This window comes from Variovorax sp. RCC_210 (genome assembly GCF_041355175.1).
Taxonomy (GTDB): domain Bacteria; phylum Pseudomonadota; class Gammaproteobacteria; order Burkholderiales; family Burkholderiaceae_C; genus Variovorax.
The window spans coordinates 1-112,342 of record NZ_JBFUPJ010000019.1 but is presented as its reverse complement, the minus strand read 5'-3'; the positions used below and the strand labels follow the sequence as shown (position 1 = coordinate 112,342).

At 65.7% G+C, this 112,342-nt stretch carries 104 protein-coding genes and 10 pseudogenes (1 of these 114 cut by a window edge); 67 read left to right on the top strand and 47 right to left on the bottom strand.

Going from position 1 to position 112,342, the window contains the following annotated elements:
• On the top strand, positions 1–134 hold the final stretch of the coding sequence (locus AB6807_RS35230) for a cysteine hydrolase family protein (protein WP_371088204.1). Its footprint begins 250 nt before the window's first position; only the last 134 of its 384 coding nucleotides appear in the window; its start codon lies beyond the left edge, outside the window; the stop codon is at positions 132–134.
• Between the two features lie 246 nt (positions 135–380).
• Positions 381–584 (top strand): hypothetical protein, encoded by a 204-nt coding sequence (locus AB6807_RS35225; RefSeq protein WP_371088182.1) that lies wholly within the window; start codon positions 381–383, stop codon positions 582–584.
• A gap of 27 nt (positions 585–611) precedes the next feature.
• Here the strand turns inward: AB6807_RS35225 and AB6807_RS35220 are convergent, their stop codons facing one another.
• The 6 genes and pseudogenes from AB6807_RS35220 to AB6807_RS35195 all read right to left on the bottom strand — a co-directional run bounded on the left by AB6807_RS35220 (position 612) and on the right by AB6807_RS35195 (position 2,834).
• On the bottom strand, positions 612–818 hold the full coding sequence (locus AB6807_RS35220; RefSeq protein WP_371088181.1) for a hypothetical protein: 207 nt from the start codon (positions 816–818) through the stop codon (positions 612–614).
• Positions 815–1,042, bottom strand: a complete 228-nt coding sequence (locus AB6807_RS35215) for a hypothetical protein (protein WP_371088180.1) — start codon at positions 1,040–1,042, stop codon at positions 815–817. Before AB6807_RS35215 ends, AB6807_RS35220 begins: the two co-directional genes overlap by 4 nt.
• 141 nt (positions 1,043–1,183) lie before the next feature.
• Entirely contained in the window at positions 1,184–2,140 is a 957-nt protein-coding gene (locus tag AB6807_RS35210) for a DUF72 domain-containing protein (protein ID WP_371088179.1), read from the bottom strand.
• A gap of 17 nt (positions 2,141–2,157) precedes the next feature.
• Positions 2,158–2,364 (bottom strand): response regulator, encoded by a 207-nt coding sequence (locus tag AB6807_RS35205; protein WP_371088178.1) that lies wholly within the window; start codon positions 2,362–2,364, stop codon positions 2,158–2,160.
• Positions 2,363–2,640, bottom strand: a pseudogene (locus tag AB6807_RS35200) (alcohol dehydrogenase catalytic domain-containing protein); the annotation flags it as partial. The gene AB6807_RS35205 and the pseudogene AB6807_RS35200, both read right to left, overlap by 2 nt.
• A complete protein-coding gene (locus AB6807_RS35195; RefSeq protein WP_371088177.1) occupies positions 2,637–2,834 on the bottom strand; it encodes a hypothetical protein in 198 nt (65 codons plus the stop codon). The gene AB6807_RS35195 and the pseudogene AB6807_RS35200, both read right to left, overlap by 4 nt.
• Positions 2,835–3,112: 278 nt before the next feature.
• Here AB6807_RS35195 and AB6807_RS35190 point away from each other — a divergent pair, with 278 nt between their 5' ends.
• The 6 genes from AB6807_RS35190 to AB6807_RS35165 all read left to right on the top strand — a co-directional run bounded on the left by AB6807_RS35190 (position 3,113) and on the right by AB6807_RS35165 (position 8,709).
• Positions 3,113–3,322: a hypothetical protein gene (locus AB6807_RS35190; protein ID WP_371088176.1), complete on the top strand. Its 210-nt coding sequence runs from the start codon at positions 3,113–3,115 to the stop codon at positions 3,320–3,322.
• Positions 3,323–3,333: 11 nt separating this feature from the next.
• Positions 3,334–4,137, top strand: coding sequence for an SDR family NAD(P)-dependent oxidoreductase (locus AB6807_RS35185; protein WP_371088175.1), 804 nt, complete (start codon positions 3,334–3,336; stop codon positions 4,135–4,137).
• A gap of 90 nt (positions 4,138–4,227) precedes the next feature.
• Positions 4,228–4,749: a DUF4142 domain-containing protein gene (locus tag AB6807_RS35180; protein ID WP_371088174.1), complete on the top strand. Its 522-nt coding sequence runs from the start codon at positions 4,228–4,230 to the stop codon at positions 4,747–4,749.
• Between the two features lie 1,040 nt (positions 4,750–5,789).
• Positions 5,790–6,224, top strand: a complete 435-nt coding sequence (locus AB6807_RS35175) for a hypothetical protein (protein ID WP_371088173.1) — start codon at positions 5,790–5,792, stop codon at positions 6,222–6,224.
• Between the two features lie 273 nt (positions 6,225–6,497).
• Positions 6,498–7,352 (top strand): DUF6502 family protein, encoded by an 855-nt coding sequence (locus AB6807_RS35170; protein ID WP_371088172.1) that lies wholly within the window; start codon positions 6,498–6,500, stop codon positions 7,350–7,352.
• Positions 7,336–8,709 carry a DUF5666 domain-containing protein gene (locus AB6807_RS35165; protein WP_371088203.1) on the top strand — a complete coding sequence of 458 codons (1,374 nt, stop codon included), beginning with the start codon at positions 7,336–7,338 and terminating at the stop codon, positions 8,707–8,709. Before AB6807_RS35170 ends, AB6807_RS35165 begins: the two co-directional genes overlap by 17 nt.
• Before the next feature lie 222 nt (positions 8,710–8,931).
• On the opposite strand, the pseudogene AB6807_RS35160 reads toward AB6807_RS35165, so the two are convergent.
• Positions 8,932–9,069 (bottom strand): annotated as a pseudogene (locus tag AB6807_RS35160) (helix-turn-helix domain-containing protein); the annotation flags it as partial.
• A 442-nt stretch (positions 9,070–9,511) separates the two neighbouring features.
• On the opposite strand from AB6807_RS35160, the gene AB6807_RS35155 reads away from it, so the two are divergent.
• The 3 genes from AB6807_RS35155 to AB6807_RS35145 all read left to right on the top strand — a co-directional run bounded on the left by AB6807_RS35155 (position 9,512) and on the right by AB6807_RS35145 (position 12,972).
• Complete coding sequence (locus AB6807_RS35155; RefSeq protein ID WP_371088171.1) at positions 9,512–11,827, top strand: TonB-dependent receptor; 2,316 nt, start codon at positions 9,512–9,514, stop codon at positions 11,825–11,827.
• Between the two features lie 382 nt (positions 11,828–12,209).
• The gene (locus tag AB6807_RS35150; protein WP_371088170.1) at positions 12,210–12,386 is read left to right on the top strand and encodes a hypothetical protein; all 177 of its coding nucleotides are present in this window, start codon (positions 12,210–12,212) and stop codon (positions 12,384–12,386) included.
• Between the two features lie 367 nt (positions 12,387–12,753).
• Positions 12,754–12,972: a hypothetical protein gene (locus AB6807_RS35145; protein WP_371088169.1), complete on the top strand. Its 219-nt coding sequence runs from the start codon at positions 12,754–12,756 to the stop codon at positions 12,970–12,972.
• A gap of 437 nt (positions 12,973–13,409) precedes the next feature.
• Here AB6807_RS35145 and AB6807_RS35140 read toward each other — a convergent pair whose 3' ends face one another.
• Together AB6807_RS35140 and AB6807_RS35135 are read right to left on the bottom strand one after the other, a co-directional pair.
• The gene (locus AB6807_RS35140) at positions 13,410–14,183 is read right to left on the bottom strand and encodes an SDR family NAD(P)-dependent oxidoreductase (RefSeq protein ID WP_371088168.1); all 774 of its coding nucleotides are present in this window, start codon (positions 14,181–14,183) and stop codon (positions 13,410–13,412) included.
• The gene (locus AB6807_RS35135; RefSeq protein ID WP_371088167.1) at positions 14,183–14,689 is read right to left on the bottom strand and encodes a ferritin-like domain-containing protein; all 507 of its coding nucleotides are present in this window, start codon (positions 14,687–14,689) and stop codon (positions 14,183–14,185) included. The genes AB6807_RS35140 and AB6807_RS35135 overlap by 1 nt, the downstream gene beginning before the upstream one ends.
• 308 nt (positions 14,690–14,997) lie before the next feature.
• On the opposite strand from AB6807_RS35135, the gene AB6807_RS35130 reads away from it, so the two are divergent.
• Positions 14,998–15,885: an SIR2 family protein gene (locus AB6807_RS35130; protein ID WP_371088166.1), complete on the top strand. Its 888-nt coding sequence runs from the start codon at positions 14,998–15,000 to the stop codon at positions 15,883–15,885.
• 134 nt (positions 15,886–16,019) lie between these two features.
• Here the strand turns inward: AB6807_RS35130 and AB6807_RS35125 are convergent, their stop codons facing one another.
• The 4 genes from AB6807_RS35125 to AB6807_RS35110 are packed head-to-tail and all read right to left on the bottom strand — an operon-like array spanning position 16,020 to position 19,028.
• Positions 16,020–16,574, bottom strand: a complete 555-nt coding sequence (locus AB6807_RS35125; RefSeq protein WP_371088165.1) for a diguanylate cyclase — start codon at positions 16,572–16,574, stop codon at positions 16,020–16,022.
• A 27-nt stretch (positions 16,575–16,601) separates the two neighbouring features.
• On the bottom strand, positions 16,602–17,075 hold the full coding sequence (locus AB6807_RS35120) for a DUF2269 family protein (protein WP_371088164.1): 474 nt from the start codon (positions 17,073–17,075) through the stop codon (positions 16,602–16,604).
• Entirely contained in the window at positions 17,057–18,532 is a 1,476-nt protein-coding gene (locus tag AB6807_RS35115) for an SDR family oxidoreductase (RefSeq protein ID WP_371088163.1), read from the bottom strand. The genes AB6807_RS35120 and AB6807_RS35115 overlap by 19 nt, the downstream gene beginning before the upstream one ends.
• Complete coding sequence (locus tag AB6807_RS35110; RefSeq protein WP_371088162.1) at positions 18,468–19,028, bottom strand: hypothetical protein; 561 nt, start codon at positions 19,026–19,028, stop codon at positions 18,468–18,470. Before AB6807_RS35110 ends, AB6807_RS35115 begins: the two co-directional genes overlap by 65 nt.
• Before the next feature lie 327 nt (positions 19,029–19,355).
• Here AB6807_RS35110 and AB6807_RS35105 point away from each other — a divergent pair, with 327 nt between their 5' ends.
• From AB6807_RS35105 to AB6807_RS35060, 10 genes are all read left to right on the top strand, one after another.
• The gene (locus AB6807_RS35105; RefSeq protein WP_371088161.1) at positions 19,356–19,871 is read left to right on the top strand and encodes a DUF2244 domain-containing protein; all 516 of its coding nucleotides are present in this window, start codon (positions 19,356–19,358) and stop codon (positions 19,869–19,871) included.
• Positions 19,868–21,532 carry a cytochrome c oxidase subunit I gene (ctaD, locus tag AB6807_RS35100; RefSeq protein WP_371088160.1) on the top strand — a complete coding sequence of 555 codons (1,665 nt, stop codon included), beginning with the start codon at positions 19,868–19,870 and terminating at the stop codon, positions 21,530–21,532. The genes AB6807_RS35105 and ctaD (AB6807_RS35100) overlap by 4 nt, the downstream gene beginning before the upstream one ends.
• A 168-nt stretch (positions 21,533–21,700) precedes the next feature.
• A complete protein-coding gene (locus AB6807_RS35095; RefSeq protein WP_371088159.1) occupies positions 21,701–23,461 on the top strand; it encodes a methanol/ethanol family PQQ-dependent dehydrogenase in 1,761 nt (586 codons plus the stop codon).
• Positions 23,442–24,275: a quinoprotein dehydrogenase-associated putative ABC transporter substrate-binding protein gene (locus tag AB6807_RS35090; RefSeq protein ID WP_371088158.1), complete on the top strand. Its 834-nt coding sequence runs from the start codon at positions 23,442–23,444 to the stop codon at positions 24,273–24,275. The genes AB6807_RS35095 and AB6807_RS35090 overlap by 20 nt, the downstream gene beginning before the upstream one ends.
• Positions 24,276–24,301: 26 nt before the next feature.
• Positions 24,302–24,868, top strand: coding sequence for a cytochrome c (locus AB6807_RS35085; RefSeq protein WP_371088157.1), 567 nt, complete (start codon positions 24,302–24,304; stop codon positions 24,866–24,868).
• A gap of 1 nt (position 24,869) precedes the next feature.
• Positions 24,870–25,943 carry a cytochrome c oxidase subunit II gene (gene coxB / locus AB6807_RS35080; protein ID WP_371088156.1) on the top strand — a complete coding sequence of 358 codons (1,074 nt, stop codon included), beginning with the start codon at positions 24,870–24,872 and terminating at the stop codon, positions 25,941–25,943.
• Positions 25,944–26,026: 83 nt separating this feature from the next.
• Positions 26,027–27,910, top strand: coding sequence for a cytochrome c oxidase subunit I (gene ctaD, locus AB6807_RS35075; protein WP_371088202.1), 1,884 nt, complete (start codon positions 26,027–26,029; stop codon positions 27,908–27,910).
• A 71-nt stretch (positions 27,911–27,981) separates the two neighbouring features.
• Positions 27,982–28,566, top strand: coding sequence for a cytochrome c oxidase subunit 3 (locus tag AB6807_RS35070; protein ID WP_371088201.1), 585 nt, complete (start codon positions 27,982–27,984; stop codon positions 28,564–28,566).
• 40 nt (positions 28,567–28,606) lie between these two features.
• Positions 28,607–28,933, top strand: coding sequence for a hypothetical protein (locus AB6807_RS35065; protein ID WP_371088155.1), 327 nt, complete (start codon positions 28,607–28,609; stop codon positions 28,931–28,933).
• Complete coding sequence (locus AB6807_RS35060; RefSeq protein ID WP_371088154.1) at positions 28,894–29,871, top strand: cytochrome c oxidase assembly protein; 978 nt, start codon at positions 28,894–28,896, stop codon at positions 29,869–29,871. The genes AB6807_RS35065 and AB6807_RS35060 overlap by 40 nt, the downstream gene beginning before the upstream one ends.
• Positions 29,872–30,022: 151 nt before the next feature.
• Here the strand turns inward: AB6807_RS35060 and AB6807_RS35055 are convergent, their stop codons facing one another.
• The 4 genes and pseudogenes from AB6807_RS35055 to AB6807_RS35040 all read right to left on the bottom strand — a co-directional run bounded on the left by AB6807_RS35055 (position 30,023) and on the right by AB6807_RS35040 (position 31,951).
• On the bottom strand, positions 30,023–30,667 hold the full coding sequence (locus AB6807_RS35055; protein ID WP_371088153.1) for an SDR family NAD(P)-dependent oxidoreductase: 645 nt from the start codon (positions 30,665–30,667) through the stop codon (positions 30,023–30,025).
• Between the two features lie 41 nt (positions 30,668–30,708).
• Positions 30,709–30,846, bottom strand: coding sequence for a hypothetical protein (locus AB6807_RS35050; RefSeq protein ID WP_371088152.1), 138 nt, complete (start codon positions 30,844–30,846; stop codon positions 30,709–30,711).
• A 60-nt stretch (positions 30,847–30,906) separates the two neighbouring features.
• Positions 30,907–31,035, bottom strand: coding sequence for a hypothetical protein (locus tag AB6807_RS35045; protein WP_371088151.1), 129 nt, complete (start codon positions 31,033–31,035; stop codon positions 30,907–30,909).
• Positions 31,032–31,951 (bottom strand): annotated as a pseudogene (locus tag AB6807_RS35040) (MBL fold metallo-hydrolase). Before AB6807_RS35040 ends, AB6807_RS35045 begins: the two are co-directional and overlap by 4 nt.
• 146 nt (positions 31,952–32,097) lie before the next feature.
• On the opposite strand from AB6807_RS35040, the gene sdhC reads away from it, so the two are divergent.
• From sdhC to AB6807_RS35025, 3 genes and pseudogenes are all read left to right on the top strand, one after another.
• Positions 32,098–32,442 carry a succinate dehydrogenase, cytochrome b556 subunit gene (gene sdhC, locus AB6807_RS35035; RefSeq protein ID WP_371088150.1) on the top strand — a complete coding sequence of 115 codons (345 nt, stop codon included), beginning with the start codon at positions 32,098–32,100 and terminating at the stop codon, positions 32,440–32,442.
• Between the two features lie 93 nt (positions 32,443–32,535).
• On the top strand, positions 32,536–32,820 hold the full coding sequence (sdhD, locus tag AB6807_RS35030; protein WP_371088149.1) for a succinate dehydrogenase, hydrophobic membrane anchor protein: 285 nt from the start codon (positions 32,536–32,538) through the stop codon (positions 32,818–32,820).
• A 54-nt stretch (positions 32,821–32,874) separates the two neighbouring features.
• A pseudogene (locus AB6807_RS35025) lies at positions 32,875–33,579 on the top strand (succinate dehydrogenase iron-sulfur subunit).
• A gap of 278 nt (positions 33,580–33,857) precedes the next feature.
• Here AB6807_RS35025 and AB6807_RS35020 read toward each other — a convergent pair.
• Complete coding sequence (locus AB6807_RS35020; RefSeq protein WP_371088148.1) at positions 33,858–34,391, bottom strand: winged helix-turn-helix transcriptional regulator; 534 nt, start codon at positions 34,389–34,391, stop codon at positions 33,858–33,860.
• A 140-nt stretch (positions 34,392–34,531) separates the two neighbouring features.
• Here AB6807_RS35020 and AB6807_RS35015 point away from each other — a divergent pair, with 140 nt between their 5' ends.
• The 5 genes from AB6807_RS35015 (at position 34,532) to AB6807_RS34995 (ending at position 40,058) form a co-directional block, all read left to right on the top strand.
• On the top strand, positions 34,532–34,669 hold the full coding sequence (locus AB6807_RS35015; RefSeq protein ID WP_371088147.1) for a hypothetical protein: 138 nt from the start codon (positions 34,532–34,534) through the stop codon (positions 34,667–34,669).
• 18 nt (positions 34,670–34,687) lie between these two features.
• Positions 34,688–34,909, top strand: coding sequence for a hypothetical protein (locus tag AB6807_RS35010; RefSeq protein ID WP_371088146.1), 222 nt, complete (start codon positions 34,688–34,690; stop codon positions 34,907–34,909).
• Positions 34,910–34,913: 4 nt separating this feature from the next.
• Positions 34,914–35,414 (top strand): DUF3237 domain-containing protein, encoded by a 501-nt coding sequence (locus tag AB6807_RS35005; protein WP_371088200.1) that lies wholly within the window; start codon positions 34,914–34,916, stop codon positions 35,412–35,414.
• A gap of 293 nt (positions 35,415–35,707) precedes the next feature.
• Complete coding sequence (gene cyoB, locus AB6807_RS35000) at positions 35,708–37,813, top strand: cytochrome o ubiquinol oxidase subunit I (RefSeq protein ID WP_371088145.1); 2,106 nt, start codon at positions 35,708–35,710, stop codon at positions 37,811–37,813.
• A gap of 907 nt (positions 37,814–38,720) precedes the next feature.
• The gene (locus tag AB6807_RS34995) at positions 38,721–40,058 is read left to right on the top strand and encodes an NAD(P)/FAD-dependent oxidoreductase (RefSeq protein WP_371088144.1); all 1,338 of its coding nucleotides are present in this window, start codon (positions 38,721–38,723) and stop codon (positions 40,056–40,058) included.
• 962 nt (positions 40,059–41,020) lie between these two features.
• Here AB6807_RS34995 and AB6807_RS34990 read toward each other — a convergent pair.
• Positions 41,021–41,410: a hypothetical protein gene (locus tag AB6807_RS34990; RefSeq protein WP_371088207.1), complete on the bottom strand. Its 390-nt coding sequence runs from the start codon at positions 41,408–41,410 to the stop codon at positions 41,021–41,023.
• Positions 41,382–41,783 (bottom strand): hypothetical protein, encoded by a 402-nt coding sequence (locus tag AB6807_RS34985; protein ID WP_371088206.1) that lies wholly within the window; start codon positions 41,781–41,783, stop codon positions 41,382–41,384. The genes AB6807_RS34990 and AB6807_RS34985 overlap by 29 nt, the downstream gene beginning before the upstream one ends.
• Positions 41,784–41,823: 40 nt before the next feature.
• Between AB6807_RS34985 and AB6807_RS34980 the strand changes: the two are divergent.
• From AB6807_RS34980 to AB6807_RS34945, 8 genes and pseudogenes are all read left to right on the top strand, one after another.
• A pseudogene (locus AB6807_RS34980) lies at positions 41,824–42,071 on the top strand (glycosyltransferase); the annotation flags it as partial.
• Positions 42,072–42,312: 241 nt separating this feature from the next.
• Positions 42,313–42,630 (top strand): type II toxin-antitoxin system VapC family toxin, encoded by a 318-nt coding sequence (locus AB6807_RS34975; RefSeq protein ID WP_371088143.1) that lies wholly within the window; start codon positions 42,313–42,315, stop codon positions 42,628–42,630.
• A gap of 256 nt (positions 42,631–42,886) precedes the next feature.
• Positions 42,887–43,171: a ribbon-helix-helix protein, CopG family gene (locus AB6807_RS34970; protein ID WP_371088142.1), complete on the top strand. Its 285-nt coding sequence runs from the start codon at positions 42,887–42,889 to the stop codon at positions 43,169–43,171.
• Between the two features lie 7 nt (positions 43,172–43,178).
• Positions 43,179–43,472: a type II toxin-antitoxin system RelE/ParE family toxin gene (locus AB6807_RS34965; protein WP_371088141.1), complete on the top strand. Its 294-nt coding sequence runs from the start codon at positions 43,179–43,181 to the stop codon at positions 43,470–43,472.
• A gap of 614 nt (positions 43,473–44,086) precedes the next feature.
• Entirely contained in the window at positions 44,087–45,487 is a 1,401-nt protein-coding gene (locus AB6807_RS34960; RefSeq protein WP_371088140.1) for an RAD55 family ATPase, read from the top strand.
• A 12-nt stretch (positions 45,488–45,499) separates the two neighbouring features.
• A complete protein-coding gene (locus AB6807_RS34955) occupies positions 45,500–45,940 on the top strand; it encodes a response regulator (RefSeq protein ID WP_371088139.1) in 441 nt (146 codons plus the stop codon).
• Positions 45,941–46,811: 871 nt separating this feature from the next.
• Positions 46,812–47,177: a response regulator gene (locus tag AB6807_RS34950; protein WP_371088138.1), complete on the top strand. Its 366-nt coding sequence runs from the start codon at positions 46,812–46,814 to the stop codon at positions 47,175–47,177.
• Positions 47,178–47,424: 247 nt separating this feature from the next.
• On the top strand, positions 47,425–47,682 hold the full coding sequence (locus tag AB6807_RS34945; RefSeq protein ID WP_371088137.1) for a hypothetical protein: 258 nt from the start codon (positions 47,425–47,427) through the stop codon (positions 47,680–47,682).
• Between the two features lie 658 nt (positions 47,683–48,340).
• Here the strand turns inward: AB6807_RS34945 and AB6807_RS34940 are convergent.
• Positions 48,341–49,436: pseudogene (locus AB6807_RS34940) on the bottom strand (IS5 family transposase).
• A 424-nt stretch (positions 49,437–49,860) separates the two neighbouring features.
• Here AB6807_RS34940 and AB6807_RS34935 point away from each other — a divergent pair.
• From AB6807_RS34935 to AB6807_RS34925, 3 genes are read left to right on the top strand one after another with little or no spacing between them, the layout of a single operon-like run.
• Complete coding sequence (locus tag AB6807_RS34935; RefSeq protein ID WP_371088136.1) at positions 49,861–52,365, top strand: response regulator; 2,505 nt, start codon at positions 49,861–49,863, stop codon at positions 52,363–52,365.
• Positions 52,366–52,380: 15 nt separating this feature from the next.
• Positions 52,381–52,761 carry a response regulator gene (locus tag AB6807_RS34930; RefSeq protein ID WP_116912684.1) on the top strand — a complete coding sequence of 127 codons (381 nt, stop codon included), beginning with the start codon at positions 52,381–52,383 and terminating at the stop codon, positions 52,759–52,761.
• Positions 52,758–54,911 carry an EAL domain-containing protein gene (locus AB6807_RS34925; RefSeq protein ID WP_371088135.1) on the top strand — a complete coding sequence of 718 codons (2,154 nt, stop codon included), beginning with the start codon at positions 52,758–52,760 and terminating at the stop codon, positions 54,909–54,911. The genes AB6807_RS34930 and AB6807_RS34925 overlap by 4 nt, the downstream gene beginning before the upstream one ends.
• A 234-nt stretch (positions 54,912–55,145) precedes the next feature.
• Here the strand turns inward: AB6807_RS34925 and AB6807_RS34920 are convergent.
• Positions 55,146–57,452: pseudogene (locus tag AB6807_RS34920) on the bottom strand (FdhF/YdeP family oxidoreductase).
• A gap of 197 nt (positions 57,453–57,649) precedes the next feature.
• Between AB6807_RS34920 and AB6807_RS34915 the strand changes: the two are divergent.
• The 5 genes from AB6807_RS34915 to AB6807_RS34895 are packed head-to-tail and all read left to right on the top strand — an operon-like array spanning position 57,650 to position 63,517.
• Positions 57,650–58,708, top strand: coding sequence for a c-type cytochrome (locus tag AB6807_RS34915; RefSeq protein WP_371088134.1), 1,059 nt, complete (start codon positions 57,650–57,652; stop codon positions 58,706–58,708).
• Positions 58,705–60,630: a cytochrome c oxidase subunit I gene (gene ctaD, locus AB6807_RS34910; RefSeq protein WP_371088133.1), complete on the top strand. Its 1,926-nt coding sequence runs from the start codon at positions 58,705–58,707 to the stop codon at positions 60,628–60,630. The genes AB6807_RS34915 and ctaD (AB6807_RS34910) overlap by 4 nt, the downstream gene beginning before the upstream one ends.
• The gene (locus tag AB6807_RS34905) at positions 60,627–61,241 is read left to right on the top strand and encodes a cytochrome c oxidase subunit 3 (protein WP_371088132.1); all 615 of its coding nucleotides are present in this window, start codon (positions 60,627–60,629) and stop codon (positions 61,239–61,241) included. Before ctaD (AB6807_RS34910) ends, AB6807_RS34905 begins: the two co-directional genes overlap by 4 nt.
• A 12-nt stretch (positions 61,242–61,253) precedes the next feature.
• On the top strand, positions 61,254–62,234 hold the full coding sequence (locus tag AB6807_RS34900) for a cytochrome c oxidase assembly protein (RefSeq protein ID WP_371088131.1): 981 nt from the start codon (positions 61,254–61,256) through the stop codon (positions 62,232–62,234).
• Positions 62,231–63,517, top strand: a complete 1,287-nt coding sequence (locus tag AB6807_RS34895) for a cytochrome c (RefSeq protein WP_371088130.1) — start codon at positions 62,231–62,233, stop codon at positions 63,515–63,517. The genes AB6807_RS34900 and AB6807_RS34895 overlap by 4 nt, the downstream gene beginning before the upstream one ends.
• A 7-nt stretch (positions 63,518–63,524) precedes the next feature.
• On the opposite strand, the gene AB6807_RS34890 is transcribed toward AB6807_RS34895, so the two are convergent.
• From AB6807_RS34890 to AB6807_RS34880, 3 genes are all read right to left on the bottom strand, one after another.
• Entirely contained in the window at positions 63,525–63,752 is a 228-nt protein-coding gene (locus tag AB6807_RS34890) for a hypothetical protein (protein ID WP_371088129.1), read from the bottom strand.
• A gap of 62 nt (positions 63,753–63,814) precedes the next feature.
• The gene (locus tag AB6807_RS34885) at positions 63,815–64,039 is read right to left on the bottom strand and encodes a hypothetical protein (protein ID WP_371088128.1); all 225 of its coding nucleotides are present in this window, start codon (positions 64,037–64,039) and stop codon (positions 63,815–63,817) included.
• Between the two features lie 91 nt (positions 64,040–64,130).
• The gene (locus AB6807_RS34880) at positions 64,131–64,361 is read right to left on the bottom strand and encodes a hypothetical protein (protein ID WP_371088127.1); all 231 of its coding nucleotides are present in this window, start codon (positions 64,359–64,361) and stop codon (positions 64,131–64,133) included.
• A gap of 350 nt (positions 64,362–64,711) precedes the next feature.
• Between AB6807_RS34880 and AB6807_RS34875 the strand changes: the two genes are divergently transcribed.
• The 5 genes from AB6807_RS34875 to AB6807_RS34855 all read left to right on the top strand — a co-directional run bounded on the left by AB6807_RS34875 (position 64,712) and on the right by AB6807_RS34855 (position 69,136).
• Positions 64,712–64,975 (top strand): hypothetical protein, encoded by a 264-nt coding sequence (locus AB6807_RS34875; protein ID WP_371088126.1) that lies wholly within the window; start codon positions 64,712–64,714, stop codon positions 64,973–64,975.
• 909 nt (positions 64,976–65,884) lie between these two features.
• On the top strand, positions 65,885–66,193 hold the full coding sequence (locus AB6807_RS34870; protein WP_371088125.1) for a hypothetical protein: 309 nt from the start codon (positions 65,885–65,887) through the stop codon (positions 66,191–66,193).
• Positions 66,193–67,974: an ATP-dependent DNA helicase RecQ gene (locus AB6807_RS34865; protein WP_371088124.1), complete on the top strand. Its 1,782-nt coding sequence runs from the start codon at positions 66,193–66,195 to the stop codon at positions 67,972–67,974. The genes AB6807_RS34870 and AB6807_RS34865 overlap by 1 nt, the downstream gene beginning before the upstream one ends.
• Positions 67,975–68,393: 419 nt before the next feature.
• Positions 68,394–68,660, top strand: a complete 267-nt coding sequence (locus AB6807_RS34860; RefSeq protein WP_371088123.1) for a hypothetical protein — start codon at positions 68,394–68,396, stop codon at positions 68,658–68,660.
• Positions 68,661–68,746: 86 nt separating this feature from the next.
• Positions 68,747–69,136 (top strand): hypothetical protein, encoded by a 390-nt coding sequence (locus tag AB6807_RS34855; RefSeq protein WP_371088122.1) that lies wholly within the window; start codon positions 68,747–68,749, stop codon positions 69,134–69,136.
• Between the two features lie 751 nt (positions 69,137–69,887).
• On the opposite strand, the gene AB6807_RS34850 is transcribed toward AB6807_RS34855, so the two are convergent.
• From AB6807_RS34850 to AB6807_RS34840, 3 genes are all read right to left on the bottom strand, one after another.
• Positions 69,888–70,955 (bottom strand): sensor domain-containing diguanylate cyclase, encoded by a 1,068-nt coding sequence (locus tag AB6807_RS34850; RefSeq protein ID WP_371088121.1) that lies wholly within the window; start codon positions 70,953–70,955, stop codon positions 69,888–69,890.
• Between the two features lie 659 nt (positions 70,956–71,614).
• Entirely contained in the window at positions 71,615–71,914 is a 300-nt protein-coding gene (locus AB6807_RS34845; protein WP_371088120.1) for a DUF892 family protein, read from the bottom strand.
• A 247-nt stretch (positions 71,915–72,161) separates the two neighbouring features.
• Positions 72,162–72,830, bottom strand: coding sequence for a methyltransferase domain-containing protein (locus AB6807_RS34840; RefSeq protein WP_371088119.1), 669 nt, complete (start codon positions 72,828–72,830; stop codon positions 72,162–72,164).
• 309 nt (positions 72,831–73,139) lie between these two features.
• Here AB6807_RS34840 and AB6807_RS34835 point away from each other — a divergent pair, with 309 nt between their 5' ends.
• The 4 genes from AB6807_RS34835 to AB6807_RS34820 all read left to right on the top strand — a co-directional run bounded on the left by AB6807_RS34835 (position 73,140) and on the right by AB6807_RS34820 (position 75,830).
• On the top strand, positions 73,140–74,039 hold the full coding sequence (locus AB6807_RS34835; RefSeq protein WP_371088118.1) for a ZIP family metal transporter: 900 nt from the start codon (positions 73,140–73,142) through the stop codon (positions 74,037–74,039).
• Positions 74,040–74,044: 5 nt separating this feature from the next.
• Entirely contained in the window at positions 74,045–74,926 is an 882-nt protein-coding gene (locus AB6807_RS34830; protein WP_371088117.1) for an alpha/beta fold hydrolase, read from the top strand.
• A gap of 115 nt (positions 74,927–75,041) precedes the next feature.
• Positions 75,042–75,533 (top strand): ferritin-like domain-containing protein, encoded by a 492-nt coding sequence (locus AB6807_RS34825; RefSeq protein WP_371088116.1) that lies wholly within the window; start codon positions 75,042–75,044, stop codon positions 75,531–75,533.
• 21 nt (positions 75,534–75,554) lie between these two features.
• Positions 75,555–75,830, top strand: coding sequence for a hypothetical protein (locus AB6807_RS34820; RefSeq protein WP_371088115.1), 276 nt, complete (start codon positions 75,555–75,557; stop codon positions 75,828–75,830).
• A 1,447-nt stretch (positions 75,831–77,277) separates the two neighbouring features.
• On the opposite strand, the gene AB6807_RS34815 is transcribed toward AB6807_RS34820, so the two are convergent.
• A complete protein-coding gene (locus AB6807_RS34815) occupies positions 77,278–77,856 on the bottom strand; it encodes a DUF4142 domain-containing protein (protein ID WP_371088114.1) in 579 nt (192 codons plus the stop codon).
• A 271-nt stretch (positions 77,857–78,127) separates the two neighbouring features.
• Between AB6807_RS34815 and AB6807_RS34810 the strand changes: the two genes are divergently transcribed.
• Positions 78,128–78,442 carry a hypothetical protein gene (locus tag AB6807_RS34810; RefSeq protein ID WP_371088113.1) on the top strand — a complete coding sequence of 105 codons (315 nt, stop codon included), beginning with the start codon at positions 78,128–78,130 and terminating at the stop codon, positions 78,440–78,442.
• 81 nt (positions 78,443–78,523) lie between these two features.
• Here AB6807_RS34810 and AB6807_RS34805 read toward each other — a convergent pair whose 3' ends face one another.
• The 3 genes from AB6807_RS34805 to AB6807_RS34795 all read right to left on the bottom strand — a co-directional run bounded on the left by AB6807_RS34805 (position 78,524) and on the right by AB6807_RS34795 (position 84,340).
• Positions 78,524–82,606 (bottom strand): CheR family methyltransferase, encoded by a 4,083-nt coding sequence (locus AB6807_RS34805; RefSeq protein WP_371088112.1) that lies wholly within the window; start codon positions 82,604–82,606, stop codon positions 78,524–78,526.
• Positions 82,607–82,799: 193 nt separating this feature from the next.
• The gene (locus AB6807_RS34800; protein ID WP_371088111.1) at positions 82,800–83,051 is read right to left on the bottom strand and encodes a hypothetical protein; all 252 of its coding nucleotides are present in this window, start codon (positions 83,049–83,051) and stop codon (positions 82,800–82,802) included.
• A gap of 1,019 nt (positions 83,052–84,070) precedes the next feature.
• Positions 84,071–84,340: a hypothetical protein gene (locus AB6807_RS34795; protein ID WP_371088110.1), complete on the bottom strand. Its 270-nt coding sequence runs from the start codon at positions 84,338–84,340 to the stop codon at positions 84,071–84,073.
• 278 nt (positions 84,341–84,618) lie between these two features.
• On the opposite strand from AB6807_RS34795, the pseudogene AB6807_RS34790 reads away from it, so the two are divergent.
• A pseudogene (locus tag AB6807_RS34790) lies at positions 84,619–84,990 on the top strand (cbb3-type cytochrome c oxidase subunit I); the annotation flags it as partial.
• 99 nt (positions 84,991–85,089) lie between these two features.
• Here the strand turns inward: AB6807_RS34790 and AB6807_RS34785 are convergent.
• From AB6807_RS34785 to AB6807_RS34760, 6 genes and pseudogenes are all read right to left on the bottom strand, one after another.
• Positions 85,090–85,608, bottom strand: coding sequence for a PA2169 family four-helix-bundle protein (locus tag AB6807_RS34785; protein ID WP_371088109.1), 519 nt, complete (start codon positions 85,606–85,608; stop codon positions 85,090–85,092).
• A 572-nt stretch (positions 85,609–86,180) separates the two neighbouring features.
• Positions 86,181–86,384: a KGG domain-containing protein gene (locus AB6807_RS34780; RefSeq protein WP_116912666.1), complete on the bottom strand. Its 204-nt coding sequence runs from the start codon at positions 86,382–86,384 to the stop codon at positions 86,181–86,183.
• 297 nt (positions 86,385–86,681) lie between these two features.
• Positions 86,682–87,621, bottom strand: a pseudogene (locus AB6807_RS34775) (IS481 family transposase).
• A 766-nt stretch (positions 87,622–88,387) separates the two neighbouring features.
• Positions 88,388–88,804, bottom strand: a complete 417-nt coding sequence (locus AB6807_RS34770) for a TraR/DksA family transcriptional regulator (protein WP_371088108.1) — start codon at positions 88,802–88,804, stop codon at positions 88,388–88,390.
• Positions 88,801–89,658, bottom strand: coding sequence for an ammonia-dependent NAD(+) synthetase (gene nadE, locus AB6807_RS34765; protein ID WP_371088107.1), 858 nt, complete (start codon positions 89,656–89,658; stop codon positions 88,801–88,803). Before nadE ends, AB6807_RS34770 begins: the two co-directional genes overlap by 4 nt.
• Positions 89,655–90,095: a CinA family protein gene (locus AB6807_RS34760; protein ID WP_371088106.1), complete on the bottom strand. Its 441-nt coding sequence runs from the start codon at positions 90,093–90,095 to the stop codon at positions 89,655–89,657. The genes nadE and AB6807_RS34760 overlap by 4 nt, the downstream gene beginning before the upstream one ends.
• A 352-nt stretch (positions 90,096–90,447) precedes the next feature.
• On the opposite strand from AB6807_RS34760, the gene AB6807_RS34755 reads away from it, so the two are divergent.
• Positions 90,448–91,380, top strand: a complete 933-nt coding sequence (locus tag AB6807_RS34755) for a manganese catalase family protein (protein WP_132748954.1) — start codon at positions 90,448–90,450, stop codon at positions 91,378–91,380.
• Here the strand turns inward: AB6807_RS34755 and AB6807_RS34750 are convergent.
• The gene (locus AB6807_RS34750; protein ID WP_371088105.1) at positions 91,269–93,329 is read right to left on the bottom strand and encodes a chemotaxis protein CheB; all 2,061 of its coding nucleotides are present in this window, start codon (positions 93,327–93,329) and stop codon (positions 91,269–91,271) included. The genes AB6807_RS34755 and AB6807_RS34750 overlap by 112 nt on opposite strands.
• On the opposite strand from AB6807_RS34750, the gene AB6807_RS34745 reads away from it, so the two are divergent.
• Entirely contained in the window at positions 93,306–93,515 is a 210-nt protein-coding gene (locus AB6807_RS34745) for a hypothetical protein (RefSeq protein ID WP_371088205.1), read from the top strand. The genes AB6807_RS34750 and AB6807_RS34745 overlap by 24 nt on opposite strands.
• Before the next feature lie 118 nt (positions 93,516–93,633).
• On the opposite strand, the pseudogene AB6807_RS34740 reads toward AB6807_RS34745, so the two are convergent.
• The 3 genes and pseudogenes from AB6807_RS34740 to AB6807_RS34730 form a co-directional block, all read right to left on the bottom strand.
• Positions 93,634–93,828 (bottom strand): annotated as a pseudogene (locus tag AB6807_RS34740) (chemotaxis protein CheB); the annotation flags it as partial.
• A 137-nt stretch (positions 93,829–93,965) separates the two neighbouring features.
• On the bottom strand, positions 93,966–95,444 hold the full coding sequence (locus tag AB6807_RS34735; RefSeq protein WP_371088199.1) for a sigma-54-dependent transcriptional regulator: 1,479 nt from the start codon (positions 95,442–95,444) through the stop codon (positions 93,966–93,968).
• A gap of 94 nt (positions 95,445–95,538) precedes the next feature.
• The gene (locus AB6807_RS34730) at positions 95,539–95,913 is read right to left on the bottom strand and encodes a histidine kinase dimerization/phospho-acceptor domain-containing protein (RefSeq protein ID WP_116912656.1); all 375 of its coding nucleotides are present in this window, start codon (positions 95,911–95,913) and stop codon (positions 95,539–95,541) included.
• 204 nt (positions 95,914–96,117) lie between these two features.
• Here AB6807_RS34730 and rpoN point away from each other — a divergent pair, with 204 nt between their 5' ends.
• The gene (rpoN, locus tag AB6807_RS34725; protein WP_371088104.1) at positions 96,118–97,581 is read left to right on the top strand and encodes an RNA polymerase factor sigma-54; all 1,464 of its coding nucleotides are present in this window, start codon (positions 96,118–96,120) and stop codon (positions 97,579–97,581) included.
• 40 nt (positions 97,582–97,621) lie between these two features.
• Entirely contained in the window at positions 97,622–97,846 is a 225-nt protein-coding gene (locus AB6807_RS34720) for a hypothetical protein (RefSeq protein WP_116912654.1), read from the top strand.
• Between the two features lie 505 nt (positions 97,847–98,351).
• Here the strand turns inward: AB6807_RS34720 and AB6807_RS34715 are convergent.
• On the bottom strand, positions 98,352–98,636 hold the full coding sequence (locus AB6807_RS34715) for a hypothetical protein (RefSeq protein ID WP_116912653.1): 285 nt from the start codon (positions 98,634–98,636) through the stop codon (positions 98,352–98,354).
• A gap of 210 nt (positions 98,637–98,846) precedes the next feature.
• Here AB6807_RS34715 and AB6807_RS34710 point away from each other — a divergent pair, with 210 nt between their 5' ends.
• Positions 98,847–99,101: a DUF378 domain-containing protein gene (locus AB6807_RS34710; protein ID WP_116912652.1), complete on the top strand. Its 255-nt coding sequence runs from the start codon at positions 98,847–98,849 to the stop codon at positions 99,099–99,101.
• A gap of 931 nt (positions 99,102–100,032) precedes the next feature.
• Here the strand turns inward: AB6807_RS34710 and galE are convergent.
• Positions 100,033–101,085 carry a UDP-glucose 4-epimerase GalE gene (gene galE, locus AB6807_RS34705; protein WP_371088103.1) on the bottom strand — a complete coding sequence of 351 codons (1,053 nt, stop codon included), beginning with the start codon at positions 101,083–101,085 and terminating at the stop codon, positions 100,033–100,035.
• Positions 101,086–101,289: 204 nt separating this feature from the next.
• On the opposite strand from galE, the gene AB6807_RS34700 reads away from it, so the two are divergent.
• From AB6807_RS34700 to AB6807_RS34690, 3 genes are all read left to right on the top strand, one after another.
• Positions 101,290–105,195: an FAD-dependent oxidoreductase gene (locus AB6807_RS34700; protein WP_371088102.1), complete on the top strand. Its 3,906-nt coding sequence runs from the start codon at positions 101,290–101,292 to the stop codon at positions 105,193–105,195.
• 47 nt (positions 105,196–105,242) lie between these two features.
• The gene (locus AB6807_RS34695; protein WP_116912649.1) at positions 105,243–106,970 is read left to right on the top strand and encodes an ABC transporter ATP-binding protein; all 1,728 of its coding nucleotides are present in this window, start codon (positions 105,243–105,245) and stop codon (positions 106,968–106,970) included.
• Between the two features lie 854 nt (positions 106,971–107,824).
• Complete coding sequence (locus AB6807_RS34690; protein WP_371088101.1) at positions 107,825–109,801, top strand: ATP-binding protein; 1,977 nt, start codon at positions 107,825–107,827, stop codon at positions 109,799–109,801.
• A gap of 296 nt (positions 109,802–110,097) precedes the next feature.
• On the opposite strand, the gene AB6807_RS34685 is transcribed toward AB6807_RS34690, so the two are convergent.
• On the bottom strand, positions 110,098–110,418 hold the full coding sequence (locus tag AB6807_RS34685) for a hypothetical protein (RefSeq protein ID WP_371088100.1): 321 nt from the start codon (positions 110,416–110,418) through the stop codon (positions 110,098–110,100).
• Between the two features lie 96 nt (positions 110,419–110,514).
• Positions 110,515–110,790, bottom strand: a complete 276-nt coding sequence (locus tag AB6807_RS34680; RefSeq protein ID WP_132748958.1) for a hypothetical protein — start codon at positions 110,788–110,790, stop codon at positions 110,515–110,517.
• A gap of 159 nt (positions 110,791–110,949) precedes the next feature.
• Between AB6807_RS34680 and AB6807_RS34675 the strand changes: the two genes are divergently transcribed.
• Positions 110,950–111,363: a hypothetical protein gene (locus AB6807_RS34675; RefSeq protein WP_132748959.1), complete on the top strand. Its 414-nt coding sequence runs from the start codon at positions 110,950–110,952 to the stop codon at positions 111,361–111,363.
• 44 nt (positions 111,364–111,407) lie between these two features.
• A complete protein-coding gene (locus tag AB6807_RS34670) occupies positions 111,408–111,854 on the top strand; it encodes a hypothetical protein (protein ID WP_116912645.1) in 447 nt (148 codons plus the stop codon).
• Positions 111,855–111,915: 61 nt separating this feature from the next.
• On the opposite strand, the gene AB6807_RS34665 is transcribed toward AB6807_RS34670, so the two are convergent.
• Positions 111,916–112,342: response regulator (locus AB6807_RS34665; protein WP_371088099.1), on the bottom strand; the 427-nt coding region annotated here is incomplete at its 5' end.

Below are 112,342 nucleotides of genomic sequence, written 5' to 3'. Positions count from 1 at the left end.
TGGCTTCGCAATCGGTGGCGCGGAACGAGACCGTGTTGCGCCAGTTGGAGAAGTTCCAGAAGTTGCCCACAACGACAGCGTCCCGCATCCGGCTGGTTCCGCTTCGGCCAGGCGTTGCCAGGGGCGGGCGTTGAGCGTGTTCGCTCATATACAGATAGGCGTGAAAGACCTCGCGATGATGTGCGCGTTTTACGATCTCGTGCTCGCGCATTTCGAACTACGGCGGTCCGTCGAACTCTCCCAATTCGGCCCGGCGGGTGTGTACTGGCAGCGTCCAGGCCAACGCTGGCCGCAATTCGTCATTGGCGCGCCGGTTAACGGCCAAGCGCCTTCTTGCGGCAAACGGCAGCCAGGTGAGTTTTCTCGCAGCATCGCGATCCGTGATCGATGCCGCCTGGACAACGGCCTTGGCGCATGGCGGGGAGGACCAGGGTGCGCCAGGCCTCGGGCCACGCTATGCGCCCGACTTCTATGCGGCCTACTGCCTTGACCCCGAGGGGCATAAGCTCTGCTTCGTCCACACGATCTTCACCTCGCCGGTCCACGAGCCCTTCACGCCCGACTCCTTGAAACCTGCTTCGTGAGCGTCGCTGTAGCGTTGGCGCCGAGCGTCATCTCGGTGATCCACGACACCAGTAACGCGTCATAGGCATGGCGAGATTCCTGTTTCGACGACCCGTGGTTGCGCCCGAGAGCACCCGACAGGTGACCGAGCGCACGCGCTTGGATGCGGCAAGGTAGTTCTGCAGCGCCGGATGCGGCACGGTCTGGTCGTCCTTGGACTCGACGATCAGCACGTCGAGCGCGTATGTCTTCAATGCCGCGGTACCTTCTTGTCCCCTTCCGCCGGAGGCAGCTTGACCTTCGTGACAGTGACCGACACCGGGTCACTCGCGGGAAAGGATTCTTCGACGCCGCTGTCCAACGCCTCTTCGCTGATGGGCTGCTCGGTGGGTTTAGCGTGCTCGGTCGGCGTGCCGTGGTTTTTCGACGTGGGAAAAGGAAACGGTTTCTGCGCTTTCTCTTTCTGATCCGTGGTCATGGTGGCCTCCTGCGATGTAGGGCCTTCCTCGAAAAAGGAAGGTGTCTGGCCATGGTCGTCCAGCGGAGGGCATGCGTGGTCGGAATGCGCTGCGCCTGCGCGTGGGAACAGTCCCGCGCGCCAACGCGTGGGTCAGGCGCGTCAGCGGGCCGGCGCGGCGCGTCCGGTGCCGCCCGCGCCGAGCACCCGCGCAAGTTCCTCATCCAGGCCCAGGCCGGTCGCAAGGCCCAGGCGCGCGGCAAGGTGCGCCGCGTCGTAGGGCGCGTGCACCTTGACGTCGTTGTCGAAGTAGCAGAACACGTCGTGCCTGCCGCGCCTCGCTACTTTGGGCGAAGCGAGCTTCGCGTCGTCGACCTGCCCGCCCTGCCGCCAGGCGTCGATGCGGGCCGCCCAGTGGTCCAGCGCTGCATCCCCGTAGCCGCTGGCATAGAGCGCCTTGTCGCCGTGCAACCGGATGTAGACAAAGTCCGCCGTCAGGTCTTCGAGCCAGGGCCAGCGCCCCGCCGTGTCAGCAACCACCAGCGCCACCTGGTGCCGGCGCAGCAAGGCGATGAAACCGGGATCGACGAAGCTCGGGTGGCGCACCTCCAGCGCATGGCGGATGCGCAGCCCGCGCACGGGCTCCAGCACCGAGCGACCTGCCACCCGCTCGTCGTGTTCGCCTGCCAGGGCGCGCACGGCGCGACCATCGCGCGGCAGCAGCGAGAAGAAGGCGTCCAGTCGTCCAGGGTCGTACCGCATGCTCGGCGGCAGTTGCCAGAGCACCGGACCCATCTTCTGTCCCAGCGCCAACACGCCTGACGCGAAGAAATTGGCCAGCGCCTGCCGCACGTCCTTGAGCTGGAGCATGTGGGTGATGTAGCGCGAGCCCTTGACGGCGAACAAGAAATCCTCCGGCGTCTGGTCGTGCCAGAGCCGGTACGACTCGGGCCGCTGCAGCGAATAGAACGAGCCGTTGATCTCGATGGTGGGCAGCATCAGCGATGCGAATTCGAGCTCCTTGCGCTGTGCGAGACCCGGCGGATAGAAACGCCCGCGCCAAGGCGCATATCGCCATCCGGAAATCCCGATATGGACGTCGCCGCGCGGCCCTGCCATGCGTTTTCTCCTGCAGCTCAGAGCCGGGCGATGGCCGACTTGAGTTCCTCGATCGATGCCAGCTTCGCCAGATGCGCGTCGAAGCCCGCTTCGAGCGCGCGTCGCGCATCGGTGCGCCGGCCGAAGCCCGACATTGCGATAGAGCGCAGCTCACGCGTCGCCTCGTTGCGCCTCGCCTCGCCGATGAGCTGGAAGCCGTCCATCTCCGGCATGCCGAGGTCCACATTCGCCGCACGCAATGGTGAACGGCACCACCACGCGGTCGCCGCGCTGCAGCCGCGTAACAGCCTTGCCCGTGTCCTCGACGATTCCCATAAACTCGTGCCGAGGATGTCACCCCTCTCTATGCTGGGAATCTTTCCGCGGTAGATGTGGAGGTCCGACCCGCAGATGGCGGTGGCCGTCACGCGCAGGATGATGTCCTCCTCCTGCTTGATCACGGGATCAGGCACCGTTTCGACGCGGACATCCTTTGCGCCGTGGTCGGTCAGGGCTCTCATGTGCGTTCCTTCATGGATGGATGAAAAGCATGGAATGAAGCCTGCAAAGCTAAGGCGGGCAGTTGCACGGGGATGTAGGAGCCTTTCCTGCGGATGCGCCCAAATGCAACGGTGCCAAGGGTGCGAGCCGCGGTCGTGGCCGCACCCTTGCGCATCAGCCACACGCAGGCCAGCGACGCCGCGCTGGCAGCCATGGCCACATTGCGGGCTGCTGCACTGGCTCCCCAAACTGGCCGCCTGCGCGAGGCTCGTTACAGCGGCCGCATACCAAAGTCGAACGATTTCCCGAGCCGGAACGGTTGCACCGCGCCCCTCTGTCATCACCCCCCGAACGACGGTACGAGCGGCCGACATGCGTTGGCTTTCCTGCCGCGAATCGCACCCCTGCAAGCGAAAGGGGACTACACGCGGGCCCCACGCGAGTGCGCAATTTGTCTATCTGCTTATCTCACCAGATCACGAAAGGAACGACATGTCTGCATCTACCCTCAAGCAATCCGTGGCCCGATCGCCCAAGCCGGACTCGCTGCCGACAGAGGCCGAGATCCGTACCGAAGACCTGGAGTCCACATTGAATAAGCCTGACCACGGCACCGAAGAGGCTGAAGAGGCCCGCCGACAAGAGGCAGAGCCCGGCAGGGGCGAGAACTCCGCCGGCTTCCTGCATCCCACACCACGCTGAAGGAGCTTTCCATGACGAGACGAGACAACCCTCTTTCAGCCGGCTCGTTTGCCGTCGTGACAGGCGCATCCTCCGGCATTGGCCTGGAATTGGCACGTTGCTGCGCCGCGAAGGGCTGCGACCTCCTCATCGCGTCCGACGAGCCGGAGATCGAGGCAGCCGCCATCGAACTGCGCAAGACAGGGGTAGACGTTCGCGCCATTCAGGTCGACTTGTCCACGCTCGAGGGCGTGGACCGGCTCGTGGCCGCATCCGCAGGCCGGCCAGTGGATTGCCTGTTGGCCAACGCAGGGCGCGGCTTGGGCCACGGTTTCCTCGACGAGAACTTCACCCAGGCCAAACTGGTCCTTGACACCAACGTGACTGGCACGATCTACCTGATTCACCAGATCGGCTCGCGCATGCGCGCGCGTGGTTGGGGACGCATTCTGATCACAGGCTCGATCGCAGGCTTCATGCCCGGCTCGTACCAAGCGGTCTACAACGGAACCAAGGCCTTTCTCGATTCGTTTTCGATGGCCTTGCGCAACGAACTCAAGGATTCAGGCGTCACCGTGAGTTGCCTCATGCCAGGACCGACCGACACCGAATTCTTCGAACGCGCGGACATGCTGGATACCAAGGTGGGCCAAGGCAAGAAGGCAGACCCGGCGGAAGTCGCGCGCATCGGCTTCGAGGCCATGCTGGACGGCGAAGGCGACGTGGTGGCAGGCTGGAAGAATAAGTTGCAAGTGGCTGTGGCGAAGGTTACGCCGGCCTCCCTGTTGGCCGAGCAGCATCGCAAGATGGCCGAGCCGGGGTCCGCAAAGCCGTGAGCGAACGAGACTTTGCGAAAAGTTCCCACATGGCACAGACAAGTGCTCGCGCAGATTGGCGCTTCATCAACTCTCGTGGAGGTTTTTCGAATGAAACACCCATTGAAAGCCACCGTCCGCGGAACCCTGCTGGCTACGGCAGTACTCCTGGCCCCATTCGCAGGGGCCGCCGACAAGCTGGGCAGTGCCGATGCATCGATGCTCAAGGACATCGCGGAAGCAAACATCGCAGAAGTCGAGACGGGCAAGATCGCGCTCGAAAAATCATCGAACGGTGAGATCAAGAGCTTCGCCCAGATGATGGTGGACGACCATTCCAAGGGGCTGAGCGACGCCAAAGCCCTCGCTTCGGCCAAGGGCGTCGACTTGCCGGCAGGCCCCAGCGTCAAACACAAGGCTGTGGCGCTCGAACTGAAGGCGCTCAAGGGCGATACCTTCGACAGCCGCTACGTCAAGCAGGCTGGCGTGGGCGACCATGAAGCCACAGAGAAGCTGTTGAAGAAGACTCAGGCGCAGGCCAAGGACGCAGACCTCAAGGCGCTCGCCGAAAAGATGCTTCCAGTGGTACAGGGGCACCTGGAACATGCTCAGCAGCTAGCGGCCAAGAAATGACGCAACCGGGCGCGCGGACTTGCGCGTCCGGGTAGCCGGCGACATAGCCGCGCTGCGCGCTCAGCGGGCAGCGAATCCAGCGAGTTTGGTTCGCCGACCCTCGTGCAGTGAGTACGCGCTCGACGCTCGGGCCGTGCGCTTGCCGCCAAACGCGCCGTCCGCAGGCGCACGGGAATCGCCTTGACCGCGGGTACCTGACTCTTCTTAGCATGGTACGACAGCTCGTCACCTTCCTTCGTATTCACCCAGTAAAAGCGCCCCGGGTCGGGTTCGTCGACGTGCACCGAGATCCGTCGGATGCGCGACATCACTTCCTCCTCAGGTAGACCGAACTGCCTCGGCCGAGTCGTGCGGCCAGCCCTACCTCAAGCGATGACTGGCGCCGAGAGTGGGCACGATACGTTGAGCTGGAAAACGCCGGCGCGCGTTGCGGTGATCGCGCATCACGCGGACCGGCGATGGCTTCATGAAATGCCTTGTCGTGAACGGGTGACTTTCAGAACCGCTGGAGGTGATCGCGGGCGTTCGCGCGGAGGCTCTGAGCGGCAGCTTCCGAGCGGACGGTTTGGCGGCTTCGGGCCGGGGCTGCGTGAAAACTTAATCCGGTGGATATCGCCTCTGAAGTTCGAACTCTTTCAGAAGGCCCTCGGGTTGCGTTTTCTAAATGTGCCAAAGGGTCAACGACGTCTGAACATGGCCCAACGGGGTTTCACACAGCCCCGGAGCATTGATGCTCGTCGGAAAAGGTCTGCGCTCGTGGAAGGCGAACGTTGATCGTCGCGAGATCTCCTCGATGAGGCACGCATGTCAGGGGCCGTTCATGCGAGCTCGGATATTCAGCGAGTTGGTGAAGTCAAGCGCTCCGGCCATTCTGGCCGCTTGCCCGGAAACATTCCGATGTGGTGGCCCCTGCCCCAATGTGTGTTTTCGTATTAAATGTGATAAATTCACATTTGCGGTGAATCTACTCATTCTTCCCATGTCTGCGAGGCGCGCTCCATCAGTGCGACCGAAGCTTCACCTCAGCAAAGGAGAAAAGAATGTTCGAACGTCTGAAGAATCTTTTGGGCTTTCCAAATGCCCGGGCTCAGCGGGACCCAGTCAGCATCAGCGAGTCGAATCAGATTGCCCGACTCATCGCAGATGCTGTCCAGGACCAACTTATGCTGGCAAACCGGCCAACGCCAGCGGATTGGTCTAGGAGAGCACGGGCTACCGTTTTGGGCTACATCGCCGCAGCGGGCACGGCGTTGACGGCCGGGCGCGGAGAGTCACGGGCGTTGTTGATTTCAGTGGTGAGTAGCAAGTACCTGCTGCGAGACAGCTTCGATGTGGGACGTACCCTAGAGGAACTTGAGCATCTGGCGTCTTCGCAAGACACCGACTACCTGGCAGGGGCTAAGGCGGGTTATAGAGATGCCCGACGGTTGCGTGAGCGGCGTCCGATGCGGGGACTGATTCCCATATTGCATTGAGGCCTGGTTGGCGTCGTTGAAAACGTCAACGCTGGCCTTGGTTTCGGCTTAAAGGGCAGCCATGCCCAATCCAATCTCCAGCTCCGCGTAAGCGCATGGTTCCGGGCTCGATTCAGAGCGGACTTGGCGCCACATTGGAGCCGCGCACCGGGGCGACATTGGCGCAGTGAAGCATCCAATCCGAGCCTGCAGTCCGCAGCTAGAATGCAGAAATGTGAATGATTCACAGCCTCAGTCCGAGTAAAAATCTTCGATAGCAGCGTCCTCGCACTCATGGAACAAAGGCTGGATTGGGCCCTATCAGCCTGCGCGCGCATTCTTCGGCCGGTGGTTAGGCTTGCTCTTTCCATGGGGGTCAGGCACCCTCACTTGGAAGGACTGTTGCGCGACCTGCTGCTCGAAGAGGCGCAGCGTTCATGGCGCCGCCAGGGCGTGGCGAAACCTAATTTGAGCCAGCTTTCCGTAACCACGGGGTTGAATCGCAAGGCTGTGACTGCCCGTGTCAGGGCGACCGTGGATCCCCTGCCCCACACCGAACTGTCGGCGGCAGCGAAAACATTCACACTTTGGTTGCAGATGGTTGCGCAGGATCCCGGCTTGCAGCAGCTGCCCGTCACCGCCGAGAATAAGATGCCGTCTTTCGAGGCCGTGGCCCGCATGAGCACTCGTGGCAATGTTCATCACCGCACCATCCTCGATGAACTGATACGCCTGCAGATGGTGAACGAAGTCGACGGCGTCGTCGAGCTCACCGCAGATGGCTTCGTGCCAGTGGAAGACCTGCAGTCCATGCTCGCTTTCCTGGGTGACAACGGCCGTGACCACTTGCTGGCGGCTGTCGCCAACACCTTGGACGTCTCCCCACGCATGCTTGAGCGCGCGGTCTACGCGCGCGGATTGACACTCCAGGAGTGCGAGCAGATCCACCAACTGGTGCGCAAGCGCTGGTCCGCATTGCACCACGAGTTGGCTCAGGAGATGACGCAAGCGGTGGCGCGCGCGCCTCAGGGCGCGACAGGTCGCATCCGGGTCGGCATCTACACCTATTACGAGGATGAGGGCACACCCACGCCAACGCCTCACCCTCGAAGCGAGCCCAACAGTGAGCACGATGACACGAATCCATAGGCTGATGCGCGGCCTGCTTTCCAGCGCCGCCATGATGCTGCTCCTGTCATGCGGTGGCAGCGGTGGTGGCGACGGCCGAGGCCCGGTCGACGGCTTCGGCCTCGGCGAGGGCACAAGCGTTACCCCAGCGCCCGCAGGCGCGAGCGACTCCCCAGCAGGAAACGGCAGCAGTGCCGGCGCAAGCGGTACGGATGCAGGAACGGACACAGGATCTGCGGGCACCGGCGACGCCACGAGCACCGCTGGCAACGGCAGCACCGACGGCTCTGGGGTCGGCTCCGGAGGCACAGGCGTTACCGCGGACGCTGCCGGCGTCGGTTCGGCAGGCGGGTTGGGGAGCGTCATCCTGAATGGAGTGCGCTACAACACGGACGCTGCCGCCTTCACGCTCGAAGACACGTCAGAACTACAGATCGGCATGAGCGCGCGTATCGCAGGGAAGCTGGACACCAACTTCACCAATGGCGTTGCCACTCAAGTGCAATCAGCTGCAGAACTGCGCGGGCCCGCGACTGGCATTGACGTAGCCGCGGGGAGCTTCGTCGTGATGGGAACCACGGTAAGCGTCGACTCAGCCACCGTGTGGGGTAACGCGAATGGACTGGCCGATGTAGGTGGCGGCAGCGTCGTTCAAGTGTGGGGACTGCCTGGTGACCCCGGGAGCTTGCGCGCCACCCGTGTGCAAATTGCGCCGACCATGCTCGATCCGTTGGTCACCGGCACCGTGCAAAACCTCGATACGGTCCGCAAGACGTTTGCACTCGGCTTACTAACGATCGACTACAACGGAGCTGCGTTCACCGGATTCAATTCGTCGGCACTTGCAAACGGCACCATCGTGCGCGCACGAGCGTTCTCGGCGCCGACAGCCGGCGTTCTGGCCGCCACGATAGTTCAGGGCTGGTATGCCATACCCTTGAATGACGGGGTTGCGGTTCAACTGGCGGGCGTCATCACCAGTTTTGTTTCACGAGGCGCCTTCAAGTTGCTGGGAACTGCTGTCGACGGCACGACTGCCCAAATCAACGGCGGCCCTGCGGGGTCACTTGGAAATGGGGTGAAGCTCGAGGTCGACGGATTCATGTCCGGCGGTGTATTGGTGGTGAAGAAGCTTCGAATCCGCAATGTGCCGGGTACGGGGGGGCCGGCGTCGTTCACGTTGATCGGGGCCATCGGCGCCTACCAGTCCCCCGCGAGCTTCAGGGTCCGAGGTCAACCTGTCGACGCCAGCGGCTCGGGCACCTCATTCATCAATGGCACCGTGGCCGATCTAGGCAACGGGCGGCGCGTAACGATCGTGGGGGACCGTGTGGTCAATGGCGTGCTGATAGCGCAAAGCGTCGCGTTTACGCCTTGAGCGCGTAGCACCTACGCGTGGTTCGTTCCTGCGCGGGATAGCGAACAGTGCTCACCAACGCCGAGCATGTTCGCGCAGCATGAGCTTCACATCCGCAAAGATTCGGTGCCGGGGATGTGACGGCATGCCGTCTTGGGGCGCATGGACACGGATGACTTCGATTGGGAGTTGGGCCTCTTGGCCGATATTCCTCTTGGCTAACCCACTCTGTTGAGTTCCATGGAATCTTGACCCGTCAGTGGCCGGCGCGCGCAGCCACTTTGATACCGTCGTGCGCGACAGTCCCGTCACGCGCGCTATCTCTCGCTTCGACAGCTTGTCACTCACGTGCAACCGTCGGATCCTGCCATTCATGTCCATGGTGATCACTCCGGGCACCCCGCTGCTCAAATAAGCAGCAGGGCAGGTTGACACCTGGCCTAGTTTTTGGTCAGCGCCGACAACCTTAGAGGGTGCTTAGTCCCTCTTGCGGGCTGACGATTCGTTTCATGTGCAAGCCCTGCAAGTCCCGACTGGTGTCGCAACAATGTGGATGTAGGCGGTCTCTTCGCGGACTTCGTAAATGATTTCGGTTCTTGCCTGAGACCAGCAGGCGCAGGCGTCGGGTGCAATGCGCTGCGAGCATCTATGTGCTCTTTCATGCTGCGAGCGCTAAGCCCGCAACAAAGAGGTTCGCAATATGGTAGGACGCCGCCACGCCACGGGGACAGATTGCGGACCAGAGCGTCCCCCCGTGAGTTCGCACGGGGCTCGCCCCGGCAAGACCTCGCGTCCGAGCGCGGGCGTCTACTAGAGTACGCGCATGTCTTTCTGCCGATGCGATCTCCTCGCCCTTTCCTTGGCCGTCAGCGCTCTCGCCTTCGGGCTCGCCGCGGCGGCTCACGCACAGCCGGCGCCTTTGGACGATGGCGAAACGCTCCCCGCCATCACCGTGAATGCCAGGGGCCGTTCGGAGGCCGCCCAGCAAGTTCCGATACCGCTGACCTCGATCGACGGCGAGGCCCTTGAGGCCCAGCAAAGCTGGCGCCTCGAAGACCTGCAGCAGTGGTTGCCAAGTACCAGCATCACCTTCGGCGATCCGCGGCAATCGGCCGTCGCGGTGCGCGGCGTCGGCAGGAATCCATCGAACGACGGCCTCGAGGGCAGCACGGGAATCTACCTCGACAACGTCTACCTGGGCCGCGCGGGCATGGCGACGTTCGACCTGCTCGACATCGAGCGCGTGGACCTGCTGCGCGGGCCGCAAGGCACGCTTTTCGGCAAGAACACCACCGCCGGCGTGCTGGCATTGCGCACGCGTTCACCGAGCCGCGAGACCGAGCGCAGCCTGCAACTCTCGATCGGGCAGCGCGGCCTTGCGCAAGGGCAAGCCATCTTCTCGGGCGCTTTATCGGAAGAGACGGCGGGCCGGCTGCTGGTGTACGGCACCCACGAACGCGGCAACATCGAGAACATCTACGACGGCGGCAGCGTCAACGGAGGCAATCGATCCGGTATTCGCGGCCAATGGCTGCTGCGGCGCGGCGACGTCTTCAGCCTGCGCCTGATCGCCGATGCGCACCGCGAGCGCTCCACGTACGGCACCCGCGTCATCTACTCGCTGGGAAGCGGCCCGGCGGCGGCCCGCGCACGGGCGGGCGGCGCCACCAACATCGTCACCGATCCGCGGCGCTATGCGGTCAACACCGACGGCGTGGAGCGCGTCGATCTCGACCAGGGGGGCGCGTCGGCCGAAGCGAACTGGAAGCTCGGGTCCGGCGCCACCGTCACGTCCATCACCGCCGGCCGCTCGTGGAACTTCGTGCCGACGACCAACGACAATCTCAGTATCCCCGTGCTGGTCGACGGCGGCTCCCGCGTGCGCCAGCAGCAGTTCTCGCAGGAGTTGCGCTACGCGGGGCCCACCGGCGGTGCGGTCGACTATGTGGTGGGCGCGTTCTACATGCGCCAGCGCATGCGCAACGAGATATTCACCGTGTTCGGTCCGCGAGCGGACATCGTTCTGCAGGGAACGTCCTTGCCGGTGCTCGCCAACGCGAGCACCGTGAGCTTCGGCGCGCTCGACACGGAGAGCTTCGCGCTCTTCTCCCAGGCCACGTGGCACGCCACGTCCAGGCTCGACCTCACGGCCGGCCTGCGCATCACGCAGGAGCGCAAGGACGGGCGGACCCATCGCGGCGACTCGACCGGCGGTGCCGCGGCCACCGCGTTCCTGCGCAATCGTCCGATCGTGCTTGGTGCCTACGACACAGGTCCGTTGGCCATCCGAAAGACCGGCCCATCGGCGCTCCTGAGTGCAAGCTACCGGCTGGATGACGACGCGATCGGCTACGCGAGCTTGTCGCACGGCGAGCGGTCGGGCGGGATCAATCTGGCGGGGCCGGGTGCCGCTCCCGGCCCGCTCGGCGCCTCGTCGCTGATCATCGGGCCCGAACGTGTCGACAGCCTGGACGTCGGCGTCAAGAGCAGCGTGTGGAATGATCGCCTGACACTCAACCTGAACGCCTTCCTGGCAGGCGTGCGCGGCTATCAGACGTCGATGTTCGTGCCCGCCGGCGCAGGCGCGGGCAACTACGTCGAGATCCTCACGAACGCGGGCGATCTCGGTAGCCGTGGACTGGAGCTGGATGCCACCGCGCGACCGGCGCACGGGCTGACCGTGTGGGCCAACGCTGCCTTCAACGGCGCACGCTATCGCCGCTATGAGGATGCGCCTTGTCCGTCAGAACGTGCGTTCGTGCCTCAGGGGCGCTGCAGCCTGACCGGTCGGCAGGTTGCCGGGGCACCGCGCTGGACCTTCAACGTGGGCGCCGAATACCGCAGGTCCGTGAGCTCCAGCACCCAGCACTTCGTTTCAGCGACGTACGCCTGGCGGTCCCCCCAGGACGGCACGCTCGACGGCTCGGTCCACTCGCGCATCCCGGCCTTTGGCCTGCTGAACCTCGCGACCAGTTGGAAGGTCACGCGGGGCAATGACATCTGGAGCATTTCGCTCTGGTTGCGCAACGCGCTCGACAAGAAGTATTTTCCGACCGTGGCCGCCACCGCGAACGGTGCCTACGTGGCATCGGTCGGAACGCGGCGCACCCTGGGGCTGACAGTCCGGCTGGACTACTGAGCGTTCTCATGCGTTCCCTCACAGCGCCACCCATGCACAGCAAGCGTTTGGGTAGACACCTCCGAAGCGCATCCAATGGTCGTCGCACGACGCAAGCACCTATTTCCAGAATTGCCACCGCGACTTCTTCGGTGCCGCCAGCGTGCTCGGTGCACACGCGGCCGGTCCTAGCGTTGCAGCGACATCCAAGATGCGGCCGAGTTCGTCGAAGCTGATGTGGCGAGCACATGGGAGGCGCTCGCATGATGTCTGCGCGCGCCGAAGTGAGCCCCGCATCGACGCGGCCCAACGGGATTGGCGCTGCCGAACCGACGGGAATCCGTCCGACGCCGCCCCTCCAGGCCCCTGCCACAAACGCGTTCTTCAGTCTTGGAAAACGGGCATGGACGAACGAACAGACCGCGCCGCCCTGCCGCAACGGCGACGAGGCGGCCCCGCATTGATCCTGGTGGCTGCCGTACTTGCAACAATTGGGACCCTGCTCTATTTCTATGACGACAACCGCGCGAGCATGAATCGCACCGCAGTGCCCGGGCCCGCGGTTGTCACAGGCAAGTGACAAGGTGCGGGGTGATGACGTCGACTGTGGTATCGATCGTGGTGATCGGCGGGGGTGCTGCCAGCCTCGAATTCGTGACCAGGCTGGCGCGGCAGCGGCCCAGTGTTGAGGAAGCGGGGGCCACGTGCCGGCGGACCGTGCGCTGGCGCAAACCTAGAAGCCGCGGCTTCATGATATTGGCGACCGAGATGCAGAACCAAGAGTACGGCGGAGAGTTCTTTCCTAGCGCATTCGCACGCACACAGCTACCGCTTCGAAATCGGCGCATTGCCGTCGTTCGACCCGCTTGCGCGGCACGTACGCCTTGAAGCCGTCATGGGTCCAAACGGAAGCGAACTGCTGCCACCACCGGCCATCGACTCAACTGGTGCTCGCGCTGGGAAGCGAAGAGAACGATTTCGGCACGCCTGGCGCACGCGAACACCGCCTGTTCCTGACCCTCGCTGCAGGCGATGAAGCTTCGCGAGGCGCTCTTCGTGCGGCCTTCAGGCTGGCGCGCGCCCAGCAGGACGCATTGTCGATCGCCATCATGAGTCGCGGCGCGACCGGCGTCGAATTGGCTACGGAAATCCGCGATGGGATGTAAGCACTTTGGCGGCACAAATCGGGCTTGCAACGCAAGCGCGTGCGGCTCACCGTGGTCGAAGGCGCGGCCCGCCTGCTTGCAGCGAACCCGCCTGAGGTGTTCGAGTACGCAGAGGCGTCGTTGTCCTGGCAAGCGGCAGGCGCATCGGTGCGGAATTGAACATCTGGACCGCCGGCATCCGGGGGCCGCGTGTGTTCGAGGATTCGCCCGCACTTCCCCGCCCGGCGTCCGGTCGGGTCGAGTCGACGGCAGGTTCCAATGCGAAGGCGTGCCGCACGCGATCGGCGACTTTGCCGAATGGATCGACCCCACCTCGCCAGGGTCCGCCCTCCTACACCGCCCAGATCCCGCACGCCTTCGATGGTGGCACGCGAAGGACACACGATCGCGTGCGAGTTCCGCCCACGTGGCGCGCGTGGCACGCAGGGGCAAGCCTGTCACTGTTCCTGGTAATTCCAGAGCAACCCGCCGTCGACGACAAGGCTGCTGCCGGTGATGTAGTCCGCGTCGCTGGAGGCCAGAAATGCCACAGCCGCGGCGATCTCCTCCGGGTCGCCCATCCGTGCCAAGGGTATCTGGCCGACGAGTTGCCGCAGCCTTTCCGGATCGTCGAGCAACGCGGCATTGATCGGTGTGCGAATGGCGCCGGGCGCCACGTTGTTCACCGTAATGCCGTGGGGCGCCAATTCGACGGCAATGTTGCGCATCAACATCTTGAGTCCCCCCTTGCTCGCGCAGTAGGCCGTGAAGTTTGGAAACGGCAATTCCTCGTGCACCGAACTGATGTGGATGATCTTGCCGGGGCGACCGGCCGCGATCAGCGTCTTCGCGAACGCCTGTGTGAGGAAAAACGGCGCCTTCAGATTGACGTCCAGCACGGCGTCGTAGTCTGCTTCGCGGACCGACAGAAAGTCGGCCCGGCGCTCGAGGCCGGCGTTGTTGATGAGGATGTCCGCATGCGTGAAGCGCGACGACACCTGCGCCATCACATGCGACACGGCAGCGACGCCTGCAAGATCTGCGGCAACAACCTCGCATCGGCGGCCGAGTGCCGCCACAGCACCGGCCGATTCGCGCGCGCGGTCGTCGTCGCGCCGCACGTGCAGCGCGATGTCCGCGCCTTCGCGCGCCAGGCGCAGCGCGATCGCCCGTCCGATTCCCTGGCTGGCGCCGGTCACCAGCGCCACCCTCCCCCGCAACCGGTCTCCCATCAGTGCTTGGCCGTCACGTCGGCCTTTCTGCGCTGGAGAAATTGCTGCGTGATGGCGGGCAGTTGCTCCAGCAGCCAAGCGGCCATCGCCTCCTCCTCGACCAGAATGGCCTCGCAGGTGCGCTGTGTCGCTTCGTCCCCGACTTCCCTGGCTGCGGCAATGAGAATCCGGTACGAAGCGATTTCCATGTGCTCGAAGGTGTACGAGGACAGGGCGGCCTTCACAACTTCGTCAGCGACGAACATGCCGCTCAAGCCCTGGGCCGTGGCGGTGATTCGCGCGGCCACGTCCTTGACGGTCGACGGGCTCCCTCCACGGCGAACAATGCACTCGCGCACCTGCCTGCCCTGCTGGCGAGTCTGGTCCAGGTGCGCCAGGATGCGCTCCTTCAAGACGGGATAGTTTTTCAGGCGGTCGGCTGTGGCGCTGAGCATCTTCTCGGCCTGCTCTTCCATGGCATGCGCATCGCGCAGCCAGTCCATCAGGTTCTCTTCGGCAGTCATCATTGGCAACTCCAGTGGTTGTGACAAAGGATCGATCACGGCATTTCGGCAATCGAGATGCCTGCTGCCCCGGGCAGCTACGGACGCAGACAGGAATGCCGATTGCTCGCGTACAGGCCTGTCCAACTTCAAGCGGAGTACAGACCATGGAAACAGGGCCCGTTGGCACCGCCAGACCACGCCGCGCTTCGTCGCCCGGACCGTGAGCGAACGCGGCAGACGACATGCCATCGACACGAGCACGCTCCCGTGCACGGGCTCAACCGCGGACAAGCACAACCACCGGCACGGACGCGGACGCGGACGAGACAATGCGGCAACTTCGGGACATCCACCGCCGTGGCAAGTTGCTGCTGTTCGTGGGCGCGGGCGTTTCGATGGGCCTGGGCCTGCCGCCATGGCGAACCTTGATCGAACACATGGCCAAGGAACTGGACGTCGAAGCCACCACCTTCGCGGACAAGGGCAGCTATCTCATCCGGATCAAGCACGGCAGCATCGGACCCCTGCGCAGCGGGACGGACCGCGAATGGCATCCGCGCGACCTGGACCTCGGGCGCTCACGCATTCACGAACTGATCGCAAAGGGCCGCTTTCCGCTGATCTATACGACCAACTACGACCGGTGGCTGGAAAGCGCCTTCGAGCACTACGAGGTGGCGTACACCAAGATCGTGAGCGTCGCCGACCTGGCCAAGCTCCGGCCCGATGCCACCCAGATCATAAAGTTCCATGGCGATCTGGAGGAAGATGCCTCCATCGTGCTGGACGAAAGCAGCTACTTCCGGAGGTTCGATTTCGAATCTCCGCTCGACATCAAGCTGCGCGCCGACGTGCTGGAACGCACCGTCATGTTCATCGGCTACAGCCTCGCGGACGTCAACATCAGGTATCTCTTCTACAAGCTCTTTCGCCTGTGGAAATCGTCGATGTCTAACGGGGCGCAGCCGGTGTCCTACCTTTTCTCGCCGTCGGCCAGCCGAAGTGCAGCGGGCGGTGCTGGGCCAGTGGGGCATCGAAATGGTCCACCTGGGCGGCGACCCATCCCAGGCGCTGATCCGGTTCCTGGAGACGGTGCTCGACGACGAATAGCAGCATGCAGCGCGTGCGCGCCCGCAGTTCAGTCGATGCCTTCCTGCCGGGCCACCGAGCGCCCGCCCCGGCTCAAGACGGAAAGGAGGAAATCTTGCTCGTCGTGACGCACGATCCCTAGGCATGCGGCGACGCTGGTACGAACGGCGCGAGCAAGCAAATCGCAAAATCGTCGTACTAACTTCATGATGTCGCGTGATGCGTCCACCCGGCAATCGGGATGCCAGCGGTGACTACGCCGTCATCGTTCCCTTGATTCCGCCGCAGCACGCTTGCAGCGCCACAGCTCCTCCGCATAGCAACCGGCCAGCAGCAGCCCGCCGGCGATCGCCGTCCCCACGTAGGTCGGGGGGACCATGTTGCGCCGCGGCACCGGCGCGAACGAGGCCGCGTCCCACCCACCGTCCAGGCCCACGAGCGACAGCGCCTGGTCCCAGTGCAGCGACGCGAGCAGCGCGATGGCGGCCAGCGGCAGGATCTCCTGCACGCTGTGCACCATCTGCTCCAGCGGCGAGATGCTGCGGTGCGGGGCCGCCCACCTCAGGTCGACGTACACCGTGAGTTCGTGCGCCGCGAATGCCGCCAGGCACAGCGCCAGCACACCGGCATTGACCTCCAGAAGCAGCACCGCCAGAACGGCCACGCCCATCTCGACGAACATCAGCATGTGCAGCACCGATTCGCGCACGCCGGCGGTCGCCTCGATGCGCGCGCGCCGATGCAGGGCCCAATCGGCCGCGCCCGCCGCCAGCCAGAGCGGCAGCGCCACGAACATGAGAAGAAACTGCTGCGGCACCTGAGGACTCCCGATCTTTGGGAGGCTCTAGGCGCCCAGGGCAGGCTTGGCGATCATGAGCCAGAAGAGCGCGAGAAAAAGAAAGAACGCCGGCACGCCGAGCACCACCCACCAGCGAAAAAGCTGCCAGTAGCGCGGCGGTAGCGCGGTGCTCTCGCGCGCCGCTTCGGCCGCGAAGTCGCGCAGGCGCATCTGCAGCCACACGACCGGCAGCCAGCAGGCGATGGCCAGCACATAGCAGACGATCGAGGCCTTCAGCCATGGCGTGGAAAGCGGCAACTGCAGCCGGTGCACCAGCCAGAAGCCGGTGAGCGGCTGCAGCACCGCCGTGGTCGCGGTGAAGATCCAGTCAGCCCGCACCACCATGCGCGCAACCACGGCCACCGCACGCACATCGCGCGACAGCGTGGTCGCCAGCAGGTAGAACGCGGAGCCGATGCCGGTGCCGAAGAGCAGCGTCGAGGACACCACGTGCAGGTACTTCACGAAGAGGTATTCCATGGATTCCTTTCCGCACGCCGCAACGCCGCGCGGCCAGGCGTGCGCCCGACGCCCGGTGCGTCCATGGCCCACAGGAGCGCGATGGCCGCGCACATCGGCAGGTTCTTGGAGAGCGGGCCGAAGGGATGGAGCCAGAACTCCGGCATCGCCCAGCTGATGGCCAGCGTGTAGAAGGCGATCAGCGCGAGTTGCAGGGGCCACAGCAGCCGCGCCCGCCACCGGGCCGGCAGCGCGAGCGTTCCGATGCCCAGCGCCAGGTCCAAGAGCGCAGCGCCGTCGAGCAGCAGTTCGGCCCAGGCGCCGCCGGCGCCCACGCGCGCGAGCAGCGCCAGGCTCTGGTCGCGCGGATAAAGGCCGATGGAGACGATGAAGGTCCATATCCACACCAGCGCCACCGCCACCCGCAGCGCCGGCAGCAGCGACCACAGCCATGCTGCCCGGCGCAACGCCTCGGCGCGGCCTGCGTCGACGAAGTGCTCGTGCGGTCGCGGCGGACGGCCGAGCCAGCGGGTGAAATCGTCCGCCGGCGCGGCGTTGCCCTGCAGCAGCATGCCGGCGGTGTCGGCATCCAGAAAGCTGTGGCGCCATCGGCCCGCGACGCCCGCCGCACGGCGGAACGCAGCCTCCGGCATCGGCAGCAGCAACGGCCGCCGCCGGTGGCCGAGTTGGCGGCGAAGGTCCAGCAGGTAGGTGCGCAGCATCACCGCTCGCGGGCCCACGAAGGCGATGGTGCGGCTGCCCGGCGGACGGGCGTCGGCCAGCGCCAGCACGCCGGCCACCACGTCGTCCAGGTGCACGGGTTGCAAGAGCTGGCGTCCGCCGCCGGGCAGCGCCAGGAGCGGCATCACCGCCAGCGCGGCGAAGAACTGCGCGCTCGCGCCGTCCTCGTCCCACACCAGCGAGGGCTGCACGATGGCCGATGCGACATGGCAGCGGCGCAGGCGGTCGTCCGCCCGCGCCTTGCTCCGGTGGTATTCGCTTGCGGCCCGCGCGTGGGCTCCGAGCGCGGAGATCTGGATGACGAGCGCCGCACCGGCTTTCTCGCAGGCCTCGAAGAGCATGGTCGGGCCGCGGTGGTGCACCGCGTCGAACTCGCCCGGCGCGTGCTCGCGCAACACGCCCGCCGCGTTGATGACCACGTCGCCGGGCAGGAGGTGCGGCATCCAGAACGACACCGGCGGCACCTCTTCGAGATCGGCGCGCAGCCAGCGCGTGCGTTGCTGCGGCCAGGCGGCGCGCTCCCGAGCGCTGGAGAGATCGCGCGCCGTGCAGACCAGCCGGACGCCCCGCCGCGCGAATGCCTCCGCGAGCGCATGCCCCAGAAAGCCGGCCGCGCCGACGATCACGATCCTCGCGGCGCGTGCGCCTCCGGGCGCGGCGGCGCGCAGTGTTTCAGCGGCGGCGTCCACGCTCTGCCACCGCGCATCCACACGCCAGCCCGAGGGCGAAGGTGGCATAGACAATCGCCATCGCGCACGGGGACAGGTGGTGCTCGAAACCCGGCCGGAGCCGCGGGGGCGTGATGGTGTAGTCGATCGCGAAGGCCGTGGCCGCTGTGGCCGCGGCGCGAGCGATCGCTGCGCCGGGCGAGGCCGCGGGCGGGCGCCTGGCATGGAGCCCCGCATGCAGCACGGCCCAGAACGTCGCTGTGCCGTGGTGAATGGCGTAGCCCAGCGCCGTGTGCCGCCACGATGGCCGCCGGGCGGCCAGCGCCTTGCGGCCCCACAGCCACTGGCTGGTCGCGTTGGTCGGCGCCGCGCTGCTGCCGGTTTCGCGGCGGCCGTACCAGGCGAGCGCCAGCGTCGAGGCCAGGCTCGCGACGGCGCCCCCCACAAGGCCGGTGCGCAACGCGTCCCGCCAGAGCGCCGCCGTGCCGACGGCCGGTGGATGCGCGGGCTCCGGGTGGCCCTGCGACGCTGTGCTGTGCCTGACTTTCGGACCGCCGGTGTTCATCGATATCTCCAAGGTCGTGCGCGAAGTTGAAAACATGGAAGGTGGTCGACATGGGCCATCGACTGCCAGCGACAGTTCCAGACGCAGGCAGCGCCGGTGTCGTCGTTCGGATACCTCTGCTGTAGGTGCTGTCTCGCGGAAAAAATTGCAGCAGGACTGGCGGGCCCTTGTCGCACTGAAGCGATGCCGCCCTGGCAAAGACGCGCACGGCCGTGTGCCTCCTGCATCCGCCTGCATCCCGCCCGTGCGATTGTCGCGGGCATGCCGATTGCCGCCTGCTTGCATCGATTCCGTCCTCGCCTCCAAAGCGAACACAGAAGGAAGCCCATGCCCGACGGGGACATCCGCGACGACGCCTGCGTTCAATGGCGCCTGCAGCGCAACTGCGCCATGTCGCCGCGCAGCTTCATGCTGCACATCGCCGCGCTCGCCGCTGTCGTCGCCATGGTGGGCATCGCTTTTTGTGCCGCGGGCTATCCGCTGGTGCTGTGCTTCTGCGCCTTCCAGGTGGCGGCGCTCGCCGCCGCGGCCTGGGTGCATGCGATGCATGCGATCGACGGCGAACGCGTCGTGCTCACGCCGGGCTCGCTCGAAGTGCACGCCACCCGGGGCCTGCGGTCGCAGACTTTCCGCTTCGACCCCTGCTGGGCCTGGCTGGAAGCGGCCCGCGACCATGAGGCCGGCTCGCGTCCGCCGGTCCTTTACGGTGGCGGCCTGCGCGTGCAGCTGGGTACCTATGCGGACGAGGCGCAGCGGCACCGCTTCGCGGCCGAATTCAGCCGCAGCCTGCGCCGCGCGCGCTCGGGCACGTTCCATCTTCCTTCGCACGAGACCTCGACATGAGCACATCCCCCGACCCCGCCCATCCGGTTCACCCCGCAGCACCGGGCGTCCACGACGCAAATGGCACGCACGACGCACACGACGAGCACCACGCCATGCCCTTCGGCTGGCGCCGCTGGTTGCTCGCCACCAACCAAAAGGATATCGGCACGCTCTACCTGCTGTTCAGCCTCGCCATGTTGATGGTGGGCGGCGTGCTCGCGCTGGGCATTCGCGCCGAGCTGTTCCAGCCAGGGCTGCAGTTGCTCAACCCCGAGCTCTACAACCAGTTCGTGACCATCCACGGCCTGGTGATGGTGTTCGGCGCGATCATGCCGGCCTTCGTGGGCTTCGCGAACTGGATGGTGCCCCTGCAGGTCGGCGCCTCGGACATGGCCTTCGCGCGCATGAACAACTTCAGCTTCTGGCTGCTGCCGCCCGCGGCGGCGATGCTAGTCGCGCCCTTCTTCAGCGCCGGCGGCGCGGCCGCCTCGGGCTGGACGCTGTACCCCCCGCTCAGCCTGCAGATGGGCCCGTCGATGGACTTCGGCATCTTCGCTGTCCACATCATGGGCGCGAGCTCGATCATGGGCGCCATCAACATCATCGTCACCATCCTGAACATGCGCGCGCCGGGCATGACGCTCATGAAGATGCCGATGTTCTGCTGGACCTGGCTCATCACCGCCTACCTCCTGATCGCGGTGATGCCGGTGCTCGCGGGCGCGGTGACGATGCTGCTGACCGACCGCCACTTCGGCACCAGCTTCTTCCAGCCGTCCGGCGGCGGCGACCCGGTGCTGTTCCAGCACATCTTCTGGTTCTTCGGCCATCCGGAGGTCTACATCATGATCCTGCCGGCCTTCGGGATTATCAGCCAGGTGGTGCCGGCGTTCTCGCGCAAGCGGCTCTTCGGCTACTCGTCCATGGTGTACGCGACGGCCTCCATCGCGATCCTCTCGTTCATCGTGTGGGCGCACCACATGTTCACCACCGGCATGCCGGTGGCCGGCCAGCTGTTCTTCATGTACGCGACCATGCTGGTGGCGGTGCCGACGGCGGTGAAGGTGTTCAACTGGATCGCCACGATGTGGGAGGGATCGCTCAGCTTCGAGACGCCGATGCTGTTCGCTCTGGGCTTCATCTTCGTGTTCTCCATCGGCGGGCTCTCGGGCGTGATCCTGTCGATCGCGCCGATCGACATCCAGTTGCACGACACCCACTACGTGGTGGCGCACTTTCACTACGTGCTAGTGGCAGGCTCGCTGTTCGCGATGTTTGCGGGCTATTACTACTGGTCGCCGAAATGGACCGGCGTGATGTATGTCGAGCGGCGCGGGCAGATCCATTTCTGGGTGTCGCTCGCAAGCTTCAACGTGGGCTTCTTCCCGCTGCATTTCCTCGGGCTGGCGGGCATGCCTAGGCGCTATGCCGACTACCCGATGCAGTTCTCCGACTTCAACCACGTCGCCAGCATCGGCGCCGCGGTGTTCGGCCTGGCACAGGCCTATTTCCTCCTCTTCATCGTGCTGCCGGCCATGGCCAAGCGCGGCGCACCGGCGCCCGCGAAGCCCTGGGAAGGCGCGGAAGGCCTGGAGTGGGAAGTGCCCTCGCCCGCGCCCATTCACACCTTCGCAACGCCGCCGAAGCTGGACAGCACCGCGACGCGCGTGGTCGGTTGATGCGCGTCGTTCGCATGAACGATCCGCGGCGCGCCGGCAGCGCGCGCGATGTAGGCAAGTACCGACCTTCTACTCGCCATTTTACCGACGCATGAGGCCAGCCGGTGCGCGCACATTGCGCCTCCTGCAGACAGCTGGCGGACGCAGCCCGCCCGGATCGAAAGAACAATGACAACAGCCACTTCGTTTGTCCGCGCCCTGCTCTGGCTCGCGCTCTGTTGCGCGGCCGGCGCCCGTGCGCAAGAGGCCGACTGGCCGATGGCTGGGCGCGACCATGCGAGCACGCGCTTCTCGCCGCTGGCGAACATCCGCACCGACAACGTCGCGCAGCTCAAGCTGGCCTTCACCTTCTTCACCGGCGTGCGGCGCGGGCAGGAAGCCGCGCCGCTGGTAGTGGGCGACACCATGTACGTGGCCGCGCCCTACCCCAACTACCTCTACGCACTCGACCTCGCCAAGCCGGGCGCTCCGGTCAAATGGAAGTTCGAGCCCAAGCCCGACGCCGGCGCGCAGGGCGTGGCCTGCTGCGATGTGGTGACGCGCGGGCCGGCCTATGCGGACGGGCGCGTGTTCATGAACACGCTCGACGCGCAGACGATTGCGGTCGATGCGGCCACGGGCACCGAACTCTGGCGCACGAAGCTGGGCGACATAACCAAGGGCGAGACCATCACGATGGCGCCGCTCGTGGTCAAGGACAAGGTGCTGGTGGGCAACAGCGGCTCCGAACTCGGCGTGCGCGGCTGGCTCGCGGCGCTGGACACGCGCACCGGCCGCGTCGCATGGCGCGCGTACAGCACCGGCCCCGACGCCGAGGTGCTGATCGGCCCTGCGTTCAAGCCCTTCTATGCGCAGGACCGCGGCAAGGACCTGGGCGTGACGACCTGGCCGCCGGAAGCCTGGAAGATCGGCGGCGGCGCGGCCTGGGGATGGATCTCGTACGACCCCGAGCTCAACCTCATCTACTACGGCACCGCCAACCCCGGCCCCTGGAATGCCGAGCAGCGCCCCGGCGACAACAAGTGGACGGCCGGCATCTTCGCGCGCAAGCCCGACACCGGCGAGGCCGTGTGGTTCTACCAGTACGCGCCGCACGACCAACATGACTACAACGGCACCAACGAGAACGTGCTGCTCGAGCTCGACGTGAAGGGCGCCAGGCGCAAGGTGATCGTGCATCCCGACCGCAACGGCTACGTGTACGTGATTGACCGCGCCAGCGGCGAGGTGCTGCAGGCCACGCCCTTCGTGAAGGTGACCACCTCCAACGGCATCGACCTGAAGAGCGGCCGCCCGGTGCTGAATCCCGCGACCGAAACCCGCATGGGCACGACCGTGCGCGACGTGTGCCCCGCCTCGCCCGGCGGCAAGGACTGGCAGCCCTCGGCCTGGTCGCCGCGCACGCAGCTGCTCTACATGCCGCACCAGAACATGTGCCAGGACATGATGACTTTCCAGGCCAGCTACATCGCCGGCACGCCCTATCTCGGCGCGGAAGTCGTGATGTACCCGGGCCCGGGTGGCAACCGCGGTGTGTTCGGTGCCTGGGACCCGGTGAAGGCGCGCATGGCCTGGTCGATCCGCGAGCGCTTTCCGATCTGGAGCGGCGCGCTCGCCACCGGGGGCGACGTGGTGTTCTACGGCACGATGGAAGGCTGGTTCAAGGCCGTCGATGCGCGAAGCGGCAAGCTGCTGTGGCAGTACAAGACCGAATCGGGAATCATCGGCCAGCCGATCAGCTACCGCGGTCCCGACGGCAAGCAGTACGTGGCCGTGCTCTCGGGCGTGGGCGGCTGGGCCGGCGCCGTGGTGTCGAAGGACCTGGACGTGCGCGACGGCACGGCCGCCAAGGGCTTCGCGAGCGCCATGAAGGACCTGCCGCAGTACACGGGCAAGGGAGGGACGCTGTATGTCTTCTCGCTGCCCTGAACGGCGCGCCGCCCGCCTGCTCGGCCTAGCCTGCCTGCTGACGGCAGGCTTAGCGGCAGGCGCGGGCGAACCCTCGCCTGCATTGCGCGTGTGCGCGGACCCCGACAACCCGCCCTTCTCGCAGCGCAACGAAGGCGGCTTCGAGAACCGCATCGCGCGGCTGCTCGCGGACGACCTGCGGCGCCCGCTGCACTACACTTGGCTGCGTGACCGGCGCGGGTTCGTGCGCAAGACCGTGGGCGCGGGCCTGTGCGACATCGTCGTTGGTGTGCCGGTGGGCTTCCAGGCGTTGCAGACGACGGCGCCGTACTACCGCTCGGCCTTCTTCTTCGTGAACCGCAAAGGCGCCGCCGGGCCCACGGGCTTCACGGATGCACGGCTGGCGTCATGGCGCATCGGCGTGCAGCTCATCGGCATCGACCCGGGCACTTCGCCGGTGGGATACGCACTCGCGCGGCACGGCTCCACCGAGCGCGTCGTCGGCTACACGCTGGCGGGCGCCGAGACACCGCCCGCGCAGCGCATGGTGCAAGACGTGGCCTCGGGGCGGCTCGACAGCGCGCTCGTCTGGGGGCCGCAGGCCGGGTACTTCGCGAGCCGCTCGCAGGTGCCGCTGCACCTGGTGCGCGCCGACGCGCCGCCTGACATGGCCTCGGTGCCCTTCGAGTTCTCGATCGCGATGGGCGTGCGGCATGGCGACGCCGCGCTGCGGCAGTCGCTCGACGGATTCATCGTGCGCCGCCGCGCCGACATCGATGCCGTGCTCGCCGCCTACCGCGTGGCGCGCACCGACCGTGCGGGGGTGGCGCCATGAAGGCCGAGCTGCACTCTGTCGCCGCAATGTGTGCCGCTCTGTGCGCTGCGCTGCTCGCCACCGGCTGCGAGCGCGAGCGCCGCGACTTCGAGCCGCCGCAAGGCCAGGCCATCGCGCCCGGTACGCGCCACACGGTGCAGCAGCCCGGCGAACCGACGCCCGCCCCGGCTTCGCAAGCGGCCGACATGCCGGCCACGCCCTACACCGTGGGCGACAACGCCTTTGCCGTCTCCCAGGGCAAGCGGCTGTACCGCTGGTACAACTGCAGCGCATGCCATGCGCCGGGCGGCGGCGGCGACTGGGGGCCGGCGCTGTCGGACGACAAGTGGATCTACGGTTCGGCGCCGAACAGCATCTTCCTGAGCATCGTGCAGGGCCGGCCCAACGGCATGCCGTCCTTCGGCGGCCACATTCCCGAAGACCAGGTCTGGCAGCTCGTGGCCTATGTGCGTTCGCTTTCCAGCCAGCTGCGCAAGGACGTGGCGCCCGGCCGCTCGGATGCGCTGCAGGCCTCCGAGCCCGAGGTCTCTCGCGAACGCGAGCACCCCCAGCCCTACCTCCCGCGCGATGGCGCGCAGAACCCGACCCGCTGAAATGCGCAGACGCCCGCCGCCCCTTTTCACCTGCGGCACGCGCGGCGTCCGGCCGCTGCTGCTTGCGGCGGCCTGCGGAGCACTGCTCGCCCTCGGCCTCGGTGCGGAGGCCGCGCCGCCGCAGGACGTGCTCTCGCCGGCCGGTCCTCAAGCCGCGCACATCCGAGACCTATGGCACATTACGCTCGCGGTGTGCACCGTCGCGTTCGCGGGCGTGCTGGCCGCGGTGCTGGTCGTGCTGTGGCGTTCGCCGCGCGCGGATGGCACCAGTGCCGCCGAACTCGATCCCGAGTCGGCGCGCGAGCGGCGCGCGGGTCGCAGCGCGGGCACGGCCGTAGCGGCTTCGGTGCTGCTGCTCCTGTTCCTGATCGTGGCGAGCGTGCTCACCGACCGCGCGCTCGCGCAGCTGTCGCTCAAGGACGCAGTGCGCATCGAGATCACCGCCAACCAGTGGTGGTGGGAGGCGCGCTACGACGACGACGATCCCTCGCGCACCTTCACCACCGCCAACGAACTGCACATTCCCGCCGCGCGGCCGGTGCTCTTCACGCTGAAATCGAACGACGTGATCCACAGCCTCTGGGTGCCGAACCTGCATGGCAAGAAAGACCTGATTCCCGGCCGCACCGCGACCCTGCAATTGCAGGCCGACAAGCCCGGCGTATACCGCGGCCAGTGCGCGGAGTTCTGCGGCTTCCAGCACGCGTTCATGGCCTTCCTGGTGGTGGCGCATCCGCCGGCCGAATACGAGGCCTGGGCTGTGGCGCAGCGACGCACCGCCGTGGCTTCGGACGATCCGCAGGCCGTGCGCGGCCGCGCACTCTTTCTCGGCGGCACCTGCGTGATGTGCCACACGGTGCTGGGCACCACCGCGAGCGCGCACCGCGGCCCCGACCTCACGCACCTGGCATCGCGCCAGACGCTAGCTGCCGGCAGCCTGGCCAACACGCCGCAGGACCTGGAGCGCTGGATACGCAACCCCCAGCAGTTCAAGCCCGGCGTGAACATGCCGGCATCGAACCTGCCCGACGAAGACCTCAAAGCGTTGGTCGCCTACCTGCGGAGCCTTTCATGAGCCGCACCGCCTTCGACCAGTTGAAGCCCGCCGGCGGCCCGTGCCCGAGCGGCAACAGCGTGCCGTCCACGCCAGCCGACGCGATGGCGCTGGAGCGCACCTGGCGCGACCCGCCGGACGTGCTGGGCTGGTTCTCGGCCATCAACCACAAGACCATCGCCAAGCGCTTCGTGCTGACGACCTTCGGCTTCTTCCTCGCCGGCGGGCTCATCGCGCTGCTCATGCGCCTGCAGCTTGCTGTGCCGCGCAACTTGCTGGTCGGGCCCGATCTCTACAACCAGCTGTTCTCGATGCACGGCACCACGATGATGTTTCTCTTCGCGGTGCCGGTGATGCAGGCGGTGGCGATGTACCTGATCCCGCTGATGATCGGCGCGCGCAGCGTGGCCTTTCCGCGCATGAACGCCTATGCGTACTGGGTGTTCCTGTTCGGCGGGCTCATGCTGTACACCGCCTTCCTGCTGGACATCGGGCCGGACGCAGGCTGGTTCTCTTACGTGCCGCTGGCCGGCCCCGACTATTCACCCGGCAAGCGCGTGGACTTCTGGGCACAGCTCGTCACCTTCACCGAACTCTCCGCGCTGCTGGAAGCCGTTATCATCATCACCACGGTGTTCAAGCTGCGCGCCCCCGGCATGACGCTCGCGCGCACTCCGCTCTTCGTGTGGGCCATGCTGGTGACCGCCTTCATGGTGCTGTTCTCGATGCCGTCGGTCATGCTCGCGAGCACCGCGCTCATCATGGACAGGCTCGTCGGCACGCACTTCTACAACCCGGCGCAGAACGGCGACGTGCTGCTCTGGCAGCACCTGTTCTGGTTCTTCGGGCATCCGGAGGTCTACCTGATCTTCCTGCCGGGCCTGGGCTTCATCTCGGCGATCGTGCCGACCTTCGCGCGGAGGCCGATCTTCGGCTACACGGCGATGGTGCTCGCGCTGATCGCCACCGGATTCCTCGCCTTCGGCCTCTGGGTGCACCACATGTTCGCGACCAACCTGCCAGACCTGGGCAAGAGCTTCTTCACCGCGGTGAGCATGCTGATCGCCATTCCGTCGGCGGTGCAGATCTTCTGCTGGATCGCGACGCTCGCGACCGGCCGGCTGAACCTGAAGACGCCGCTGCTCTTCGTGCTGGCCTTCTTCTTCATCCTCGTGATGGGCGGGCTCACCGGCGTCATGCTGGCTTCGGTGCCGCTCGACCTGCAGGTGCACGACACCTACTTCGTGGTGGCGCACCTGCACTACGTGCTGCTCGGCGGCGCGGTGTTTCCGCTGGTGGGCGCCATCTATTACTGGTACCCCAAGTTCACCGGGCGGCTGATGAGCGAGCGGCTGGGGCGCTGGAACTTCTGGCTCTTCTTCATCGGCTTCAACGTGGCCTTTTTTCCGATGCATCTGCTGGGGCTGCAAGGCATGCCGCGCCGCGTGTACAGCTACCCCGCCGAGATGGGCTGGGGCGCGATGAATTTCATCGCCACGCTGGGCGCCCTGATGATCGCGGCGAGCGTGCTGGTCTTCATCGTGAACCTGTGGCGCAGCCGCCGCCAGGGCGAGCCGGCCGGTGCCGATCCATGGGGCGGCGGCACGCTCGAATGGGCCACCGCATCGCCGCCTTCGGCCGCGAACTTCGAGGCCATTCCGGTCGTGTACGGCTGCAATCCGGTGTGGGAGGCGGGCCTGCGGCCTGTGGGCGCCCCGATCGCGGTGGGCGGGCTGGCCGTCGATGCGCGCGAGCAGCTCGTCACCAGCGTGCTCGACGCGCAGCCGGACCACCGCTCGCAGTTCCCGCAGCCCTCGGTCTGGCCCTTCGTCTCGGCCGTGGCGACCACGGTGCTTTTCGTGGGCTCGATCTTCACGCCGTGGGCGGTGGTGTGGGGCGCGGTGCCGGTGGCCGTGGCGATGACGCTGTGGTTCTGGCCGCGCCGCGGCGAGACGCGCACCCATATCGCCCTGGAGCAGCAGCCATGAGCGGCGGGCGCGACACCCCGAGCGCAAGCACCGGCATCGATCCGCGCCACATCGTGCGCGTGGACGGGCGGATGCTCGATGCGGCGCCGCTGCCGAGCTACGCCTTCGGGCACCGCAGCCTCATGTGGTGGGGCACGCTGGGGCTGATCGCCATCGAGGGCACGGTGTTCGCGCTGGTGATCGTCGCGTATTTCTATTTGCGAAGCCTCGCGCCGCGCTGGCCGCTGAACGCCCAGCCGCCCGAGCTGCCGTGGGGCACGCTCAACACGGTGGTGCTGCTCGCGAGCATGGTGCCCAACCACATGCTCAAGCGCGCCGCGGAAGCCGGCGACCTGAAGCGGCTTCGCCTCGGCTTCGCGCTGTGCCTCCTGTTCTCGGTCGCGTTCCTGGTGGTGCGCATCTTCGAGTTCCGCGGGCTCAACGTGTGGTGGGACACCGACGCCTACGGCTCGGTGGTGTGGCTGCTGCTGGGCCTGCACACGCTGCACCTTCTCACCGACACCTACGACACGGCCGTCCTTGCCGTGCTGATGCGCGCCGGCCCGCTGGAAGGCCGGCGGCTGGTCGATGCGAGCGAGAACGCGCAGTACTGGTATTTCGTCGTGCTGAGCTGGCTGCCTATCTATTTCGTCATCTACGTGGCGCCGCACATCTAGTGATGTGCGCACGCGCCAAAGGAAGAAAGGAAAACGCCGCATGTGGAACTGGCTCGCGCTCCTGGGAACGCCCGTCGTGAGCCTCACGGTGCTCGGGCTCGGCTTTGCGCTGGTGACGCCTTCGTGCGCGCACCAGACGCTCGCCTGGGTGCATGCGGTCCACGCCGTCGGCATGGTGCTCGGCCTCGTGTTCAGCGTCGGCGCGGCCCGGCAGCGCGCGGTTTCACGCGATCGCCTGGCGCCAGCGGACATGCAGGCGCGCCGGCATTTCGTGCATGCGATGGCGCTGCCGGTCGGGCTGCTGTTCACCTTGGTCATGGTGGCCGAGTGGTTCGTCGCCTGGGTGCTGTCGCCATGCGCGGCATGACGCGAACGCCGGTGCTGTCCGCCTGTACCGCGGCCGCATGCCTTGCGGCCGCTCCGCTGGCCCGCGCCCACGTGCCCGACCTGCCGGCCGGCAGCACCGAGGTACCGTGGACTTTCGAGCCCTGGATCGTCTGCCTGCTGCTGCTCGGCAGCGCCCTCTATGCAGCGGGATTGCGCAATCTCTGGCGCCGCGCCGGCATACACCGGGGAGTGAGCGGATGGCAGGCCGCCGCCTTTGCGGGCGGGCAGCTGGCGCTCGTCGCGGCGCTGGTGTCGCCGCTCGATGCGCTGGGTACGCTGCTTTTCTCGGCGCACATGGTGCAGCACGAAATCCTGATGGTGGTCGCGGCGCCGCTGCTCGTCATCGGCCGGCCGCTTGCGGTGTGGGCATGGGGCCTGCCGCCGCGCTGGCGATCTGGTGCGGGAAATGCCGCGCGGCTCGGGCCCATTGCCGCAACGTGGCGCTTGCTGACCCATCCAGCGGTCGCGTGGGCGTTGCATGGCGTGGTGCTGTGGGCCTGGCACATGCCGCGGCTGTTCGAGGCCGCGCTGGCGCGACCGGGCGTTCACACGCTGCAGCACACCAGCTTCTTCGCGAGCGCCCTCCTCTTCTGGTGGGCGCCGCTGGGCAGCGCCTCGCGCCAGGGCCAGGGGGCGTCGATGTTCTACCTGTTCACCACCATGGTCCACACGGCGGCGCTGGGCGCGCTGCTGACGCTGTCGCCTGCACTCTGGTACCCGGCCTATGCGTCGACCTCGCCGGCCTTCGGGCTCGATCCTCTCGAGGACCAGCAGCTCGGCGGGCTGGTGATGTGGGTGCCAGCGGGCCTGGCCTACCTGGCGGTGGGCCTCGCGCTCGCTGCACGGTGGCTGAGAGACGGCGGCATGGCGCGCGGATCGACGCTGAAGATGCAGACACCCGGCTCCGGGACGAAATAGCCAGACAGCGTTGCGAAAGCGCGTTAGTACGAACACCCGCCTCCGCCTCACACCGGCGGCTTGCACAAAAACTCAGCCGTCGTTTACCACTTCACCCGCACTCTCAGGATCCATTCACCGAACTCTTCACTTTGGTATTGCCGCCGCTGGCCTAGAGCTTGCCGATTTCGCCATACAGGCTGGTTGTCTGTCCAAGGGCCAGCGTTAAACCACCGGCCAGCTCCGTGCTCCTGCCGCCCGTCGGCGCCGAGATATCGGTCAGGGTCGCGCCGTTCAGGAAACTCGCCGCGTCTGCTCCGCTCGACGTCTTGTCGACATTGAACCGGCCGTACGGCTGCAGCGTGCCTGCACCCGTGTCGATCTCGGCCTTGACCCGCACCTCGCGCGGATTGACGGACACCCAGACGATCGCCTCCACCACCTTGTCGGGTGGATCGAGCGCTACCATGCCGGGTTCTCGTCCGCTGTAGTTGCCTGTATGCGCGAAGAACGGGGTGTCAGCAGCCCAAGGCATCACCGTAGCAACCTGCACACCCGAGAGGCCTGCCAAGCGAAGCTCTTCTTTGAGCGCGCGGCCAAGCGCCAGCACACCCGCCTTGGAGGCCGCGTACGAGTCTTGGTAGGCGAGCGGCACTTCACTTTCGACCGAACCGATGTTCACCAGCGTTCCGCTGCCCTGCCGACGAAACAGCCCCAGTGCCGTGTGGCTGCCGTGGATCACGCCGTTCAGATTCACGTTCACCACGCGTGAATGGTCCGCCACCGGAATATCCTCGAAGCGCCCGATGGCGCCCACGCCGGCGTTGTTGATCCAGACGTCGACCCTGCCGAAGCGCGCTAGCGTGGCGACATCAGGCGTTCCACGTCCTCAGGACTCGCCACATCGGTCGTCACCACCAGTGCCTCGCAGCCGGCGTTGCGCACCTCGCGGGCGACTTCTTCCCGCAGTTCGGTACGGCGGGCCGCGAGCGACATTGGCTCCGAGCCCGCCCAGTCTGGAGGCAATGCCGCGGCCGAAGCCGCTGGACGCACCGGTCACGACGTAGGTCTTGCCGGCAGTCCGACGCGCTCGTCGGCCCCGACAGTCGGCGCCAGCACACAGCCGCCGAGCGCGAACGCAAGCAGCGCAGTCACGAACACGCGGATCGCCGCTGTCGGGCTCATGGGTGCTCCTCACGACGTTCAGGCGATGTCGCCCGAGTGAACTTGTCCGCTTTGCTCCCGCGATCCGCAGGCATGTCCACGTCCCGGCCTGCGGCGCGCTCGAACTCCACTGGATCGTGCGCGCTCAGCAGCGTGATCTCGGCACCGAAGCGCTCGCGCAGCGAGCGAAGCCGCCGCTGGTTGTGCAGGCGCGCCGCGCGGTCCTTCTCCATCAAGGTCTGGTAGAAGCGCAGGCCCGGCGTGCACCAAGGATCGTGGGCATCCATCTCGCGACGATGGAAATAGGCGTCACCCGCCATCAGCATCCAGCCGCCGGAAGCCGCACGCACCGCGACACCCGCATGCCCGAGCGTGTGGCCCACGAGCGGCACCAGCAGTATTTCAGGCGGCAATCCTTGCAACTGCCGCACGCAGTCGAACTCATACCAGGGTTCTCCCCGCCCAGCGGCGTAAACCTGCCAGCGCTCCCGGCTGCTCCACTGCTGGGGACGGAAACGCTGGCGGTCCAGCCACGTGCGCTGTCGCTGCGCCTCATCCCGCTCGACGCCCATCATGTGCACGCGCGCGGCTGGAAAGTCGTCCAGCCCGCCTGCATGGTCGAAGTCGAGGTGCGTCAGCACGATGTGGCGCACGTCCGAGGCCGAGAACCCGAGACTTTCGATCTGGCGCACGGCCGTCATCTCCTCGCGAAAGTCCGGATCCATCAGCCGCAGGAAAAAGCCACTGAGGCGGCGCTGCGGATCGTTGACATCGCGCAGCCCGTAGCCCGTGTCGACCAAGACCAGGCCGTGGTCGGTTTCCAGCAGCAGGCAGTGGCAACACAGGCAGCCGCGCTCGAAGGCACTGCGACTGAGTCCGTCCATGAGGCGCCCCCCAGCGGGCACGCCGAGACGCAATTGAGGTGATGGGCAATGATCATGGTGTGGCGGATGAAGAACGACTGCCTTGGCAAAAGGATCGAGCCATTCGACGGGCAAGCGACGGACCCGGCGCCATGCGCCATAGGTCATGAGCGGGAATGCGGATTGCCGGACCCAAAACCATCGCATGAAAGGACAACCGATGGAAACCGGTACCGCCAGAGCCATGCCGGAACGCCGCACGCCCACAGACCCCGGCGGTGCCCGTCCGGTTTTTCTCGGTCCGCTGAATGTGCACCTGCCGGTGACCGCGACGGTCTCGCTCGGGCATCGGATCCCGGGGCTGATCCTGGTGCTCGCGCTTCCATTGCTCATCCTTGCGCTGGCAGCCAGCCTCGGTCCGGCGGTCGACCGTGGGGGGTGGCTGCCGTTGTTGAAGAGCATCGGCGGGCGAATCTGCCGGCTGGTACTTGTCTGGAGCCTCGCGCATCACACGACTGCCGGCGTGCGGCATCTGCTGTTCGATGCGGGCGTCAGAACGAGCTAACCCCCGCGCAAGAAGCAGCGCATGGGCGGTGCACGCAGCGGCAGCCATTGTCGTTCTTGCAGCCGCGGCCGCACTGGCGTTCGGAGCGCGCACATGAAGGCCGACCTGGGCGGAGTGCGGCCCTGGGTAGTCCAGCGAGCGACGACTTTGCTCGCCCTGGCATTTTTGCTGTATTTCTTGCTTCACCTGGCCATTGCACCGCCGGATTCGCAGGCGCAGTGGCGCGCATGGATTCTCTCGCCCTTCGTGCGCCTTGCCCTTGTGCTGTTCGTTGGCGCCGTAGCGCTTCATGCATCGGTCGGCACACGCGACGTCATCCTCGACTACATCAAGCCTCTGAGCCCGCGGCTCGGGGCGCTTTGCCTGCTTGCACTTTGACTTGGCGCCACCGTAACCGCGCGATCTCGGCGCTATCTCGCGGCTGAACGCATCATGAAAATTTGCATCTACCGCTACCGCCCGAAGAAGACGACAAGCCTCGCATGCAGCATTACGACGTCGCGATTGACGGCGAACGCATGCTGCTCGATAAGCTCGAACGGCTCAAGGCCCAGGACCCGACGATCAGCTACCGCCGCTCGTGCAGGGAGGGCGTATGCGGATCGGACGCAATGAACATCAACGGACGCAACGGGCTTGCGTGCCTTACCAACATCCGCACGCTCAAGGAGCCGGTCGTGCTCCGCCCCCTTCCCGGCTTTCCGATCATCCGCGACTTGGTGGTCGACATGACCCGCTTCTATGCGCACTACCACGCGACGCGGCACTTTGTGTTGCCGGCCGGCCCGCCTCCTGAAAAGGAGAGGCTGCAGTCGCCGCAAGAGCGGGATGCCCTCAATGGGCTCTACGAATGCATTCTGTGCGCCTGCTGCTCGAGCTCATGCCCTTCGTACTGGTGGAACCCCGAGCGCTTCCTCGGTCCTGCAGCTCTGCTGCAGGCGGCGCGCTTCATCTGATTCGCGGGATGCGGACACGGAGCGCCGGGTCGACGAACTCAACGACGTCTACAAGCTTTATCGCTGCCGAGTGCTCATGAACTGTGCCGACGTATGCCCGAAAGGGTCGAATCCTGCGGCCGCCATCGGCGGCGTGCGCGCCGCCGTTCTGCGGGGAGCTTCTGAACGCGTGTTGTTTTGAAATGAGGGACCCGGCCCGATTCCGAGGAGCGCCATCCGCCCTTCCCTTCTGCCTGCGCAGCAGGGCGCGGTCGCGCGGTTGACCGTCGTTGTTGGTCATGGCGGCATGGAAGACCATCCGCTTGAACAGTTCCGCCCGGTCGGCATGCGGCGAGTCGGACCAGCGGCGCTGGTTGTCCGCCATCAGCGGGTAGGACCAGCCGCCCGGCGACGCCCTCGACGACCAGCACCGGGGCCCGCCCCGTCTGGCAGCGCTTGTGGGCGCCACCGGCACCAAGGTCATCGGCCTTTGAAGGCATCCAGCCGCGCCTGACGCTCGGCACCGTACGGTGCGCTGAGCTTCGCGGAAAGCTCTCCTCTTCGCATCACCTTGGCACATGATCGGCAATCCGGGCCCAGCCCAGGGTCCTGTCCGCAGGGGACGTGGATGTACTGGATGGCGACTTCCTCGTCATTGGACTTGAACCATGTCTCGCCCCATGCACGCAAAGCCAGGAACACCGGGTGAAAGGCAACGCCCATCTCCGTCAGGCAGTACTCGTGCCGCGGTGGCCTCTGACTGTAGATGCGACGCTCGACAAGTCCGTCCGACTCCAACTTCTTGAGACGGCTCGCCACCATCTGCGGCGTGGCTTGGGTCTGAATCTGGATCTCTTCGAAGCGGCGATTTCCGAGGAACAGTTCGCGAAGCACCAACACGGTCCAACGGTCCCCGACGACGTCTTGCACACGCGCGATCGGGCAAAGCGTCTGGCTGGAACTCGGGAAGGCCAGCTCGCGCTGCGTCGACGAATTTTTCGGCATCTTGGTCATTGGCGGCATCATAACCCTTATCACTATGATAATCATAGGTATAGTCGGCAGCAGCACGGGGCGACCTGAAAACTTCCTCGCGCAGGGCGGAATACGGGGGGCTTTACGCGAACACAACCGACCACATCGAAAGGCATCTCATGACTGAACCCGTCAAGCTGGATCTCGCCGACGTCGCCGATCGCTACGCCGCCGCGTGGCTTTCGCACGACCCCAAAGCCATCCTCGCGCTCCACGCTCCGGACTCGACGTTCCAGGCGCACGGTCGCAGCGAATAGGCGCGCGGCAACGCCGCGTTGCTCAAGGAGTTTGCCGGCATCTTCGAGCGCTATCCCGAGTTCGGTTTCGACATCCGGCGCCTGCTCGCCGGCGAGCGGCATTGGACGTTGACGTTCCGGCCGCCAAGCAAGGAGCGCCGTGGGTTCCATGCGCTGCACGTCGTCGAGGTGAACAGCGCCGAACTTGTGACCGCAAGGACACGTTCTTCGACTACGCACAAGTCAAAGCCGCCATGCTGACCCCATCAGCGACATCCTCATCAACCAACCGCTGCTCGAGGAGCCACGGCTCGAAGCCCTGCCGATCAAGCATCTGTGCGACCTGCAGGTCGACCTCGAGACGCCGCTCATCATTCCCACGCCACGAGGCGCGCTGATTCCCTACATCGGCAAAGGCGGCCGGCTGGAGGGCCCGAGACTGCGCGGCGAATTCCTGCCGGACAGCGTCGACTGGGTCTTGATAGGCAGCGACGGCATCAGCCGACTGGACATTCGCGGCGCGATCCGCACCGATGACGGTGCGCTCATCTATTTCGAATCGAAGGGTGTGGCCAAGCTTCCGCCGGACGGCAGAAAGCGGCTGTCCAAGGGAGAGCGCGTTGGCTTCGGCGAAACGTACTTGCCGACCACTCCCAAAACGGAGACATCCGACGAGCGGTACACGTGGCTGAACGAACACGTTCTGGTGGGCTACAACGCAATGTCGACCGGCCGGGTTGATTTCCGCATCTATCAAGTTCTTTGAGCGCGCGTGGCGTCGGGCTCCCGGCGCCTTGTCGCTGCCTCGGATGTCGCGGCTGCCAGCACAAATGTTTCAGCCCGCGCTCGGTCGGACAACCGTCGTGTGCCCGGTTCGCCAGCCAACGGCAGCCCAACGCATCTCGGATGCTCGGCCACCAGGTCGACAGAACAATCTCGCGACATGGTGAGCGGTCTCCCGCGAGCCCCAGCGCGCAGCACCCCGTCAACGCGCGACAGATCCGGCAGGCATGCCGATTGCCCAGAAGTCTTCCCTTCTTCTCTCGCTACGAGCCCAAGATGCGCGAAAACGAAATTGCGAAGCTGATTTTCGGGAAGCTGGATGCCGAAGCCATACCGCTGCACGAGCCCATTCTCCTGTACACGTTCATCATGGTGGTTCTAATGGGAGTGGTGCTGCTCGCCGCCCTCACCTATTTCCGCCTATGGGGACATCTTTGGCGCGAATGGTTCACCAGCGTAGACCACAAGCGCATCGGCATCATGTACATGGTGCTCGGACTCGTGATGCTGCTGCGCGGCTTCTCCGACGCGATCATGATGCGGCTTCAGCAGGCAGTCGCGGTGGGCGGCGCCGACGGCTACTTGCCATCCCACCACTACGACCAGATCTTCACAGCCCACGGCGTGATCATGATCTTCTTCGTCTCCATGCCTCTTGTCACCGGCCTTATGAACTACGTCGTCCCACTGCAGATAGGCGCGCGAGACGTTGCATTCCCTTTTCTGAACAATCTGAGCTTCTGGATGACCGCGGGAGGCGCTGCGCTCGTGATGATGTCGCTGTTCGTCGGTGAATTCGCGCGCACCGGCTGGTTGGCCTATCCGCCCCTCTCCAATATCGACTACAGCCCGGGCGTGGGGGTCGACTACTACATCTGGTCTCTGCAGATCGCTGGCATCGGTACATTGCTATCTGGCATCAATCTGCTTGTGACCATCGTCAAGATGCGCGCTCCCGGAATGACGATGATGAAGATGCCGATTTTCAGTTGGACGTCGTTGTGCACCAACGTGCTCATCGTCGCCGCGTTCCCGGTGCTCACCGCCGTGCTGGGACTGCTTACGCTTGACCGCTACATCGGCACCAACTTCTTTACCAACGACCTCGGGGGAAACCCGATGATGTATGTGAACCTGATATGGATCTGGGGCCACCCGGAGGTTTACATCCTCGTCTTGCCAGCCTTCGGAATCTTCTCAGAGGTCGTCACCACCTTCTCCGGCAAGCGCCTCTTTGGCTATTCCTCCATGGTGTACGCCACCATTGTTATCACGGTCCTCTCGTACCTGGTGTGGCTACACCATTTCTTCACGATGGGCTCCGGTGCGAGCGTGAATTCGTTCTTCGGCATCACGACTATGATCATCTCGATTCCCACGGGCGCGAAGATCTTCAATTGGCTCTTCACAATGTACCGAGGGCGAATTCGATTCGAGCTACCGATGATGTGGACGGTGGCCTTCATGATCACCTTCGTGATTGGTGGCATGACCGGCGTGCTGCTGGCGGTGCCGCCGGCGGACTTCGTGCTGCACAACAGCCTTTTCCTCGTTTCGCATTTCCACAACGTGATCATCGGCGGCGTGCTGTTCGGCCTGTTCGCGGGAATGAACTACTGGTTTCCGAAGGCATTCGGCTACAAGCTCGACGCGTTCTGGGGCAAGTGTTCCTTCTGGTTCTGGGTGGCGGGCTTCTATCTGGCGATCATGCCCGGCTACGTCCTCGGGCTCATGGGCGTAACGCGGCGCATGAGCCGTTTCGAAGACCCGTCGTTGGCGCCGTGGTTCCAGGTGTCGGCTTTCGGCACTCTGCTGATAGCACTGGGCATCGGATGTCTTCTGGTTCAGCTCTATGTGAGTTTTCGTCGGCGCACGCAGCTCATGGATCGCACTGGCGACCCGTGGGATGGCCGCACGTTGGAATGGTCCACGTCCTCGCCGCCGCCGCCGTACAACTTCGCCTTCACGCCGCGCGTGCATAAAAGCGATGCTTGGAGCGACATGAAGAGCCGCCACTACGCGCGCGCACTGGAGGGCTTTCGGCCTATCCACATGCCGCGCAGCACGTGGGCAGGCGTGGTGCTCGCCGGTCTCTCTACCCTGTGCGGCTTCGCTTTGATCTGGCACATGTGGGCCGTGGCGATTCTTGCCTTCCTCGCAACACTCGTGGCTGCCGTGGCACATACGTTCGATTGCGACCGGGACATGTATGTTTGCGCCGACGAGGTGCGCCGGATCGAGGATGCGCGAACCGCGCTGATGACCGGACCCCATGACTCGCCGACGGGCACGGCCTTTGCCTGCGGAATTGGAAGGAAGAACTCTCGGTCGATTGGAAGGCAGGAGCGTCTGCCGCGGGTCACAGAATCGTCTCGGACCTGACCGAGCGGGCCTCGGCAGACATGTCGCACGAGGCGCAGATGAAGCGCTCCCCGCCAGCAGCCGACGGACCGAGCAACCTGTAACAGCCCGTCGAGGCCGGACGTGGCGTGAGCGTGGGCATGCGCGACAACCGGTGAGTCGAACAAACGGCCTTTCTGGGCGGCACTTGCTCGCAACCGGCGTGCCGGCGCGGGTTTCAAGATCGGCCTGCCCAGGAAACCGATGTCGCTTCGAAATTGCGCAACCGCGCATCTGAGGAAGGGAAAAGGTTCATCCCATCCATGACTTCGTCTACATCAACGAAATACTTGAAGCGATCGACCGAGCCAACGCCGTACCGGGCACGCCCTCCGGGCGGGACTGCGCAGGTACGCTGGTCGAGAACGGTCTCATTGACCTTTGGGCCCCATCCGGCGCTGACAGCGGACGGGCGAGATCTGCTCGACGCAATGCGCAACCCGCGCGATTGGAAGAACATTCAGCACCCAGCCAGCACGTGTGGACTCGCTTCATTGATGATGCTCAAGGCGGCCCTTGCCCATTACCTCAGCGGCGGCTTCGCCGCCTGACGGGGGGCCCTTTCGGAGGTTGCTCTTCTCGGCGCGCGGCGGCTTGAGGAACGTCATGTGCTGCGTTCTGGTGATTCGACGGGCATCTGTCCGACGCAGCAATACCAGGCACGTCGCCACAAAAGCTTCCCGGAATCTTGGAGAACATGAATGCACGAACCAACCGTGGGCGCCCCCAGCCCCCGGCACCGCAGAGGAATACTTGCGTGGATCCTCGCGGCTGCCGTCATCGTGGTAGTCGCAGCCCTGGTCTGCTTCTACGACGATTACAGAGAGAGCATGGACCGAACGGCCTCCCCGGCGCGTGCGCCTGCTACAAGCAGATGAAGGTTGACCCCATGTTCACCACGGGTACGCGCAGCAAAGCCTGCGATCCGTCGCGATCGCCGTTGGTCGTGATCGGAGGTGGCGCTGCCGGTCTGGAATTCGTGACCCGATTCGCGCGGCGGCGGCCCGCTGCGGCGCGACGTGATGGGCTCGTGCTCATAGACCGAGCGCTCTCGCACATCTGGAAGCCCCGGTTGCACGAGATCGCAACGGCGATGCAGAACCAGAGCTCGGCGGAGAGTTCATTCTTGGCGCACGCCAACACGCATGGTTATCGCTTCGAAATCGGGGCGTTGCAGTCGATCGACGCTGCGGCGCGACGCGTGCACCTCGAAGCATTGACCGGGCCGGACGGTCGCGAGTTGCTGCCGACGCGCACGATCGGATACGGTCAACTGGTGCTCGCACTCGGCAGCGAGGAGAACGATTTCGGCACACCAGGCGCACGGGAGCACTGTCTGTTCCTGAACACACCAGCTCAGGCCGTGCAGATTCGGGAGGCACTGCTCGCAGGAGCCTTCAGACTGGCGCGCGGGCAGCAGGATGCCCTCTCGATCGCGATCATCGGTGGAGGCGCGACCGGCGTTGAGTTGGCTGCGGAGATTCGCGATGCAATGGATGCGCTATGGCGGCACGAGCCCGGCCTGGAACGCGACCGTGTGCGTCTCACGGTCGTGGAAGGTGCAAATCGCCTGCTCGCAGCGAACCCGCAGGAGGTGTCCGACTACGCCGAGGCCTCGCTGTCGCGGCGCAGCGTCGCGCTGGCACTTGCCGAGCGTGTCGTGGCGGTCGACGCAAACGGCCTGGCGCTGGCCAGCGGCAGGCGCATTGACGCGACGTTGAAGATATGGACCGCCGGCATCAGGGGTCCACGCGTGCTGGAAGACTCTCCCGCACTGCCAAGGTCCGTATCCGGACGGGTCAGGATCGACGACCGGCTTCAATGCGAAGGTGTCCCGTACATCCATGCCATGGGAGATTGCGCCGAATGGATCGACCCCGCGTCGGGGAGACCGGCTCCGTACACTGCGCAGGTCGCCTCCGCGCAAGCGAGATACCTTGCGCGGGCATTTGCACTGCGCATTTCCGGCTACGAGCCGGCGCCCTTCCGGTTCGCGACCGCCGGCGCGATTGTCTCGATTGGGGAAAGTGACGCGGCCGGCAATCTCACGACTCGCTTGGGGCGGCGCAGCCGCGACCATTTCATCCAGGGCATGAGCGCGCAACTCGTCTATGCAGCGCTTTATCGCCGGCATGAATTCGAAGTGCACGGATGGCGCAGAGCCATGGCCAGATGGGTGGCCGAGCGGCTGAGCCAATCGTACGAACCTGCCATCAAACTTCACTAGTTCCCGCGCCTGCGGGGCTTTTGCGCCTCCAGAGCAATCTCAGGCAGGAAGCAGCCACTTTGCTCGCTTCTCACGAAGCGCCGAGTCTTGGTGGACCTCTCTTGTGCGCCCGACCACTACGACGCGGAGGGCAGCCACGCCACTTGCCGCCCTGCGGATCGATAGAGTCGGGTCGTGCAGACCGACATCCATCGTCTCAGGCAGCACGCGACGGTCGGGCGCGATCGAACACTGCGAGCAGCACAAGGCCGCATGAAAGACAAACCGTGTATTTGGGATGCTACTACCAGGATAGGTGGGAATTCAAGCTCTTCGTTGCCGGTATATCCAGTGAAGGGAACGTCTCCGGATTCGTTGAGATCGAGCGATCTGGGGTCACCCGCAATGTCCTGGCGTCCAGCGGCGTCTTCAAGTCCCGACAGCAGATGACGACACATCTCAAGTTGCGCGCCGGCCAATGGGTCCGCAGCCAGATCGAAGAAGCCGGTCATGCCGCAGCGCGGGACGGTTCGAGCGCGGGCCAGACGTGGCCCTGCCGCGACGCCGCGGCGGCAGCCAGACCCAGGCCTTGCCCTGTGCATCGATGCAGCGGATCTCGCATGCACCTGATGACAATGCGCGGGGCGCGGCGATGTGTGCGCGGCGCGCTGGCTACGGGGGGTATCTGGCCCTTTCACAAAACCGCTTGCATGCGTCCACGAATGCGGCCGCCGCTTGAACATGACGCGCCGAGGAGCAGTCCTTGGGACAAGTCTGCTCAAAGGCTCCGGCGCGCAGCAACGCCACGCGAAGTGCGCGGCGTAATTACTGCGGCAAAACTGGATCGCTCGCCAGGAGTTCTGCGGCTGCGCGGGCCGCGCGCCGGCTTAGGTCCACCGCCATTTCATAAAGACTTCCAACTTGCATGCACAGAGGCCTGCAATCGGCATTCCTGCCTCCGTGCGAGTTTCCGATCAACGTTGTCACTGCTGCCGATAGCTCCAGAGCAGGCCACATTCGGCCACGAAGCTGTTGCCCATGACGTCGTCCGCATCGCACGAGGCGACGAACGCTACCGCTGCGGCTATCTCTTCGGGCTCCCCATACGCACGAGCGGGATCCGGCTGGTGAGCTGGCGCAGCTTCTCGGGATCGTGGATCAACGCCGCATGGATCGGCGTGCGGATGGCGCCAGGCGCCACGTTGTTCGCCGTGATGCCGAAGGGGCAGCTCGGCGCGCTGTAGCTGCGCTCGAGCAGCACGTTGCGTGCCCTCCGGGCCCAGCGTGACCTTCACCGCATCGGGGAGGATATTCACGCCCGCGACGATGCGCTGGCGCGCGTTGTCATGAAACTGGACGTCTTTCGCAGTCATTTCGAGATTGCTCCTTCTTCAACATGTCCAATTGCGCCATCGACTGGGCCGCCGGCCGGGTCGGTAGGTTCACGCCGGGAATCTTCAGGCGCCGTGCGCCGCAGGAAGCCATGCCAATGAAGGGACAGCAGCGCCGCATCCGCGCAACGCAGGTCACCGTGACCGCATAGAGCGGCAGGCGCATTGCGGCCCCACGGCCCGCGATGGTTTCGAAAAGGTTCATTCGCACCTCCACAAGTGAGAGAACAAGGTCTGCCAAAAAGGGGTTTTTAGTGCTCGGCAGCGCCGCAGTTTCCAGGGCGGTCCTGTTGAAAAATTTGCGCCCGCCGCTACATTCCGGCCGGGAACCCCTGCCTTCCATCTCCGCCTTCATCCTTGTTTATTCATTCCATTTCGAGGTGATTGTCTTCACGATGAAGATCGCGCAGATCGCGCCTCTCTACGAAGCCGTGCCTCCGCGGCTCTACGGCGGGACCGAGCGGGTCGTCACACACCTTGCCAACGCCCTGGTGGATCTCGGCACGAGGTCACCCTCTTCGCTTCCGCCGACACACACACCCGCGCCGAGCTCGCGCCGATGCGCGCGCAGGCGCTGCGCCTGGACCCGGCACCGCTGAAGTCGGACCTCGCCAGCCACCTGCACATGCTGGACGCACTCAGGTATGGGCGCCGGTTGAGTCTTGACCCTACCGCTTGAACTTTCACCCGGGGATGGATGCCGGCATCGTGGATGCCGACTGTGGATAACTGTAGCTCTTTCCTCCTTTCTTGCCTTATTCGTTGATGCTCAGTCGCTCGCTCGAAGAAGGCGCTCGAAGAAGCTAGTAGCGCCTTGCCTGCGCGTGCCGTGTCATTCACCTGAGGCTGCTGACGACGATTTGCGCGCTTGCTCGCGCGCCCGGATGCGTCTCTTCGTGTTCCTGGCCTGGGATGTGCACGCAGCGCTGCGACATGGCGATCTGCGTGCACAGCTGAAAGCGGGCGGCACGCCCATCGGCGATTTCGACGAGATGATCGCGGCCCACGCGCTGGCGATCGGCGCCGTCATCGTCATGGACAGAACGAAGCATTTCGCGCGCGTGCTTGGCGTGGTGCTGATAACTGGCTTCGTGCGCCGACCGAGCGCCGAACCCGCGCCGAGCGAGTGGGCGTTGGCCGGCCTTGCACCAGATTACTTCGAAGCGCACGGTGTGCATGAACGAAAGAACGATGCGAGGTGACCGAGTCTCCACTCAACCGGCGCCGGGCAAACCACTCCCCCCGCAAGGCGCCGCGGCGCGGCGCCCGTGTTCGATACCGCCTCGGATAGGAGCCAGAAGCCGGAACTCCGCCAGCAGCCTGGCGATCTCCGGCTGCGGTCGCAGCACCGCGGATGATCCAGCCAGTCACGGCCGGACGGGCACGGCAGCTGAGAGCTCAATGTGCTACAAGTGTGCTACAGTGTGCGCCATCGCCAACGTCGTGAGGTCCATCAACATGTCGACAACGACCATCCGCCTTGAAGATGAGCTCAAGGCCCGCATCGCTGCTGCGGCCGCGAGGTCGGGCAGGTCTTCGCATGCGTTCATCCTGGACGCGCTGTCCGACATGGTCGAGCGCAGCGAATTGGACGAGGAACTCCATCGAATCGCAGACAAGCGATGGGCTGCGTTGCAGCGCACCGGCGAATCGGTCGCCTGGGAGGACGCAGCGGCCTACTTGAAGGCACGCGCGGCCGGCCAGAAACCTCGCCGGCCTTTGGCGCGCAGGCCGGGGCTCTGACCAGCCCATGGTCCGCATCGAGCTGGCACCGGGCCTCCTGGACGACCTCGACCGCATCATCGACCATCTGAAACAGCACCAGGTCGCCGATGTGGCGAACCGGGTGGGGGAAATTCTCGAGGCCATCCAGGTTCTTTCGCGAAGCCCGCTGATCGGCCGCCCCGTCGCAGGTGGAAAGCGCGAGCTGATCATCGGCAAGGGCAACCGCGGCTATGTGGCGCTGTACCGCTACCTGGCCGGGATCGAGACCGTCTTCATCTTGGCACTGCGAGCGCAGCGCGAATCCGGGTTCAAGCACTGAAGGGCCGCTGGCCCGCGCCTTCGACCTCGCGCTTCGAACGCCGCTCACCTCGGCCTTCCCTGCAATTGGATTCACCGCTCGGCCGAGTGCCGACCGACTCCACCTGAGCCTGCATCAAACCGGCTGTGCAAGGATCACCTTCGTGGGGGGGCGACATCGGGCCGGAACTGGTCGCTACCCGGCGCTGCGAAGGCTTCGTTGACAATGCGCGCGAAATGCTCCCAGACACCAGGCAGTTCAAGTTTCGAAAACTGCCCACTCAGCTTGCTGCTCAGGCGCCCTGCGTTTTGGCGAATGGACCGGATGATCGCGTCCAGGGGGCGTCGGGGCCTTCGATGACTTCCTTCAGTCCCTGTACGGTTCCCGGCCGGGGACGATCACCCGTGGCCGAGGCGCGAACTTCAATTCGGTAGACATCGGCGCTGTAAAAGCGACGGAGATCGAAAAGACTCGGACACGCCCGGCAGCGCCGCGCCCAGGGCTGCATCGGGCTGCGAGATGCCGCTGCCGTTTGGGCGCGCCGAGAATTTACAATGCGCGCCAAATCGGACGCTCAGCGCCACGCGCGGTTCGAACTCGCAACGTCGATTTTTGCGCCAGCAGGACCTGAACAAATGACCGGATCACTCCCCACACGTATGAAAAGATTGCGCACGGCCGTTGAAGGCTTGGACGAGGTGCTCTGCGGCGGATTGTTCGAGGGCGGCGTCTACATTTTCGAGGGCCCGCCGGGCGTCGGCAAAACCACGCTCGCCAACCAGATCGCTTACACGCTCGCGCGAAGCGACGTCCGAACGCTGTATGTCACCATGCTTGCAGAGTCCCACTCACGCATGCTGCAGCACATGGAGCAGCAAGTCTTCTTCGACCATCGCGAGGTCAACGCCAAAGTGTTCTACGTCAGCGGCTACCGCGAGCTGGAGCAAAGCGGGTTGAAGGGTGTGGTGGGGTTGCTGCGCGGAGAACTGGTGCGGAACCGCGCTTCGTTGGTCGTCATTGATGGCCTGGTGGTCGAGGGCCGTGTTTCGGCCGCTGACGATTCCGTACGCCAGTTCGTGCACGAGCTGCAGAGCCTGGTCAGCGCGATGTCCTGCACCTGCCTGGTCCTGACGAGTGGCAATGGCAATGTGCTGAGCGCCGAACAGACCATGGTCGACGGTATCTTCTCCTTCGAAGATCACGGTTTCCACTGGCGTGCGGAACGCCGTCTGCAAGTACGCAAGTTTCGTGGCAGCCAGATCCTTCGGGGGCAGCACACGTTCTGCATCTCGACACGGGGGCTTCAAGTGTTTCCGCGGCTGGAGAGCTTGCCCACTGCAGCAGATCAGGGCCCGGCGGGAGCGGACGTCGTGTCCAGTGGCATCTCGGCGCTGGATGCAGTCCTACGCGCAGGAGGGCTTCTTTCCGGCCACGCGTCGGTGGTCGTCGGCGAAAGTGGGACCGGTAAAACGACTGTCGCCCTTGCGTTTGCGGCCGAGTCCACCCAGTCTTCTCCGGGGCTGATGTTTTGTTGTACCGAACTGTCGGGTGACCTGAAGCGGATGGGGTCAGAGTTGGGCCTGAAGACCGGAGCATCCGTGGAGGCAGGGAGCTTGACGATTGAAACTCTGGGCCTCGAGGACGAATCAATGGATGAAATGGGACACAAGCTGTTGCGGCGGGTCGACGAACTTCGAGCCCGCCGGTTGGTGGTAGATGGATTGGCCGGCCTAGCGGATACGCTGGCCTTTCCAGACCGTGGCTACCGCTTCCTCGGTCGACTGCTGGCGGAACTCAAGCAACGCGGCGTCACCTCTCTTTTCACCGTCGACCCCGCAGCCCTGGCCGTTGCAGCGGGTACGCCACTGGCCGGAGGGGTGACCGGCTGGTTTGACAACGCGTTCGCGCTCGAGCCGAACCGAGGTGGTGATAAGCGCTGGCTCTCGGTGGTCAAGGTCCGAGGAGGTCATCTGGCCCAGGGCGCCGTGGATGTGCAGCTTCGTCCACGCGGCGCAGCGCTTTCGCCATCCGCATGAGGAGACATCTCGATGAAGCTGGTTCTGATCGTCGAGGACGAATACGGCAACGCTGAAGTGTTGCAGCTGCTTTTGGAGGCCGCAGGCTTCCGCGTTGCATCTGCTTCCAACGGCAAGGTTGCTTTGGAGCTTCTCAAGGGCGAGGCCCCCGCCCTGATACTGTCCGATTTCATGATGCCGGTCATGAACGGAGCGGAGTTGGGCGACGCAGTACGCCGCAACCCTGCCCTTGCTCACATCCCCTTCGTGTTCATGAGCGCCACCGATGAAGCGGTGGTACGCAGCGCGTTTCGAGGCTATGACGCGTTCCTGGCGAAGCCTTTCGAGGTGGACGCGATGATCGCGTTGGTCGAGAGACTGATCTCCTCCGGACGGCCTGCCCCACCCAGCAGTGAAGAAGTCGGCGAGTCGATGCGACAGCTGCTCAAGGGCATCCACGTGCGGCCAGGCTGAGCACCGGGTGGACAGCGCGGTGGACCGACCGCGTGGCGGTTCACACCCCGCATTCACTGGCCCGAACCGCAGCCCGCTCGCGCCCCATGTTTGGCCAGGGGCCCAGGACGACTCTGACTTGCTTGTCCCATGTCATGAGCGCCATGGATCACTGCGGGAACGCGCGCGCCGCGATGAATCGATACTCCGATACCGCGAGGTTCGCATGTCGACGGTCGGCGATGCTGGATCACGCATCCAATGGCAGCCTTGTCACCTTCCAGATATCGCATGCAGCTGCCTTGAAGTGATATGACGCGCCCGTGATGCCGTCTTGCTATTGTTGCGGCGCGACGCGCACAAAATGCTTGCAACGTCGGCTGCAGATGACGTCCCTGAACATGCTTCGACAGCCCACTTGGGGGCGAACAAGACAAAGGATCCGTTCCCGGAACACACATGCCATCGAGGGCGCCGGCGAGGCACGCAGAAAGGCGCATGTTAAGAGATTTCCCCACCTTTCGACGGTGGCCCGATGCCGCTGGTCTTCTAGGTGCGCAACCTGCGCTTGGAGCCCTGACCGACCGCAAGCAGGTCAAAAAAGCGTTGCGCGACCCGTGGAACATGCGGTGCTGGGCAACGACATGCGTGACAGCAACGCAGTGGGCAAGTCGATCGAGCCGTTCGACAGACACGCCGGTGGAAGAAGCTTCGCGCATCGGTAAAAGCCGGGACGGCGCTGCCAGGCGGGGGGCTGAGTTGAAGCGAGGTCCGACGGCGCGAACCGAGCGATCGCTGCCAGGATTTCAAGCTTTGGGCCTACAGCTCCACGCCAGACCGAGCCGTATAAGTTGTGACCACACGGTCGCTAACCACGCGAGGCGAACGAATCATGGCTCTCAAAGCGATCCTCATAGAGGACAGCAAGACTATTCGAGACAACCTCATCCCTGCGTTGAGCGAACTTGCAGATGTGGCCGTGATCGCTGTTGCGGAGACGGAAGACGAAGCGATCCAGGCTTTCAATGAACGCCCTGACTGGGATTTGGCGATCGTGGATCTTTTCCTGCGGCAAGGAACCGGGCTGACCGTCCTGCGCAACTGCCAGGATCGCCAATCACATCAGCATGCAATCGTGCTCACGAACTACCCGAACCCTGAAATTCGCAGCCGCTGCATGGCGGTCGGCGCGGATGCCGTCTACGACAAGTCCAAGGATTTGGAGGCGTTCTTTGAGCAGTGTTTGCGATACCGATAGCGCGAACACCGACACCAGTGCAAACCCCGCTGCAGCGGGAGTCAGGCGGGCACAGGCAGGTCTGTGGTCCACGCGGACCCTCAAGAGCCAATGCCGACACCACCTTCCAGACAGATCTCGATGACATTTTGTAGGAGAAACGCTCGACTGCTGCCCAGGACTTCGTCTCTCGCGTCGCAGAATGTCTTTTGACGTTGACGCACCTCGAACGGCCCATAAACTTCTTTTAGCTACAAGTTGACGAGGCGTGAAGGTCGTGCCGCTCAATTTTCTGCGACGTATCGAGCATGCGTCGTTTCCGCTCGCTATTTCTGAAGAGGCTGATATCCAGTGTGCAGCTGTTTTGGCAGCGGCCGAGCTGATTGAAGCCGGCCTTCCCGACCCGGGCTCGTCTATGGGTGCGGGGGGCGTCATTCTGCGGATCACCCCGATGGGAAGGGCAGAGTTGAAGCGGGTCGACGAGCACAGGGCGATCCCTGCCGACGTCGGCTCCTCCAGCGCATAGCGCACACCCAGCTGGCATGTGAAGTTGACCGACAGTTCGCTCAGTTCTCGGGCATGCCCTGCATCCGAGCTCACGGAGCCCGGCGCCGCAGCGCCTTCATCCGCCGCCGGCGGCCGCCAGAGCCGACTCGATCAGCCGGCGCGAGCCCATGCCCCACGCGAGTCAGCGGCGCGGCGCAGCCGCGACGTGTGATCTTGAGGTGGTCTGCGTCCAGCGGTGTGCAGGGGTCGGATGCCATGCAGTGGTGGGCATCCTTGTCCACCATTTCACCAGCAATGACGGGCCTTCGCGGTCCATTTCTGCTTCGACCCACCGTTGAACCCGCCATAGACACAAACTCCAAGAACTCGATGCTCGCACGACTGCTGAAGACGTCCAACGTCTCACCAACGAGCACACGCAGGAGTCGCTTTATCTGGAGTTCAAACGGGGTGACGCTCTTTGTCGGCAGAACAATCAGCGTGCAGAACTCATCAAGGACGCGACCGGCCTCGCGAACGCCGATAGCGCGCGCATCATTTAGGGCATCGCTGAAAGCCGGCCGACCGAAGTTGCCGTTTCATGTTCGTGATTCCGAATTCGCGATCCGCCGAATTTGGTAGGTGCTGCGAGCCGTTTTTGCCGCTCGAAAGCACGTTTTCAGGGCTCATCAAGGTCACTATCCAGACACTGGGCGGACTTCTGCCAAGGTCCGCATGCGCACAAGGTTGTAGGCGGCCATCGTCAGCACGAACAACTGATCGACCTTCTCGATCCCGCGCGCCATCACTTGGCGGATCGGCCCAACGGACTTGGCCCAGCCGAATCCTTGCTCGATGAGCTTTCGCTTGCGCTGGGAGATCGCGTAGCCCTCGCTCGCAGCATCACGTCGGCCACCGCCGAGCGACGCCCCGCCTTGTTCTGCGCCACATGCGACGTGACCTTCATGTCCTTCAACGCCTCGATGAACTCGGCCGCGTCATACCCCTTGTTGGCGCCGAGCGTGACCTCGGTGTCCGCACTCGCGGTGGCTTGCCGCGCGTCCCAGACCATCGCCTTGGCCGCTTCACGTTCGGCAACGCCGCCTGCCTGCGTAACCATCGCGTTGACCACCAGGCTATGACGGTTGTCAGTGAGCGTGTGCCCCACGTAGCCCAACTCGCTGGCCGTTTTTCCCTTGCGGTACAGCTTCAAATCGGGATCGGTCTTCGATTCATGCGTTTCGTTGCTGCGTCGCTGCCCCTTGAAGTCCCCGCCACTGCCGGCATCGTCGTCATCGTCCTTGCGAACGAAGCTCTTGTGTCCGGCCCAGGCCTGGATCAGCGTGCCGTCCACGCTGAAGTGCTCGCCCGACAACCAGTCCTTCTTCCCGCCGTGTCCAGCACTTCGTTGAAGAAGGCGACCACCGCGTAGTGCTCGATCAGGCGCTGGCGGTTCTTGCTGAACACCGTCGCCACCCACACCGCGTCGTCCATCGCCAGCCCGATGAACCAGCGAAACAGCATGTTGTATTGCGTCCGCTCCATGAGCTGGCGCTCCGATCGGATGCTGAACAGGATCTGCAGCAGCATCGCGCGCAGCAGCTTCTCTGGCACGATGCTCGGGCGGCCGCCCTTGATGTCGGCCTCGCACATCCGGGAGAACAACCCGTCCATCCTGGCCAGTACTTCGTTGACCATCACTCGGATGCGGCGCAGTGGGTGATCGGCGGGAACGAAGTCGTCCAGCCGTCTCATGGTGAACAAACCTTCGGTGAATGCGTCAGGGCCGCGCATCGCAAGGGGTTCGTGGATCTGCAGAGACAACGCGCCAGTCGCACTGACGGGGCACCTGCGAGTGAAGTATTTCAGCAGCCTGCTTACCCGGCAATTTCCGTATAAGACTGACCCACGTAAGACCCTACCCTGCTCATTTTTAAAGCAGGGGATTCTTGGAGTGATGGGTGTGGCGACATTGAGTGTCATCGGGCGCTGGGCTCTGCTCGAGCAGATGACCAAGCTCGGCCCGCCTCTGCGTGTTAATGTGCTGAAACAGTTATGTAACGCATGAAGGGCACGTCTCCCGCTTCGCCCCGACTTTCCGTCCACCGCTCTACCCGTGTCCTGGAGGAATTTCGATGAAACACACCCGACCGTTATCCCAGCCTCGTTCGTGCCTCCGTGAACGATCCGCTCACTGCAGTCGTTCAGGAGGCGATTCATGACACCCACCGCGCCTGCGAGCGATGTCCACGCCGTTCCCGACGGCATCGTGGAGTTCCGCCGCCAGGAGACGCTCATCAAGGCCGGCGCGCTGCAGGACGCCATCTTCAACAGCGCGAACTTCTCCAGCATCGCGACCGACGCCAAAGGCGTGATCCAGATCTTCAACGTGGGGGCCGAGCGGATGCTGGGCTACACGGCGGCCGAGATGGTCGACACCATCACGCCGGCCGACATCTCCGATCCGCAGGAGGTCATCGCCCGTGCCGAGGCGCTGAGTCTGGAACTGGGCACCGCCATCACGCCCGGCTTTGAGGCGCTGGTGTTCAAAGCCTCGCGGGGCATCGAGGACATCTACGAGTTGACCTACATCCGCAAGGACGGCAGCCGCTTCCCGGCGATCGTTTCAGTGACGGCGCTGCGCGATGCGAACGACGCGATCATCGGCTACTTGCTGATCGGCACCGACAACACGGTGGGCAAGCAGATCGAGGCGGCCAAGTCGCTGCTTGACCAGCGTCTGCGCGACCAGCAGTTCTACACGCGCTCGCTGATCGAATCGAACATCGACGCGCTGATGATGACCGACCCGCAGGGCATCATCTCGGACGTAAACCAGCAGATGACGGCGCTCACGGGCCGCACCCGCGACGAGCTGATCGGCGCCCCCTGCCGCAACTTCTTCACCGACCCGGACCGCGCCGATGCCGCGATCGGCCGCGTGCTCACCGAGAACCGCGTGAGCGACTACGAGCTCACAGTGCGCGCCATCAACGGCGTGGAGACGGTGGTGTCGTACAACGCGGCCACCTTTCACAACCGCGACCGCCAGCTGCAGGGCGTGATCGCCGCGGCCCGCGACGTAACCGATCGCAGGCGCTTCGAGCGCGCGCTGGAAGAGAAGAACGTCGAGCTGGAACATGCCAACCGCATGAAGTCGGAGTTCCTGGCGACCATGTCGCACGAACTGCGCACGCCGCTCAACGCCATCATCGGATTTTCGGAGGCGCTCAAGGACGGCCTGATGGGCCCGATGAGCGAAACCCAGACCGGCTATATCGGCGACATCTTCACCAGCGGCCTGCACCTGCTCTCGCTCATCAACGACATACTCGACCTGACAAAGGTGGAAGCCGGGATGATGACCCTGGAGCCAGAGGCGGTCGACCTGGACCGCCTGCTCAAGGACAGCCTGTCGATCGTCAAGGAAAAGGCGTCCGCGCAGCGCATCCAGCTAACCCTGGACATCGACGATGTGCTCGGTTGGTCGCAGCTGGACGCGCGCAAGGTCAAGCAGATCATCTACAACCTGCTGTCGAACGCGGTCAAGTTCACCGGGGACGGCGGCCAGGTGACGCTGCGGGCGCGGCGCGTGCAATGCGAGGGAGTCGGCATGTTACCTCGCGAATGGCCGTCGCATGGTTTCACGTTCACGACCGACGAATCTGTCGAGTTCCTCGAGATCCGCGTCGAAGACACCGGCATCGGCATCTCGGCGGCCAACATGACGCGTCTGTTTCAGGCCTTCAGCCAGGTCGACAGCAGCCTCGCACGCAAGTTTGCCGGAACCGGCTTGGGTCTGGCGATGGTCAAGCAAATGGCCGAACTCCAAGGCGGCACGGTCGCGGTGACCAGCTCCGAGGGAGAAGGCGCCTGCTTCGCTGTGTGGCTTCCGCTGCACGAGGTGCCGCCGGAGGCCATTGGCCTTGCCGAGGGCGACGAGGCGGCGGGAGCATCGGACACGGCCTCCAGCGAGCGGCTGGCGCTGGTGGTCGAAGACGATGACAAGGCCGCCGATCTGGTGCGCCTGCTGCTCGAAGCCGAGGGCTTCAAGGTGCTGCGCGCGGCCAGCGGCGAGGCCGCCATCTTGATGGCGCCGCGCCACGCGCTCAGCCTGATCACGCTCGACCTCGAACTGCCCGGCATGCACGGCTGGGAGTTCCTGCAAAGGCTGCGCGAGCAGACGGCGATGGCGCGGCTGCCGGTGGTCGTCATCTCCGGCGTAGCCGACACGAACGAGGCGCTCAACCATGGCGCATCGGCAGGCCTGCAAAAGCCGGTCAGCCGGGCACAGCTCAAGTCGACACTGCAGAGCCTGGGCCTGCAGCCGGGGACGGGCCGGACCCACACGGTGCTGGTGGTCTACGACGACAAAGACACCGTCGAGATGATCGCCAGCTTCCTGCCGGGTCCGGCCTATGCCGTGGTGCGCGCGTACAGCGGGGCCGACGCCCTGGAGCTGGCCCAGCGGGTCAGGCCCGACCTCATCCTGCTCGATCTGACGATGCCCTTGATGGGCGGTTTCGAGGTGGTCGCGGCCCTGCACCGCAATCCCGAGACGGGGCACATCCCGATCGTGGTTGTCACCGCGCGGCAGATCACGCAGGCCGACCGGGCCACGCTCGACAGCATCCCCGGCCGCCCTGTCGAGGTCGTCGAGAAGGCGGGTTTCGACCGTTTCCGCTTCATCGAGCAGGTACGTCGCGCTCTGCAGGCCGTCTGACATTCCGGAGCATCCATGGCACGCATCCTGATCATCGAAGACAACCCGGCGAACATGAAGCTCGCCTTGCTGCTGCTGAACAACGCGGGCCACTCGGCGCTGTGCGCGACTGACGCCGAAACCGGCCTGACATTGGCGCGCGAGGCGCAGCCCGACCTGGTGCTGATGGACATCCAGCTGCCGGGCATGGACGGACTGGCGGCGACCGCGCTGCTCAAGCAGGCGCCGGCCACCGCAGGCATCCCGGTCATCGCGCTGACCGCGATGGCGATGAAGGACGACCAGGAGAAGGCCGAAGCCGCCGGCTGCGACGCCTACATCGCCAAGCCCTTGCGCTACCTCGAGCTGTATGCGGCGATCGACGCACTGCTGGCCCAACGCGCCGCGCGCCCATGACGACCTCGGCTGCGACGATCCTCATCGTCGACGACCATCCGGCGAACCGACGGCTGCTCGAGGTGCTGCTTGCGCCTGAGGGCTACACCACGGTCTGCGCTAGCAACGGCCAGGAGGCGCTGGACATGGTAGCTCGGCAGGCGCCCGACCTGATCTTGCTTGACGTGATGATGCCCGGACTGGACGGCCATGCCGTGGCACGCCGGCTCAAGTCCGAAGCGTCGACCTCGAGCATCCCGATCATCATGGTGACGGCGACGCTGGACCGCAGCGCGCGGCTTGCCAGCCTGGACGCCGGCGCGGAAGACTCGCTGACGCTGCCGGTTGATCGCGCGGAACTGTGGCTGAGGGTGCGCAACCTGCTGCGGCTCAAGGCCTTCACCGACTTCCTGCGCAACCATGGCGCCATCCTCGAGCAACAGGTGCAGGCGCGCACGGCCGACCTGCAGCGCTTTCGTACCGCCATGGACGCCACCGCCGATGCCATCTTCCTGATCGACCGGGAAACGCTGCAGTTCGTTGAGGTCAACGGCACCGCCTGCAGCATGCTGGGCTACACGCGTGAGGAACTGATCCAGCGCGGTTCGGCCGAAGGCGGCTCGGTGGAACCCGGTGTGGCATCGGCTGCCGAGGTGCGCCGGCTGGCCGACGGCATCATGACCGGCCACGGCCAGGACAACCACCTGACCGAGTTCGACATCCCGCGCAAGGACGGGCTGATGGTGCCGGTCGAGGTCAACCGAATGGCGCACCGTTTCGGCAGCAGCTGGATCGTCGTTGCCGTGGCGCGCGACATCACCGAACGCAAGAATTCCGAAGGTCGGCTGCACCGGATGGCTCACTACGACGCTCTCACTAGCCTGCCCAATCGCACGCTCTTCTACGACGTGCTGCGCAGCAGCATCGCGCAGGCGGGGACGACGGGCGCACAGGTGGCAGTCCTGTTCATCGACCTGGACAACTTCAAGAACGTCAACGACACCTTGGGCCACGCGGCCGGCGACGAGCTGCTGGCCCGTTTCAGCGATCGCCTGGTCGGCTGCGTAACCGGGGAAGACACAGTCGGGCGCCTGGGTGGCGACGAACTGGGCGTGATCCTGCTGAGTGACGACGCCCCGTCCCGGGCTGTGGTCGTGGCCGACCGCATTCGCGACGTGCTGCGCAGGCCCTTCACGCTGGGCGGCCGCAGCGTGGTCACGGCAGCCAGCATCGGCATCACCATTTTTCCGGACGACGCCACCACCGCGGAGGAACTGCTGCAGTACGCCGACACGGCCATGTACCAGGCCAAGCAGAACGGGCGCGACACCTACCGCTTCTTCAGGGCGCAGATGAACGCCGACGCGCTGGCCCGGCTCGAGCTAGAGATCGCGCTGCGCAGCGCCATCGACAACGACGAATTTGTTCTTCACTACCAGCCCAAGATTCGGCTGGACACCGGCCGCGTTGCCGGCCTCGAGGCGCTCTTGCGCTGGCAGCGGCCAGGCCACGGCCTGGTGTCGCCGGCGGAGTTCATCCCAGTGCTCGAGGAATGCGGACTCATCGTGCGAGTGGGCAACTGGGTGCTGGACGCGGTCTGCCGTCAGGTGCGCCTGTGGCGCGATGGCGAAATCGGCGACATGCCGGTGGCGGTGAATGTGGCCCAGCGCCAGTTCATCGAGGGCGACCTTCAGGCCGAGATCGTCAGCATCCTGGCAGACAACGGCGTGCCGGCCCACCTGCTGGAGCTCGAACTGACGGAAGGCTCGTTGATGGCGAACACCGCCCACACCGTGTCGGTGCTGCAGGGGCTGCGGCGCCACGGCGTACAGATCTCAGTCGACGACTTCGGCACCGGCTACTCGAGCCTAGCCTACTTGCGGCGCTTCCCGATCGACAAGCTCAAGATCGACATCGCGTTCATCCGAGACATCACTACGCATCCCGAAGATGCGGCCATCACGTTGGCCATCATCGGCCTGGCCCATAGCCTGAAGCTGCAGGTGATCGCGGAAGGTGTGGAAACGGCAGAGCAACTGGACTTCCTGCGCGCGCACGGCTGCGACCAGATTCAGGGCTACTACTTCAGCCGGCCACTGGCACTGCCTGCGCTGAACGTGCTGTTGCGTGAAAGCGGCGGCCTGCTAAACATGCTGAGCCGCACCGCCTGAACTTGATCAGCGGTGCCGGCTTGTCCGACGCCGCGAGGCTGAGCATGGCGGGCAGCGCGGCTGCCAGAAAGAGCCGCCGCCTTGAAAAGAAGTAGCGGCTCATGTGCGGTTGCGTCCGTCTCGAAGCGCAATCGTGGATCGAAGCTTCCTCATTGCAGCCTCGTCGAGTACACACGGTATACGCACAGACTACAGTGCGCCAGGAATAGTTCAACGAACCTCTAACTCACCACACTAGGTCGCTGCGCGCGCCGCGTGCAGGCGCACCGGTATTGCCTTCGCCGCGGGCACCTTGCTTTCCTCGGCGTGGTGCGACAGCGGAATCAGCGGGTTGCATTCAGGGTAGTAGCCGGCGGCACAGCCTGCTGGAATGTCGAACGGCGTCACACGCAGGCCGTGCACCATGCGGGCCGTGGCGTCGTGAGTGACAGTACCGACGTCGACCAGCTCGCCCTCGCGCACCCGCAGCCGCTGCATGTCGTCACGATTCATCAACAACACACGCCGTGTGCCGTACACGCCCCTGAAGCGATCGTCCAGGCTGTAGATGGTGGTGTTGAACTGGTCGTCGCTGCGCAGCGTCATCAGGCGCAGCACGTCGGCGCCTTCCTCGGGCATGTCGGGGTCGGCTCGCAGGTTACCGAAGCCCTTGAAGTTGGCCTTGCCGGTCGGGGTCTTCCACACCCGATCCTTGGCGGCGAGCGGGCGCGGGAAGCCGCCCGGCGCGGCGAGCCGAGCGTTGAAGTCATGAAAGATATCGGGCAGCGCCTGCGCGATATGGTCGCGCACCAGTGCGTAGTCCGCCACCCAGCCATCCCATGGCACGCGGGGGTTGTCTGCAAGCGTTGCCTTGGCGATGCCCGCGAGGATGGCCGGCTCCGACAGCAGCGTATCGGCCGCCGGCTGCGCCACGCCCCTGGAAGCATGCATCACACCGGTCGAATCTTCCATGCTCACCGTCTGCTCGCCGCCCGCTTGACGGTCGATCTCGATGCGCCCCAGGCACGGCAGCAGGTACGACACCTCACCGTGCACCAGGTGGCTGCGGTTGAGCTTGGTTGCAATGTGCACCGTGAGCCGCAGCGCGCGCCAAGCCGGTTCGATCCGGTCGGTGTCGGGCACCGCGCGCACGAAGTTGCCGCCGAGCCCGACGAACGCACGCACACGACCCGACAGCACGCCTTCGCAGACCTCCACCGTGTTCAGCCCCTTTTCGCGGGGCGGCTCGAAGCCGTAGAGTTGCGCGAGCTTGTCCAGTGGCGCCAGTTCGGGCTTTTCGGTGATGCCGACGGTGCGCTGCCCCTGAACGTTCGAATGGCCGCGCACCGGACAGATGCCCGCGCCAGGGCGTCCTATGTGCCCGCCCAGCAGTAGCAGGTTGGACACCATCTGCACGTTCTCCACGCCCTTGCGATGCTGGGTCAGGCCCATGCCGTAGACGCCGATGACCGCCCGGGCCTTGGCGAAGGTGATGGCCGCAGTTTCCAGCGCCTCGCGCGTGAGGCCCGATTCCGCCTCGATCAGTGTCCAGTCCGTCTGCCGCATCGACGCTGCGAACGCTTCGAAGCCCTGCGTGTGTTCGGCAATGAATGCCGCGTCCAGCACGCGCGCGCCTCCCTCGGCCCTCGCGAGGTCGTCGGCCTCGATCAATGCCTTGCACAAGCCGCTGAGCGCCGCCAGGTCGCCGCCGTTCTTGACCCGCAGATACTGGGTGCTGACCTCGGTGTGGGCGGGCGTCAGCATTTCCGGCGGCGATTGTGGATTGACGAACTCCACCAGCCCCCGCTCGCGCAGCGGATTGAAGGTGACGATGGGCACGCCGCGCCGGCGCGCGTCCTGCAGCTGGTGCAGCATGCGCGGGCTGCTGACGCCGGTGTTCTGTCCGAAGATGAAGATGGCATCGCACTGCTCGAAGTCGTCGAGGTGGACGGTGCCCACCGGCACGCCGATGGTCTCGGGCAGTGCCACCGAAGTGCTCTCGTGGCACATGTTGGAGCTGTCGGGCAGGTTGTTGTTGCCCTATAGCCGTGCCAACAATTGATACATGTAGCTGGTTTCGAGTGACGCGCGTCCCGAGGCGTAGAAGACCACCGATGCCGGGTTCTGCGCATGCAGCGCCTTCAACTCGGCACCGATGCCTTCGAACGCCTGCGCCCAGGACACCTCCAGGTAGCGATCGCTCTGCGCATCCCACTTCATCGGCACCGTCAGGCGTCCTCCGGCTTCCAGGTCGTGATCGGACCAGCCGAGAAGTTCGCTGACGGCATGCTCCTTGAAGAAACCGGCCGGAAGCCGCTTGGCCGTGAGCTCCCAGGCCGTAGCCTTGGCGCCGTTCTCGCAGAACTCGGCCGGATGCGGATGCTCGGGCTTGGTCCAGGCGCAACTCACGCATGCGAAGCCGCCCGGCTTGTTCTGTTTCAACAGCGCCAATGGACCAGCGATGGGAATGCGCTCGCGCAGCAGATAAGTGCCCACGGCCTTGAGAGATCCCCATCCGCCCGCCGCATGGGTGTAGGAGTCGAAATGCGTTTTGTCGGTCACGAAGTGCTCCGGCTCTGTTATGTGTTCCGACGCTAAGAGCCGCTGGACGCCAGCGTGTAGGTCCGGGCGCAGACAGGTTGTGCGAGCAGCTTGTACGCGGCTGCGGTCGGCAGACACTGACCCCGCTTTGCGAGCGCAGCCGATTGGCAAGCGCCGCACTCCTTGCTAAAAGCAGCGCATCACGACGAAGGACCCAGGTGTTTCGCGCCCGCTTTTTCATCGAATGGTTCTCTGGTTCAGACCCCATTGCGGCGATTGACTCGCTCGTGCAAGCGGCTGCATTCCTCTCGGGGCCGGCCGCCCACAGTGCGCTGCGTCCCGCTGGCGCGCAGGCCGCGCGCATCCACGACCTGTGGCAGCTGACCCTGTGGATCTGCATGGGCGTCTTCGCCGCGATCCTGGTGGCGCTTCTCGTCGCCTTGGGCCGCGCTCCCCGGGCCTCGGCGAGTGCCCCACTCCTGACATCGCACGCACTCGGCCCCGAGCGCACCGCGCGGCGCTGGACCACCTGGGCCACCGTCGCCTCCGCGGGCCTGCTCGTCGCGCTGTTGGTCGCGGACATGTGGACCGATCGCGCGCTCTCGCGCCTGCCCGTGGCGGACGCGTTGCGCATCGAGATGACGGCCCAGCAGTGGTGGTGGGAGGCGCGATACCTAAACGCGCAAGACGAGGCGGAGTTCGCGGTCTCCAGCGAACTGCACGTGCCGGTCGGCAAGCCCGTGATCGTGACGCTCAAGAGCACCGACGTGATCCACACCTTCTGGGTACCGAGCCTGCACGGCAAGAAGGACATGCTGCCCGGGCGCAGCACGCAACTGATGCTGCGCGCCGACAAGCCCGGCACCTACCGCGGCGAATGCGCGGAGTTCTGCGGACTTCAGCATGCGCTGATGGCTTTCAGCGTGAACGCCGACACGCCCGAGGCATATGCGCAGTGGCGCGCGGCACAGCAGCTGCCGGCGGCCGAGCCGTCGGGGCAGGACGCGATCCGCGGCCGGCAGCTGTTTCTCTCGTCCAACTGCGCACAGTGCCACAGCGTGCGCGGGACCGGGGCCATGGGCACGCTGGGCCCTGACCTCACGCACGTGGGAAGCCGTTCGCTGCTTGCGGCCGGGACGGTGGCGAACGAGCCGGCGAACCTCGCCGCCTGGATCGTCGACCCTCAGTCCCTGAAAGCGGGAAGCACCATGCCATCAAGCAAGCTTGCGCCCGATGACGTTCGCGCGCTGGTCGCCTACCTGCAAGGCCTGCGATGAGCACCGTCCCACCGCTTCTAGACGGACCCCAGGCCGATGTGCAGGTACTTCAGGCCCTGCGCACCACCTGGAGCGACCCGCCGGGGTGGCTTGGCAGCTTGCGCGCGATCGATCACAAGACCATTGCGCGGCGCTTCATCGTGGCGACCTTCGTGTTCTTTCTTCTGGGCGGCATTCTTGCGCTGGCGATGCGGCTGCAGCTCGCGCGCCCCGGGCTGCGACTGGTGAGCCCCGAGTTCTACAACCAGCTGTTCACCATGCACGGCACCACCATGATGTTTCTTTTCGCTGTGCCCGTGATGCAGGCCGTGGCCATGTACCTCGTGCCCCTGATGATCGGCGCGCGCAGCGTGGCGTTTCCGCGCATGAACGCCTTCGCCTTCTGGGTGTTCGTGATGGGCGGGGCGTTCCTCTACGCGGGCTTTGCACTCGGGTCGGGGCCGAACACGGGCTGGTTCAGCTACGTGCCGCTGGCGTCTTCTGACTACGCGCCGGGCAAGGGCGTGGACATCTGGGCCCAGATGATCACGTTCACCGAACTGTCCGCGCTGCTGGTGGCCATTGTCCTGATCACCACGATCTTCAAGATGCGCGCGCCGGGCATGACGCTGGGGCGCATGCCGCTGTTCGTGTGGGCGACGCTGGTGACGCAGTTCATGGTGCTGTTCGCCATGCCGTCGGTGATGCTCGGCAGCACGGCGCTGATCCTCGACCGTCTGGTGGGCACGCACTTCTACAACCCGGCGCGCGGCGGCGACGTGCTGCTGTGGCAGCACCTGTTCTGGTTCTTCGGGCACCCGGAGGTGTACCTGATCTTCATCCCCCCGCTGGGCTTCATCTCCACGATCATCTCGACCTTCGCACGGCGCCCGGTGTTCGGCTACCGGGCGATGGTGCTGTCGCTGGTGGCCACCGCCTTTCTCGCCTTCGGCCTGTGGGTGCACCACATGTTCGCCACCAACCTGCCGGAGGTGGGCAAGGCTTTCTTCACCGCCGCCAGCCTTGCCATCGCAGTGCCTTCGGCGGTACAGATCTTCTGCTGGATCGCCACGCTGTGGACCGGGCGGCTCGTGTTCAGAACGCCGCTGTACTTCGTGCTGGCCTTCTTCGTCATCCTGGTGGCAGGCGGCATGACGGGGCTGATGCTGGCATCGGTCTCGCTCGACCTTCAGGTGCACGACACCTACTTCGTCGTGGCGCACCTGCACTACGTGCTGCTCGGCGGCGCGGTGTTTCCGCTGTTCGGCGCCATCTACTACTGGTTTCCGAAGTTCACCGGGCGCATGCTGGACGAGACGCTCGGTCGCTGGCATTTTTGGCTGTTCTTCATCGGCTTCAACGTGGCGTTCTTTCCGATGCACCTGCTGGGGTTGCACGGCATGCCCCGGCGCGTATGGAGCTATTCGGCGGGCTTGGGCTGGGACGGCATGAACATGCTTGCAACCGTTGGGGCCCTCGCCATCGCCGCAAGCGTGATGGTGTTCCTCGTGAACCTGGCAATGGCGCTGCTCAGCGGGCGCCGCGCGCCCGGCGACCCATGGGGTGCGGGTACGCTGGAGTGGAGCGCTGCATGCCCGCCGCCGCCGCACAACTTCGACACGCTGCCTGTGATTCACGGCCGTGAACCGCGCTGGATGCAGCAGGCGCTGCCTTCGCACGTGGCGGGTCTCGCGGCCGATGCCCGGGAGGTGCTGGTGACGAGTGCGCTGGCCGCCCGGCCCGAGAGCCGCCCGCTGTTTCCGAAGCCGAGCGTCTGGCCCTTCCTGGGTGCGCTGGCGACCACGATGTTGTTCATCGGTTCGGTGTACACGCCATGGGCGGTGGTGTGGGGTGCATTGCCGGTCACGGTCGCGCTCATCGGCTGGTTCTGGCCCGGCCGCAGGGAGACCGAGCAAGCACTGGCGCTGGAGCAATCGCCATGACGACCGCCGACGAACGCCGCGGCGACACGCTGGACGTGCGGGGGCTGCCAAGCTATGCCTTCGGTCAGGGCAGCCTGATGTGGTGGAGCACCATGGGGTTGATGCTGATCGAGGGCACCGTGTTCGCCATCGGCGTGATGATGTACTTCTACCTGCGCGGCGTGGCTTCCGCATGGCCCGTCGACGCGGCACCGCCGGCATTGCGCTGGGGCACGCTCAACACGGCCATCCTGCTGTTGAGCCTGTGGCCCAACCAGATGGCAAAACGCGCCGCTGAGCGGCAGGACCGTCTGCGCACACGGCGCTGGCTGGCGGTGTGCGTGCTCTTCTCGCTCGTCTTCCTGGCCGTGCGCGCGCTCGAGTTCACGACGCTCAATGTCAGCTGGCACGTCAACGCGTACGGCTCCGTGGTATGGCTGCTGCTGGGGTTGCACACCACACACCTGATCACGGACACCATCGACACCACGGTGCTGGCGGTGCTGCTTTTCACTGGGCCCTTCGAGGGCAAGCGCTTTGTCGACGTGAGCGAGAACGCGCTGTACTGGTACTTCGTGGTGGGCAGCTGGCTGCCGATCTATGCGGTGATCTACCTGGCGCCGCTCGCCTGAACGCCAACGGCGATGCACGCCCGCACCTTCGTTCATCCACCCCAGTGCCATGGCGGCCGACCGCACCGTGTTGCGCAGGCGGCGGCGCTGGCGACGTACCGAGCCCTGTGCTGGGTCGTGGTGCTGCTCCCCGGGGTCACGGGCGCGCACGTGATCAATCCGTCGTCACCGCAGCCCTCCTGGTTGTCCTGGAGCTTCGACCCCCTGGTGCTCTGCGCCCTGAGTGCGAGCCTGGGACTCTACGCACTGGGCTACCGGCGGCTTCGCTGGCGCTCCCTTGCCCGGGCGCACACGCGGCGGGACCGCCAGGCTGCGGCCTTCCTTGGCGGCTGGTCGCTGCTGGTGGTAGCGCTTGTCTCGCCGCTGGACCGCTTGGGCGCAACGCTGTTCTCCGCGCACATGGTGCAGCACGAGCTGCTGATGATCGCGGCGGCGCCGCTGCTCGTGCTGGGCCGACCGCTGGGTGTATGGGTGTGGGCGCTGCCACCGCGCTGGCGCAAGCGCGTCGGCAACGTCGCGCACTGGCGGCCGCTGAAGGCGACCTGGCGCGCCATGGTCGCGCCCGTCGGCGCGTGGCTCCTGCATGCCGCGGCGCTGTGGCTCTGGCACATGCCCGCGCTGTTCCATGGCGCGCTGCTGCACCCCTGGCTGCACACCTTGCAGCACACGAGTTTCCTGGCCAGTGCGCTTCTGTTCTGGTGGACCATCTTCCGCCATCCCGGCGGCGCGGCAATGCTGTCCTTGTTCACCACCATGGTCCACACCGGCGCACTGGGCGCGCTGCTCACGCTGTCGCCGGGCCTGTGGTATCCGCTGTATGTGGAGCCCACGGCCGCGCTGGGCTTCGATCCCTTGCAGGACCAGCAGATGGGCGGCCTCGTGATGTGGGTACCGGGGGGCGTCGCCTATATGGTGAGCGCGCTGGCATTGGCGCTGCGTTGGCTGAATGAAAAACACGTCGTTTCTGCTGCACCGACGCCCGACGTGCCATGACGGTGCAAACTCTCCGCAACTCGCTTCTCGCGCTTGCAGCCGGCGCGCTTACGCTGTTGGCCTGCGCGCAGCCTGTTTCGCCTCAAAGTGGCGCGCTGGCGCGTGGGGAGTACTTGGCGCGGATCGGAGGTTGTGCCAATTGCCACACCATGCCGCGTGACGGCATTCCTTTCGCGGGCGGGCGACCGTTGTCCACACCGCTAGGCCCCATCATCGCCACAAACATCACCCCCGACCCCGTGCACGGCATCGGGCGCTACAGCTTCGAAGACTTCAAGCGTGTCATGCGAGAAGGCACCGCGCCTGGCAACAAGCACTTGTACCCCGCGATGCCCTACACCGCCTACACCAAGGCCAGCGACGAGGACCTGCAGGCGTTGTTCGGGTACTTGATGCATGCCGTGCCGCCTTCCGACCTCGCACCGCCGCCCACAAAGCTCGTCTTTCCGTTCAACCAGCGTTGGGCGCTGCGCTTCTGGAAGGCTGCCTTCCTGCCGCCGGAGCGTTACGTCGACAAACCCGCCAGGGACGCCGAATGGAACCGCGGCGCCTATCTGGTGCAGTCCTTTGGCCATTGCGGCTCCTGCCACACGCCGCGCGGCGTGGCCTACCAGGAGCGCGGCTACGACGAGTCGGCCGGGCGCTTCCTCACCGGGATGGTCAACGACGACTGGTACGCGACGAACCTCACGGGCGCGCAAGGCGCCGGGCTCGGCCGCTCCGATGCCGGATCGATCGCGAGCTTCCTGCGCACCGGGCATGCAGAGGGCAAGGCCGCCTTCGGCCCGATGGCCGAGGAGGTGGAGCAAAGCCTCCAGTACATCAGCGAGGCCGATGCGCAGGCGGTCGCGAAGTACCTGAAGACCTTGCCGGCGCGGCGCGCGGAAGGCGCCTACGCGCCCGACCGACCTGACGCGCCGGGACCGAGGCAGGGCAACCGCACGAGCGACGTGGAATCGATCGGCGCCCGCGTCTACCGGTCTTTCTGCGCGCAATGCCACCAACCCGACGGCAAGGGGGTGGGCGAGGCTTTCCCTCGCCTGGCCGGCAACCCCTCGGTGCTGGGGGACGACGCCACCTCGCTGGTCCGCCTGGTGGTGCAGGGCGGTCGCGGTCCGCGCACCGCCACCGGCCCCGCGCCGCAAACGATGCCGGCGTTCGACGGCACGCTGACAGACGTGCAAGTGGCGCAGGTGCTCACCTACGTGCGCCAGTCGTGGGGAAATGCGGCACGGCCGGTCACCACCAACGACGTCACCCGGCTCAGGAGCAAACTGAAGTGATCGACGGCTACTTGGAAGTCGGCGGACTGCCGTTGTCGCGCAGAGGCCTGGCATCGCCCTGTGCAGGCACGTTGCCCGGCCCGTTCTCGGGCTTGCGCAGGCCATAGGCAAAGAGAACGCCGACCACGACAACGGCGATCACCGTCAGCATCGCCGCCATCAGGCGCCGGCCGAGCTGACCGCCCTTGCCCGAGCGCTCCGCCTGTTTCGCCTGGTCTGTTTGAGTGGTTTTCATGAACTGCCTTTTCCTCTGCGTTGCGCTCGGCACGTGCCGAGCCTTGCGGCAAGGGCGCGGCTCTAGCGCCCGGACGCGGCCAATGGTGCGACGGAACCCGCATCCGCCGACGTGCCGCCGGAGCCGTGAGGCCCGGGGCCGGAGCCGGTCCCTTGCCCTTGCTGTCGTTGCATTTGCGCCGCCTGCGGCAATGCCACGTGGGGAGAGCCTTCGCCGCCTCTGTCGCCGGCAAAGAATTGCAACAGCGCGCCCAGGAAGAACAGGGCGAGCGCGATGCTGATGAACATGCCGATGCGAGAGCCACCCCGCTCGCCGCCGCATGCTTGCCGACTTGTTGCGATCAAGGTGGAACCTTTTTTCCAGCGTGAATGTGGCGCGCTAGGGCCGCGTCGTCACATCGGCGACCGGCTTGCAGTCACTTTCCGCCGAAGGCAGCTTCACCTTGGTGACGGTGACGGAGACCGGATCGCTCGCGGGAAACGACTCTTCCACCCCGCTGTCCAGCGCCTCCTCGCTGGCCGGTTGCGCCACCGGCTTCGCGCCCTGCGGGTCCGGTTGGCCGTGGTTGTCAGCGGTGGGAAACGGAAATGCCTTCTGTTCTGAACTCATGGTGTGCCCCCTTGGCAATGAATGGCAAAAAAGTGGTGTTGCTTGGGTCGTGCCGGCGATGCTTGCACCTGCCCCTGCGAACACCCAGCCCTGGAAGAACTCCGGATGCTCCGCACCACAACCCAGCGTCTCGTCGGAAGGAGCACCCGGACTGCGTGGGAACTGTCCGGCGCAATGTGGACAGGACAACGTTGGTCTTCTCGCCGTTTCGGTCAGGCACGCGGCTTGCCCTCACCGTTTGCTTGTCACGTGCGCAGGCGGAGCACGAAAGGCGGGGCCAACGGCTCCACCTTTGATGGAGCCCGCCTGTGCGTCCCCCATTTTCAACTTCCAGGACATTTGACTGCACCATGAGCAGCAATCTATGCATCGGTCGCTACTTCCACGACGGCTGGGAATTCGAGCTGCTGGTGGTGCGCACCTCAGGCGAAGGGAACATCTCCGGCACTGTGGAAATCAAACGCAAGGGCGCAAGCCGCGGCCTTCTCACGTCGTCGGGCGTCTTCAAGACCAAGCAGCAACTCGCCACGCATCTCAAGGCGCGTGCGCTGGAATGGGTGAACCGCTGCGGCAACACGGCGCAGTACGCCGATGCGGCGACTGCACTGCGTTGAAACCGCAGGCCCGCCCGCGAACTGCCGCGGGCCTGCGCATTAGATGGCCACCGAAAACTGACCAGGATGGGCTACCTACCTGTTGTGAACCGCGGTCGGAACGACACAATCAAGCTGTCGGTTCGGATTGACGGTCGCACAGCGTTTGCTCCGTCGGATCGAGCACGAAGACCACGCCGTCGCGCGCATGAGCGACAGGGCTCTGCTGCCGCAGTACATCGACCAGACGAATGGCCGCATCTACGCCACCTCAACTGCCGTCATCACCCAAAGACGCGGCTACAAACAGCCTGACGCACAAGGACGTCACAGCGGACGGCAAGGCTTTTTCCAGTCCCGCAGACAGCGTCACAGCAGCGCGGCGCTTCGAAGCCATCGGCGCTTCTTGGCGCGAGGCGCGAGCGGCCCGTCGACCGAGCCCTCGCAACCGGCGACTGCTCCATGCGCATACAGCCAATGCGGAATTGCTCCTACGCAAGAGCGACCCTGTTGAACCGAATTTTCATTCATGAACAGCCGATCGCTCCAGTCAATGACAGGCCGCAACGCCGTACTTCTCGTCTTCGCGGCGGGTCTCGCATTTGCAGTGGCCGCGCAGCCTACCGGCAATCCCAAGGGTTCTGCATCGCCGCCAACAGGCGATTCACAGAAGGCGCCTGCGTCCCGCCCACCCGCAGCCGGATTCGGAGACAGCGGAAAAATCGTGACCGACAAAGACACGGTGAACGGCCGCTTGCAGACAACGCCCTCTCGCGTTCAGGCGGGCCCGGCGCAGTCGTCCTCCGACAAGACGCCGAGGCCGAATAACTACGGCAGCGGCGCAGGGCAAGGCGGGAGCGGTCCAGCGAAGCCGCCCCCTCAGTAGGCTCCGCCCGCATCCCCGCAATTTTCAGGCGCAAGGACACAAGCATGGCAACCAGCAGCATCCTGGGCGGTACACGCCCGCCGATCAATCCCAAGGGCAGCGATGAAGAGACCCTCGGACCCAGCGATTCCAGCGACAGCGGCAGCGATGCCGCGGGCACAGGCAAAGACCGTGCATCCGCGGAAGCAGGGATCGAGGAGCCCACCGATTCGGACATCCTTCCAGATCGCGTCGGCGTGTTTCCGGACGCGGCACGTGAAGCGTCCACCGTCGGCGATGATCCCGAAGCGGCCGACCCTCCAGAGCTTGCGGGCGACCTGGGCGCATACCGCGAAGACGACGAGAACGACTGATGCCCGCCTTGCCCGCTGGCTCCGCCGCGGCGAAAGGGAGTGCCGGTACGCTCATTGATCAGACCCTGCGCGAGGTGTTCGGTCACGCCCGGTTGCGCGACGGGCAAGGCGAGGTGATCGAGCGGGTGACCAAGGGCCTGTCCACCCTCGCAGTGATGCCCACGGGCGCTGGCAAGTCCCTCTGCTACCAACTGCCCGCGGTTTTGTCCGAAGGACTGACGGTCGTCGTATCGCCTCTTATCGCGTTGATGAAAGACCAATGCGACCGGCTGCGCGACTTGGGCGTTCAGGCCGCCCAGGTCAACAGTTCGTTGAGCGCGGAGGAATTGGCGCAAGCCGAGAACGACATTGTCGGCGGCACTGCACGCATCGCGCTGACCACGCCTGAGCGGCTGTCCGAACCGAACTTTCTCCGGCTGCTGGGCACTCGCACGGTGGCGCTGGTGGTGGTCGATGAAGCGCACTGCATTTCGCAATGGGGACACGACTTTCGCCCCGCCTTCCTGGAAATCGGTACCGCCATACGGGCCCTGGGCAGCCCGCCGGTGCTGGCGCTGACCGCCACCGCTGGCGGAGATGTGGCCGCGGACATCATGAAGCTGCTGGGTATCCCGCGATCGGGTCTGATCGACACTGGCGCCTATCGGCCCAACTTGCATTTCGCGGTCGAGCAATCGACGGATGAACACGAGCGCCTGCGGCGCAGCGTGGAATTCGTCCGGCAAGAAACAGGCAGCGGCATCGTCTATGCCGCCACGGTGAAGGCGGCGCAGCGCGTCTTCGAAGCGCTGCAGGCACACGGCGAATCCGTCGCGCTCTACCACGGCAAGCTCGGCGCACGCGAGCGCAACAACGCCCAGGAAGCCTTCATGGCAGGTGGGGTTCGCACCATGGTCGCCACGAATGCCTTCGGCATGGGCATCGACAAGGCCGACATCCGTTTCGTTCTGCACTGCCAGATGCCGTCGAGCCTGCATGCCTACTACCAAGAGGCGGGGCGCGCCGGGCGCGATGGGCGGCAAGCAAACTGCATGCTTCTGTTTCATGCCAGGGACCGGGCGGTGCAGCAGTTCTTTCTGGCCGGCAAGTATCCGCAGCTGGAAGACATCGGGGCCATTTACCAGCAACTGCTGGTTGAGCCACCCGAGGTGGCGGGTTGGAAAGCCGCGGATTTGCTGGACGCGCTGGACCGTCCACGCGCCCGGATGCAATCCGGCATCGCGTTGCTCAAGCAGGAGCAGGTGTTGAAGATCGACCGGCATGGACGCATTTCGCTGTGCCGACGCGCTGCCGGGCATGTCGACTTTCCAGCGATGCTCGAGTCTGACAACGAGCGGCGACGGCAGGACAGGGAAACGATGGAGCGGATGATTGCCTATGCGCAGTCTGGCCGATGCAGGTGGCAGTTGCTCATGGCAGACCTTCAACCGGCCGCAGATCCACGGCGTTGCGGCGCGTGCGACAACTGCAGGCGCATCGCCGCCCATCAATCGGCGATGGCCCGGCCCATCGTCGTGAACGAGGAGGCTGCGGCATCGGTGCGTGCGACGCCGGTCTTCGCCGTCGGCGACCCGGTGAAAGTCCGGCGCTTCGGCCCGGGTGTCGTCATCGCCGCGGATGCAACGTCAATCACCGTCGGGTTCGCGGACGGCACCAGCCGCTGCTTTCTTCCCGACTATGTGACTCGGATGCGCAGTGCGCCGGTCGACAGCGACGGGGCCGGAGCCGGGGCGCCCTCTTCGTCCATCGCCTCGCCGCGACAGAACCGTATGGACAACTGAGCCTGCGCGGCCCTGCAGCGGGAAACCGCGGCAAGTGCATTGGAGATGCCGCCCCCGGCGAGATTGATCCGCTTCAGATTTCCACCGGAGCCACGTCCCCGCAGCATGCGCTCCTACACCGCAAACGTGCCCAGGCGCGATGGTTCGAGTCTGGACGCCCCGCGTTGATTGAAATTCCGATACATCGGCGGCGTACCATTTTCACAGGAGCAAATTATGAAAGATGACAGCACCGTGCTTTCGCCTCCCAGGGCACCCGCCACCAGTGAAGCCCCGCAGAGCGCAGAGGACGTTTCGCACCAAAGCGGTTCCAGTTCGAACGGAGGTGCCGTGCCCGAGGCAGTTGACGCCATCATGCGACCGCCCAGGTCCCCAAAGAGCACCGACGCGCAAGGCAAGGAATCGACCAAGGAGCAGTCATGAGCACACCGCCAATCGCGGGCAGCGGAGACGGCACACGGCCCACTACATCCGGCGGCGTCGATAACATCGGCGCTGGCGAGAAGTTTTCATCGACGACGAACGAAGCAGGAGAAGCCGTTTCCGGCCCTGCGCCGCAGGAGAGGATGCAAGCCAAGCGCAAGAACGTCGAAGCATCGAAGCACGACGATTCGGCCGACTTCAATCTGCGGGAAGACCTGACTCCGGTCCCTAACACGGAAGACCCCAAGTCCGGCGAGGGCTAGGTTCAAAAATGGCGCACCCCAGGCAGCAGTTTCCGAGCGGTGCTGCACGCGCGCCGGCACTGACACCCGCGACCCAAGGAGTACGCATGAACATGAAGAAACCGCGCCATGACAGCGATCCAGAGATCTCGAAAGGCATGCAAGGGACAGGAGCAAGCCCAGATCGCCCTCGAGCTGCGACCGGCGGAGAGACGCGCTGGTCGCAGGCCAGCGGCGAAGGGCTTCAACGGCCCGTACCGCAGCAACCCAATGAACTCGACGAGTCGGCGAGCAGCCAGGCGGCCGCCAACCCTTCGATGAAAGAAGTCGGGGAGGCGGCGTACCACGACGTGATGACAAGCGAGGACACAGACCGAGGCCCGGTGCTGGACGCCGTGTACAACGGCTCGGTGACGCAAGGCCACCGCGTGGGCGACGAAGAAAGGGTGGGTGTCAAACGAAACCCCATGAAATCGACTTCGTCGAACAATCCCTGAGTCAACTCTGGGCGCCACCTGGTAACGGCGCGAACGCCGACGGGGGTCAGGAGATGCCGGGCTCATCCGGTCGGTGGCCTTTCATGCCGGTGCGCACCGCGGATGCAGGATGTCGCGCAGGACTGGCCGAAAGTGCGTCGCCATCGGCGACACAGAACACGGCGTGCCCGGCCGCCCGGGCGCAGAAAAGCGTCGGCAACCGCTGGGCGGCTTTGACGCGCCAGTTGCTCCTTGGACGCCATAAATTGGAAAGATCCAGGTGCAAACACAGGCCACGCCCCAGATGCTGGTAGGTCGGTAGAAGAAGAAAATTGAATCAGAGAGAATGATCGAACGCCGCCCTTACGCACCGGACTGCTGCGAAACGAAGACTACTTCACCGGATGCGGCGCCTGGATCCGTGTGACGTTAGCGACAGCGAGCAGATTGAGTTTGCCGCGACAAGGCGGTGGCCGCCCATGGCGGCCTCGAAATCCTGGTGAGTGTCGCATTCGATCCGTCGGCGATTCATTCCGATCACTGCGCTCCGCGACGACCAACGGCGGCGCAACTTCGACATCGCCTTTGGAAGTCGACTTCTCAGATCGCGCCAAGATCGATCAAAGCGATCGCGCAATGTCATGCCGGTGCCAGCGTCTGCCGCCTCAGGACGTTATACGGTGGCCGCCAGAGCTGCGCGTAGAAGGCCTCGCCTTCTCGATCACATGCGACAAGACGCTGTAAACGCACACTCAGGTATGCGCCGACTCGATCAGGACCAACCCTCGAACTGACGCACGCGGTTGCGGCCGTCCCGCTTGGCAACGTACAGCGCGCGGTCCGCGCGCGTGAGCATCACATTGGGAGTACCATCTTCATCAGCCGCAGCGGTCGCAACACCGATACTGGCTGTCACCCTGACATCCGGCCAGGACGCGCCCTCAAGCGCATGTCGCAGCTGCTCGGCACGTCGCTGTGCCGCCTCGGCATCCATACCGGGCAGCACGACGCAGAATTCCTCACCCCCAAAACGGGCGACGAGTCCGTCGTGTCCGATCTGGTCGCGGATGATGGCAGCGGCCTGCACCAACACCCGATCGCCGGCAGGATGACCATAGGCGTCGTTGATACGCTTGAAATGGTCCAGGTCGATCATCAGCAGGCTCAGCGGGGAACGCTCGCGGCCATGGAGATCCCAGGCCGCATGCAGCCGCCGATCCAGACTGCGCCGGTTCCACAGCGACGTCAGCGGATCCGTCATGCTCTCAAGTTCCAAGCCGGCCATGGCTTGGCGCAATTCGAGCTGCGCCACGACCTGTCGGGCGAGCGACTGCAGCGCCTTGCGTTCGGACGTCGACAGGGCGCGCGGTTCGCGATCGATCACGCAGACGGTGCCAATCGGAAGCCCGTCTGCGGTGACCAACGGGGCACCAGCATAGAACCGGATGCGGGGTTCGCCTGTCACCAGGGGACTGCCGGCAAAACGCGGATCCAACAGGGCATCCTGCACTTCGAACACCTCGTCCGGCTGCAGGATTGCGTGGGCACAAAACGCGAGCTCGCGAGGCGTCTCGCTGGCCTCCAGCCCGACACGCGACTTGAACCATTGACGGTCTTGGTCGATGAGCGAGATGAGCGCAATCGGCGCCTTGCATACGGCCGACGCGAGTGTCGTCACGTCGTCGTAGGCCTGCTCTGCGGTGGTGTCGAGCACCTGGTAGCGGTAAAGGGCCGCGAGGCGCAGGTCTTCATTGAAGGGCTTGGCGGCACCGCCTGCGACCCGCGCGGCAGGCTCATCCGGTGCAGTGTCTTCAGGGGCAGGGTCGGTACTCTGGTTCAATGTAGGTTCCTTCTTGCTGGTGCCGCGCAGGAGCGTACGTTCCTGGTGGTGCGCATCGTACAAGCTCGGCTAGGCAGCCAGCCCACACCCGGACGACCGCCGCGCCCCGGGGGGCGCGGTCAGCAGCAGAGGGCCGCCCTGTCCATACAGCAAACCGTCCGCTCAGCCTCTATCCTTTGTACGACCACCGAATCGGGCCTTCGGCCAAAAGTTGCCCTTCAAGCTCGGAGGAGCGCCCTGATCAAGATTGCAACTCTTGCCGCCGCCACCGACCACCAGCACCTTCACCGAGGATCCGAAGACGCAAGAACGCGTTCCGGATCTGCCACAGATCCTCGGTCCCTGCGCCGCAGCAGCTTATGCCGCATTGCACCCAAGTTGCCCCCCAGGACGAAGGTTGGCAGGTCACAGGCAGGCACCGAAGGTGTCAGTCCTCGGCGCACACCCGCGGTGTCACGTCCGCGCGCATGACGCCAAAAGGATCGCGCCAGTTCGACCACCCGAGTGGTCAACTTTCGAGGAGATGAGCTATTTCGACTTCGTCTATGACCCGTCGATCACTTCGAGAACCGCTGGCACGCGTATGCCCTTCGAGGGACATGACATTGCATTCACGTCCGCAACCGACAGGACGGCCTTCACCGCTTCATCAGCGACGATCATGCCGCGCAGCCAGGGGCCGTGGCGGTGCTCCGCGCAGCGACGTCCTTGACGGACGACGTGCGCCCTCTACCGGCGAAGAATGCACTCGCGCACCAGCTTGCCCTCCTGGCGGGCTGGTCCAGGTGCGTCAGGCTGCGCTCCTCCAGGACGGGATAGTTTTTCAGGCGTTCGGCTGTAGCGCTGAGCATCTTCTCGGCTTGCTCTCCCATGGCATGCGCGTCGCACAGCCTGCCCATGAGGTTCTCGTCGACGGTCATCATCGGCAACGCCAGCGGATCATTGGTGGCAAAAGCCATCGGTCATGAAGGCCCGGCGATCGAGATGTCCGCGCGCCGTCGTATGCGACGGCCGCAGATGGATACCGTTTGCCTCTCGTCAAACGGAGCACAGTCCATGAGGCCGGGGCCCATTGTCATCGCCGGATCGCGCGGCGCTTCCCCCGGCCGTCAGCGGACGCGCCGGACGCCAAACCGCCGACGCGCCTCGTCCGGTTCCTCGAGGCTGTGCCAGGCAAAGAGCCGCGTGCCGCGTTCACGTCAAGGTTCAGACGATTCCCTCCTGGCGGGCCACCGAGCGCCCGTCCCGGCTCCAGACACCGAGGAGGAAGTCCTCCTCCTCGTGGCGCACGATTCGGTGCAGCCCGATCTTGTCCAGGAGCGCGTGCGCGGCCTCGGCCTCCAGTTCGCGCGCCTCGAACGGGTGGCGCCAGTCGCATGCGACGAGCACGCCGTCGCCGGCCAAAGATGCGGCACAGCGCTGCCCAACGTGGGCAACACCGCCGGTATCGAGAAACGAGCACAGCTCACTGACAACAATGAGGTCGAAGTGGCCGCACGCCGCCGGCCACTGCACAGGCACGCAGTGCTCCGCGAATTCGACATTGCGCAATGCATGAACCGTCTGGCGTGCCTGCGCCAGCGCCGCGCGGCAGTAGTCGCTGGCGAGCACCTGGTCGCAGCGCGCGGCCAACTCGAATGTGAGTTCGCCGCTGCCGCAAGCCGGCTCGAACGCGCGTGCAAACCGCTCCCGAGGCAACGCGTCCAGCAGCACGCGGCGCTTGCGTCGTTCGTACCAGCGCCGGCGAGTGCCGTAGGGATCGCGCCTGCGATAAAGCTCGTCGAAATAGGTCAGTCTTGCCGCAGGCGTGCGAGCGGCCGAGGGAGCAGGCGCCACGATGGGCGCGGCGCCCGAAACTGCTTGCAAAGTCGTCATGTCTTTTCCTGGTAGTGCGTGATGCGCTCACCCAGCAAGCGGGATGCCACACACAGCCGGCCGACGGCGACTCCGCCCGGCCACAGGCTCATGCGGCCATGGCCGGGGCATGCCTGCGGACAGCCGAATTCATCGCCTGTTGCGCACTGCTCAACGCTGACTCGATGACAAGCGATCAGGCATGCTTTTCAAGCCGCGGATCCGCCAAGCGAGGACGATCTGAAAACAACAAGAAGTAGGCAAGGTTTCCGAACGTCGCGGCACCGAGTCCTACGACCACGAATGGCACCAAAAAACACGCTGCGCTGCATGCATCAAACCCGCTTTTCAAGACCTCTCACCAGCTTTCGCACAGTCCGGCGCGGGCTCGGCGGCACTGTCGCATGCGCCGGGCTGTTGCTGCTGATCCTTGAATCCATCGATCTTGCGCAGTCGAACTCGCCCCTGGGAGCAGCGTTGACGGGCGGCAGCATCGCGGCGCTGGCCACTGCGCTGGGCACCGTGCCGGTTCTTCTCTCGCATCAATTCTCGCAAAGGGCGTACGACAGCATGTTGGGCTTCGGCGCGGGCGTGATGCTCGCGGCGAGTTCGTTCTCGCTGGTCATTCCGGCGCTCGCCGCCGCGAAGTCGCAAGGCGCGGGCCCCTGGGGCAGCGGCGCAATCGTCGGCGGCGGGGTGTTGCTGGGTGCATTGGCGCTGCTGCTCATCGATCGGCTCGTGCCGCACGAGCACTTCGTCAAAGGCGTCGAAGGGCCAGAGTCGCGCGCGCTGAAGAGGGTGTGGCTTTTCGTGCTGGCCATCGTGCTGCACAACCTGCCGGAGGGGCTGGCCATTGGCGTCGCGTTCGCTGGCACAGACCCCGTCGGCGCGACAGCGCTGACCACGGGCATCGCGATTCAGGACGCTCCCGAAGGGCTGGTGGTAGCGCTGGCGCTTCGAAGCGTCGGCTACGGCCGCGGCACCTCGGTGGGGCTCGGTGTGCTGTCCGGCCTGGTGGAGCCGATTGCGGCCGTGTTCGGCGCGGCGATCATCGGGCTTACCGCCGGCTTGCTGCCCTGGGGCCTGGCGATGGCAGCAGGTGCGATGCTGTTCGTCATCAGCCATGAAATCATTCCCGAGTCACACCGCAGGGGACACGAGGCGTATGCGACAGGCGGGCTGATGCTCGGCTTCGTGCTCATGATGGTGCTCGACACCGCCTTGGGATGAGCGCTGTGGCTGCCGCACTGCAACACCGAATCCTGACGCTCGGCACGGACGGCGTGACGCTGCATCTCGTCACCGCAGGCCCCGCTGACGCACCGCTGGTGATCCTACTGCACGGATTCCCCGAATACTGGGGCACGTGGCGTCGACATGTAGATACGCTGGTAGACGCTGGCTGGCGCATCGCCATTCCCGACCAGCGCGGCTACGGCGAATCATCGAAGCCAGAAGCCGTCACCTGTTATGCGCTCGATACGCTCGCCGACGACGTGATGGGCATCGCGCGCCACATGGGTGCCTCGCGCTTCAGCCTCGTCGGCCACGACTGGGGCGGCATGGTCGCATGGCACCTGGCCGCTCGCGAGCCCGAAGTGATCGAACGGCTGGCGATCCTCAATGCGCCGCATCCCGCGAGCTTTCTCCCTTTTACCCTGACGCATCCATGGCAGATGCTCCGCAGCACCTACGTGGGCTTCTTCCAGTTGCCCTGGATCCCCGAAGCCTTGCTTCGGGCACGCGACTTCGCGCTCCTGGAAACCGCGCTCACGCGATCGGCCCGACCCGGCACCTTCAGCGATGTCGAACTGGCCGGCTATCGCACAGCGTGGTCCGCGCCCGGCGCATTGCGCGCCATGCTCAACTGGTACCGCGCGATGCCGCTGGCCCAGCCGCTCGCCACGCCCGTCCAGGCACCCGTGCGCATCGTCTGGGGCGATGCGGACAACGCACTCGAGCCCGGCCTCGCCGACGCGGCGCTGCGGTATTGCCTTGATGGTCACGTCGTCCGGCTACCGCGAGCTTCGCATTGGCTGCACCACGAAGAGCCCGATCAAGTGAGTGCGCTGCTCGCGGATTTTCTCCGCGAGGGCAAATCCGCGACGACGAAATGAACATCCGCCAGGACACAAAAACATCGCACTCTGCGGATCAAAAAAGGACTACACGCAGAGTAGCGCGGCGCACGCAGTTTCTAGATTTTCAACCACCAACCCACAGGAGTCACCCATGCCAATCAAGTCTGTGAACGACCTTTTCGTGCACGAAATTTCGGACACGTACAACGCCGAGAAACAAATGACGCGATCTCTCCCCAAGCTCGCGCGCGCCGCCACGGATCCCGAGCTTTCGCAGGCCTTCGAAGATCATCTGCAGGAAACGCGCACCCAGGTCGAGCGCATCGAACAGATTGCGGAGGCCTGCGGCTTCAAGATCAAGCGCATCAAGTGCGACGGTATGGAAGGCCTTGTCGAAGAAACAATGTCGCTGGTCGACCTGATCGGCAAGGGGCCCATCCTCGATGCAGCGCTCATCGGGTCCGCGCAGAAGGCTGAACACTACGAGATTGCCGGCTACACCTCGCTGTGCCTGCTGGCGCAGAAGCTCGGGTACGCCGAGGCCATTCCATTGCTCAAGGCCAGCCTTGAGGAGGAACAGGAGACCGACCGGCGCCTGGGCCTGCTCGCCGAAGCGGCGCAGATCGAGGAAGCCGTGAGCTGAAAGAAGGCGGAGTCCGGGTTCATGTTCGACTGCTATCAGGGCGACGGCTACGAATTCAGCATCCGCTTGCCCGATCGGCGACGCATCCTAGTGCACGTGACGCGTGCGGCGCTGGAGTTCCTCGGCGGCGGCTCACCGGTGGACCAGCTCTCGGTGCTCGTGGAGTGGATGGACCGGCTGCACGAGCGTGCCCTCCTCATTCACGCACAAACCGGTGCCGAGCAGGTCGTGCTGGAGCCGGAGGATCTGGCCGACGTGGAAGGCGCCGGCATGCCAAGGTCGCGCACGCTTCATTGACATTCGCTGCATGCCCGAGCACCTCCAAGTGCGGCGCTGCGCGCAGGCAACGCAGCGGATGTTCAAGATAGCAGCGGCGAATAGCCCCGCACGCCGCCAGTCTGCCCAGAGAGCCTGGGGGCAGAAGCGCCCTGGTTGCCCATGCGGGCGAGCGCCAGCGCCTTGGCCCAGCACCGCCCCAGGCGACGCAGGCCGCTGTGGGCAGCGCCAGCAGCAAAGCAGGCCGGCGCCGGCCGAGCTGCCGGCACAGGTCGGTGAGACAGGTGTACCGCGCAACGGGCCGGAGTCCGGCAAGTGGCGATCGTCCGGCTGCCAGCGGGCCGCGCCCTGAAGAGTGTCCGCACGCCATCGACTACATCCTGCAAATGCACTGGCTGCAGCATCTGGCGGTCACCGCCCGGCTACGTCAGCAGCGACATCACCGCGAGCGCGGCGAACAACCGCGCACTCTCCCCCGTCCTCGCCATGCACGAGGGACGGCTCCCCGCCGCGGTCGCCACGCTACATTGGCGCAGCCGCCCGTCGGCCCACTGCTTGCTGCGGTGATAGGCGCTGGCGGCCTCCTCGTCCGCGCCGAGCGCCGAAACCTCGATGACAGCGCCACAACCGACCCTGTCGCAGGCCCGCGAAGAGCACAGCGGGTCCGCGGTGGTGGACGGCGTCGAACCCGCCCACATGGCATTCGTGCAGCACGCCCACAGCGTTGAACCAAGTCGCCAAGCCTCAGGTGCGGCATCCAGAACGACACCAGCGGCACTTGCCCGAGGTCGGCGCGCAGGCGGCGTGGGCGACTGCGGCCAGTTGGCACAGGAGCGCCGCGGATGGGTCTCGCGCGGCACACAGCAGTCGGACGCCCTGCCGCGCCAAGAGCCTTCCCGAGCGTTGCCGGGAAAGCCGGAAGCGCCGGCGATCACTCTCATCGAATTCACGAGCGCAAGGCCGGCGCCTCAATGCCGCCCGCGGTGGGCGCGGCGCACCTCGCCGCCGGCACGAGCGCGAAGACGGCGGATTCCGCTGCCGCTGACCGCCCAAACAGGGGGGTGCTCGAAGCCCGCCGTCAGGCGCTTGAGCGTGTCGTACAGTGGATGGCCCAAGCCACGGCCGAACTCGCCAACGCGGCAGGCACCGGCTGCTCGGGACGCCGCTTCGCATCGAGCCTTGCGTACAGCACCGCTCGGAGCGCCGCTGCGCCGTGGTGTATGCCAGACCGACGACCGTACAGCACCGACGCGGCCGGTTCGCTCTTAGGGCTTCGCGGCCCCAAAGCCTCTGGCTGTTGCATTGGTGAGTGCGACGCTGCTGCCCGCCGCACAACGGACCGCAAACCGCGCGCCCCAGAGTGCATGGTCTGCTTGCGAAAGCCCGGCACTGACCCCGTGCGCACAGCATCGGCCACCGCAAGCGGCGCTCGCCGGGCAGAGATGGCGCGCGGCTGCGACAGGGCACTCTACTTCTTCGCGGTGCTCGCCGCCAGGCTTTGCGCGTGCTGCAGATGGCCCTGCACAATCGGCAGCATCTTTCCGGCCAAGGCCTTGAGATCGGCATCCTTGGCCTCGGCCTGGGTCTTCTTGAGCAGTTTCTCGGTGGCCTGGTGGTCGCCTACGCCGGCCTGCTTCACATAGCGGCTGTCGAAGGTGTCGCCACTGAGCGCTTTGAGTTCGATCATGACGACCTTGTGCTTCGCATCGGGGCCGTCGGGCAGTTCGGTGCCTGATGCCGACGCAAGAGTTTTCACGTCGGCCAGGCCCTTCGTGTGATCGTCGACCATCATCTGGGCAAATTTCTTGATCTCGGGATTCGATGCTTTTTCGATCGCGAGCTTGCCGGTTTCGACCTCCGCGATGTTGGCTTGGGCAATGTCCTTGAGCAACGCGGCATCGGACTTTTCAAGCTTGCCGGCGGCCCACACGGTCGAGGCCGACAGCAGCGAGAAAGCAATGGCGGCGGTGGCGGTGAGGTGGCGTGTTGATCGTTTCATCTTTAGAGCTCCAGGTGGTTGAAAGAGCCGGCAGACTCGCACGCGCATCTCGGCCTCGGTTGTAGGAAAAGGATCAAAACCGTGTGCCCTAAATTCCGGTGAGAGCCCAGCGCGGGACTTCGCCTTCTCAGCAAGAAAAGAGCATTTGTGGGGCGATGCCGATGCGGCGCAGCGCAGCTGCGGCGCAGGTTGGCCGCGCGTGCGGTCCCGCCGCACGTTGCACGTTGCACATCGCGCAGAAAAGCAAGAATTCGAAAAGGCCGTCGCCCAGGCTGCAATGCGGACTGGGCACGCCGATTGCCATTGCAGAAGCTTCCCAATGTTTCTTTCAGAACAGGCAGCTTCCATGAGAAAAAAAGTGACGTCCAAAGAACTCCGCGTGGCCGAGTACTACGACCTTCTGGAACTTCTTTCACGTCGGCACTTGCCGGTCGTGTGCTCGGGAGCGGAGGACATCCACCGCATCCTGGCGTTGCGCAGCGCCTCGCTGGTGGAAGCCCTGACGGAGCCGCCGGAAATGCTGCGCACTGGCGAGCGTCGCATCGGGCGTGCCATCGTCACAGCCATCACGCCGGAAGGCCGCACCGCGCTGGCCCGAAACACCCGGGCGCTCCCCGCATCACATCGCGCATAAGGCGCAAAAGGGCGCGAGAACGCGCCATGCCGCACTGACCGCGAAAGCACTCGTCCAAGACCGCCATCAGGCGACGCGCCCTCAGAGTCGCGCAATGGCCGACTTGAGTTCCTCGATCGACGCTGGCTTCGGCAGATGTGCATCAAAGCCCGCCTCGAGCGCTCGCCGTGCATCGGTGCGGCGGCCATAGCCCGACATCGCGATGGAGCGAAGCTCGCGCGTCGCCACGTTGCGCCTCACCTCCGCGATGAGCTGAAAGCCGTCCATCTCCGGCATGCCGAGGTCCGACACCAGGAGGTCGTACTGCTTCGTCCGCAACAGCGCCAGCGCCTCCTTGCCGTTCTCGGCCGTGTCGACGATGGCCCCCTCCAGGCGGAGCACCTCGGCAAAGGGCGCGAGCGCGTCCGCGTAGTCGTCCACCGCCAGGACGCGCCAGCCCTTGACGTTCACGCCAGCCGGCGGCGCATCGTCTTTCAACGCCTGGTCGGCACCGAGCAGCGGAAGCCACACGCTGAACGTCGCACCCTGCCCGGCACCCGCGGAGTGGGCCTCCACGCGGCCGCCGTGGGCAAGCGCCAGTTCGTACACGAGCGCCAGGCCGATGCCCAGCCCCCCATTGGGCGATGCAACAGCTTCGGCCTGGTTGAACATACCGAACACATGAGGCAGGAACTCGGGCGCAATGCCGCATCCGGTGTCGGTCACGGTCAGCCGCGCAAACCCGTTCTCCGCAGCCACGCGCACGGTGATGCGCCCGCCGTCTGGCGTGAACTTCGCAGCGTTGCTCAGCAGGTTCCAGGCGATCTGCTCCACGCGGACGCGGTCGCCGTTGCAGATCACATCGGCCTCGCAATCCGCATCGAGGACGATTTTCTTGGCCGGCACGTTGGCCACGGCCGCTGCAGCCGCGGTCTGGACCAGTTCACCCAGGTCCACCGCCACCCGGTCGAGCCGCAGCTTGCCGGTGCGGATGCGAGAGAGATCGAGCAGGTCGTTGATGATGCGGCTCTGGCTGGCGACGGCGCCCCGGATCGCCTCGCCCAGGCGCTGCACCTTCGGGTCGCCAGCGACGCCCGGCAGGCGCATGAGCAACTCGGCATTCATCTGGATCAGGTTCAGCGGCTGCTTGAGTTCATGCGACATCACCGCCAGGAAGCGGTCCTTCAACTCGTTGGCGAGCTGCGCATTGAGGCTGGTCTTCTTCTCTCTCACCAGCCGGTGCTCCTGTGCCAGTTCAAGCTGCTTGGTGCCCGTCATGTCGCGGCCGATCTTGGCAAAACCGCCGCCCGCGCTCGCCTCCAGCGCCGTCATCACGCCGCTGCAGAAAAAGCGGCTTCCGTTCTTGCGCAGGTGCCAGCGATCGTCCTCGGCGCGCCCGGTTTCTGCGGCGCGGCGCATCTCCTGTTCGGGGATACCTTGCGCCTGGTCTTCCGGCGTGAAGATGCTGGCGATGGGGCGCTGCAGCATCTCTTCCTCGGCGTAGCCGAAGATGCGCTCCGCCCCGCGGTTCCAGGTGGTGACGAGCCCGGTGGGGTCGGTGGTGATGATGGCGAAGTCGCGCGTGGTGGCGGCCACCATGCGCAGGCGCTCTTCGCCGGCACGCACCTGCGCCTCGGCGGCCCTCAGGTCAGTGATGTCGAAGAAGTTGAGGATGGCGCCTTCGATCTTGTCGTCTGCAGTGCGGTACGGAAGGATGCGCGCGACGTACTGACGTCCGTCTGCGCTGGTGACGTGCCGCTCCACGGTGCGCAGGTCCTTGAACGCCGAGTCCGTGTCGTCGGCCAGCTCGGGATAGTCCAGGCGGCTGGTGATGTCGAACAGAGAGCGGCCCAGGTCGGTCGGAATGAGGTTGAACAGCCGCACCGCATCGGGCGTGTAGCGCTTCAGGCGCATGCCGCGGTTCACAAATATCGTGGCGATCTGCGACGACGAGATCAGATTCTGCAGATCGTCGTTGATGTTGCCGCGCTCCTCGACTTTGACCTTGAGCTCGTAGTTGACAGTCACGAGCTCCTCGTTCATCGACTGGAGCTCCTCCTTGCTGGTCTCCAGTTCCTCGGTGGCCGACCGCAGTTCCTCGTTGATGGCCTGCAATTCTTCATTGGAGGCCTTCATTTCCTCGGTCGAGGTTTCAGAATTCTCGATGGTGTCCTGCAGGTGCAGCTTGAGCTGGCGTATCTCGTCCTCCAGTTGCGAGATGAGCAGGACGCGCGCGGAGTCCCCCGACTCCGCTGTCAGCAGCGGCATGCTCTCCTCGACCTCGTCGAACACCACGAGCACCAGACCGGGCGGCCCCGCCTCCTGCGGCAGCGGTCGCACCGTGATATTCAGGAAGACCTGCTTGCCGTCCTGCTGGCGCTGCACGATACGCGTTTCCACGCTGTGCCCGGACTGGGCCGCCTTGAGAAGTGCGGTACGAAGTTCGATCCGGATATCCGAGCGAACGTTGTTCAACAGGTTGTTCGAAGGCTCACCGCTGGCCCGCTCGAGAAAGCGGCCCACTCCGTTCGACAGATGCAGCACCTCGTGCTCGGCGTTGATCAGCACGCTGGGCGGCGAGAACTGCTCGATGGCGCGCTGGTGCAGTTCTGCCGTGTCGGGTGCGCCGGATGCGCGACGCCCAGCGCCGCGCGGCGGCTCAGCGTGCGAGCCGGGCGCCGCGGCGGATGGCGACTCGCTCATCAGCGGCATGTGCCGCCCCCCCTGGAGCGCTGGGTTGACGCGGAAGATACGGCTCTTTTTGTCGATCGGGGTGAAGAGGTTTGCTGCCGCATCGGTCGATTCGGAGGTTCCCATGAACAGGTAGCCGCCAGGGCGCAAGGCAACGCGGAACATTTCCAGCACATGGGACTGCGCCGAGCGGTCCAGATAGATCAGCAGATTGCGGCAGCACACCAGATCCAGCCGCGAGAACGGGGGATCGCGCAACAGGTTGTGCAGAGCGAACAGCACCGGCTCGCGCACCGCAGTCGAGACGCGGTACTGGTCCTGGTCCTTCACAAAGAACTGCCGCAGCCGGGAGGCAGTGACATCTCCCGCGATGCCCTGCGCATAGGTGCCCTTGCGCGCCGTGGCGATGGCCCGCTCGTCGATGTCGGTCGCAAAAATCTGGATCTCAAGCGCCTTGGATTGCAGGTCGGCCTGCTCCCGCAGCAGCATGCTGAGCGAATAGGCTTCCTCGCCGGTCGCGCAGCCCGCCACCCAGACGCGCACCCGCTCGCCCGGCTGCTTGGACTCGATGATGCGGGCAATCACCTCGCGCTCCAGGGCCTCGAAGGCGTCGCGGTCGCGAAAAAAATTAGTCACGCTGATGAGCATGTCCTGCAACAGGAGCGGCGCTTCCTCGGGGTGTTCCCGAAGAAAGTCCCTGTACGAGGGCAGATCGGTCAGCCGGTTGACCTGCAGCCTGCGTTCGATGCGACGCAGCACCGTCGCGCGCTTGTAATGCGTGAAATCGTGGCGGGTATAGCTGCGCAGGGAAGCCATCACGTCCTGCAGCGCTTTTTCGGCCTCTTGCGAGGCGCTCGGTCCCTCCGGCTCGGAAGCGAGGGTGCCCATCTTGCCGGCGTCGGGCAGCTGGATCTGGCGCGTGCTTTGCCAGATGTCGATCAGCCGCTGCGGCATCTCGACAGCGGGCAGGACGAAGTCAATCATGCCGGTCGCGATAGCGGCGCGCGGCATCCCGTCGTGCGCGGCGTCATCAGGCGCCTGCGCCACGGCGATGCCGCCACGCTCCTTGACAGCCGTGAGGCCCACGGCGCCGTCACTGCCAGTGCCCGACATCACGATGCAGACCGCGCGTTCCTCATGCACTTGCGCCATGGTACGGAAGAACACGTCGATGGCAACGTGTCCGCTCGCGGCGCGCTCACCAGGCGTTGCGCGGAGATGACCGTCGTTCATGGTCAGTGTCACGCCCGGCGAAATGACGTAGACGTGGTCTGCCTCGATTGGCACGGACTTGCCGACCTGCCTCACCGGCATGCGCGTCGAGCGCTGGAGGATTTCTGCAGCGCTGCTCTTGTGCTCGGGCGACAGGTGAAGGATCACCACGTAGGCCATGCCGGACGTCGCGGGCATCTGCTCGAAAAACCGGATCATCGCCTCCAGGCCGCCAGCCGACGCGCCGATGCCGACCACCGGAAATCTAAGGTGGCTACGCATCAGGCGGGAAGGATGGGGATCCTTCAGGGAAGGCGTGGTGGATGATGCTCGAGAGGGCATGATGTCTCGTTGCGGAATGGGGCAGAGCGCCACGGGCAAGCCGGCGCCCCGCTACGAAAAAACGACACCGGCTGTTCGGCGACTTGCTCCCGCTGATTGTAGGAATGTCCGCCGGAGGGTGCTCACGGCCCTCTCAGCGACGAGCCGTGAGTGCCGCGGTCCTCTGCCGGCGCTCCCGTTGGTCGTCGTTCGCCGACGGCAGATTCACCTTCGGGACAGTGACGGACGCGGCGTCGTTTGCGGGAAAAGACTCTTCCACCCCGCTGTCCAGCGCTTCCTCGCTGGCGGGCTGCTCGATGGGTTCGCGGCCTGGAACGGCCGGCCTTCCGTGGTTCTCGGAGGTGGGAAAATGAAAGGGCCTTTGCGTTTTCGATTCTGTGGTCATGTGGCTCTCTCGACGATGTTTGCCGTTCTACGGTCATAGGAGTGGCGCTTTCAAGGCGCAGTGCCTCGGGGAAGCGTGTGGCAATCCGCATGCCCGCGCGCCGAGGGCCCGTGGACCCCTCCAGGGCCACGTCGCCGGGCGCGCCGCCCCGGCCCGGCTCGGCCCGGCTCGGCCCGGCTCGGCCCGGCTCGGCTCGGCTCGGCTCGGCTCGGCTCGGCTCGGCTCGGCTCGGCTCGGCTCGGCTCGGCTCGGCGCTAGCCTGGGTACATGCTTTAAGACTCGATTCCCTCTCCCTTTCTTGTCGGCAAAATCGCACATGCTCCGCTTGCGTCGAAAAATCGGCGTACTTAGTTCCACTGTTGCATCCGCTACGGATCGTATTGGCAGGCGCATTGCCTCCTAGAAAGCCCGCGCGGCGTAGGGCACGACGCAGTACCGATGGACCATCGCCCGAACCGCATCACGTCATGAGGGGTGGCGCTGTGCACTGCAGCCGGCACGGCCCGGCGCCACCCCGGGCTCGAACAGACGCCTTCAAGCAAACATCAGGCGGCCGCAGCACGAACGTGGCGACCATGCGGAGTGCCGCGCTGCAGTGCTGGTGGACGGCGGGATCGATGACGGCCGGCTTGCGCTGTCGCGCGTTGACGCCGACTTCGTCGCGTACGCGGACCACAGGGGTACGTACACGCCGCGAAGGACGGGCCTGTCGCCTTCGCTGACACGGTGCCGGACTGCGCCCGGTGAAGCGCCTGCGCGGGAACGCGCGGCGCGCGTTGCGGCGCAAACTGGTGTACCGCGCGCGGGCCGCCATCATCCGGGGGAGCCGGCGGCAGTTGGCGCTATCGCGTGGAACGCGGTCGCCCGACGCGACCTGGGACGGGCAGGCACCGCGCCTGCGCTCGAACATGGCCTTGTCGATTCGCGCGGCAGCCTCGGCGCCCGGCTCGATCGGATCACGAAGCACAGATAGACGACCGCTCGCCGTGCATCACAAGCCGCACGCGGTGCTGCCGCATTCATCCGCCACCAATTCCTCGCGTCACCTTGCCCGTGCCATTGCATTCCGGGCAGGTGGCACCACCGAGGCCGCGGCCGTTGCCGCCGCACGTCGGACACGGCGCCTCGCCGGTGCCAGGCGTGCCGGGCGCGGCCTCGTCGCCCTCGCGGCGCGCCGGCCGCGGCTGGGACGTGGACGCCAGTTCCACCGAAGCGCCCGGGTCCTCCTCGCCGGCGACGGACTCGTTGAAGGCACCGGGCTTGAGCTGGCGGATCGAATCCTTGTTCATCGCGTTCCCTTTCTGAGAAACATAGGCGGGCAGAGCATCGGCCTCGCTCCGACATGCAGCGCAAGGTGGCGTCCAGACGTCGCGTCGGAGACGGCCCACATCCGTCACGGGCTTGCCGATTGCTGGTCTATCGCCCACCATGACCTCCGCCGCGCCCCGACGAAGATCGAAAGAAAGCAAGTGCCTGACAACGACGTTTGCATCGCGCTTCCTGCGCAATGGAACCTGCAGCGCAACTGCGCAATGTTCCAGCGCGGGTTCATGCTGCACATCGGGGGACGGGCATGATGTATGCGGAGCGGCGTGGCCAGATCCATTTCTGGTTGTCGCTCGCAAGCCTCAACGTGGGCTTCGTTCCACTGCACTTTCTGGGTCTGGTGGGCATGCAGCGCCGCTATGCCGACTATCCGATGCAGTTCCCCGACTTTAACCATCTGGCCAACATCGGTGCCTTCGTCTTCGGGCTGGCGCAGGCCTACTTCCTGTTCTTCATCGCGCTGCCAGCCATGGTCAAGCGTGGGCACCCGGCGCCGGCCAAGCCATGGGAAGGCGCGGAAGGGCTTGAATGGGAAATCCCCTCTCCCGCGCCCTTCCACACCTTCGCGACGCCACCAAAGCTCGATCACACCGCTACACGGATTGTGGGCTGACCCTGGAGCGCCGAGGCGCAGTGCGACGCCTCAGCTGCCGTCCTTGGACGGCGGCAGCTTCTCGCCGATCTCCACGATCTGCGAGGCGTGCGTACCGATTCAGGCCTTGCTGCGTTCTTGGTCGCGCAGCAACATGATCTGGTCGTGGTTGCGCTGCGCGCCCTCGGCTTGCCGCTGCACCAGTTCAAGCACATCCGGCGGCAGCGCCGCGTTCAGCGCCTTGCGGTAGCGCGCCACCGCGGCGTCTTCACCGCGCTCGCATTCCTCAAGCATCGAGAGCGCGCTGTCGGCGCCCAGCGTGCCCTTCACATGCACCCAACCGCGGTGCATCGCGCCGCTCACACTACCGCCATCGTCGGCCTTGCCGCCCAGGCGGCGGATCGTCCGCGCGAGTTCGTCAGCGGCGGAGGCGCATTGCGTCGCGCGGTCCTGAAACAGCTGCTTGAGCTGCGCGGAATCGACCTCGTGAGCGCAGGCCTTGAAGCCGTACTCGCCGTCGCGCGCGTTCTCCAGCAGGTCGTCGAGCACGTCGATGACGCCGTCGGTGTCGTCCTTGGCGCCGGTGACGCCGCCGGTGTCGACGGTCCCCGACTTACCGACAGTGGTGTAGGTAGGCATGGATCTGGCTCCTTGAAAAGTATGGTTGCGAATATCTGAATGCAATGGGCTCGTCCGGTCATCCGCATGCCCGTCGCGCTGCACGGCGCCAGCCGGAGTGCGGCACATGTCGTCTGCCTGGGAACGGCGTCGCAAGTCGTTTCCGGCACGAACAATTTGCAGCAACGCTGGGACTGTGAAGGCCTGGGGCCCACCGTCGCGGACACACGGGCACTGCGAAGACCAAGCGCGCGCTCGCGCTGTCGGCCGGCGCTCGCCTGCTCGCCCACCACCGCGAGCTGTTGTCACATGCGCGCTACCGCCTAGATATGGCCTTGCGCACGGTGTCGGGCTCCCAAATTCCGGCCCGGGAACAGCCCGCCTCCGCGGTGATCGATCTTCGGACCTCGGGTGGAGAATCTCACACCCTCACACCCTCACACCCTCACACCCTCACACCCTCACACCCTCACACCCTCACACCCTCAGACACTTGGCGGTTGTGCCGGATTCCACGCGGTGTTCACACGGTAGTTGGAGCTGCACCTGCTGCGCACGGCCATTCCTCGAGACGAAGCATTCGCCTTATGTGGTCAGGGCGGCGGCGCGCCGTAAAAGGCTTTCGGCCGCAGGCTCTTAGCCCGGGCCTTGCGTGCCTCCTCCGGGGTGAACTCGTGAGCGCGGCCAAGTTCGTGCGCGGCGCGGCCGCCCTGGCGGGCGATCTCGCGCCGGCGCTCGGGGTCCATGCCTGCAAAGCCTCGCCCGGGTCGAGGACGGTCGTGGTCGAAGGTCGTCATGTGCTGTCTTTCAGGTGTCCGCGCGTGTCCGCGTGGCGCTGGTCCGGGCTATCGCGCCCGCCTTTTCCGTAGGGCAATCGGCATGCCCGGAGCGCCCATGCGCGGCGCGCAATGCATGCCGGAGGCGGCGATGGCCCCGCCCGCCAACGCTGCCGCAAGCTGGTCAGCCCACGGACTCGGCGCGCGCCGCGCACAGCCTTCACCAGGCCGGTGGCCTGGTGTGCCTCGACCTGAACGTAGTCCGAGCGTTCAGCGCCGCGCTCGAACTCTGCGCAATTTGCGAATGCACAGCAACGGCTAGCTGTCGAGTTGCATTTGGTTATTCCCACCAAGTCGGGAAGCTGGAGGCTTGTAGCCCAAGGCCGAGTGCGGCCTCCTGGCGTTGTAGTAGCTCAGGAACACAGGCAACCATGTTGCGCGTTCCTTGCTGTTGGCCCAGACGCGGCCATAGGCCCACTCGCGCAGACAGGTCTGGATGAATCGCTCGGCCTTGCCGTTGGTCTGTGGGCGGTAGGGCCTGGTGAAGGAAGGTTTGATGCCCCAGGCTTGGCAGGTCCTGGCGAACAGCTGCGAGCGGTAGGCCGGTCCGTTGTCGGTGATCAGGCGCTTGATGGTCACGCCCAAGGCCGCGTAGTGAGCCACGGCGGCCTGCAGGAACGCCACGGCCGAGCCCTTGCGCTCGTCGTCGTGCATCTGTACGAAGCCCGCTCGCGAGTGAATCGTCGATGGCCACGTGAGCGAACTCCCAGCCGGCGCCGCGCGTGGCATCGCGGCGATCGCCCGTCACACGATGGCTGGGCTGCACGATGCGCCCGAGCTTCTTGGTGTCGATGTGCAGCAGCTCGCCGGGCGCTTCCCGCTCGTAGCGACCGATCGGCGCAACAGGGTCGAGTGCCTTCAAGCTGGACAGCCCCAGGCGTGTGAGCAGGCGGCTGACCGTGGACACGCTGCGCCCGACGATGGTGGCGATACGTCGCATGGGCATGCGCGAGCGGCGCAACTGCTCGATGCGCTCGTGCAGCGCGGCGTCCAGGTTCGTGCGCGTGCGGGCCGGGCGAGAGCTGCGATCGTGCAAGCCCTGCACGCCGCCTTCCAGGAAGCGCTTGAGCCACTTGCGCGCGGTGCGAGGGCTGACGCCTGCCGCCTCGGGGGCAGGCATCAGCCCCACCCCTGCGATGCGTTCGACAAGCAACTTGCGACCTTCCAATGTCAATCTGGCATTCTTTTGGCTGTTCATCCGGCGGGATTCCTCTGAGATCCTGAAGCGTGGTAACTCCAGTTACCCAGACCCATTCGGGTGACAACCTATTGAGACATCACAACTAGCGCGCGATCAAGCGTGTCCCAACAAGCGGTGCCGCCCTCGCGCCGCCCCCCTGCGTACGGGCCTCTCGTTCCGGCGAACGCCCGCTTCGGCCAGCCGGCCGTGTTGGGCCATGCGTGAGCGCACGCCAGCCCCGGGCCGTCAAGAGCGGGATGTCAGCGCTGAAGCGGCGCAGGCAAAAAGCGCCTTCCGATGCGGGCGTTGCGAGCGGCATACATGCCGCCGCGTCGTCGATCACTTCGTAGGCATCGCACACTGGGCAGCAGCGAAGCACGCCTTCCTCCAGCCTCTCGCGCACGTGCGGCTGGCCCGAGGAATGTCGGTCAGCCCGGTGGCGACCAGCAGTTGCCTTGCCGCGAGCGCCGGCAAAAGCCGGCAGGCAAAAGCCGTCCCCGCCCAACTCGGCGCTTTCCACGAACGCGCCGATCCGGCCCGCCGGGAAGCGGCAGACCTGCGCCTGCAGCATGCCGAACACGGGGACGCCAGCGATGCCATCGCCAAAGCCGGGGTGGTCGTACGACGTTGTACGACTTGCGCGACGCGAATTTGCCCTGAATCGATCAGGGCCACCAAGCGCCGAAAGCGCGCAAAGTCCCCGGCGCGAGCAGGCCTGCCGGGCCGGCAGCGACCGCGATGGCATCGTGCATGCGGTCGGGGCTTCGCTGCATGGCCGGCCGGGTCACAGATCTGGCGGCAGGCGCACTTGCACAGGATGGTCCTTCTCGTGCCGTTCCTGGCACACGACACAGCGTGCGGCAGCGGGCAGCGCTTGGAGGCGCGCGCGCGCAATCACGCTGCCGCAATCGATGCAGCAGCCGAATTCGCCGTTCGCGAGTCGTTCGCGCGCCGCGGCAATGTCACGCAGCTCCGCCATGTCGCGCTCGGCTTCAGCATAGCGCAGGCCGTTCTGCAGGCGCTCGTCTGCAATGTCGACGCGATCGCCGGCAGGCGCGCGCACGCTGTCGCTCTCGGCTTCATCGCGGCCGCCAGGCACCTCGGCAGCGGCGGCGCGCAGGTCGGCCGCAAGCACGGCTTCGCGCGCGTCGAGCGCCGCGTCCCAGTGTGCGCGTTCGTTGTCGATGGTCGTCGGGTTCATGTGTCGCCTTCTTCTTTCTGCATCGCCGGAGGAACGGGGCGCGCCGGCGGCTTGCGCTTGTGCGCGCTCGCCATGTAGGTCTTGACGATGATTCGCTCGGCTGCCGGATCGACGGGCCTGCCTTCGAGGAAATCGTCGATCGTCTGGTAGTCCACGCCGAAGGACTGTTCGTCGGGACGCAGCGGCGCCAGCGTCTCCAGGTCTGCCGTGGGCACCTTGTTCACCAGGTCGGCGGGCGCGCCCAGAGCGAAGCCCAGCAATCTCACGCGCCGCTTCGAGAGCCCCGCGAGCGGCAGAACGTCCGCCGCGCCGTCGCCATGCTTCGTGAAGAAACCCATCAGCGCTTCGGCCGCGTGGTCGGTGCCGATGACGAGCCCGCCGCTTGCGCCGGCCATCGCATACTGCGCCACCATGCGCATGCGCGCCTTCACGTTGCCCACCAAAAAATCTTCCGCCGCCGGGTCGCCCATGTCAACGCCTGCGGTGCGCAGGGCTTGGCGCATCGCCTCGACGCCGACGCGAATGTCCAGCGTGTGCACCTTGTCGGGTGCAATGAAATCGATGCAACGCTGCGCCTCGGTCTCATCGCGCTGCGTGCCATACGGCAGGCGCATGGCGACGAATTTTGCCTGCCCGCCCTGCACGCGCAGGCGAGTCACCGCGCGCTGTGCGAGCGCACCGGCCACCAGCGAATCGACACCGCCGCTGATGCCCAGCACGTACGCAATGCGGCCGCTGTCTCGCAGATAGCGCGCGAGAAAGTCGATACGGCGCTCGAGCTCGCTCTCAGCCTCGAACTCCTGCTGCACCTGCAATTCTTGCAGGATGTCCTGCTGCGAAATTTGCGTTGTCATTGACGGCTTTCCTGGTGGTAGTGAACGATGCGGCCGAGCGCATAGTCGGCGCTGGCCTCGCGGATCTCGTTGCGCTCGCCCTCGAACACGCGTGTCTCGGTGAACTCTCGCGGCGCTCCGCCACCGTCGCGGAACACCCATGCGTAGCACTGCGTACCAGGGGCGATCTCAGGGTCGGAATCGTCGGCCACGCCGGTGTTGGCAATGGCCAAACCCGCATCGCTGTGGCGCAAGGCGCCGCGCGCCATGGCCAGTGCCACCGGCTCGCTCGTGAGGTTGTTGCGCTCGAGCACTTCGGCGGGCACGCCGAGGCAGCGCCGCTTGGCTTTCGGGTCATATACCACGAAAGCGCATTCGAGCACTTCCCCTGCCCCGGGTGCGGCGGCCAAGCGCGAGGCGATGAGGCCCGCGGTGCAGGACTCGGCGGTCGCCACCACGAGGGCGTGCTCCTTCAGATATTGGACAGTGCGCTGGTGTTCTGCGCCGCTCGGATCCGTTGGCATGGTTCGCGCAGGCTCTCGGCTGCATCTCCCTGCAAGTTGCTGTTGATGGAGGCGTTCAAGCTACGAAGGCCAATCATGGCCGCGTGTCGGACGCGGCCTTGTCCGGCCGGGAGTGTGAACGCACGCAGCGTCGATCACACCCCCAGCATGTCTGTTCGAACGTGTCCAGCCAAGGGGGCATGCCGCTTGCCGCGATGTCGGCGGGCGCGCTGTGCCCATCGAGCCGCGTCTTTCATCTTTCTCAGCTTTCATTCATCCATCCATCACCAGTCACGAAGGAGTCTTCATGTTCTCTCACAACAAGCGTCTCCAATACACCGTTCGTGTGAGCGAGACCAATCCTGGTCTTGCGAACCTGCTGCTCGAACAATTCGGCGGACCGCAAGGCGAGCTCGCCGCAGCCTGCCGCTATTTCACACAGGCCCTGGGCGACGACGACCCGGGCCGCAAGGACATGCTCTTCGACATCTCTACAGAGGAACTCAGCCATCTGGAGATCATCGGCACCATCGTTGGCATGCTCAACAAGGGCGCCAAGGGCCGGCTCGCCGAGGGAGTAGAGGAAGAAGGTGAGATGTACCGCACCATCACAGGCGCGGGCAACGACAGCCACATCACGCAGGTGCTGTACGGCGGCGGGCCGGCGCTGGTCAACTCGGCCGGCGTGCCATGGACGGCCGCCTACATCGACACCATCGGCGAGCCCACGGCCGATCTGCGCTCGAACATCGCGGCTGAGGCTCGCGCCAAGATCGTCTATGAACGGCTCATCAACCTCACCGACGATCCGGGCGTGAAGGAGGCGTTAGGCTTCCTCATGACGCGTGAGATCGCGCATCAGAAGTCGTTCGAGAAGGCGCTGTACGCGATCACGCCCAACTTCCCGCCGGGCAAGCTGCCGGGCGATCCGCGCTTCACCAGCGTGTACTTCGACATGTCCAAGGGCGACCCCGATCTGCGCGGCCCCTGGAACCAGGGCGAGCGCTGGGACTTCCGCACGCTCGCGCAAGGCGATGCGTCAGCGGACGGAGGCGACGGCCTGGCCACCGTGGAGCTCAACGACGCCGAAGCGCCAGTGGTGCAGCAGATGGTCGCGCGTACGCAGTCCTACCGCGACGGGGATCCAACCACCGGCGCAGAACTCGGCATGGCCGAGCAGCCCGCCGGCACGGCCACGGGCCCCGAAGGCCTGGGCGCCGAGAGCCAGCCGCTGCGGTGAACGACGGCATCGATGCGCTGGACGAGCGCTTCACCGAATTGCTCTCGGAGTGCCGCGCCAGCGGCGGCCTCGCGCGCGATGACGAGATCGCCGCGCGCGTGACCGCCCGACACCCGGGCGGCTTCGTCTGGCTCGCACGCCACATCGCAAGCCGCGAGCTGCTGTTCTTCCGCTGGCGGGATGCACTCTGGTTCCCGGTGTTCCAGTTTGTCCGCACAGACATGTCGCTCAGGCAAAGCGTGGCGCGCGTAGCCGGCGAACTGGCGGGGTGGACCGACGATTGGGAACGCGTGCACTGGTTCGTACGACCGCACTGCGCATTGGCGCACCGCACGCCGATCGAGCTGGTCGACGCGCAACTGGACCGTGTCGTTGAAGTAGCGCGCATGGAGCGGTATCTGTACAACGCATAGCGCGCGGCCCCGCACTGATCGCCGCCAAGCCTCGAATTTCGCCGGACTCGGCGCCCTCAGCGCGAGACCTCGCAGCGCGGTGCTCACCGCCGCGAGCTGGTTGGCCTGGTCCTCGCAGCCTGCGGCCGAGGACGGATTACTCGCGTGTACCTCGGCGAGCCGGCGCAGGATGGCTTCCTTCCCCTGCAGCGCCCGCAGCCTGCTCCACAGCGCGGAATCAGTCACCGGCTCCTGCGCGGCCGCCAGACTGCGCAGTGCCGAAGGGGCGGTGAAAATGGCCCGCTTGCCGGCGCCGGCGCCGACACCGACACCGACACGGTCGCCGGCCTGCGCGATCCCTAGCAGCACTGCCGCCATCTGCGCGCGCGGCACCACGTGGTCGGCATGAACCACCGCCAAGGCCGAGCGCGGCATGCAGGGCTCGTACGCGTCAGGGGGGGTCTGGACTACGACGGTGCCCCCGCAGTCTTTGATGGCACGCAGGCCGGCATTGCCGTCGTCCAGCATGTCCGTGAAGACCACGCCGATCGCCCGCGGCCCCAGCGCCGCGGAGCGAAACAGAGGATCGGTGGAGGGGCGCGCATGGTGCTCCTTTGGACCGCAAGTGACGCGGATCACACCGGCTTCGAGCAGCATGTGTCGGTCGGGCGGCGCGACGTAGATGGTTCCGGTCCCGGGCACGTCTTCGTCTTGAGCTTCCACGGCCAGTTTCGACCCCTTGGCATTGAGCAGCATGGCGAACTGGCTGCGGTGCGCGCCGATGTACTGCACGAAAAGTATGGGCAGCTGAAAGTTCGGTGGCAGTGCTGCCGGGAGTTCCAGCATTGCGAACACGCTGGCGGCGGAGGCGCCGATGAAGATGGCGCATTGCGCCGGCGAAAGAGGACGGTCCGCAGTGTCCGTGGGGGTCATTGTCCGATGGTGCGAGCGGGAAGTACGGCGCGGGAGGGCAGAGCAGGCATGCACAAAACCGAAGCAACGGGATGCCCACCCGGCCGCCCCGGTCGCCGAAGGACCGGCGCTCGCCTGCCCCGGCAGGCGCGCAGCACGCGCTGCAGATCGCGGCGCCGCAGGCTTGATCAAGTGCTCGTCGAAATCGATCGCGACCGCGGCAGCCGTGTCGTCGGGCTGGCCCCAGCCCGTGGCGGTGACAATGAACATGTCCAGGCCCCATCGCTCCGCGCGGATGCGACGCGCACCCTTGTGCCCGTCCAAACCGCGCATGCCGATATCGAGCAACGCCGCGCCCGGGCACAGCTGCCGCGCCATGCGCAGCGCATCAACGCCATTGTGCACGCTCTCGACCGTGAAGCCCGCCATGACCAGCATCTGTGCCATGCCCCGGAGCGCGTAGACGTTGCCGTCCGCAAGCAGCAGCCGCAAGGCCCAGGGCTCTTCGGTCGCGCCCGGCGCCGGCAGCCTGGCGGCGGACTGCGCCTTGCCCAGCGGAATACGCGCGGTGAAACGGCTGCCGCGCCCTAGGCCCTCGCTCTCGCTGACCACCGCGCCGCCGTGCAGCTCGACGATGTTTCGCATCAGCGACAGCCCGATCCCCAGCCCGCCGGCTGCCCGGTCGTGCGCGCGCTCTGCGCGAACATCTCGCACATCGCGTCGAAGGCGCCGGGCTCCAAGCCGATGCCGTTGTCGCGTCCCCTCGAAGACGGCATCGCGCGCACGTCGGCGCGCACCGAAAGCACGATGCGCCACCGAGCGGGCGCGTAACTGAACCGCTGGGCGCGGGCTCCTCGCGCTGGGGCAACGGCTGCTCAGGCGGCAGATGCAGTCGCCCCTTGCGAGCGCCCAGTGGACCTCTGCCGCTGGCAGTGGGCGCCTGCGGATCTTGCGCGACGGTCAACACGCCGCACTCATTGACCCGTTGGATCCTGGCCGCACCCTCGCCGTTCGAGCCCGGGAGCACCGCGGCCATGGCTCGGGATCCGTGGTCGTTCGCCAGCGTGCGAAACAACCGAGTCGACCAGCAGTATCGGCCGCCTCGCGAAAGCGGGGGCGCCGGCTCGATAATGTCGCCGCGCATGTCCGCGCCGCGAAAAAAGCGTGCAGCCCCTCAGCGCCGCATTGAGATACCCCCAGCCACGTCACCGGCAGGCGTCCGGAGGCGCGGGATGGAACTGCGTCACTGTCCCGGCCGCGTATTCTTCGGCCCGCCGGGCGTCACTGCTGGTATTCCTTGAGCCGGTTGTAGAGCGTCTTCATGCTGATGCCCAGCAGCGCCGCAGTGCGCTCCTTGTGGCCGCCGCAGCGCTCGTAGGTGGCAAGAATCAAGCGCCGCTCCACGTCCGCGAGCTGCGTTCCAACTTCGACCAGAATCTGCCTGTCGTCCGCTTCCAGCGCCGCTGGTTCGCTGTCCGGCGAAAGCGTGAGGTGGCCAGGTGAAAGCGGAGAATGCCGGGCCGCGCGACGCGCCTCTTGCGGCAATTGAGGCGCCTGCGCAACTTGCATGTCGCCCCGGGGCGCGCCTCGGGACCGCGCCGCCTCTTCAGCGGGCAGCCATTCCTCGTCGATGACAGAACCCGTCGCCATGACCCACGCACGCTGGACCACGTTGCGCAGTTCGCGCACGTTACCGGGCCATCGCCAGGCAGCCAGCTGCAAGAGCGCGCCGCTGCTGAAATGCTTGGCATCGCCCTCGGCGCGACCCAGCTCCTGGAGAAACTGGGTGGCGATCAGCGCCACGTCTTCGCCGCGCTCGCGCAGCGGCGGCAATGCGATAGGAAACACGTTCAGGCGGTAGAGCAAGTCTTCCCGCATGCGACCGCTCGCCACCGCGGCCGCGGCATCGCGATTGGTCGCCGCGATCACGCGCACGTCCGTCTGTTGTACCTGCGTGGAGCCCACGCGCATGAAGGTGCCGGTCTCCAGGACCCGCAAGAGCTTCACCTGCAGCTCCAGCGGCATCTCTGTCACCTCGTCCAGAAACAAGGTGCCGCCATGCGCGCGTTCGAAGAAGCCCTGGTGCTGGCGCTCCGCGCCGGTGAAGCTGCCGCGCTCATGGCCAAAAATTTCGCTCTCGATCAGGTTGGGCGACAGTGCACCGCAGTTCACAGCCAGAAAGAGTTCGTCCCGGCGACGGCTCATGTCGTGCACTGCGCGCGCCACCAATTCCTTGCCCGTGCCGCTCTCGCCGTGGATGAACACAGTGACCGAGGTGCGCGCCACGCGCGCGATCTGCCGATACACCCGCTGCATGCCCTGCGAGCGTCCGATCAGGTGGCCGAACCGGCCGGTCTCGCGCCAGCGCTCTTCGACCTCGTCGAACTCCGCGCGCAACTGCGAGGGCGCGATCATCCGCGAGAGCAACCCCTTCAAGTGCTGGGGATTGACGGGCTTCACCAAGTAGTCCGAGGCACCCAGGCGCATCGCGCGAATGGAGGTTTCAAGGCTTGCCTGACCGGTCATGAGAACGAGCACCGTGTCGCTGAGCGCCTCGGCGTGGTTCTCCAGGAGATCGAAGCCGTCGCCATCGGGCAGATGCAGATCGAGCAACAGAAGATCAGGGCGCTGCATGGCCATCAGTCGGCGCGCGGCGCCTACCGATCCGGCACACATCGCCGAATGCCCTTCGCGCGCGACAAGCGCCGACATCATCCTTGCAGAATCTTCGTCGTCTTCAACAATCAGTGCATGGCCCACGTTGTTCCCTAACAAATGCTGCCGCGCGTCCTGCACGGTATTTCTTTGATCCCTTAGCACATGGTCGACACGTGCGGGGCGACGCGCCGACGGTTCAGTTGTTGAACCTGCGTGAGAAATCATGCAGTCGCTGCGTCAGCGAATTCATACGTTCGATCTGGCGGGCGAGCACATCCGTGGCCTCGCGCCGGAGTTCGGCGTCCTCGGTGGTGCGCAAAAGCTCCATCGCCAGGGCCATCGCGCCCAGGGGCGCCCGCAGGTCGTGATCGAGCTGCCGAACTTCGAGGGCCCGGCGCGCGAAGCGCGCACGCAGATCTTCATACCGTTGCCCGCTGGAGGGGACCGGCGTGGGTTCGCGCAGCAGGCGAGCCCCGACCCACCCCCCCGTGATGCCTGCGATGCCCGCGAGCACGCCAGCGACGGCCGCAAGACGCGCTGGCGTGCGCTGCCCGCCCTTGATTTTTTTCATGGGCGCAAGTTTCCATCAATGCCCCCCGGTTGTCAGCTGCGGACCGACAGCACGTTTTGCAGCAAGGCGTTCTGATCGCGGCGGCGCAGGCTCAGATATGTGCACCTAAGCATTAACTTCCGGCAGCTTTCGTGCCGATTGCCGCTGGCACGACCATTGCGCGCGCATCGATGCCCCCCGGAAGTCCGGGCGCTATGGAGAACCATGAGCAATTCCCTTGTCCTGCAGACGCGCCAAGCACAATCCACCGTCTTCTCACCGCGCCTGCAGCAGGCCGTGCGGCTGCTGCAACTCTCTTCCCATGACTACACACAGGCACTGCGTGATGCCGCCGAGCTCAATCCCTTTTTGGAAGTGGACGAGGTGCCCTCGATGCCGTGCGCGGACGGCCGGCTTGATGACCCAACCGAGCCTGCGCCGCAGGCCGACGCGTACTCTGATGCCATGGCCGATGAGGAGGCAGCGGCCGCCTTCGACCGCATCACGGCCGCCCCGCCCGCCGGCGCGCAGCACCTGTCGCACGACGAGAGCTTCGACCTGATGCAGCGCGTGGCGTTGCCCGACTCGCTGCGCGCGCACCTGCACGCGCAACTCGGCGTGCTGCGGCTGACCGAACGGGAAAGCGCCTTCGCGTGCGCCATCGTCGAGGCGCTGGACGACGACGGTTACCTGCGCATCTCGTTCGAAGACATCGCCTTGGCGCTCGGCGAAAACCCGAACGCGGCCGAGCCCGAACTGCGAACCGCGCTGCTGCGCGTGCAGGCGCTCGAACCACTCGGCGTCGGTGCCCGCAACGTGCCAGAGTGCCTGTGCCTGCAGCTCGACGCCATCGCGCAGCCTGGCGTGCGCACGCTTGCGCGCCGCATTCTCGAAGCGCACATCGACCTGCTCGCCTCGCAGGACTATGGCGACATCGCGCGTGCCCTCGGTGCTCCGGTGGCGGAGGTGCAGCGAGCGGCGGCCGGCATCCGGCGGCTGGATCCGCGGCCCGGCTGGCGCCATGGGGAAACTGGTTCGCGCATCGTGGTGGCTGACGTATCCGTGAAGAAGGTGCGCGGCGCATGGCGTACCACCCTCAATGCGCACGCCGTGCCACGCGTGAAACTCAACACGGCCTGCGCACAGCTGCTCGACGCCCAACGCGGCGAGCAGGCCGGCGCGCTCAAAACCTATTTGGATCAGGCTCGCTGGATGATCGGCACCGTGGCGCAGCGTGCCTCCACCATCCTGGAAGTGGCGCGCGCCATCGTCGCGCGCCAGCGGATGTTCCTCGAACACGGCCCGCTTGCCATGAAGCCGCTCGGACTCAAGGAGATCGCAGACGAGGTGGGGGTGCATCCATCCACCGTTTCGCGCACGGTGCACAACAAATACATGGCCACGCCAGCGGGCGTGTTCGAGTTGCAGTATTTCTTCTCGCGCGGACTGCAGCACACAGCGGGCGGCGCGAGCGCGCCAGTGGCGATGCAGCAACTGATCCGCGAGCTCATCTCGATCGAGTCGCCGACAGAGCCGTTGAGCGATGCGGCACTTGCGCGCCAGCTTGCGCAACAAGGTTTTCACATTGCGCGCCGCACCATCACCAAATACCGCCAGACGATGGAAATCGATCCGGTCGAGCGCCGCCGGGCGCGGGGCGCGCAAGGCGGCCGGCCTGCGGCGGCCTGAAAGCGCCCGCTCCTCTCTCACTCAGTTCATTGCCAAAGCCATGTGCCTCGAATTCCTTCAGCAACTCAGCCACGGCAAGGCGCCGCGCACGCTCACCGAGCCAGATGAGATCAACACCCTGCTGGTGCTGCGCGCGGCCGGCTACGTGGCCGCGTTCACGCTGCGAAGCTCCCAGAACGGGGAGTCTCGCGAATGGGGCCGTTTCCTCGCGATCACGCCCAGGGGGCGCGAAGCGCTGGCTGAGAGCGCGTCCGAAGCCAATTGAGCAGCACGAGGCCGGACGACGGCAGGTACTGGCTGATCAACTAGAAGGCAGAAATGAAGATGGCTTCCATCGAGACCGCCGTCGCAATCACCACGGGCCTCGGATCGAAGAGCCGCAGCGGCAGCCAGCCCAGGTTGGTGACGCTCCAGCCGCCCTACAACAAGAGGTGCAGGCACACGATCATCGTGCGTCAGGCGAACCGCCTGTTAGCGCGGGCCGGACCTGCAGCTTGGTCGCCGCGCTCTTCTCGCGGCGCCAGCGCATCCGCGCAGCGGCATTGCGATCGATGACCTGCGCGATCGGCGCAGCGCTGTGCCCTGGCGGGTCTTCAGGGGCGCCCACCCAAGGCCTCGGTGCCACCGGTCTCGCGTCGGTTGCACCCCAATTCGATGACCGTGAACGCCCGCATCACCGGGGCACAACACTGTGCCCGTGCGTTGCAGCTTCAACTGCAGCGCTGGACTGAGCGAGCGGCGAGTCCAGCGCGCGTTGCTGCGGCAATTTTTCACACGTGCTTCCGCGAGGCCTTGGACTCACGGACCTTGAGGGCCCAGAACGCCGTGGTCAGGCGGCGCGGCGTGCCGCCCTCCAGGCAACTCCCCAGCTTGCGGCCCAACGGCGTCAAGGTCTCGACGACCGCCAAGGTGCGGCCCTTACGCTGCTCGAGGCGCACTGTGACGTGGCCGGTCCGATGGAGCACCAGCAGCATCGCGATGCGTTCAGGATTGCTTTCCACCGTGGGAAGGTGAGCCTGTGCGATCTGCGCCAGGAAAGCGATGGTGGCGGTCATGGCGGTCTCCTCGGCGTGATGGTGTGTGCCGGGCTTCAAAGCGGCAAACCGCGTGCCCGGCCCTCGTGTTGCCGCGTCGCCTCCAGCCGCGCAGGTTCGATGCCGCACCGACGCCGTCATCAGCACTTTTCCTACGTGTGCGAAATTCCAAGCCCAGAGCATTCACGCTCTGCCGGAGCCCCAGCAGATCCATCAACAAGGAGAGTTTTCATGAGTACCACGTTACGCAGCAATGCCACCACCGAAACCCAAGCCCTCGGCATCGCCGATTGGATCGCGCTGGTCCTGATGATCGTCGGCGCGATCAACTGGGGGCTGGTGGGCGCCTTCGGATTCGACCTCGTGGCCGCCATCTTTGGCGACATGACAACAGCGAGCCGAGCGGTCTACGTGCTGGTCGGGTTGGCGGGCCTGTATGGCATCAGCATCCCGCTGCGTGTTGCGCCCCGCGAGCGGTTTCGCTGAGCGACGCTGCGCATTCACGTGCGGCACCCGCGAGTGCCCCTTAGGGAGCGTCCGATGAACGACCGCAAGAACCAGGACTCCTCTGGCACGGGCCAGTTGCCCGCGCAAAGAGCTATGAAGCAGTTGTCCAAGACCGATAGCGAGCGCGAGCAACCGGTGGGGCCGAACGCCGGTCCGGGGCCCACTCCGTCCCGGGAACCCGATGCGCCTCACCGGGGTGACACCGGCGTGAGGCGGTCGGATAACCAAGGCAGTTCGCCCTCCGCAGACCGCGCCGGCGAGGAAGAGCCGCAGCGCGGCCGCTGAACTTCCGCCCCATCGGGCGCTGGTTGCGCATCCGTGCTGCGCCTGGCGCGGCTGCGACGCCACTGCGTCTCAAGCCCCGCCGATGATGACAGTGACAAGGCCGCGACCACCGCATTCGGTGCATGCCCGAGCGCCTTCGAGGCCTGAGCCGCCGCAGCGCGGGCAGATGTTCTCGCCGGTTCCAAGTTCGCCCGGCGGTGCCTCGTCGCCGGGAGCTATTGATGCTGCCGGGCCGGTGGACGAAGTGCTGTTGCGCGAACGTTCGGTCGGCTGGTCCGAAGCGCCCGGCTGGTTTTGTTCATTCGTGATGGTACTTGCTCCCTGGTGTGTGATGCGGCGACGGGCAAAGCCGCCAATACCCACAAAGGCGCAGTGCGACCGCACCTACCTGCAGGCATGCCGAGTCCGGTGACGAGAGTGACACCGGTCGGGCCGCTGCTGCCGCCGCCCCGGGCGAACACGTGGAAGGAAGCACAGGCGTGAAGGCTGAGACGAACGCGATGACCACCAGCCAGAAGTTGCGACCTGTCTTGCCGCCCGGCTGTGCTGGCGCGGTCGCCCCGTCGTTGACCCTGAATCTCCTCCCTGTGCTTCATGGTCTTCGCATTTCTCCTGAAGCTGCCATTCACAACGCGGTCGCGGTGGAGCGCGCGGCGACGACGGCCTGCCGGCTCAGCGTCTGCTGCCAGCGCCAGGCGTCGCTGCAGATATCAGCGATCGTTCGGCGCGCTGTCCAGCCAGTGGTGCGCCGCATCAACTCCACGTCGGCCCAGTAGGCAGCGGCGTCACCGACACGGCGCGGGCCGATGGTGTGGCGAATCTCCGTGTCGCATGCGCGGCCGAAGGCGCCGAGCAATTCCAGCACTGACGTGCCGCGGCCTACGCCGAGGTTGAAGGTCGATGCGCCCGGCGATGCATCCAGGTGGCGCAACGCGGCCAGGTGCCCCTCGGCCACGTCCATCACATGCACGTAGTCGCGGATGCACGTGCCGTCGGGCGTGGGGTAGTCGCCGCCATGCACAGTGAGGCTCTCGCTGCGGCTCGCCGCGGCCCTGCAGAGGACAGGTACCAGGTTGTTGGGCGCGCCTGCCGTGCGCTCGCCGAGCAGGCCGCTCGCATGCGCGCCGGCCGGGTTGAAGTAGCGCAGCGATGCGACTCTCCAACGCGCATCCGCATGTGCGAGATCGCCCAGCAGCCGCTCCACGAATAGCTTCGACTGCCCATACGGGCTGCAAGGCCGCAGGGCCGCGGTTTCGGCCACCGGCGAGCGGTCGGGCTGGCCGTACACGGTGGCGGACGACGAGAAGATGAGCCGGTGCACGCCCGCGCGCTGCATCGCCGACACGAGACTGAGCGACCCCTGCACGTTGCAGTCGTAATAGCCGATCGGATGCGCCACCGATTCGCCGACCGACTTGAGCCCCGCGAAGTGCACCACCGCATGAACGGGATGCGTCGCGAAGATCTTGTCCAGCAGCGCGCCGTCCCGCACGTCGCCGCGCCAAAACGCGACGGGCTGGCGGCTGTCCGCGACCTGCGCGATGCGCGCGAGCGCATACGCGTCGGCATTGCAGAGGTTGTCGATGACCACGGGCGTGAGCCCGGCTTCGATAAGTGCCACACAGGTGTGGCTGCCGATGAATCCGGCACCGCCGGTCACGAGGATGTTGATGGACATTGCAGCTCCGAAGTGGAATGGCCAGGTGGGGCAATTGGCATACCCGCAGTGCGCCCCTTCCCGGCCCGGTGGATTGCCCATGGATCGGCGCCGCATCCGCGGCGCGTGCATGCGGTCGGCACAAATTGCCGCAAGCACGGAATGCCTGAGCCCCACCTGCACGCAGAACTCCGGGCATGAGCTTTGCCATGTGGATGAAGCCGTATGCAAACCGAGCCCATCACCGCCACGTCCGCCCGCGCTCACGATCAAGCGCCGCTGTTCCGGTCGTTCTGGATGGGCGGCTACGAAGGCGCGGACCATCTCAACAGCCGCGGCGAACAGGTGGCGATGAACCGCTGCAACGGCCACTGGCAGCGGCTGGAAGAAGACTACGCGTCTCTCGCGCGCATGGGCATCCGCACCATCCGCGAAAGCGTAGGCTGGCGCGCCTTCATGGCCGAAGGGGCCGAAGCGGGAAAGCGCCGGCTTGTGCGGACTGCGCAGGCCGCCGGCCGATTCGGCCTGCAGGTCATCTGGACGCTGCATCACTACGGCACGCCGGACGGCGTTGACCTGTTTGCGGCCGACCTACCGGCGCGCTTCGCAGATTTCTGCGACGTGGTCGCGCGCATCCTGCGGAACACCGTGGACCCCACCGAGGGTCCGCTCGTGTTCCAGCCCATCAACGAGATCTCGTTTCTCAGCTGGGCCGCCACCAGCACCTCGCTGATGCATCCCTTCCAGCCCGACTCGCCCGCACGTGGCTTCGCGCTCAAGTGCAACCTGGTGCGCGCCGCTCTGGAGGGCACCGATGCGCTGTGGGCGACCTGCCCCGACGCGCGCATTGTTCATACCGATCCCCTGGTGCATGTGGCGCCCGCGGCCGATCGGCCCGACTGGGCCGCCGAGGCGCGAGCCCTCAACGCCGAGCAATACCAAGCCTGGGACATGCTCTGCGGCAGGCTGGAGCCGGGGCTGGGCGGCGCACCGCGCTACCTCGATGTGCTGGGCGCCAATTACTACCACAGCAACCAGTGGCAGCACCCCAGCAACGAACGGCTCTTCTGGCACTTGCGTGACCCGCGACGGCGGGACCTCGCCGCGATGCTGGGTGATGCGTGGCAGCGCTACGAGCGGCCCGTGTTCATTGCAGAGACTGGGCACGTGGGCGACGGCCGCGCGCAATGGATCGACGAGGTGGCCGCAGCCGCCCTGCGCTGCCGCGCCGCAGGCGTGCCGCTTGAAGGCATCTGCATGTACCCGCTGGTCGATCGCCCCGACTGGGAAGACGCACGCCATTGGCATTCCAGCGGGCTGTGGGACGTCGACCGCCGCACCGGCGCGCGCGTGATCCATCGCCCTTCGCAGCGGCGACTGCTGCACTGGCAATCGCTGACCGGCTCATCGCAAGCACCGCAGCCCGCAGCACAAGAGTTTCAACACACCAAAACCCGCTCACCGATACCACTTCCAGGAAGCCCCATGACTCCCACACTCATCGTCTTTTCCCATCTGCGCTGGGACTTCGTCTACCAACGCCCGCAACAGCTCCTCTCCCGTCTCGGGCAGCAGTTCGACGTGGTATTCGTCGAGGAACCGGTGCCGGGTGCGGCGCATACGGCCCTGGAGCAGCTCTCGCCCTGCGAGGGCGTGACGGTGCTGCGGCCGCACTTGGTGGGCGCGGCCACGGGCTTTCACGACGACCACATTCCGCAGCTGCAGACGCTGCTCGCCGAATACTTGCAGCAGGCCGGCGTCGGCGACTACTGGCTGTGGTTCTACACACCCATGGCCATGCCATTGGCTGCGGGCCTTACGCCGATCGGTGTGGTGTACGACTGCATGGACGAACTCTCGACCTTTCGCCATGCACCCCGGCAACTGCTGCAGCGCGAGAGCGCACTGCTGCGCATCGCCGACCTGGTGTTCACCGGCGGACAGAGCCTGTACGAATCCAAGTGCGAGCGCCACCCGCGCACGCACTGCTTTCCGAGCAGCGTGGACGCGGCGCACTTCGCGAACTTCGCCACATTGGCACCAGGACGCATGGAAGACCATGAGGTCCAGGCCGCCGTTGCGCATCCGCGGCTGGGCTACTGCGGCGTGATCGACGAGCGCATCGACCTCTCGCTGCTGGCCGCGCTGGCCGACGCGCACCCCGATTGGCAGATCGTCGCCGTCGGGCCGGTGGTCAAGATCGACCCCGCCACCTTGCCGCAGCGGCCCAACATCCATTGGCTGGGCCAGCGCAGCTACCAAGAGCTGCCGCAACTGATCGGCGGCTGGGACGTGTGCCTTATGCCCTTCGCGCTCAACGAGGCCACGCGCTACATCAGCCCCACCAAAACGCTGGAGTACATGGCCGCGGGCCGCCCGATCGTGAGCACGCCGATCCGCGACGTGGTGGGTCCCTATTCGGGTGTGGTCGCCATTGCCGCGGATGCCGATGCCTTCGTGCAGGCCTGTGAGGCCATGCTCGCGCTGAGCCCCGATGCACAGGCACGACAGGCCGCCGCGCGCGCGGCCATTCTGCGATCCACCTCGTGGGACCGAACCGCGCAACAGATGGCCGCTTTGATGGAGACAACCACACGAGAAAAGGCGGGCCAGGCGCCGCCCGCGCATGTGCAGCCCTCGCCCCCTCAGGCCGCAAAGCGTCCTAGCGTTGCACGCGAGCTGGGCGCTGACGCGCCGGCGAACTATCCCACGGTGATCCTGGGCGCGGGCCCCACCGGGCTGGCAGCCGCGCTGCACCTGGGCCGAGAGAGTCTGCTGGTGGAGCAGCACGACACGGTGGGCGGCTGGTGCCGTTCGATAGAAGACAAGGGCTTCACCTTCGACCATGCCGGGCACATCATGTTTTCCACCGACCCCTACGTGCTCGCGCTGTACGAGCGCCTGCTCGGTGACAACCTGCACTGGCAGAACCGCGAGGCCTGGATCTACAGCAAGGCGGTGTACACGCGCTATCCGTTCCAGTCTGCGCTGCACGGGTTGCCACCGGAGGTGCTCAAGGAATGCCTGGTCGGCGCGATCGAGGCGCGCTTCGGCAGCCTGGAGAAGCCGGCGCTGCGCGTCTCGCCCACGGGGCCGTCGCGGGCCGCCGCGGAAACCGCGCCAGCGGCTGCGCCCGTGCCCGCCTCTGGCCCCTCCGCCACGATGCCGCGCAACTTCGAGGAGTTCATCTACAAGGTCTGGGGCAAGGGCGTGGCGCGTCACTTTGCCGTGCCGTACAACCAGAAGCTCTGGGCGGTGCCGCTGAGCGAGATGGAAACATCGTGGCTGGGCGGACGCGTGCCGATGCCCGACCTTCAGGAGATGATCGAGGGCGCGCTGGAACCGGTGCAAAAGCCCATCGGGCCGAACGCGCGCTTCGGCTATCCACTGCGCGGGGGTTTCCAGGCGTTGATGAACGGCTTCCTGCCGCTGCTCGAAGGCTCCCTCGCACTGGGCACCCGGGTTGCGGCAGTATCGCCTTCGCGCAAGACGGTCACCTTCGACGACGGGCGCAGCGTCGGCTTTCAAACCCTCATCAGCACGATGCCGCTGCCGCATCTGGTGGAGGCCATGGGCTCCGAAGCGCCGGCTTTCGTGCGCGAGGCCGCGCGCCAGTTGCGCCACGTGTCGGTGCGCTGCGTGAACCTGGGCATCGGCCGCGAGAACATCACCGACAAGCACTGGATCTACTACCCCGAAGACACCGTCTTTCACCGCGTCTTCGTCCAGGGCAACGCCAGCCCGCACTGCAATGCGCCGGGTGGTTTTGCCTTGACTTGCGAGATCACGTATTCGCCGCTGAAACCGCTGCCCGCCGAGGGCAACGCTCTGATCGAGCGCTGCGTGAGCGATGCGGTGAGCGTGGGCCTGCTGCGCCCCGACGATGTGGTGGTGTGCGCCAACGAGGTGGACATGCCGTGCGCCTACGTGGTGTACGACCATGCCCGCGCGGCCCATGTGGAGACCATCCGCACATGGCTCGCGGCGGCCGGCATCCTGCTGGCGGGTCGTTACAGCGAGTGGGCCTACTACAACTCCGACCACGCCTTCGTCGCGGGCCGCAAGGCCGCGGAGACTGCGCTGCAACTGAACGGGTGCGCCGCGCCCGCCGACCTGCCGGTGGCCGCCTGAGTCGCGGCGCGGCAACCACCGGCGGCGCCCCGTTGCCCGACCGGCCGATGGCTTTCCTCTGGCGATACATGCGCCGGCGGCCGGTCGCGTTCGCGTTGCTTCTCGCCCTCATCGCGGCGGCGGCCGCATGCTCGCTGGGCGTGCAGTACGGCATGAAGCTCATCGTGGACACGATGGCAAACAACGATCGCACCTCGCGCGCGGTTTGGACGTGGCTCGGGCTGTTCATCGTGCTCATTGCGGCGGAGAGCGCATTCTGGCGCCTGAGCGGATGGCTCGGCTGCCTGACGGTGGTGAACACCGGCGTGGACGTGCGGCTGGACCTCTTCAGTCACCTGTCGGGCCACTCGTTGGACTATTTCTCGCGCCACCTCGCCGGCTCGCTGGGCAATCGCGTAACGGCCACTGCGGGCGCAACCGGCGCGATTTTCGGCACGCTCATCTGGAAGATCCTGCCGCCGTGCATCGACTTCGTCGGCGCGGTCGTCCTGCTGTGCACCATCGACGTCCGCATGGCATTCACGCTCATCGGATTCGTGGCGGTGGTGGCCGCTTTCATGTATGCGTTCGGGCGGCGAGCACGGCCGCTGCAGCAGGCGTTTGCTGAGCAGGCGTCGAAGGTGGGAGGAGAGTTGGTCGACGTGGTGTCCAACATCTTCACGGTCATGGCCTTCTCTGCTCGCACGCGCGAGTACGAGCGGCTGCGCCAAGCCTTCGGGCTGGAGGCGCGTGCGCAGCGCCGCAGCTGGCTTTTCCTGGAAAAAGCGCGTGCTTTCCACGACCTGTGCATGTGGCTTATGGCCGGGGCCATGCTGATCTGGGCCGTGGAAGCATGGCGCGCCGGATCGACGGAGGCCGGCGACGTGGTGCTGATCAGCGCGCTCACCTTCCGCATCCTCCATGGCTCGCGCGAGCTGGCGCTGTCACTGGTCGATGCGTCGCAGCACTTTGGCGTGATCGCAGAAATGCTGCGTGTGGTGGCGGTGCCGCACGAAGTGGCCGACCCGGCGGATGCGCCGCGTTTCGAGCCAGGGCCGGGCGCCATTGCCTTCCATGATGTGTGCTTTGCTTACGACGAGGCCAGGCCCATCTTCGAGCACCTCGACCTGTGGGTGCCCGCGGGCCAACGGCTCGGCGTGGTCGGGCCTTCGGGCGCCGGCAAGTCGACCTTCGTGCGGCTCGTCGGGCGCGTGATGGACGTGACGCGCGGCGCGATCACCGTGGACGGCGTGAACGTGGCGTCGGTTCGGCAGGACAGCCTGCGCGACGCCATCGGCGTGGTGCCGCAGGACATTGCGCTGCTGCATCGCTCGGTGATGGAAAACCTGCGCTATGGCAACCCCGGCGCCAGCGACGAGCAGGTGCGCGCGGCCGCGCGCGAGGCGCTCTGCCACGACTTCATCATGGCGCTGCCGCACGGCTACGGCACGGTTGTGGGCGAGCGTGGGGCGCGTCTGTCGGGCGGCCAACGGCAGCGCATCAGCATTGCGCGAGCCATGCTGAAGAACGCGCCCGTGCTGCTGCTGGACGAGGCCACCTCGGCCCTGGACAGCCGCTCGGAAGCGGAGATTCAAGCGGCACTGGCGCGCCTCATGAAGGGCCGCACGGTGGTTGCCGTGGCCCACCGGCTCTCGACGGTGGCGGCGTTCGACCGGATCATCGTGCTCGTCGAAGGGCGCATCGTGGAAGACGGCGCGCCAAATGCACTGCTGGGGCAGGGCGGCGTCTTCGCCGATCTCTGGCGGCTCCAGGCCGAGGGGCAGGAGACACCCTGACCGGGCAGCATTCCGGGCGGCGCTACGGCGCGACGGCGGATCGGACGACCCGAGGCGGGCACCCCGGTGCATCGCTTCATAGCAGTACCGATAGGCGTTGTTGCTCGGGTGGATGCCGTACGCGGCGACGTAGCGCAGCCGTTTGGGCGAGAACACATGGTCGCGCGCCTCGCGGAAGAAACCGAGGTACGACGCGCCGTGGCGGCGCGCGCCCTCTCTGAACACGCTGCGCGCCCGTTCATGCGTGGCTGATCTGCCACAACCAGGTGGCACGAAAAGCCGCGCCAGACCGATGTTCGCGACACCCTGCCGGTCGGCCGCCGCCCCCGGGCGCCAGTTCTCGGGTGCCAGCCTCGGCATCTGCTGCAACGCCGCGGTGAAGAGGTCGGCCAGCGCATGCCGGGGGCTGTCGGCCCCAACGCCCGGCACTGCGCTGTCGCCCACCAGCAGAAGCCGCATCGAGGGCGGCGCCGGCGACCGCGCGATAGGCGGGCGCGCCTGCAGCCGGCCACAGCGGCCGCAAAACGCTCGCTACCATCGCACTCGAAGCGGAGCACGCTTCGAACGCCCTGTGTCTGGATCACCATGCGCCAAGTCGGCGCGGCTGCGCGCAGTCGCTCCCTGGGGAGTCGGCAAACAATCGGGGTGCGCGCCATTCGTCCACCAGCGCCGCAGGCTCGATACGCACACCGCCAGATGGAACCGGCTGCCTTTGGCGAGCGAATATTTCTTGCAGGGGATGGCATTGATCAACGTCAAATTCAGCGACTCATCCATGGCGCGGTTTGGTCCGCCATTGTTCCGCTCATTGCCGAGGTCAAGCCGTGACTCCTGATGCACTTCGTCCGACGCAAGTGGCCCTGAACGATGCTGCCTCGCCATCGCAAGATCAGGTGGCGTATCTCGACCACTTGGCGCAGACCACACAGTCGCTGAGCGATCCCGCCGAAGTGATGCGGGTCACGGCCCGCCTGCTAGGGCTGCACATGGGGGTCAACCGTTGCGCCTACGCCGAAGTGCACGCCGACGAAGACCAGTTCACGCTCACCGGCGACTACACCCAGGGCGTCCGGTCGATCGTTGGCCACTATGCGTTCTCGCAATTCGGTGCCGATTGCCTCCAGCTGATGCGCGGCAATCAACCCTATGTGGTCGACGACATCGACACCGACCCGCGCGCGGCGGACATGGATCTGGCAGCCTACCGCCTCACCTGCATCCAGGCCGTCATCTGCATTCCGCTGCACAAGGACGGCCGCTTCGTGGCCGCCATGGCGGTGCATCAGCGCATGCCCCGGCACTGGGACGCGCGCGAGATCGAGTTGGTGCAGATGGTGTGCGGCCGGTGCTGGGAAAGCCTGCAGCGTACGCGCGCCCAGCACGCACTGCAGCTCACCAACGAGCGCCTGAGCATTGCGTTGGGCGCGGGTCAGCTCGGCGATTGGCGCTGGGACGCCACCACCGACCTGGTCGTGCTGTCTGCGCGCGCGGCGGAGCTTTTCGGAGTCGACGAGCAACCCCTCACGTGGCGGGAACTCAGCTTGCTGATTCACGAAGACGACCGGGAGCGAACCCTTCAGGCGGTCGCCTCCAGCGCGGAGAGCGGCCGCACCTACAAGGAGGAGTACCGTCTCGCCGGCATCGAGCCGCCGCGCTGGCTGGCGGTGTGGGGCACGCCGCAAACCGATGACGTGGGTCGCGTCGTGGGCATGCTGGGCGTGCTGCAGGAAGCGTCGGTGCGCAAGCAGATGGAGCAGGACTTGCGCAGCCAGGCGCTGGAGCTGCAGGAGGCCGACCAGCGCAAGGACGAATTCCTGGCGGTGCTCGCGCACGAGTTGCGCAATCCGCTCGCGCCCATCGGTCTGGCGGCGCAGCTGCTAAAGCGCGCGCCGGATGCCGCGACCCACCGGAGCGCCGACCTGATCCGCTCGCAGGTCAACCAGATGTCGCGGCTGCTCGACGATCTGCTGGACACGAGCCGCATCAAGAGCGGCCGGCTGAACATGAAGAAGGAATGGGTGCAGGCGCGGGCGGTGGTCGAGCTCGCACTGCAGAACGCCGGGCCGCTGCTGCGCAGCCGAAAGCACAGAACGACCGTGAAAGTGGACGACAGGCTCGCGCTTGAAGCCGATCCGGTGCGGTTGGCGCAGGTGCTGGCCAACCTGCTGACCAATGCGGCCAAATACACACCGGTGGGCGGACAGATCGCGATCACGGGCACCGGCGCCGATGGCTTGTGCGAATTCGTGGTCAGCGACAACGGCATGGGCCTGAAGCCGGACTCGCTGGAGCGGATCTTCGAGATGTTCTCGCAGGAAGACACGGTGCTTCACCGGCCCGAGGGCGGGCTCGGCATCGGCCTGGCGCTCGCCCGGTCGATTGTGGCGGCACACGGCGGACACATCGTGGCCGAGAGCGAGGGCCTCGGCCGGGGCAGCCGGTTTGTGATGCAGCTGCCGCGCGCAGCGGAGGCAGCCGGGACCGCGGCGGACGGCCGGCTGCATGCCGATGCGCCTCGCTCCGGCTCGATGAGCATCGTGATCGCGGACGACAACGTGAGCGCAGTCAATCTGCTCGCCGAGTTGCTGCGCATGGAAGGCCACCGCGTCGACATCGCCACCGACGGCGAGCAGGCGCTGGCCATCGCGCGCGCGGTCCAGCCGTCCGTCCTCATCCTGGACATCGGCATGCCCAAGCTCACGGGCTACGAGGTGGCAAAGGCGGTACGAGCCACGGCTTGGGGCCGCACGGCCTTCCTTCTGGCAGCTACTGGCTGGGGCAGGAGGCAGACAAGGCGCGCGCACGGACGGCGGGCTTCGATGCGCATCTGATCAAACCCTTCGATCCGGAGGAACTTCTGGCGCTTGTCCTGAAGAAGAGCACATGGGCCAGCGAGAACTGCGGCAATCTGCCTGCTTCAGCCGACCCGAGAGCCGACGGCCCGCCACGCAGGCCTTAAGCTCCAGGGGCATCCTGCCGGCCCTGGTCGCAGGGACGACATCGCTACTTGCCCGCAGCTCCGTCCGCCTTGCGCAATGAACCGGGGGCGTTGAGTCCTGCATCTTCGTCGACGCCCACCTCGACTGCGGCGGGCAAGGCGGCGCCGAGTCCTGTCCTCCACGGGCTTCTAGCCAGCGCCGCGCGGCGTGCGGCCTGCGCCGCCGCCGCCCTTTCGTGCCGAGACCTGGTTCTGCGGACCGGCCCCCATGGTCTGGCGATCGTGCCGGCTCTCGGGCGTGCGCCTGGCCTGGTTGGTCTGCGTCGGCGCCTTGTTTCCCTGTTTGTTGTGGTCATTGCTAACCTTGCCCGTGTGCGCTTCCTGCACATCCTTTGCCACGGGTTCGTCCGGAACGGCTTCAGCTTTCCTGGCCGGGCTTCCGACCTGGTCGCGCTCCGGATGCGCGGCCCTGCTCTGCTCGCCACGTAGAAAATCCTGCTTCCTGTTCATGCGCTTTCTCCCGGAAAAGGTGTTTCTGCAACGGGCAATCGGTGTGCCTGTCCAGCATTCAAAGGAGGGCACGCAGCGAGCCTTGCGCGGGCCGGCTCAGGTCTGTGGCTTCGGCCGGTTGCCAGCCTCTACCCGATGGCTTGCGCAAGCCGCGGCTCGCAGGCGGCGCACCACATCTCGGGCTGCGAGATAGGCCTCGATCTGTTTCTCGCCCAATATGGTGCCCAGCGCTTTTCCGTTCTTGCCGAGTCGCCGCCGGCTTGCCGGCGAACTCGCGCGAAAAGATGCAGACATGGTCACTCCTTTTTTCAAAACGTCCGGAAGCCCGAAGGGCTCGGTACCGATTCTGCGGACGCGGATTTGAATTTTCAAGGAGACGACATCCGGTGCTGACGCTTCGTGCGCATGCGTTCTTGCCGCAAGACTTACACGCCTGCCGCACCCTCCTTGCCGCTACTACGGTTCGTGCCTCCAAGGTCGGACAGGCATGCGATTTGCCACCGGCATCGCTGTCCACCAGGAGATTCCACCATGAGTGCACAGGATTTTGACGCAGCCAATGCAGCGCCCGGCCAGCCCGCCGAATCCCCAGGCCCTGCGGCCTCGCCCGGCGTGCTGGCCAGCGTGGCCCGCAACTTCACCGAGGGGCCGAACATCGAAGCAAGCCCCTGGGAGCTAAGCGCCGCCCGCGGCGAAACCCCGCTCGAAGGTCCGCGCGCGGACCTGGACCTGCAGGCGTTCGAGGTGGCATACGACGACTGGAAAGACGCGACGCAGCAGTTCGAGCAGGCCGTGCGGGAGATGCATGCCGGTACGGCAGGCGGGCGCGAAAAAGCACAGGCGCTCGCAAAGCGCGTCGCCGTGCTGCATCACCGCTTCATCGAGAGCACTCAGCCCTTCTTCAAAGCCTCGGCGCACAAAGGCACACCCGGGTGGGAGCCCTGAGCCGGCAGGCACGAAAAGATCATTCAAGGAAATCCTTACCCGTGATGCCCGCCCCTCTGCGCAAAGGTCTCGAACTGGCCCAGAAGCTTTCGAACGCGAAGGTCGAACTCGAATGCACGCGGGTGCGGCTCGGCGTTTCGTCCGGCAGCGGGTCTTGCGGATCACTCGAGAACGCCTGCATGCGCGTCGCGGCCTACGAACAAGCGCTCGGCGAGTTCATGGACACCCACGCCGGCTCGAACGGAAGACGCCAACTCAAGCTCTGCCGTGCGCTCTATCTGCGCATGCTGGTGTCCAGCGCGCCCGTGCGGCTTGCGACATGGCCGGAAGGCCGCCGCTACGCCGAAATGCCGAGTTCGCAGCTGTACGAAGCGGTCTCGAACCGGCTGGAGCGCGCGGAACTGGATTCCATCGAGTGCTCGCTTTCTTCCCAAGAGCGCACTGTCTACATGTGCCTGCTCGCCTTCTACCGCGACGAAGTCCCGGGCTGACCGACGCGGAGGCTTCCGGCGTGTGGGCCGGAATCCCGCAGATGGCGGCGAGTACACAACGCTAGCAGGGGCCGGTGCTTTCCTGCGCCAGCGACCGGCTGGCGGACAGGCAGAACGCCGCCAGTTCCGACATCTGCGTGGCCTTATCGAAGAAGGCATCGGCACCGGCCTCCAGGGCGCGCTGGCGCACGGGCTCCCGCACGTAGTTGGACGACATCAGAGCGACCTTCTGTCGAGGCGCGCGCCGCGCGCAATGGCGAAGGATGCTGAAGCCGTCGCCGCGTGCGAGAAAAAGGTCTACGAGCGCCAGGTCCCAGCCATCGGGGTGCGCGTCGAGCCGATCGGTGGCCTGCTGCTGGGTGGCCGCTTCGCACACGATGTCCACGCCCAGGAGAGGCCCGAGGAGCTGCCCTAGCTGTGAAGCGTCAAGAGGTTGTTTCTTGACGATTTGATTCTGGACATAGGCGCGATGCCGCCGATGCCGCTGT

What these genes read in the sequence shown, in the direction of transcription:
- AB6807_RS35215 (WP_371088180.1), bottom strand. Translation starts at nt 1,042, where the DNA reads ATGACCACGGATCAGAAAGAGAAAGCGCAGAAACCGTTTCCTTTTCCC.
- AB6807_RS35210 (WP_371088179.1), bottom strand. Translation starts at nt 2,140, where the DNA reads ATGGCAGGGCCGCGCGGCGACGTCCATATCGGGATTTCCGGATGGCGA.
- AB6807_RS35195 (WP_371088177.1), bottom strand. Translation starts at nt 2,834, where the DNA reads ATGGCTGCCAGCGCGGCGTCGCTGGCCTGCGTGTGGCTGATGCGCAAG.
- AB6807_RS35190 (WP_371088176.1), top strand. Translation starts at nt 3,113, where the DNA reads ATGTCTGCATCTACCCTCAAGCAATCCGTGGCCCGATCGCCCAAGCCG.
- AB6807_RS35185 (WP_371088175.1), top strand. Translation starts at nt 3,334, where the DNA reads ATGACGAGACGAGACAACCCTCTTTCAGCCGGCTCGTTTGCCGTCGTG.
- AB6807_RS35180 (WP_371088174.1), top strand. Translation starts at nt 4,228, where the DNA reads ATGAAACACCCATTGAAAGCCACCGTCCGCGGAACCCTGCTGGCTACG.
- AB6807_RS35175 (WP_371088173.1), top strand. Translation starts at nt 5,790, where the DNA reads ATGTTCGAACGTCTGAAGAATCTTTTGGGCTTTCCAAATGCCCGGGCT.
- AB6807_RS35170 (WP_371088172.1), top strand. Translation starts at nt 6,498, where the DNA reads ATGGAACAAAGGCTGGATTGGGCCCTATCAGCCTGCGCGCGCATTCTT.
- AB6807_RS35165 (WP_371088203.1), top strand. Translation starts at nt 7,336, where the DNA reads ATGACACGAATCCATAGGCTGATGCGCGGCCTGCTTTCCAGCGCCGCC.
- AB6807_RS35155 (WP_371088171.1), top strand. Translation starts at nt 9,512, where the DNA reads ATGTCTTTCTGCCGATGCGATCTCCTCGCCCTTTCCTTGGCCGTCAGC.
- AB6807_RS35150 (WP_371088170.1), top strand. Translation starts at nt 12,210, where the DNA reads ATGGACGAACGAACAGACCGCGCCGCCCTGCCGCAACGGCGACGAGGC.
- AB6807_RS35140 (WP_371088168.1), bottom strand. Translation starts at nt 14,183, where the DNA reads ATGGGAGACCGGTTGCGGGGGAGGGTGGCGCTGGTGACCGGCGCCAGC.
- AB6807_RS35135 (WP_371088167.1), bottom strand. Translation starts at nt 14,689, where the DNA reads ATGATGACTGCCGAAGAGAACCTGATGGACTGGCTGCGCGATGCGCAT.
- AB6807_RS35130 (WP_371088166.1), top strand. Translation starts at nt 14,998, where the DNA reads ATGCGGCAACTTCGGGACATCCACCGCCGTGGCAAGTTGCTGCTGTTC.
- AB6807_RS35120 (WP_371088164.1), bottom strand. Translation starts at nt 17,075, where the DNA reads ATGGAATACCTCTTCGTGAAGTACCTGCACGTGGTGTCCTCGACGCTG.
- AB6807_RS35115 (WP_371088163.1), bottom strand. Translation starts at nt 18,532, where the DNA reads ATGCCACCTTCGCCCTCGGGCTGGCGTGTGGATGCGCGGTGGCAGAGC.
- AB6807_RS35110 (WP_371088162.1), bottom strand. Translation starts at nt 19,028, where the DNA reads ATGAACACCGGCGGTCCGAAAGTCAGGCACAGCACAGCGTCGCAGGGC.
- AB6807_RS35105 (WP_371088161.1), top strand. Translation starts at nt 19,356, where the DNA reads ATGCCCGACGGGGACATCCGCGACGACGCCTGCGTTCAATGGCGCCTG.
- ctaD (WP_371088160.1), top strand. Translation starts at nt 19,868, where the DNA reads ATGAGCACATCCCCCGACCCCGCCCATCCGGTTCACCCCGCAGCACCG.
- AB6807_RS35095 (WP_371088159.1), top strand. Translation starts at nt 21,701, where the DNA reads ATGACAACAGCCACTTCGTTTGTCCGCGCCCTGCTCTGGCTCGCGCTC.
- AB6807_RS35090 (WP_371088158.1), top strand. Translation starts at nt 23,442, where the DNA reads ATGTCTTCTCGCTGCCCTGAACGGCGCGCCGCCCGCCTGCTCGGCCTA.
- AB6807_RS35085 (WP_371088157.1), top strand. Translation starts at nt 24,302, where the DNA reads ATGTGTGCCGCTCTGTGCGCTGCGCTGCTCGCCACCGGCTGCGAGCGC.
- coxB (WP_371088156.1), top strand. Translation starts at nt 24,870, where the DNA reads ATGCGCAGACGCCCGCCGCCCCTTTTCACCTGCGGCACGCGCGGCGTC.
- ctaD (WP_371088202.1), top strand. Translation starts at nt 26,027, where the DNA reads ATGGCGCTGGAGCGCACCTGGCGCGACCCGCCGGACGTGCTGGGCTGG.
- AB6807_RS35070 (WP_371088201.1), top strand. Translation starts at nt 27,982, where the DNA reads ATGCTCGATGCGGCGCCGCTGCCGAGCTACGCCTTCGGGCACCGCAGC.
- AB6807_RS35065 (WP_371088155.1), top strand. Translation starts at nt 28,607, where the DNA reads ATGTGGAACTGGCTCGCGCTCCTGGGAACGCCCGTCGTGAGCCTCACG.
- AB6807_RS35050 (WP_371088152.1), bottom strand. Translation starts at nt 30,846, where the DNA reads ATGTCGCTCGCGGCCCGCCGTACCGAACTGCGGGAAGAAGTCGCCCGC.
- AB6807_RS35045 (WP_371088151.1), bottom strand. Translation starts at nt 31,035, where the DNA reads ATGAGCCCGACAGCGGCGATCCGCGTGTTCGTGACTGCGCTGCTTGCG.
- sdhC (WP_371088150.1), top strand. Translation starts at nt 32,098, where the DNA reads ATGGAAACCGGTACCGCCAGAGCCATGCCGGAACGCCGCACGCCCACA.
- sdhD (WP_371088149.1), top strand. Translation starts at nt 32,536, where the DNA reads ATGAAGGCCGACCTGGGCGGAGTGCGGCCCTGGGTAGTCCAGCGAGCG.
- AB6807_RS35020 (WP_371088148.1), bottom strand. Translation starts at nt 34,391, where the DNA reads ATGACCAAGATGCCGAAAAATTCGTCGACGCAGCGCGAGCTGGCCTTC.
- AB6807_RS35015 (WP_371088147.1), top strand. Translation starts at nt 34,532, where the DNA reads ATGACTGAACCCGTCAAGCTGGATCTCGCCGACGTCGCCGATCGCTAC.
- cyoB (WP_371088145.1), top strand. Translation starts at nt 35,708, where the DNA reads ATGCGCGAAAACGAAATTGCGAAGCTGATTTTCGGGAAGCTGGATGCC.
- AB6807_RS34995 (WP_371088144.1), top strand. Translation starts at nt 38,721, where the DNA reads ATGTTCACCACGGGTACGCGCAGCAAAGCCTGCGATCCGTCGCGATCG.
- AB6807_RS34990 (WP_371088207.1), bottom strand. Translation starts at nt 41,410, where the DNA reads ATGACTGCGAAAGACGTCCAGTTTCATGACAACGCGCGCCAGCGCATC.
- AB6807_RS34985 (WP_371088206.1), bottom strand. Translation starts at nt 41,783, where the DNA reads ATGAAGGCGGAGATGGAAGGCAGGGGTTCCCGGCCGGAATGTAGCGGC.
- AB6807_RS34975 (WP_371088143.1), top strand. Translation starts at nt 42,313, where the DNA reads ATGCGTCTCTTCGTGTTCCTGGCCTGGGATGTGCACGCAGCGCTGCGA.
- AB6807_RS34970 (WP_371088142.1), top strand. Translation starts at nt 42,887, where the DNA reads ATGTCGACAACGACCATCCGCCTTGAAGATGAGCTCAAGGCCCGCATC.
- AB6807_RS34965 (WP_371088141.1), top strand. Translation starts at nt 43,179, where the DNA reads ATGGTCCGCATCGAGCTGGCACCGGGCCTCCTGGACGACCTCGACCGC.
- AB6807_RS34960 (WP_371088140.1), top strand. Translation starts at nt 44,087, where the DNA reads ATGACCGGATCACTCCCCACACGTATGAAAAGATTGCGCACGGCCGTT.
- AB6807_RS34955 (WP_371088139.1), top strand. Translation starts at nt 45,500, where the DNA reads ATGAAGCTGGTTCTGATCGTCGAGGACGAATACGGCAACGCTGAAGTG.
- AB6807_RS34950 (WP_371088138.1), top strand. Translation starts at nt 46,812, where the DNA reads ATGGCTCTCAAAGCGATCCTCATAGAGGACAGCAAGACTATTCGAGAC.
- AB6807_RS34935 (WP_371088136.1), top strand. Translation starts at nt 49,861, where the DNA reads ATGACACCCACCGCGCCTGCGAGCGATGTCCACGCCGTTCCCGACGGC.
- AB6807_RS34930 (WP_116912684.1), top strand. Translation starts at nt 52,381, where the DNA reads ATGGCACGCATCCTGATCATCGAAGACAACCCGGCGAACATGAAGCTC.
- AB6807_RS34925 (WP_371088135.1), top strand. Translation starts at nt 52,758, where the DNA reads ATGACGACCTCGGCTGCGACGATCCTCATCGTCGACGACCATCCGGCG.
- ctaD (WP_371088133.1), top strand. Translation starts at nt 58,705, where the DNA reads ATGAGCACCGTCCCACCGCTTCTAGACGGACCCCAGGCCGATGTGCAG.
- AB6807_RS34905 (WP_371088132.1), top strand. Translation starts at nt 60,627, where the DNA reads ATGACGACCGCCGACGAACGCCGCGGCGACACGCTGGACGTGCGGGGG.
- AB6807_RS34900 (WP_371088131.1), top strand. Translation starts at nt 61,254, where the DNA reads ATGCACGCCCGCACCTTCGTTCATCCACCCCAGTGCCATGGCGGCCGA.
- AB6807_RS34895 (WP_371088130.1), top strand. Translation starts at nt 62,231, where the DNA reads ATGACGGTGCAAACTCTCCGCAACTCGCTTCTCGCGCTTGCAGCCGGC.
- AB6807_RS34890 (WP_371088129.1), bottom strand. Translation starts at nt 63,752, where the DNA reads ATGAAAACCACTCAAACAGACCAGGCGAAACAGGCGGAGCGCTCGGGC.
- AB6807_RS34885 (WP_371088128.1), bottom strand. Translation starts at nt 64,039, where the DNA reads ATGTTCATCAGCATCGCGCTCGCCCTGTTCTTCCTGGGCGCGCTGTTG.
- AB6807_RS34880 (WP_371088127.1), bottom strand. Translation starts at nt 64,361, where the DNA reads ATGAGTTCAGAACAGAAGGCATTTCCGTTTCCCACCGCTGACAACCAC.
- AB6807_RS34875 (WP_371088126.1), top strand. Translation starts at nt 64,712, where the DNA reads ATGAGCAGCAATCTATGCATCGGTCGCTACTTCCACGACGGCTGGGAA.
- AB6807_RS34870 (WP_371088125.1), top strand. Translation starts at nt 65,885, where the DNA reads ATGGCAACCAGCAGCATCCTGGGCGGTACACGCCCGCCGATCAATCCC.
- AB6807_RS34865 (WP_371088124.1), top strand. Translation starts at nt 66,193, where the DNA reads ATGCCCGCCTTGCCCGCTGGCTCCGCCGCGGCGAAAGGGAGTGCCGGT.
- AB6807_RS34860 (WP_371088123.1), top strand. Translation starts at nt 68,394, where the DNA reads ATGAGCACACCGCCAATCGCGGGCAGCGGAGACGGCACACGGCCCACT.
- AB6807_RS34855 (WP_371088122.1), top strand. Translation starts at nt 68,747, where the DNA reads ATGAACATGAAGAAACCGCGCCATGACAGCGATCCAGAGATCTCGAAA.
- AB6807_RS34845 (WP_371088120.1), bottom strand. Translation starts at nt 71,914, where the DNA reads ATGGCTTTTGCCACCAATGATCCGCTGGCGTTGCCGATGATGACCGTC.
- AB6807_RS34840 (WP_371088119.1), bottom strand. Translation starts at nt 72,830, where the DNA reads ATGACGACTTTGCAAGCAGTTTCGGGCGCCGCGCCCATCGTGGCGCCT.
- AB6807_RS34835 (WP_371088118.1), top strand. Translation starts at nt 73,140, where the DNA reads ATGCATCAAACCCGCTTTTCAAGACCTCTCACCAGCTTTCGCACAGTC.
- AB6807_RS34825 (WP_371088116.1), top strand. Translation starts at nt 75,042, where the DNA reads ATGCCAATCAAGTCTGTGAACGACCTTTTCGTGCACGAAATTTCGGAC.
- AB6807_RS34820 (WP_371088115.1), top strand. Translation starts at nt 75,555, where the DNA reads ATGTTCGACTGCTATCAGGGCGACGGCTACGAATTCAGCATCCGCTTG.
- AB6807_RS34815 (WP_371088114.1), bottom strand. Translation starts at nt 77,856, where the DNA reads ATGCGCGTGCGAGTCTGCCGGCTCTTTCAACCACCTGGAGCTCTAAAG.
- AB6807_RS34810 (WP_371088113.1), top strand. Translation starts at nt 78,128, where the DNA reads ATGTTTCTTTCAGAACAGGCAGCTTCCATGAGAAAAAAAGTGACGTCC.
- AB6807_RS34805 (WP_371088112.1), bottom strand. Translation starts at nt 82,606, where the DNA reads ATGCGTAGCCACCTTAGATTTCCGGTGGTCGGCATCGGCGCGTCGGCT.
- AB6807_RS34800 (WP_371088111.1), bottom strand. Translation starts at nt 83,051, where the DNA reads ATGACCACAGAATCGAAAACGCAAAGGCCCTTTCATTTTCCCACCTCC.
- AB6807_RS34795 (WP_371088110.1), bottom strand. Translation starts at nt 84,340, where the DNA reads ATGAACAAGGATTCGATCCGCCAGCTCAAGCCCGGTGCCTTCAACGAG.
- AB6807_RS34785 (WP_371088109.1), bottom strand. Translation starts at nt 85,608, where the DNA reads ATGCCTACCTACACCACTGTCGGTAAGTCGGGGACCGTCGACACCGGC.
- AB6807_RS34780 (WP_116912666.1), bottom strand. Translation starts at nt 86,384, where the DNA reads ATGACGACCTTCGACCACGACCGTCCTCGACCCGGGCGAGGCTTTGCA.
- AB6807_RS34770 (WP_371088108.1), bottom strand. Translation starts at nt 88,804, where the DNA reads ATGAACCCGACGACCATCGACAACGAACGCGCACACTGGGACGCGGCG.
- nadE (WP_371088107.1), bottom strand. Translation starts at nt 89,658, where the DNA reads ATGACAACGCAAATTTCGCAGCAGGACATCCTGCAAGAATTGCAGGTG.
- AB6807_RS34755 (WP_132748954.1), top strand. Translation starts at nt 90,448, where the DNA reads ATGTTCTCTCACAACAAGCGTCTCCAATACACCGTTCGTGTGAGCGAG.
- AB6807_RS34750 (WP_371088105.1), bottom strand. Translation starts at nt 93,329, where the DNA reads ATGCGAAACATCGTCGAGCTGCACGGCGGCGCGGTGGTCAGCGAGAGC.
- AB6807_RS34730 (WP_116912656.1), bottom strand. Translation starts at nt 95,913, where the DNA reads ATGAAAAAAATCAAGGGCGGGCAGCGCACGCCAGCGCGTCTTGCGGCC.
- rpoN (WP_371088104.1), top strand. Translation starts at nt 96,118, where the DNA reads ATGAGCAATTCCCTTGTCCTGCAGACGCGCCAAGCACAATCCACCGTC.
- AB6807_RS34720 (WP_116912654.1), top strand. Translation starts at nt 97,622, where the DNA reads ATGTGCCTCGAATTCCTTCAGCAACTCAGCCACGGCAAGGCGCCGCGC.
- AB6807_RS34715 (WP_116912653.1), bottom strand. Translation starts at nt 98,636, where the DNA reads ATGACCGCCACCATCGCTTTCCTGGCGCAGATCGCACAGGCTCACCTT.
- AB6807_RS34710 (WP_116912652.1), top strand. Translation starts at nt 98,847, where the DNA reads ATGAGTACCACGTTACGCAGCAATGCCACCACCGAAACCCAAGCCCTC.
- galE (WP_371088103.1), bottom strand. Translation starts at nt 101,085, where the DNA reads ATGTCCATCAACATCCTCGTGACCGGCGGTGCCGGATTCATCGGCAGC.
- AB6807_RS34700 (WP_371088102.1), top strand. Translation starts at nt 101,290, where the DNA reads ATGCAAACCGAGCCCATCACCGCCACGTCCGCCCGCGCTCACGATCAA.
- AB6807_RS34695 (WP_116912649.1), top strand. Translation starts at nt 105,243, where the DNA reads ATGGCTTTCCTCTGGCGATACATGCGCCGGCGGCCGGTCGCGTTCGCG.
- AB6807_RS34685 (WP_371088100.1), bottom strand. Translation starts at nt 110,418, where the DNA reads ATGAACAGGAAGCAGGATTTTCTACGTGGCGAGCAGAGCAGGGCCGCG.
- AB6807_RS34675 (WP_132748959.1), top strand. Translation starts at nt 110,950, where the DNA reads ATGAGTGCACAGGATTTTGACGCAGCCAATGCAGCGCCCGGCCAGCCC.
- AB6807_RS34670 (WP_116912645.1), top strand. Translation starts at nt 111,408, where the DNA reads ATGCCCGCCCCTCTGCGCAAAGGTCTCGAACTGGCCCAGAAGCTTTCG.